Annotated in this window: 107 protein-coding genes and 3 tRNA genes (1 of these 110 running past the window's edge); 43 read left to right on the plus strand and 67 right to left on the minus strand. The window is 37.4% G+C overall.

What is annotated here, in order from left to right; translation table 11 throughout:
• Positions 1-868 precede the first annotated feature (868 nt).
• Entirely contained in the window at positions 869-1,021 is a 153-nt protein-coding gene (locus tag D7004_RS20535; protein ID WP_167459374.1) for a hypothetical protein, read from the plus strand.
• A 112-nt stretch (positions 1,022-1,133) separates the two neighbouring features.
• On the opposite strand, the gene D7004_RS01980 is transcribed toward D7004_RS20535, so the two are convergent.
• From D7004_RS01980 to D7004_RS02020, 9 genes are all read right to left on the minus strand, one after another.
• Positions 1,134-1,796, minus strand: coding sequence for a sensor histidine kinase (locus tag D7004_RS01980; protein WP_341867658.1), 663 nt, complete (start codon positions 1,794-1,796; stop codon positions 1,134-1,136).
• Between the two features lie 23 nt (positions 1,797-1,819).
• Positions 1,820-4,672 carry a chemotaxis protein CheB gene (locus D7004_RS01985; protein ID WP_123204203.1) on the minus strand — a complete coding sequence of 951 codons (2,853 nt, stop codon included), beginning with the start codon at positions 4,670-4,672 and terminating at the stop codon, positions 1,820-1,822.
• A 136-nt stretch (positions 4,673-4,808) separates the two neighbouring features.
• On the minus strand, positions 4,809-5,579 hold the full coding sequence (locus tag D7004_RS01990; RefSeq protein WP_123204204.1) for a YoaK family protein: 771 nt from the start codon (positions 5,577-5,579) through the stop codon (positions 4,809-4,811).
• 22 nt (positions 5,580-5,601) lie between these two features.
• The gene (locus D7004_RS01995; RefSeq protein ID WP_148042736.1) at positions 5,602-6,411 is read right to left on the minus strand and encodes a DUF6544 family protein; all 810 of its coding nucleotides are present in this window, start codon (positions 6,409-6,411) and stop codon (positions 5,602-5,604) included.
• 4 nt (positions 6,412-6,415) lie between these two features.
• Positions 6,416-7,162: a succinate dehydrogenase/fumarate reductase iron-sulfur subunit gene (locus tag D7004_RS02000; protein WP_123204206.1), complete on the minus strand. Its 747-nt coding sequence runs from the start codon at positions 7,160-7,162 to the stop codon at positions 6,416-6,418.
• A 24-nt stretch (positions 7,163-7,186) separates the two neighbouring features.
• Positions 7,187-9,097 carry a fumarate reductase/succinate dehydrogenase flavoprotein subunit gene (locus tag D7004_RS02005; RefSeq protein ID WP_208646773.1) on the minus strand — a complete coding sequence of 637 codons (1,911 nt, stop codon included), beginning with the start codon at positions 9,095-9,097 and terminating at the stop codon, positions 7,187-7,189.
• On the minus strand, positions 9,094-9,762 hold the full coding sequence (locus D7004_RS02010; protein ID WP_123204208.1) for a succinate dehydrogenase cytochrome b subunit: 669 nt from the start codon (positions 9,760-9,762) through the stop codon (positions 9,094-9,096). Before D7004_RS02010 ends, D7004_RS02005 begins: the two co-directional genes overlap by 4 nt.
• A 34-nt stretch (positions 9,763-9,796) precedes the next feature.
• Positions 9,797-11,227: an anion permease gene (locus tag D7004_RS02015; protein WP_123204209.1), complete on the minus strand. Its 1,431-nt coding sequence runs from the start codon at positions 11,225-11,227 to the stop codon at positions 9,797-9,799.
• 9 nt (positions 11,228-11,236) lie between these two features.
• Positions 11,237-12,352 (minus strand): porin, encoded by a 1,116-nt coding sequence (locus D7004_RS02020; protein ID WP_123204210.1) that lies wholly within the window; start codon positions 12,350-12,352, stop codon positions 11,237-11,239.
• 205 nt (positions 12,353-12,557) lie between these two features.
• Between D7004_RS02020 and D7004_RS02025 the strand changes: the two genes are divergently transcribed.
• A complete protein-coding gene (locus D7004_RS02025; protein ID WP_123204211.1) occupies positions 12,558-12,953 on the plus strand; it encodes a tautomerase family protein in 396 nt (131 codons plus the stop codon).
• 16 nt (positions 12,954-12,969) lie between these two features.
• Here D7004_RS02025 and D7004_RS02030 read toward each other — a convergent pair whose 3' ends face one another.
• The 8 genes from D7004_RS02030 to D7004_RS02070 all read right to left on the minus strand — a co-directional run bounded on the left by D7004_RS02030 (position 12,970) and on the right by D7004_RS02070 (position 21,185).
• Positions 12,970-14,472, minus strand: coding sequence for a L,D-transpeptidase scaffold domain-containing protein (locus D7004_RS02030; protein ID WP_123204212.1), 1,503 nt, complete (start codon positions 14,470-14,472; stop codon positions 12,970-12,972).
• A 108-nt stretch (positions 14,473-14,580) separates the two neighbouring features.
• On the minus strand, positions 14,581-14,997 hold the full coding sequence (locus D7004_RS02035) for a hypothetical protein (protein WP_123204213.1): 417 nt from the start codon (positions 14,995-14,997) through the stop codon (positions 14,581-14,583).
• A 24-nt stretch (positions 14,998-15,021) separates the two neighbouring features.
• Positions 15,022-15,846, minus strand: a complete 825-nt coding sequence (locus D7004_RS02040) for a hypothetical protein (RefSeq protein ID WP_123204214.1) — start codon at positions 15,844-15,846, stop codon at positions 15,022-15,024.
• Between the two features lie 279 nt (positions 15,847-16,125).
• On the minus strand, positions 16,126-17,769 hold the full coding sequence (locus D7004_RS02045) for a cation-translocating P-type ATPase (RefSeq protein ID WP_244214220.1): 1,644 nt from the start codon (positions 17,767-17,769) through the stop codon (positions 16,126-16,128).
• A gap of 33 nt (positions 17,770-17,802) precedes the next feature.
• Complete coding sequence (locus tag D7004_RS20930) at positions 17,803-18,627, minus strand: HAD-IC family P-type ATPase (protein WP_244214221.1); 825 nt, start codon at positions 18,625-18,627, stop codon at positions 17,803-17,805.
• A gap of 416 nt (positions 18,628-19,043) precedes the next feature.
• Positions 19,044-19,694 (minus strand): BON domain-containing protein, encoded by a 651-nt coding sequence (locus tag D7004_RS02055; protein ID WP_123204321.1) that lies wholly within the window; start codon positions 19,692-19,694, stop codon positions 19,044-19,046.
• 319 nt (positions 19,695-20,013) lie between these two features.
• A complete protein-coding gene (locus D7004_RS02065) occupies positions 20,014-20,262 on the minus strand; it encodes a hypothetical protein (RefSeq protein ID WP_123204217.1) in 249 nt (82 codons plus the stop codon).
• A 47-nt stretch (positions 20,263-20,309) separates the two neighbouring features.
• Complete coding sequence (locus D7004_RS02070) at positions 20,310-21,185, minus strand: universal stress protein (protein ID WP_123204218.1); 876 nt, start codon at positions 21,183-21,185, stop codon at positions 20,310-20,312.
• A gap of 97 nt (positions 21,186-21,282) precedes the next feature.
• Here D7004_RS02070 and D7004_RS21210 point away from each other — a divergent pair, with 97 nt between their 5' ends.
• Complete coding sequence (locus D7004_RS21210; RefSeq protein ID WP_123204322.1) at positions 21,283-21,327, plus strand: erythromycin resistance leader peptide; 45 nt, start codon at positions 21,283-21,285, stop codon at positions 21,325-21,327.
• Here D7004_RS21210 and D7004_RS02080 read toward each other — a convergent pair.
• Positions 21,324-24,017 (minus strand): cation-translocating P-type ATPase, encoded by a 2,694-nt coding sequence (locus tag D7004_RS02080; RefSeq protein ID WP_123204219.1) that lies wholly within the window; start codon positions 24,015-24,017, stop codon positions 21,324-21,326. The two genes, D7004_RS21210 and D7004_RS02080, sit on opposite strands and share 4 nt — an antisense overlap.
• A 4-nt stretch (positions 24,018-24,021) precedes the next feature.
• Positions 24,022-25,269, minus strand: a complete 1,248-nt coding sequence (locus tag D7004_RS02085; protein WP_244214222.1) for an acetate/propionate family kinase — start codon at positions 25,267-25,269, stop codon at positions 24,022-24,024.
• 265 nt (positions 25,270-25,534) lie between these two features.
• On the opposite strand from D7004_RS02085, the gene D7004_RS02090 reads away from it, so the two are divergent.
• Both D7004_RS02090 and D7004_RS02095 read left to right on the plus strand, forming a co-directional pair.
• Positions 25,535-26,752, plus strand: a complete 1,218-nt coding sequence (locus tag D7004_RS02090; protein ID WP_123204220.1) for a PAS domain-containing sensor histidine kinase — start codon at positions 25,535-25,537, stop codon at positions 26,750-26,752.
• The gene (locus D7004_RS02095) at positions 26,727-27,776 is read left to right on the plus strand and encodes a response regulator (protein WP_123204221.1); all 1,050 of its coding nucleotides are present in this window, start codon (positions 26,727-26,729) and stop codon (positions 27,774-27,776) included. Before D7004_RS02090 ends, D7004_RS02095 begins: the two co-directional genes overlap by 26 nt.
• Positions 27,777-27,799: 23 nt before the next feature.
• Here D7004_RS02095 and D7004_RS02100 read toward each other — a convergent pair whose 3' ends face one another.
• From D7004_RS02100 to D7004_RS02115, 4 genes are all read right to left on the minus strand, one after another.
• Positions 27,800-28,102, minus strand: coding sequence for a chaperone modulator CbpM (locus D7004_RS02100; RefSeq protein ID WP_123204222.1), 303 nt, complete (start codon positions 28,100-28,102; stop codon positions 27,800-27,802).
• The gene (locus D7004_RS02105; protein WP_123204223.1) at positions 28,092-28,979 is read right to left on the minus strand and encodes a DnaJ C-terminal domain-containing protein; all 888 of its coding nucleotides are present in this window, start codon (positions 28,977-28,979) and stop codon (positions 28,092-28,094) included. The genes D7004_RS02100 and D7004_RS02105 overlap by 11 nt, the downstream gene beginning before the upstream one ends.
• Before the next feature lie 31 nt (positions 28,980-29,010).
• Positions 29,011-29,751 carry an SDR family NAD(P)-dependent oxidoreductase gene (locus tag D7004_RS02110; RefSeq protein WP_123204224.1) on the minus strand — a complete coding sequence of 247 codons (741 nt, stop codon included), beginning with the start codon at positions 29,749-29,751 and terminating at the stop codon, positions 29,011-29,013.
• A 167-nt stretch (positions 29,752-29,918) separates the two neighbouring features.
• Entirely contained in the window at positions 29,919-30,791 is an 873-nt protein-coding gene (locus D7004_RS02115) for a universal stress protein (RefSeq protein WP_123204225.1), read from the minus strand.
• A gap of 358 nt (positions 30,792-31,149) precedes the next feature.
• Between D7004_RS02115 and D7004_RS02120 the strand changes: the two genes are divergently transcribed.
• The 4 genes from D7004_RS02120 (at position 31,150) to D7004_RS02135 (ending at position 35,527) form a co-directional block, all read left to right on the plus strand.
• A complete protein-coding gene (locus D7004_RS02120) occupies positions 31,150-32,778 on the plus strand; it encodes a L,D-transpeptidase family protein (protein ID WP_167459375.1) in 1,629 nt (542 codons plus the stop codon).
• 198 nt (positions 32,779-32,976) lie between these two features.
• The gene (locus tag D7004_RS02125; RefSeq protein ID WP_123204227.1) at positions 32,977-33,747 is read left to right on the plus strand and encodes an MlaE family ABC transporter permease; all 771 of its coding nucleotides are present in this window, start codon (positions 32,977-32,979) and stop codon (positions 33,745-33,747) included.
• A 5-nt stretch (positions 33,748-33,752) separates the two neighbouring features.
• A complete protein-coding gene (locus D7004_RS02130) occupies positions 33,753-34,532 on the plus strand; it encodes an ABC transporter ATP-binding protein (protein WP_208646774.1) in 780 nt (259 codons plus the stop codon).
• 5 nt (positions 34,533-34,537) lie between these two features.
• On the plus strand, positions 34,538-35,527 hold the full coding sequence (locus tag D7004_RS02135; protein ID WP_123204229.1) for an MlaD family protein: 990 nt from the start codon (positions 34,538-34,540) through the stop codon (positions 35,525-35,527).
• A gap of 316 nt (positions 35,528-35,843) precedes the next feature.
• Here the strand turns inward: D7004_RS02135 and D7004_RS02140 are convergent, their stop codons facing one another.
• A complete protein-coding gene (locus D7004_RS02140) occupies positions 35,844-37,226 on the minus strand; it encodes an NAD-dependent succinate-semialdehyde dehydrogenase (protein ID WP_123204230.1) in 1,383 nt (460 codons plus the stop codon).
• A gap of 42 nt (positions 37,227-37,268) precedes the next feature.
• Entirely contained in the window at positions 37,269-37,949 is a 681-nt protein-coding gene (locus D7004_RS02145) for a BON domain-containing protein (RefSeq protein WP_123204231.1), read from the minus strand.
• Between the two features lie 474 nt (positions 37,950-38,423).
• Here D7004_RS02145 and D7004_RS02150 point away from each other — a divergent pair, with 474 nt between their 5' ends.
• The 7 genes from D7004_RS02150 to D7004_RS02180 all read left to right on the plus strand — a co-directional run bounded on the left by D7004_RS02150 (position 38,424) and on the right by D7004_RS02180 (position 41,876).
• Positions 38,424-38,984 (plus strand): helix-turn-helix domain-containing protein, encoded by a 561-nt coding sequence (locus D7004_RS02150; RefSeq protein WP_123204232.1) that lies wholly within the window; start codon positions 38,424-38,426, stop codon positions 38,982-38,984.
• A gap of 67 nt (positions 38,985-39,051) precedes the next feature.
• Positions 39,052-39,705: a BON domain-containing protein gene (locus D7004_RS02155; RefSeq protein WP_123204324.1), complete on the plus strand. Its 654-nt coding sequence runs from the start codon at positions 39,052-39,054 to the stop codon at positions 39,703-39,705.
• A gap of 115 nt (positions 39,706-39,820) precedes the next feature.
• Complete coding sequence (locus D7004_RS02160) at positions 39,821-40,231, plus strand: hypothetical protein (protein ID WP_123204233.1); 411 nt, start codon at positions 39,821-39,823, stop codon at positions 40,229-40,231.
• Between the two features lie 126 nt (positions 40,232-40,357).
• Positions 40,358-40,543: an SHOCT domain-containing protein gene (locus D7004_RS02165; protein ID WP_244214223.1), complete on the plus strand. Its 186-nt coding sequence runs from the start codon at positions 40,358-40,360 to the stop codon at positions 40,541-40,543.
• Positions 40,544-40,602: 59 nt separating this feature from the next.
• Positions 40,603-41,001 carry a cupin domain-containing protein gene (locus D7004_RS02170; RefSeq protein ID WP_123204235.1) on the plus strand — a complete coding sequence of 133 codons (399 nt, stop codon included), beginning with the start codon at positions 40,603-40,605 and terminating at the stop codon, positions 40,999-41,001.
• Between the two features lie 113 nt (positions 41,002-41,114).
• Complete coding sequence (locus tag D7004_RS02175) at positions 41,115-41,411, plus strand: hypothetical protein (RefSeq protein WP_123204236.1); 297 nt, start codon at positions 41,115-41,117, stop codon at positions 41,409-41,411.
• Between the two features lie 102 nt (positions 41,412-41,513).
• Positions 41,514-41,876, plus strand: a complete 363-nt coding sequence (locus D7004_RS02180) for a hypothetical protein (RefSeq protein ID WP_244214224.1) — start codon at positions 41,514-41,516, stop codon at positions 41,874-41,876.
• Between the two features lie 123 nt (positions 41,877-41,999).
• Here D7004_RS02180 and D7004_RS02185 read toward each other — a convergent pair whose 3' ends face one another.
• Positions 42,000-42,671 (minus strand): BON domain-containing protein, encoded by a 672-nt coding sequence (locus D7004_RS02185; protein ID WP_123204237.1) that lies wholly within the window; start codon positions 42,669-42,671, stop codon positions 42,000-42,002.
• A gap of 231 nt (positions 42,672-42,902) precedes the next feature.
• Between D7004_RS02185 and D7004_RS02190 the strand changes: the two genes are divergently transcribed.
• Genes D7004_RS02190 through D7004_RS02205 form a run of 4 tightly spaced genes read left to right on the plus strand, consistent with a single transcriptional unit; the run spans position 42,903 to position 48,168 of the window.
• Positions 42,903-43,571 (plus strand): HAD family hydrolase, encoded by a 669-nt coding sequence (locus D7004_RS02190; protein WP_123204238.1) that lies wholly within the window; start codon positions 42,903-42,905, stop codon positions 43,569-43,571.
• A gap of 41 nt (positions 43,572-43,612) precedes the next feature.
• Positions 43,613-45,997, plus strand: coding sequence for a phosphoketolase family protein (locus tag D7004_RS02195; RefSeq protein ID WP_123204239.1), 2,385 nt, complete (start codon positions 43,613-43,615; stop codon positions 45,995-45,997).
• The gene (locus D7004_RS02200) at positions 45,973-47,049 is read left to right on the plus strand and encodes a class I fructose-bisphosphate aldolase (protein WP_244214225.1); all 1,077 of its coding nucleotides are present in this window, start codon (positions 45,973-45,975) and stop codon (positions 47,047-47,049) included. The genes D7004_RS02195 and D7004_RS02200 overlap by 25 nt, the downstream gene beginning before the upstream one ends.
• A 3-nt stretch (positions 47,050-47,052) precedes the next feature.
• The gene (locus tag D7004_RS02205; protein ID WP_123204240.1) at positions 47,053-48,168 is read left to right on the plus strand and encodes an Acg family FMN-binding oxidoreductase; all 1,116 of its coding nucleotides are present in this window, start codon (positions 47,053-47,055) and stop codon (positions 48,166-48,168) included.
• Between the two features lie 270 nt (positions 48,169-48,438).
• Here the strand turns inward: D7004_RS02205 and D7004_RS02210 are convergent, their stop codons facing one another.
• From D7004_RS02210 to D7004_RS02290, 17 genes are all read right to left on the minus strand, one after another.
• Positions 48,439-49,140: a sulfite exporter TauE/SafE family protein gene (locus D7004_RS02210; RefSeq protein ID WP_148042737.1), complete on the minus strand. Its 702-nt coding sequence runs from the start codon at positions 49,138-49,140 to the stop codon at positions 48,439-48,441.
• Complete coding sequence (locus D7004_RS02215; RefSeq protein ID WP_123204242.1) at positions 49,137-49,565, minus strand: FixH family protein; 429 nt, start codon at positions 49,563-49,565, stop codon at positions 49,137-49,139. Before D7004_RS02215 ends, D7004_RS02210 begins: the two co-directional genes overlap by 4 nt.
• An 11-nt stretch (positions 49,566-49,576) precedes the next feature.
• A complete protein-coding gene (gene ccoG / locus D7004_RS02220; RefSeq protein WP_123204243.1) occupies positions 49,577-50,947 on the minus strand; it encodes a cytochrome c oxidase accessory protein CcoG in 1,371 nt (456 codons plus the stop codon).
• Positions 50,931-51,896 carry a cbb3-type cytochrome c oxidase N-terminal domain-containing protein gene (locus D7004_RS02225; RefSeq protein ID WP_244214226.1) on the minus strand — a complete coding sequence of 322 codons (966 nt, stop codon included), beginning with the start codon at positions 51,894-51,896 and terminating at the stop codon, positions 50,931-50,933. Before D7004_RS02225 ends, ccoG begins: the two co-directional genes overlap by 17 nt.
• Complete coding sequence (locus D7004_RS02230) at positions 51,883-52,065, minus strand: hypothetical protein (RefSeq protein WP_123204244.1); 183 nt, start codon at positions 52,063-52,065, stop codon at positions 51,883-51,885. Before D7004_RS02230 ends, D7004_RS02225 begins: the two co-directional genes overlap by 14 nt.
• 1 nt (position 52,066) lies before the next feature.
• Positions 52,067-54,211 carry a cytochrome-c oxidase, cbb3-type subunit I gene (gene ccoN / locus D7004_RS02235; RefSeq protein ID WP_123204245.1) on the minus strand — a complete coding sequence of 715 codons (2,145 nt, stop codon included), beginning with the start codon at positions 54,209-54,211 and terminating at the stop codon, positions 52,067-52,069.
• A 69-nt stretch (positions 54,212-54,280) separates the two neighbouring features.
• The gene (gene ccoS / locus D7004_RS02240; RefSeq protein WP_123204246.1) at positions 54,281-54,460 is read right to left on the minus strand and encodes a cbb3-type cytochrome oxidase assembly protein CcoS; all 180 of its coding nucleotides are present in this window, start codon (positions 54,458-54,460) and stop codon (positions 54,281-54,283) included.
• Entirely contained in the window at positions 54,457-56,844 is a 2,388-nt protein-coding gene (locus D7004_RS02245; protein ID WP_123204247.1) for a heavy metal translocating P-type ATPase, read from the minus strand. Before D7004_RS02245 ends, ccoS begins: the two co-directional genes overlap by 4 nt.
• A 10-nt stretch (positions 56,845-56,854) precedes the next feature.
• Positions 56,855-58,201 (minus strand): oxygen-independent coproporphyrinogen III oxidase, encoded by a 1,347-nt coding sequence (gene hemN, locus D7004_RS02250; protein WP_123204248.1) that lies wholly within the window; start codon positions 58,199-58,201, stop codon positions 56,855-56,857.
• Positions 58,201-58,629 carry a Rossmann-fold NAD(P)-binding domain-containing protein gene (locus tag D7004_RS02255; RefSeq protein ID WP_123204249.1) on the minus strand — a complete coding sequence of 143 codons (429 nt, stop codon included), beginning with the start codon at positions 58,627-58,629 and terminating at the stop codon, positions 58,201-58,203. Before D7004_RS02255 ends, hemN begins: the two co-directional genes overlap by 1 nt.
• A 234-nt stretch (positions 58,630-58,863) precedes the next feature.
• The gene (locus tag D7004_RS02260; protein ID WP_123204250.1) at positions 58,864-59,895 is read right to left on the minus strand and encodes a response regulator; all 1,032 of its coding nucleotides are present in this window, start codon (positions 59,893-59,895) and stop codon (positions 58,864-58,866) included.
• Between the two features lie 23 nt (positions 59,896-59,918).
• On the minus strand, positions 59,919-61,109 hold the full coding sequence (locus tag D7004_RS02265; RefSeq protein ID WP_123204251.1) for a PAS domain-containing sensor histidine kinase: 1,191 nt from the start codon (positions 61,107-61,109) through the stop codon (positions 59,919-59,921).
• Positions 61,110-61,164: 55 nt separating this feature from the next.
• Entirely contained in the window at positions 61,165-62,934 is a 1,770-nt protein-coding gene (locus D7004_RS02270) for a hypothetical protein (RefSeq protein ID WP_123204252.1), read from the minus strand.
• 502 nt (positions 62,935-63,436) lie between these two features.
• Positions 63,437-63,510, minus strand: a tRNA-Pro gene (locus D7004_RS02275).
• Between the two features lie 52 nt (positions 63,511-63,562).
• Positions 63,563-63,636 (minus strand) — tRNA-Pro (locus tag D7004_RS02280).
• An 88-nt stretch (positions 63,637-63,724) separates the two neighbouring features.
• Positions 63,725-63,811: transfer RNA gene (locus tag D7004_RS02285), tRNA-Ser, on the minus strand.
• Between the two features lie 78 nt (positions 63,812-63,889).
• Positions 63,890-65,896: an HD family phosphohydrolase gene (locus D7004_RS02290; RefSeq protein ID WP_123204328.1), complete on the minus strand. Its 2,007-nt coding sequence runs from the start codon at positions 65,894-65,896 to the stop codon at positions 63,890-63,892.
• A gap of 189 nt (positions 65,897-66,085) precedes the next feature.
• On the opposite strand from D7004_RS02290, the gene D7004_RS02295 reads away from it, so the two are divergent.
• The 7 genes from D7004_RS02295 to D7004_RS02325 all read left to right on the plus strand — a co-directional run bounded on the left by D7004_RS02295 (position 66,086) and on the right by D7004_RS02325 (position 73,542).
• Positions 66,086-66,946, plus strand: a complete 861-nt coding sequence (locus tag D7004_RS02295; protein WP_123204253.1) for an SPFH domain-containing protein — start codon at positions 66,086-66,088, stop codon at positions 66,944-66,946.
• A 103-nt stretch (positions 66,947-67,049) separates the two neighbouring features.
• Positions 67,050-67,217 carry an Arc family DNA binding domain-containing protein gene (locus D7004_RS02300; protein WP_123204254.1) on the plus strand — a complete coding sequence of 56 codons (168 nt, stop codon included), beginning with the start codon at positions 67,050-67,052 and terminating at the stop codon, positions 67,215-67,217.
• 115 nt (positions 67,218-67,332) lie between these two features.
• Positions 67,333-68,508: an acetyl-CoA C-acyltransferase gene (locus D7004_RS02305; RefSeq protein WP_123204255.1), complete on the plus strand. Its 1,176-nt coding sequence runs from the start codon at positions 67,333-67,335 to the stop codon at positions 68,506-68,508.
• A gap of 10 nt (positions 68,509-68,518) precedes the next feature.
• The gene (locus D7004_RS02310; RefSeq protein WP_123204256.1) at positions 68,519-69,412 is read left to right on the plus strand and encodes a hypothetical protein; all 894 of its coding nucleotides are present in this window, start codon (positions 68,519-68,521) and stop codon (positions 69,410-69,412) included.
• Between the two features lie 160 nt (positions 69,413-69,572).
• Entirely contained in the window at positions 69,573-71,156 is a 1,584-nt protein-coding gene (locus tag D7004_RS02315; RefSeq protein ID WP_123204257.1) for a peptide MFS transporter, read from the plus strand.
• A 65-nt stretch (positions 71,157-71,221) separates the two neighbouring features.
• On the plus strand, positions 71,222-72,703 hold the full coding sequence (locus tag D7004_RS02320; protein ID WP_123204258.1) for a peptide MFS transporter: 1,482 nt from the start codon (positions 71,222-71,224) through the stop codon (positions 72,701-72,703).
• 110 nt (positions 72,704-72,813) lie between these two features.
• Positions 72,814-73,542, plus strand: a complete 729-nt coding sequence (locus D7004_RS02325; RefSeq protein ID WP_123204259.1) for a polyprenol monophosphomannose synthase — start codon at positions 72,814-72,816, stop codon at positions 73,540-73,542.
• A gap of 1 nt (position 73,543) precedes the next feature.
• On the opposite strand, the gene D7004_RS02330 is transcribed toward D7004_RS02325, so the two are convergent.
• From D7004_RS02330 to dinB, 3 genes are all read right to left on the minus strand, one after another.
• Positions 73,544-74,053 carry a YdeI/OmpD-associated family protein gene (locus D7004_RS02330; RefSeq protein ID WP_123204260.1) on the minus strand — a complete coding sequence of 170 codons (510 nt, stop codon included), beginning with the start codon at positions 74,051-74,053 and terminating at the stop codon, positions 73,544-73,546.
• Between the two features lie 146 nt (positions 74,054-74,199).
• On the minus strand, positions 74,200-77,211 hold the full coding sequence (gene dnaE, locus D7004_RS02335; protein WP_123204261.1) for a DNA polymerase III subunit alpha: 3,012 nt from the start codon (positions 77,209-77,211) through the stop codon (positions 74,200-74,202).
• Between the two features lie 4 nt (positions 77,212-77,215).
• Positions 77,216-78,499 carry a DNA polymerase IV gene (gene dinB / locus D7004_RS02340; RefSeq protein WP_123204262.1) on the minus strand — a complete coding sequence of 428 codons (1,284 nt, stop codon included), beginning with the start codon at positions 78,497-78,499 and terminating at the stop codon, positions 77,216-77,218.
• 283 nt (positions 78,500-78,782) lie between these two features.
• Here dinB and D7004_RS02345 point away from each other — a divergent pair, with 283 nt between their 5' ends.
• Positions 78,783-79,346 (plus strand): YciE/YciF ferroxidase family protein, encoded by a 564-nt coding sequence (locus tag D7004_RS02345; RefSeq protein WP_123204263.1) that lies wholly within the window; start codon positions 78,783-78,785, stop codon positions 79,344-79,346.
• A 49-nt stretch (positions 79,347-79,395) separates the two neighbouring features.
• Complete coding sequence (locus D7004_RS02350; protein ID WP_123204264.1) at positions 79,396-79,578, plus strand: hypothetical protein; 183 nt, start codon at positions 79,396-79,398, stop codon at positions 79,576-79,578.
• A 60-nt stretch (positions 79,579-79,638) separates the two neighbouring features.
• Here the strand turns inward: D7004_RS02350 and D7004_RS02355 are convergent, their stop codons facing one another.
• From D7004_RS02355 to proS, 5 genes are all read right to left on the minus strand, one after another.
• Positions 79,639-80,286, minus strand: a complete 648-nt coding sequence (locus tag D7004_RS02355; RefSeq protein WP_123204265.1) for a response regulator — start codon at positions 80,284-80,286, stop codon at positions 79,639-79,641.
• Between the two features lie 338 nt (positions 80,287-80,624).
• Entirely contained in the window at positions 80,625-81,239 is a 615-nt protein-coding gene (locus D7004_RS02360; protein ID WP_123204266.1) for a Crp/Fnr family transcriptional regulator, read from the minus strand.
• 112 nt (positions 81,240-81,351) lie between these two features.
• Positions 81,352-82,188: a TIGR02757 family protein gene (locus D7004_RS02365; protein WP_123204267.1), complete on the minus strand. Its 837-nt coding sequence runs from the start codon at positions 82,186-82,188 to the stop codon at positions 81,352-81,354.
• Positions 82,189-82,271: 83 nt separating this feature from the next.
• The gene (locus D7004_RS02370; RefSeq protein ID WP_123204268.1) at positions 82,272-83,411 is read right to left on the minus strand and encodes a cystathionine gamma-synthase; all 1,140 of its coding nucleotides are present in this window, start codon (positions 83,409-83,411) and stop codon (positions 82,272-82,274) included.
• Positions 83,412-83,505: 94 nt separating this feature from the next.
• Positions 83,506-84,978, minus strand: coding sequence for a proline--tRNA ligase (proS, locus tag D7004_RS02375; RefSeq protein ID WP_123204269.1), 1,473 nt, complete (start codon positions 84,976-84,978; stop codon positions 83,506-83,508).
• A gap of 180 nt (positions 84,979-85,158) precedes the next feature.
• Between proS and D7004_RS02380 the strand changes: the two genes are divergently transcribed.
• Together D7004_RS02380 and D7004_RS02385 are read left to right on the plus strand one after the other, a co-directional pair.
• On the plus strand, positions 85,159-86,145 hold the full coding sequence (locus D7004_RS02380) for a hypothetical protein (protein ID WP_123204270.1): 987 nt from the start codon (positions 85,159-85,161) through the stop codon (positions 86,143-86,145).
• 26 nt (positions 86,146-86,171) lie between these two features.
• Entirely contained in the window at positions 86,172-87,689 is a 1,518-nt protein-coding gene (locus tag D7004_RS02385) for an OmpP1/FadL family transporter (RefSeq protein ID WP_123204271.1), read from the plus strand.
• Between the two features lie 51 nt (positions 87,690-87,740).
• Here D7004_RS02385 and D7004_RS02390 read toward each other — a convergent pair whose 3' ends face one another.
• The 3 genes from D7004_RS02390 to D7004_RS02400 all read right to left on the minus strand — a co-directional run bounded on the left by D7004_RS02390 (position 87,741) and on the right by D7004_RS02400 (position 92,618).
• A complete protein-coding gene (locus tag D7004_RS02390) occupies positions 87,741-90,095 on the minus strand; it encodes a hypothetical protein (protein ID WP_123204272.1) in 2,355 nt (784 codons plus the stop codon).
• A 109-nt stretch (positions 90,096-90,204) separates the two neighbouring features.
• Positions 90,205-92,040, minus strand: a complete 1,836-nt coding sequence (locus D7004_RS02395) for a UbiD family decarboxylase (protein ID WP_123204273.1) — start codon at positions 92,038-92,040, stop codon at positions 90,205-90,207.
• Positions 92,041-92,138: 98 nt separating this feature from the next.
• On the minus strand, positions 92,139-92,618 hold the full coding sequence (locus D7004_RS02400) for a Dps family protein (protein WP_123204274.1): 480 nt from the start codon (positions 92,616-92,618) through the stop codon (positions 92,139-92,141).
• Between the two features lie 280 nt (positions 92,619-92,898).
• Between D7004_RS02400 and D7004_RS02405 the strand changes: the two genes are divergently transcribed.
• The 3 genes from D7004_RS02405 to D7004_RS02415 are packed head-to-tail and all read left to right on the plus strand — an operon-like array spanning position 92,899 to position 95,492.
• Positions 92,899-94,443 carry a LysM peptidoglycan-binding domain-containing protein gene (locus D7004_RS02405; RefSeq protein ID WP_123204275.1) on the plus strand — a complete coding sequence of 515 codons (1,545 nt, stop codon included), beginning with the start codon at positions 92,899-92,901 and terminating at the stop codon, positions 94,441-94,443.
• Positions 94,436-95,080 (plus strand): uridine kinase family protein, encoded by a 645-nt coding sequence (locus tag D7004_RS02410; RefSeq protein WP_123204329.1) that lies wholly within the window; start codon positions 94,436-94,438, stop codon positions 95,078-95,080. The genes D7004_RS02405 and D7004_RS02410 overlap by 8 nt, the downstream gene beginning before the upstream one ends.
• Positions 95,081-95,087: 7 nt before the next feature.
• Positions 95,088-95,492 (plus strand): hypothetical protein, encoded by a 405-nt coding sequence (locus tag D7004_RS02415; protein ID WP_148042738.1) that lies wholly within the window; start codon positions 95,088-95,090, stop codon positions 95,490-95,492.
• Here the strand turns inward: D7004_RS02415 and D7004_RS02420 are convergent.
• The 5 genes from D7004_RS02420 to D7004_RS02445 form a co-directional block, all read right to left on the minus strand.
• Positions 95,489-96,151, minus strand: coding sequence for a CoA transferase subunit B (locus D7004_RS02420; RefSeq protein ID WP_123204277.1), 663 nt, complete (start codon positions 96,149-96,151; stop codon positions 95,489-95,491). The two genes, D7004_RS02415 and D7004_RS02420, sit on opposite strands and share 4 nt — an antisense overlap.
• A gap of 167 nt (positions 96,152-96,318) precedes the next feature.
• Positions 96,319-97,017 carry a CoA transferase subunit A gene (locus D7004_RS02425; RefSeq protein WP_123204278.1) on the minus strand — a complete coding sequence of 233 codons (699 nt, stop codon included), beginning with the start codon at positions 97,015-97,017 and terminating at the stop codon, positions 96,319-96,321.
• 306 nt (positions 97,018-97,323) lie between these two features.
• The gene (locus tag D7004_RS02435; protein WP_123204280.1) at positions 97,324-98,412 is read right to left on the minus strand and encodes a PQQ-dependent sugar dehydrogenase; all 1,089 of its coding nucleotides are present in this window, start codon (positions 98,410-98,412) and stop codon (positions 97,324-97,326) included.
• Positions 98,413-98,473: 61 nt separating this feature from the next.
• Complete coding sequence (locus tag D7004_RS02440; RefSeq protein WP_123204281.1) at positions 98,474-100,852, minus strand: endonuclease MutS2; 2,379 nt, start codon at positions 100,850-100,852, stop codon at positions 98,474-98,476.
• Position 100,853: 1 nt separating this feature from the next.
• Entirely contained in the window at positions 100,854-101,234 is a 381-nt protein-coding gene (locus tag D7004_RS02445) for a DUF4296 domain-containing protein (RefSeq protein ID WP_123204282.1), read from the minus strand.
• Positions 101,235-101,304: 70 nt separating this feature from the next.
• Between D7004_RS02445 and D7004_RS02450 the strand changes: the two genes are divergently transcribed.
• From D7004_RS02450 to D7004_RS02465, 4 genes are all read left to right on the plus strand, one after another.
• The gene (locus D7004_RS02450) at positions 101,305-102,006 is read left to right on the plus strand and encodes a YggS family pyridoxal phosphate-dependent enzyme (RefSeq protein ID WP_123204283.1); all 702 of its coding nucleotides are present in this window, start codon (positions 101,305-101,307) and stop codon (positions 102,004-102,006) included.
• 5 nt (positions 102,007-102,011) lie between these two features.
• Positions 102,012-102,482 carry a GNAT family N-acetyltransferase gene (locus D7004_RS02455; protein WP_167459377.1) on the plus strand — a complete coding sequence of 157 codons (471 nt, stop codon included), beginning with the start codon at positions 102,012-102,014 and terminating at the stop codon, positions 102,480-102,482.
• Positions 102,483-102,485: 3 nt separating this feature from the next.
• A complete protein-coding gene (locus D7004_RS02460; RefSeq protein ID WP_123204284.1) occupies positions 102,486-103,751 on the plus strand; it encodes an aspartate kinase in 1,266 nt (421 codons plus the stop codon).
• 75 nt (positions 103,752-103,826) lie between these two features.
• Entirely contained in the window at positions 103,827-105,011 is a 1,185-nt protein-coding gene (locus tag D7004_RS02465) for a THUMP-like domain-containing protein (RefSeq protein ID WP_123204285.1), read from the plus strand.
• Between the two features lie 64 nt (positions 105,012-105,075).
• On the opposite strand, the gene D7004_RS02470 is transcribed toward D7004_RS02465, so the two are convergent.
• The 4 genes from D7004_RS02470 to D7004_RS02485 form a co-directional block, all read right to left on the minus strand.
• Positions 105,076-105,273, minus strand: a complete 198-nt coding sequence (locus D7004_RS02470) for a cold-shock protein (protein WP_123204286.1) — start codon at positions 105,271-105,273, stop codon at positions 105,076-105,078.
• A 256-nt stretch (positions 105,274-105,529) separates the two neighbouring features.
• Positions 105,530-106,165 (minus strand): peroxiredoxin, encoded by a 636-nt coding sequence (locus D7004_RS02475; protein WP_123204287.1) that lies wholly within the window; start codon positions 106,163-106,165, stop codon positions 105,530-105,532.
• Between the two features lie 143 nt (positions 106,166-106,308).
• Positions 106,309-107,403: a S1 family peptidase gene (locus tag D7004_RS02480; RefSeq protein ID WP_123204288.1), complete on the minus strand. Its 1,095-nt coding sequence runs from the start codon at positions 107,401-107,403 to the stop codon at positions 106,309-106,311.
• 8 nt (positions 107,404-107,411) lie between these two features.
• Entirely contained in the window at positions 107,412-107,978 is a 567-nt protein-coding gene (locus tag D7004_RS02485) for an RNA polymerase sigma factor (protein ID WP_123204289.1), read from the minus strand.
• Positions 107,979-108,184: 206 nt separating this feature from the next.
• On the opposite strand from D7004_RS02485, the gene D7004_RS02490 reads away from it, so the two are divergent.
• The 5 genes from D7004_RS02490 (at position 108,185) to D7004_RS02510 (ending at position 111,202) form a co-directional block, all read left to right on the plus strand.
• Positions 108,185-108,403 carry a hypothetical protein gene (locus tag D7004_RS02490; RefSeq protein ID WP_123204290.1) on the plus strand — a complete coding sequence of 73 codons (219 nt, stop codon included), beginning with the start codon at positions 108,185-108,187 and terminating at the stop codon, positions 108,401-108,403.
• Positions 108,404-108,540: 137 nt separating this feature from the next.
• Positions 108,541-108,759, plus strand: a complete 219-nt coding sequence (locus D7004_RS02495) for a hypothetical protein (protein ID WP_123204291.1) — start codon at positions 108,541-108,543, stop codon at positions 108,757-108,759.
• 136 nt (positions 108,760-108,895) lie between these two features.
• Positions 108,896-109,093 (plus strand): hypothetical protein, encoded by a 198-nt coding sequence (locus tag D7004_RS02500; RefSeq protein ID WP_123204292.1) that lies wholly within the window; start codon positions 108,896-108,898, stop codon positions 109,091-109,093.
• Positions 109,094-109,216: 123 nt separating this feature from the next.
• Complete coding sequence (gene purB, locus D7004_RS02505) at positions 109,217-110,563, plus strand: adenylosuccinate lyase (RefSeq protein ID WP_123204293.1); 1,347 nt, start codon at positions 109,217-109,219, stop codon at positions 110,561-110,563.
• Between the two features lie 87 nt (positions 110,564-110,650).
• Positions 110,651-111,202: a NifU family protein gene (locus D7004_RS02510; RefSeq protein WP_123204294.1), complete on the plus strand. Its 552-nt coding sequence runs from the start codon at positions 110,651-110,653 to the stop codon at positions 111,200-111,202.
• A gap of 74 nt (positions 111,203-111,276) precedes the next feature.
• On the opposite strand, the gene D7004_RS02515 is transcribed toward D7004_RS02510, so the two are convergent.
• The 4 genes from D7004_RS02515 to D7004_RS02530 all read right to left on the minus strand — a co-directional run.
• Entirely contained in the window at positions 111,277-112,065 is a 789-nt protein-coding gene (locus D7004_RS02515) for an inositol monophosphatase family protein (RefSeq protein ID WP_123204295.1), read from the minus strand.
• 50 nt (positions 112,066-112,115) lie between these two features.
• On the minus strand, positions 112,116-113,270 hold the full coding sequence (locus D7004_RS02520; protein WP_123204296.1) for a prolipoprotein diacylglyceryl transferase: 1,155 nt from the start codon (positions 113,268-113,270) through the stop codon (positions 112,116-112,118).
• Between the two features lie 368 nt (positions 113,271-113,638).
• The gene (gene mtaB / locus D7004_RS02525; protein WP_123204297.1) at positions 113,639-114,961 is read right to left on the minus strand and encodes a tRNA (N(6)-L-threonylcarbamoyladenosine(37)-C(2))-methylthiotransferase MtaB; all 1,323 of its coding nucleotides are present in this window, start codon (positions 114,959-114,961) and stop codon (positions 113,639-113,641) included.
• A gap of 110 nt (positions 114,962-115,071) precedes the next feature.
• A protein-coding gene (locus tag D7004_RS02530) for a UbiX family flavin prenyltransferase (protein ID WP_123204298.1) crosses the window boundary here: on the minus strand, positions 115,072-115,343 show its end. 295 nt of this gene lie beyond the right edge of the window; the window shows 272 of its 567 coding nt (coding positions 296-567); its start codon lies beyond the right edge, outside the window; its stop codon occupies positions 115,072-115,074.

Below are 115,343 nucleotides of genomic sequence, written 5' to 3' on the forward strand. Positions count from 1 at the left end.
AAATTTATTGGTATATGCACTATCGCCATCAGTTAAGGAACAAACCCGCCCCACGTCCCCGGGTTTTGTTATTTTTATCCTAAATCATTTGATACCCCAAAGAGATATTTTTAACCTTCGATTAGTAATTTTTCTTCACATGATTAATAAGCTATTTTTTTGTAGTTTACGTCACCCTGCACTTATCTTTGCAGGAAAGATGCTGAAATAAATTCAGCAAGACGTGGCGTGTATGCAATACGGTGATAAAACACCAAAATATTAAGTTTAAGAATTGAATTCAGGTTACAAAGATTTCTTGGCTACGCTCGAAATGACGCTGTGTATTCCCGTCTCGATTGGAGCGCAGCGGAACAGAGAGATCTTTGACCAATAGTTTTGCTAATTGTAAACTTGAGTTCGATTATTAATTTTTCTTCACATGATTAATAACCTGCTTTTTATTAGTTTACGTCACCCTGAATTTATTTCAGGGACTTCTTTGCAAGAAAGATGCTGAAATAAATTCAGCAAGACGTGGCGTTTAGGCAATACAGTGATAAAACAGCAAAATATTAAGTTTAAGAATGGAACTCATGTTTTGACAACCTGCTTTTTTTTTGTTAACGTCACCCTTAATTTATTTCAGGGTCTTCTTTGCAGGTAAGATGCTGAAATAAATTCAGCAAGACGTGGCATACAAGCAAATTTGATACCATCAAAGCAAAATCGACAGGCAACAAAAAGATACACTTATTAGTACCAATCGGACACTAATCTGACATTTACAATATTGATGCACGATTCAGCTTCACCACGCTACCCTTGAGTGTAAAAATAAGCAGGCTTGAATATTGTATAGCATATACCGGAAACTAAAATTTACGATATGGAAACTTCTTTAAATCAATCGAATATGCTCAGCACTGAAATAAAAGTTTATCGGGCATTTGCGGGAAAACCGCAGATAAAAAAAATAATGTTTTCCAACTTAATCACTTCTTTTTTGAACAGTTATCAAAAAGCCCGCAAAAAAATATAAGAATGTTCAATAGGCAATAAGATTTTAAACCAAAATCTTATTACTTCAAAGCATACGTCAGACATATTTACGTTTAAAGGCCGCGCTACATATTGTTTTTGAACAATATGTTTTAAACTTGTTTTAAAGGCAAACTAAAAGAAAACCTGGAGCCTTTCCCCAATTCACTTTCCATCCAGATCTTTACATTGTGCAATTTTACTAGCTCAGCTGAAAGGTTTAGTCCAAGGCCAAATCCCGACACTTTACGTGTCTGTATGTTATCAGCCCGGTAATATCTATCAAAAAGTTTTTTTTGGTCTTCTTCTTTAATGCCTGCGCCATGATCTTTCACACTAATGCTTACCGTTTTCTTATACGCTCTAAAAGAGATTTCGATAGTTGTTTCTGCTGGTGAATACTTTGCAGCATTGGAAGTAAGGTTATTGATTACCTGGCCAATTTTATCCCGGTCGGCCGTAATTATACAGTCGGCATGGAATATCAACTGAATATCATGATCGAGTACATTTACTTTTAAATCAGCTATTGTTTCCCGAAGCAAATCGTTTAATTCGGAAGCCTCAGTATTTAAAAAGACCTTACCTGCATCAAAACTTGAGGTATTCAAAAAACCGTTTATTAGGCCAGACATCTTTTTAACCTGCAGGTTTACTTTTCCAAGAGAAGTATTTAAGCATTCATCACCGCTATTTTTAGTTCTGGATTCCATCAACTGAATGTATCCCTTAATCGTAGTCAGCGGATTTCTTAGTTCATGACTTGCGATAGCAATAAATCATTTTTTCTAATCTAATCTTATTTATGAATCGTCACATCGTTTAACAATCCGGCAAAATACATAGGCTTATTCTTATCATTATAAACAAGGTTGCCGATAGATCGCACCCACATTGGCGTATCATCAGGAGAAAGGATTAACGGATACTCAATATCCATTTTTTCGCCCGTGCTGATGCTGTGCTCAACCCCGTCGGTAAATAGTTTCCTGTATTCTGGTCCGACTCTGGAAACAGCATCCTGATAAGACATATCCTGCTCAGGCTCGTATCCAAAAAACTTTTTCATGCGCAAGGAAGGCGTAAAAACCCTGGTATTGACATCGATAGAATACATACCCATTTCTGCAGCGTCCAGCGCCATAGCCAGCGTCCTGTTGCTTACATCAAGTTCATGCTGAGCTTTTTTTAGCTGTGTAACATCATTAAAGGTTACAATGGCACCGCTGTTTTTATGGTCAGATTGCTGCAAGTAGGGCATGGTCATCACCTGGTACCATTTCCCATTATTGGTTTCGATTTCCTTGGTAATAATATCCCCGTCTTTGAGTACTCGTTTAATGTCTTCGATAATGGTTTCAAATTTGATATTGGTGGTGATATTGCTCAAAGGTCTGCCAATATCGGTTTCCAGCAGATTGATCTGCTTTACCGTACCCGGAGAAAACTTCATCAGTAGCAAATCGTTATTGATAAAGAGTTGCCCGTTAATATTACTTCTGAAATAATTATTCAGGTCATCATTAATATCCAGAAGTTCTTTATTCTTGAGCTGGTATTCAGAATTTATGGTATCAAGTTCTTCATTAACCGATTGCATTTCCTCATTTGTACTCTGCATTTCCTCATTAGCAGATATCATCTCCTCATTAAAAGACTGCATGTTCTCGTTTGATGCATCGAGCTGCTCATAGGTAGATTTAAGCTTTTCCTTCAAATCCTTAAGTTCTTCTTCAAGATTTAAGGTATACTCATCATGATATAGTTTTTCATTAAAATCCATACCTTCCGCCTCCAATTCGGCAAAAGATTTATCTTCTGTAAAAGTGACCATGATCAGTTTTTGTTCATCTCCTTTCACTTCCATCGGGGTTAGGCTCAGGTTAACACGCATAAAAGAATCACCTTGTTTTATCTTTATCCGGTTCAGAGAAGCTTTTTTTCCCGTTTTGATTACATTGTTGCTCATGGTATGAAAAACCATAGCCAGTTTCTTGGGCAGCAGTTTTTCCAGGTTTGTAGTGAAATGTTTTGCAAGCAGGAATTTAGTTGTGCTTCCATAAGATTTGATCACATTTTTGTGTTCATCTATGCAAAGGGCAAGATAGTCCAGGTCTTCAGCAAGGTTTATCTGCATCATCTCTGATAGCGTGCTGCTGGTATCACTATTCATTCCTTCGCTGGAAGCAAAAGCTGGCCTGTGTTTGACTTCCAAAGTATCGGGCATCGAAAAGGCATCGAAGCTAAACATACGCTTGGATTTGATGTTACGATATATTTTATACTGCTTACTAACCACTTCAAGGTTCTGAATGATCGGCATAGGATTCTCGCTCGAGCCTAAGAAAAGATAGCCATCCATTTTAAGCCCAAAAAGGAGCATTGAAAAAACTTTTCGCTGTAAAACCGGAGCCATATAGATTAAAAGATTGCGACAACTGATGAAGTGCATATTGCAATAAGGAGGGTTTTTGACCAGGTCATGCTGAGCAAAAATAGCCATCTTACGGAGCGACGGCTTAATGCGATATTGCGCTCCTTCTTTTATAAAAAATTTTTTCAACCTATCTGCACTAACGTTTTTTACCGTATCAGCCTGATAAATTCCTTTACCTGCATGAATTAGCGCCGCACTGTCGATATCGGTTGCAAAAATCTTGACCACCGTGAAAGCAAGCTCTCCGGTAAGCTGTTCTGCAATAAGCATCGCCAGCGAGTAAACCTCTTCCCCGGTTGCGCATCCAGCCACCCAGAACTTAAGCTCTTCGCCCGATACCAGCTTTTTAAGTATTCGGGGTATTACATTCTTCTGTATATAGTCAAAAGCTTCTTTATCCCTGAAAAAGGCGGTAACACTAATTAGAAAATCCTTAGAAAGTGCTTCGATTTCTTCAGGGGAATTTTTTAAAAAATCATAATACTGAGAAAGGGTAGCAAAATCATGGTAGGCAGCCCTACGCTTAGTTCTTCTTAAAATAGTCGTCGGCTTGTAGTCCGAAAAATCAAGTGGGGAGCGCTGTTTAATCAGGTCGATTATCATCACGAGGTTTTTATCATCATCCTTAGTATTATTCTTGGATTCTCCCTGGTAATTCACATAGTCCTCTATTGCACCAGGCATAGAGGCTGGCTCCAGTATAAAATCGACCATTCCTGTGGCAATGGCCTTATAGGGCATGCTTGGAAAAGAAGAGGTTTCGGGATTTCTGGCCATCACCATACCACCAGCTTTCTTGACGGCAATCAGTCCCTCAGCGCCATCATTTCCCAATCCAGATAATACCACTACAATAGCTTTATTCCCGCAATCAAGAGCGAGTGAACTAAAAAATGTATTTATGGTTAGATGGGGGCTTTTTGTTTTCTGTTTATCACGCAAGTAAAGATGACCCTTATTGATGGTCATAAATTTATCGTGAGGAATAAGGTAAACCCGGTTGGTTTCAACAAGAATCCCTTCGGTTGCCTCCTCCACAGAAAGCTTGCTATGTTTGGCAAGCACTTCAGCCATCCTGCTTTTAAAGTCTGCCGAGAGGTGCTGCACCACAATATAGGATACACCATCCAGCGGAGTATGGTCGAAAAAGGTATTGATTTCTTCAAGACCTCCGGCGGATGCACCGATGGCTATTATATATTCAGGGTCTTTCATTGTATTTACGGTAATCCTTATTAGGTAAAATCAATCGTGTCGATTGGCAAAACAGCACTGGTTGTACTGGTTAAAAAGAAAGGTGAAAAGAAAAATATGTGATTAAAGGTAAGTATTAATACCCGGCAAAAGCTATTTATGCAATTTCCTTCCCTTTAGCTCCCCCTAACAGACTATTATCTTTTCTACGGTATCGAAAATTAGAGTAATATCTTTTGATATTTAAACGGAATACATCATATAGCAGCGTAAAACAGAGTACCATTGCCGGAAGTAGAAACGATCTATAACTAATAAAGGTAAAAAGATATGCGCCCGATAGCGCACCAAGCATAAAAAACAGAATAATGGAAATCCTGAGTTTAATCTTGGAAATCAGCACACTTTGCGCTGCATAATTATCCGTTCTGAGCTGGGCAAGCTCTATCCCCAAATCAGTAAAAGTGCGGGTTAGATGCGTGGTACGAACAACGGAACCTGAAATGACAGACACCAGTGCATTCTGCATACCCATCGCTAAGAGGAGGCTACCTGCAAAAAAGCTGCCTGACAAACCCCATTGTTTTATTGATGGCGAAAAAGAGCAAAAAAGCAGGATGAAGGTTTCTAAAACAATAGGAATGGCAAATGAGAATCTTCCGTTATGGCCTATTTTGGTTACAATCAAACTGCTAGAAAAAGCTCCGGCAAGAAAAAGTATCATCCAGATTGCGACACGCCTTGCCATTACCCAGTCTTGCCGGGCAATGCCCTCTGCAAAAAGCGCTGCATGGCCGGTAACATTTGTAGTTAGTGCAGAAAAGCCCAGAAAACCTGCTGCATTTACAAAACCGGCAGTAAGACTTAAGAGCACAGCCAGTTTCAGGTTGTGGGCATAAGTTCTTTTTACTCCGAAATGCCTCAGCATGGGTTAATTTTTTTTACATCCATCAATAACGCAATGCCATATCATATTCTATTTCCTGAACTTCAAACCTTGCGTAGGGAATCATTTTCCCATCTATTTTCCAGCTGGCCTCTGCCAAAAGTGGAATGCTAACTGAATTTATTTCGCTATATCCTGAAAGGCTAATCATCCAGGTTTCAAGTTTTTCTCCCATATATCTTTTGGTTGAAAGCGTTGTTATTTCTCCTTTATCATGGAAGGATACAAGATAGCTTAAGTCTAGTCCATCTACCTTTACCTTGAGCCTGGCAGTTTTTGAATCGACTGGAAACCAATGCTTATTTTCGTCTTGAAGAAAGTTCGTCGGAAACCAAACGCTCTCTGCAAGCCACCGCAACAGCTCGCCCTGATCAAACTTTTCTCCCCTACCGTTAACAATCTTTAGTGCATCAAGCAGAAAAACCTCCAGCATTCCCTTGGTTCCTATGTACATATCTCTTGCACTAAATAGTTTAGTACTGCCTTTCCAGATAAATCCGGGCGGTAAAGTGGTAAAATACTGCTCACCTTTAATCGTTATCCATGGCTTATCCAGACCAGTTTTGAATTGGCCTCCATGCTTCAGCCGAATTGTTCCGGGATAATGCTGACCTTCTTTAAGCACTAATCTGAAATATTTTTCTACCGGCGAGGGAAGCCCGGAAAGCTGATCAAAGCTAAAAATCTTTGGTGCAGATTTATCCCGTAGCGCAAACATCCTGTTAAGCTGCCTGTTAAAACGCCAATTGGATAGCAGCACCAAAAAGGCGTAAAGAACTAAAAGGGCAATCACTAGATAAGCTGAGAGAATCATTTCATTATTTTTTTAGTAAGAGTGCTTTATTGTATTCATAATTCATCCGCCCGATGTGCAGAACTGATATTTCCTGTGGGCATTCTACCTCACAAGCTTCTGTATTGGAGCAATGTCCAAAACCTTCAGCATCCATCTGGCCAACCATTTTAATCACGCGGTCGGCAGATTCGAGCTTTCCTTGTGGCAATAGCACCAAATGAGAAATCTTGGCCGAGGTAAAGAGCGCCGCACTCGAATTTTTGCAGGTAGCCACGCAGGCACCGCAGCCGATACAGGCTGCTGCATCAAATGCCGCCTCCGTCACTTCGTGAGCAATTGGGATGCTGTTTGATTCTGGCGCCTGGCCTGTAGATGCTGAAATATAACCACCTGACTGGATGATATGATCAAAAGCCGATCGGTCAATTTTTAAATCCCTCAATACCGGAAAAGCCGTAGCACGGAAAGGCTCGATATAAACAGTTTCTCCATCTTTAAAACCTCTCATATGCAACTGGCAGGTTGTTGTTCCAGTGAGCGGTCCATGTGCCCTTCCGTTGATCATCATGCCGCATGCGCCACAGATGCCTTCCCTGCAATCGTGGTCAAATTCGATAACCCTTTCCCCTTTGCCAATCAATCTTTCATTCAGTAAATCAAGCATCTCCAGAAAAGACATGTGGGCGGAAATGCCATCAACTTCGTAGTTCACCATATTCCCTTTTGATTCCTTGTGCTCCTGACGCCAGACTTTCAGATATAATTTCATAATAATAAATTTCTATGTGATTAACTATTTGTAACTTCTAACGGTAAGCTGCACGGTCTCAAAAACCAATGGTTCCTTGTGCAGTTCAGGCTCCGCTCCTTCGCCTTTCCATTCCCATGCAGACACATAGCAGAAATCCTTATCATTACGAACGGCTTCGCCATCGCTTGTCTGGTATTCTTCACGGAAATGTGCTCCACAGGATTCTTCACGTTGCAGCGCATCATGACACATCAGTTCGCCGAGTTCCAGAAAATCAGAAACCCGTCCTGCCTTTTCAAGTTCAGAATTTACCCCCTCATCTCCGGTTATTTTCAGTTCGTGATCAAAAGATTTTTTGAGTGCCCGGATTTCCACAATGGCCTCCTGTAAACTTTCTCTCGTTCGGGAAAGTCCGCATTTATTATAAAGCAACCTGCCGAGTGTTTTATGGAAATGATCGGCAGACAAATGGCCCTTGAGGTTTAAGAACCTACTAAGCTGTTCTCTTACAGAATCTTCTGCTTCGGCAAAAGACGGATGATCGGTAGTAACCTTTTCTGCTTTAAGTTCGCCCGAGAGATAATTAGGAATGGTGTATGGTGCAATAAAGTAACCATCTACGCAGGATTGAAGTAGCGAATTTGCCCCCAGCCTGTTGGCGCCGTGATCTGAAAAGTTGGCCTCGCCCAAGGCAAAAAGCCCCGGAATGGTTGTCATCAAGTCATAATCTACCCAAAGCCCGCCCATGGTAAAGTGCGCAGCAGGAGAAATCAGCATCGGTTCCTTGTAGGCATCAACTCCGTTAATCTTATCGTACATCCGGAACAGGTTGCCGTATTTCTCTTCGATCTTATCTCTTCCCTGTTCCTTTATTGCCTTTGAAAAATCAAGGCATACCGCATTCTTCATTGGCCCAACGCCACAACCGGCATCAATTCTTTCCTTTGCTGCACGTGAGGAGATATCCCTTGGAGAAAGGTTACCGAAAGTAGGATAACGTCTTTCCAGATAATAATCTCTTTCCTCTTCGGGTATTTCATTTGGCACCCGCTCATCCCCTGATTTTTTGGGCACCCAGATCCGTCCGTCGTTACGGAGGGATTCGGACATCAGCGTGAGTTTTGATTGGGTTTCGCCAATCTGCGGCAAACAGGTTGGGTGGAACTGGATCCAGCTGACTCCCGATAGGAAAGCACCTTTCTTGTGCGCCCTCCAAATTGCAGAACTGTTGCAGCCCATGGCAAGGGTAGAAAGATAATATACCTTTCCATAGCCGCCTGTGGCGAGTACAACAGCATTAGCCGCATGGCGTTCAATTTCTCCTGTTTCCAGGTTACGGGCAATAATGCCACGGGCCTTTCCATCGACTAAAACCAGTTCTAGCATTTCGTGGCGGGTATAAGTTTTCACCTTTCCTGCAGACACCTGTCTCATAAGCGCCTGATAGGCACCGATCATCAGCTGTTGACCGGTCTGTCCACGGGCATAAAAAGTACGCGACACCTGCACGCCACCAAAAGATCGATTATTTAAATATCCTCCGTATTCTCTTGCGAAGGGAACACCTTGTGCTACAGCTTGATCAATTAAAGCAAGTGAGCATTCTGCCAATCGATAAACATTGGCTTCCCGGGAGCGAAAATCGCCACCCTTAATCGTATCATAAAACATTCGGTAAACGCTATCCCCATCATTTTTATAATTCTTCGCTGCATTTACCCCTCCCTGTGCAGCAACCGAATGTGCCCTCCGGGCAGAATCCTGAAAACAAAAAGATTTTACGTTATAACCTTGCTCGGCCAGCGTTGCTGCACACGATGAGCCAGCTAGTCCCGTTCCCACCACAATGATATCAAGCTTTTTACGGTTGGCAGGGTTTATAAGTTTTGAGCTGTCCTTGTAATTGTTCCATTTATCGGCGAGATCGCCGACAGGAATTTTAGCGTCCATCATAATGCGTTTAGATTAAAATAAATATAAATGGGTATTAACATAAAGCCCAGTGTGATTGCTAAAGAATAGACCCACCCAAACACGCGAACTGCACCTGAATATTTGGGATGGTAAAGACCAAGTGTTCTTGATGCGCTGAAAAATCCATGTAAAAGATGAAAGCCAAGCGCAATGAACGAAAGCTCATAAATGATGATGTACCAGCCTTGCTGAAATGAAGTGATCACAATCGAATACAGATCTTTGTTACCTTTTGCATCCAAAGGCAAATGGCCAAACTTATACACATACCAGTAATCTTTAAAATGGATAATCAGAAAAATTAGGATAATGGTACCTAAGATTCCCATGTTTCGGCTGTTCCATGCACTAACCTGACTACGTTTATCGTAAACATATTTGCTACCATTCGCCGCAATATTTTTCCTTGTGATGATTAGCGCATAAACCGCATGCCCTATAAGTGAGAGATACAGGATGTAGGAAATAATTTTGATTAGGATATTTCCCGAAAGCAGATGGGAATACCAGTTAAACTGTTCCCGCGCTTCAGATTCAGGCAACAAGAGCTGCAGGTTTCCCAGCAGATGAATCACCAGAAAGAAGCAGAGGAAAAGCCCCGTTGCGGCCATCATTAGTTTATATGTTAACGTAGCTTGTTTCATATTATCAATTTAAATAGATGAACATTTAAGTTTCCTACCAAAGTCCGATGACTTTCCACCATAACCCGCCTACCAGAAACCAAACGAGCAAGAAAAGCACACTCATAAAAAAGCCTTGTTTCCACCAGTCCTTTAGATCGACATAGGTGCTTCCAAAAAATATCGGCGCCGGACCGTGTCCGTAATGTGTTAAAGACCCCATCAATGAAGCGCAGGCTCCAAGAAATATTGCAAGCATAGTTCCGGGAACACCAACAGCAATACCTACGGCTAAAAACACCGAGTACATGGCCGCAACCTGTGCGGTTGCGCTGGCAAACATATAGTGGCAATAAGAATAAACAAGGATGATGAGCGGAAAAGCAAGTTGCCAGCTCAAATGCGCCATCTGTCCGCCCACCAGATTGCCAAACCAACCGATAAAGCCCAATGAATTTAAAAAGGATCCCATCATTACCAGGGAAGAAAACCATACGATGGTATCCCATGCCCCTTTTTCTGATTTCACATCTTCCCAGGTCAGCACGCCACATAACAGCAGGATACAAAGGCCAATTAATGCGCCCGTAGTGGCATCAATAGAAAACAGGTTACCAAAAATCCAGAGTATAAGTAAAATGAAAAATGTTGCGACCATAAGCCATTCTTTGATCGTCATCGGTCCCATTTCTTTCAACTGCTTGGCTGCGATGGCAGGTGCTTCTTTGGTTTCTTTCAGCTCAGGTGGAAATACCTTATATAGAAATATTGGAACAAGCAAGAAGCAAACTAACCCTGGAGCGAGTGCCGCAATGGCCCAACTTCCCCAGGTAATGGTTACGCCAAGATCTTTTGCAAATTTTTGTGCCATCGGGTTACTGGCTGTTGCAGTAAGGAACATAACCGAGGTTATCATATTCGCGTTGTAACTGCTTAAAGTAAGAAATGCTCCAATTTTACGGTGGGTTTCTGCCTTCTCGGGAAGAGAACCCATATTCACCGCAATAGATTTCATGATGGGAAAGATTACACCTCCTGCCCTTGCTGTATTGCTGGGAATTGCCGGAGCTAAAATAAGATCGGCTGTATTTAATCCATACGCCAGGCCAAGCGGACTTTTACCGAAAATTTTAATAAAACTATAGGCAATCCTGGTTCCAAGACCGGTTTTAATAAATCCCCGTGCAATGAAAAAGGCTAGTCCGATAAGCCAAATGGTTGAATTACCAAAACCACTTAATGCATTTAGTATTGATTTTGTCGGATCGCCGGGTGCTAAAACCTGTGTGGCGGCACAAAGTGTGATACCGATAATAGCCATTGTACCCATTGTTGCGGCTTTGGAAATAATTCCTACGATAGTGGCTATAAAAATAGCGAGCAAATGCCATGCGTTGGGTTTCACCCCATCGGGCACAGGAATAAACCAGATGGCCACACCTACCACAAGGGTGATGATGAGCGATTTAAAATTGATCTCTTTCATATTATTGTTTTAAAAGCGTATTTGTAATTGAACATAGCCCAGGCTGTGATTGTAGGTCGTACTTAATGGCACCTGGTTTTTAAACCTGTCTATCGCAACGCCAACCTGAACCGCGGCATAAAAATCATCAGCAAAAATTAAGGAGACGTTGGGAATTAGGGTCTGACGGGGATTGCTATCGAGCTTATAGTTTTCATCAAAATATTCATATCTGCAAGAGAATTCTATTGCACGCAGCCTTCGGCTTTCGTGATTGTAGCGCAGTGTCGGGAAGAAATAAAATCCCTGCATCTGGTATTCAATTATATCCGGACGGGTGAGCTGCTTATCCGAGTTATAGGCTAAAAAATTTGCTCCTGTTTTGTATTCAGCCATTAAAAGCAGGTCAAATTTCTTGGTTAAAGATATTTTAGCCGTTGCATCCGCACCATAAGCTTTACCAATGCTGCTGGATGCCAAACTACCCGAACCTGCATTGATGCCAATGGTAAAGTCTTTTAAAAAATCAGCTTCCAGCCTGCCATAAAGATTTTTGGTGTTGTTATCATCCGAAGACTGGTTCTTGTTATTTCCATTGTAAGCACCTGCAAAATAGCGTACTTTGCCTCCAGGGATAACATTGCCCAAAACGGAAATCCCGGTTTGAAAACTCTGCCATCCGTTTTTCCCAAAGGCATAATACTGATTGGAAAAATCAAGAGTACGAATGATGTCGACCGCCATAGCATCCTCTATACCAAAAAATGGACGAAACTGCCCTGCCTGAATATGAAAATATTCATTGAGGGAGTATTTAATGTAGGCGTTTTCAAGTACTTTGTTGGTCGGGTCGCTATTAAACTCAGCAAGGTTGGCCAAAATGTTCGCTGAAAAATGATCATTGATATCACCTTTCACCATCACCCTGGCCCGTTTTACCAGAAAAGTATTTGATATGGCTTTTGAGCTTCCTGGATCGAAGTTCTTACCATTAATGTCAGCATTCTTATTCAGAGCAATTACATACCTGGTTTGCAGAACGCCAGCAAAAGAAAGTTTTCTTTTGTAGGCAGAATAGTTTTTAAGGGTATCACTCAGTCTTGTCCGATCCTTTTGTTGCGCCCCGCTCACAAATGGACTGATCATGAAGATTATTACAAGTAAGTTGAAGTATTTCACGATGTGTTTTTTTTGTTGTTAATGTGCTGTAAAGGTGCGCAAGGCTAGGTAGCTCAACCATGACCGCTATCAAGAGATGAGGTGATGTCGATCAGTAGCCATCAAACACATTTAAGGCTATCTTGTGAAAAGTGATAACCAATTCAGGTCTATCCGTATCAAATAACTATTTATGCCCTATCTTCAGTTGGAAGTAATCAGAAACTACCCTTATGCAACCAAAAAATTATTGGCGAAAAGAATCGGCGAGGTCTATTCGAAAGTAATGAAAGCAGATCAAAACTGCATAACCGTAAGTATCCGTGAACTAGGAGAAGGCGCTATTTGGCGCTGCGGAGATGGAGAGCCTATGCCAGCAGCAATTATGATGTGCGATATTAGAAAAGGAAGGGATGCACATGTAAGAACAGAACTTTTCAGGGCCCTTATTGATATGTGCAATGAGGTGCTAGGGCTGGAAACCGGGCAGCTTAATATCGAATTTACCCAGCACAACGGCGATGAAATGTATCACCAGCGGCTGGGAAGTTTTAGTGCAGAATGGAATGAGGACGAGGGATCGCTATGACCAATCCCTTAAAGGCTTATCGCCTGGAGCTGATTTTCTTATCTGATGCAAGCAGCTTTTCGTACCCATACATGGCCATTTCCAGCGATCTGTCTTGCGCATAGATATCCCTATAAATAACAAGCTGACTATCGACCATTTCACAGGTCAGGTAAGTTATTTTTATCGGAACGGATTTGTTTAGCTTAAAATCTGTGGTTTTATCATTTGCAATTGAAGCAAGAAGTGATGATTTTTTATTGGAAGCCCCATCCTGAATCAAAAGCAATCCGGCAAGTTTTTCTGCCTGATCAATCTGGATACAGCCCGTACTCAAGGCCCTTTGCGCTGAGCGTGCTAATTTAGGTAAGGGCATGCCGTGGAGATATATACCTGCGTCACCTGAAAAACGGAAAAGCACTTTACCCATTGTATTACCACAACCCTCGGATTGCCTTGAATAATAGCCTTTTGACTGCGATTTTATCTGCTGGAGTTTCTTCGCCGTGATTTCCACCAACTTACCCTTTGCATTATATATGGCATAATGGTTATTGTCCAGATAGTCAGTGTTTTTTATTGCTCCTGGCAGAACTTCACTTATAAATGCTTTAGCACTTACCCTTCGGTCTGGCACAGCGGTAATATCCGTCAGCATACTTTCAAATATTGGCGTAGGCGAAGATGGTTTTCCCACAATAATATTAAAAACATATACCGAGTCTTTTAGCTTCATTTTGGCGCTAAATGCAGGAATATTGATGATTAAACTTGGGGTTTGGCTGGCAGAAAGCCATCTTAAACGTTCCATATTTATCGTCATTTTCTTAACACTTTCCTCTGGGAATTCATAGCTGTCCTCCAGATACTGGCCGCGTACAAGATGAAGATATTTTTGCAGGTCATCATATTCTTTTGAAGAGGGCTGTACTGAGGCAATTTCATTATAGAAATCTTTGCTTTCCATTAAAGACAGTAATCTGAGCTCAGCACTAAAATCCCCATAACCGCCTTCGTCAATTCTGGAAGGGGGCAGCGTGGTGTTGAATTTTCCGTAGTGCAGATGGTTCATAAAGGTAATCATGGCATCGGTCATCAGCACATCGAATATTGCCCGCTGGCCGCCACCAAGCATATCGGGCGCCTCTGATAAGGCTGTAACCTGCTCGTAAATAAGCTCACTGGGATGAAAATCCTGGCGTTTAAGACCGAACTGGGAAACGCAATCCAGGATCATCATCGCCGGAGCAAGTTGCCTGTTGTGGTTTTGCTTTTCCACCCAGGCCAGTTTATAACCTTTTTCTTTGTAAAAGCGCTCTACAGACTTCGGATAATTTAGTGTACCCTGGCAGGCTAAAAGCTGCGCTTTGGTCTGCTCGGAAATAAAAGCATTTTGTTTTTCTCCCTCCTTAGTAAAAGTAATTGCAGGATTCTGCGCCAGTACGTTAAAGGAGATATGTGCAAGAAGGCAGATCATCCATATGATGAAAACGGTTCTATAGCTTTTTGAAAGCTGCTTGGTTCTAAAGATATTTTTCATCTGTTTATTTATTGTTTTTAATGGTGATGAAGCTTTCAGGATTTTTTGTAAACTTTAATGGGTTCAGTGTTCAACTACTTAGCAGAAGAAAAAAAGCCGTCGATGAATTTATGCTATTTCTTGCCGAGCTTTTATAACTTGCTGTATCAGTAAAAAAAGTTCTTTTTTCAAGGTTCTGTAAGCCGTTGTGAGATGAGTCATCTCATGTTCCATTTGCTCATGTTTAACTGACAGGAATTCGCCGCGGTCAAATACCAAATCTTCGGTCTGCCCTTCCAAATCTTTAAGATGCTCGATAAGGTGGATGTCTGCACTATACTTATCCTTTTCAAGCTGAAGTAGTTTAGCGCCTACGCTTTTTAGTGCTTCAAAATATTCAGGACCCGAAAGGCGGATAAAATGGTCATCTAAAAGGTGGTGCAGGAAAACGATTTCGATTTTAAAAAAATCTACGTCGGATGCCCAGTGCCGGGCTATAGCATGATATTGACGATACTCTGCAGAGGTGCTGTTTATGGTATTCATATTAGATTATTTTAGTAGAAAGGGTTAAAATGGAAAGATTAGCAATGGCACAGGCTTATAGCGTGCACATTTGTCTTTAAAATATTGTTTGGTTAGGGTATTAAAATGAAAATGCTGATTAACCATAACCAACAGGTCGGCCTGCATACCACTTACCATAATTTCCAGGGTGTTCAGTTCATCGTTTTTTTCCAGCATATTCAGGAACAGTTTTGAGTAACCTACATTCAGGCTCACTTCCTGGTTAAAAATATTCTCCGCCTCTTTCATTGCAATTTCGGGAAGTCCGCTTGCGGAGCTGTGTGCAATTACAAGATTGGCCTTCCAGCATCCTGCAAGTCTAACCAGAAACCTGACGGTTTCAATTCCGCAGAAACGTAGGTCGGTTAGATAGACCAGTCGGGTAAATTCATTTTCTGACCATGAAGATGGAACGAGCAGTAAGGGAACCTGAAGCTGATCCAGCAAAGTATTGATCGCTAAATTCACATTAAGCAGTGCCTGAGGAAGAAATTCATCCATTCCCTTTACAACCATATAAATATCATTTCTTATGGAAAGCAGAAAAAGTCCTTTTCTATCCACTTCAACCTCCTGAATCAGCGGACTGAAGCCGGGATGCAGTTTTTTTCTCCTGAGCAGCTTTTTCATCAAAGGCGTATGGATAGGTTCTGCGATGGTTTCGTCATGAGAACTTCCTGCCCATCCGTAATCCCGCGAATCAAGCTTTAACTCCATACTGGTTGCAATAATGATATTCATATGCAAGCGCTGGGCAAGTACAAGTGCAAATCCCGCAGCATGTTCTGCTTCCTGACTATGATCGTTGATGACAAGTATCGTTTTCATTTGAAATATTTTAAGCTATCTGCTGAGCATAAATATCTGCATATACTTTAGCAGCCTAAATGATGGCAATCATGTTATAGATTGTTTATCGTCACCAAAGCAGAACTGATATTATAGAGAGGCATTAGTTTCATTTATCACGAAACTTCAAATGTTTACAACAAGATGCAAACTGGATCGAAAACCCAATTCCTAATGTAAATTTTAGCGGATTGGTCAATGAAAATTTGACCTGACGATATTTCACCAAGGCCAAGTAAATTATATGTCAGTAGAAATCTATTTTTTTGAAACTTTCAATCTGTTAAAGAACTTTAAGCCTTCTAACCAGATAACAGCAATAAAACCTGCGATAAAACAAAGCGAGAACTGTTTTAAGTTCAAAGGAGAAAAGCCAAAGAAAAGGCTGACCGGAGTAATATAGATCATGATTAAAGTAAGGGAAAGCGTGATGGTGATAACAATGGGAACCAGATTATTTTTATATTGTATGGTTTCGACAATTGAGTAAAAGAAAGACCGATTGACCAAGGTGAGAAAGATATTTGATACCACAAGAACGCTGAAGGTCATGGTTCGGACGACACTTTCATTAAAATTGCATGCAATGGCATATCTATATATTAGTAATGCAGCAAGGGCTATACAAATGCCCTGTATAATACTAAGCAGTAACTCTTTAATATTAAAAAACGTATCTGCAGGCAACCTTGGTTTTCGAGACATTGCGTTTTTTTCCATGGGTTCATTTTCATAAATGATTGAACAGGTAGGCCCCATGATAAGCTCAAGAAATATAATGTGAATTGGAGAAAAAAGGTTTGGATAACGCCAGCCAAATGCCAGAGGAATAAAAACACAGAGGATAATGGGAATGTGTATTGAAATGATGTATTGGATTTCCTTTTTTAAATTGGCATAAATTCTTCTTCCCATAGCTACGGCATCAACCATTTTGGAAAGATCATCTTCCGGCAGAATCAAAGAGGCGGCTTGCTTGGCAATTTCAGTTCCCTTTTTTCCCATTGCGATCCCAATGTTTGCGGCCTTAAGTGCCGGTCCATCATTAACGCCATCACCGGTCATGGCTACAATTTCGCCGTTGGCTTTAAGCGCATTAATGATTCTAAGCTTAGCTTCGGGGAACATCCTGGTAAAAACCTGTATCTCTTTAACCTGTCTTTGAAGCTCTAAATCGCTCAGCTTCATCAGCTCATCACCATTCATGCCTTTTCCTGCTCCCTTTAATCCAATTTCCCGGGCTATAAAACCAGTGGTCTGGGCATTATCACCGGTTATGATTTTAACAACTATCCCTGCCTGATAAAAATCTTTCATCACCGAACGGATATTCTTCTTAGGTGGGTCGTTAAAGGCGATAAGCCCGCTAAAAACCATAGGTAATTCCTGCTGCGTTTTTGGAAAGTCTAAACCCCGAAAATCTACAGAAGCAACGCCCAGAACACGATACCCGTTTGAGGATAAAGTTTCGACTGCTTTCAAAACTTCCGTCTTTTCATCCTTTGTGAGATGGCATACCTCAATGATGGCTTCGGGGGCACCTTTAGCTGCAACCACCCTATTGCCGTTTTTATCTTCAAGAATATGGGTCATCATTGGAGGCTTTCCGCTTAATGGATACTCATGCCGCATTGAAAATCTGGTTCTTTTATCGTTGGTACAATACTTAATATATTTTTCAACAATGGAAATTTCCATGGGGTCGAATGGAATGGGTTCGCTTGCCCACATCGCTGTTTCAATCAGCAAAAGTAGTTCTGTATCCGGAGTACCATTAAGATCGGTAAACTTCCCTGACTGCGGCAAATAAGCACGATCGAGACTCATGCGGTTTTCTGTTAATGTGCCTGTTTTATCGGTACATATTACCGTTGCACTTCCCAGGGTCTCAACGGTTTTCATCTGTTTAACGATAATGCCCAACTTCATCAGCCGCTAGGCACCAAGTGCCATAAAGCTAGTGAAGGCCACGGGGATTTCTTCGGGAATAATACTCATGGCCAAGGTGAGGGATTTAAGCAAACTGTCGAGAAACAGAGGGCTATGTATAAAATTGATAATCCAAACCATCAGAAATACAATGCCGCCGACAATTACCATTTTTCTGACAAAACTATTGACCTGCAGTTCAAGTGGTGTCTTTTGTTCTTTTATCATCGAGAGGCTCGTACCTATCTTTCCAAGACGTGTTTCTAATCCGATGGCAGTTACAGTTGCAATTGCAAGCCCTGTTATAGCAGTAGTTCCTCTATAAACGCCCCTATCTGCAGATTCAGTATTCTTAAAAACGGGCAATGACTCTCCGGTTAGCAGGGATTCGTTTACAGAGAAATCGTTGGCATGGAAGATTATGCCATCAGCAGGAATGGACGAACCTTCCTCAATGAGCATGCTGTCTCCAACAACAAGAGATTCAGTCTGGATATCGCTCACTAAACCCTTTCGAATGACTTTGCAGCTTGGCTTATTATATGATTGGAGTTTGCTCAGAGCATTTCGGCTCCTGGAATCTTGAAACAAAGTAATCAGGCAAAGAAACAATATGGAGATTGATAAGAATATGCCGTTTGAAAAATCTCCGCTAAGGAAGTATATGGAGGAAGCTATTAAAAGAATAATGATCATAGGCTCTTTTAAGAGCTTTAGCAGTACAGAAAAAATACCGCCTTCTGAATCACAAGTTAAAATATTTAGGCCATATTTTTCCCGCGATTCTTTGATCTGTACATCTGATAGACCTTCCGCTCCAAAATTGTTCATAGCCATCTGTAATTAATAATTCAATCAGTTTATTTTTTAGAATGCTTGAATATGCACCCAATAAAATGGAACAGCGGTTGGTAAGGCCAAAGGGTTAATTGCTTTGAAAGTTCAATTAAGAGATAACGCGTGGCTATCCAGTTCAAAACAACAAACCTTGTGTGGAGGTAAATCCTGGCAAGGTCAAAAGAATGATTTTCTGGCTTATCTTTTTCAAATGGTTGCATGGTTTATAAACCTAAGAGTTCAATTATATCTTTCACATTATTAATAAGCTGTCTTTTTTTAGTTAACGTCACCCTGAATTTATTTCAGGGTCTTGCTTGCAGGAAAGATGCTGAAATAAATTCAGCATGACGTGTCGTACAAGCAATACGGCTGTAAAACAGCAAATTCATTAAGTTTAATAATCGAGCTCAAGTTATAAGCAATTCGTTATGAACATTCCACACGCCCGGTGCATTCCAGGCAATACGTTCGGCCACATCCTTTTGATAAATTGATTTTACTTTTCCGCTCAGGGTCACCCTGTTGCCGAACACATTGACCAGGATATGATGATCATCGATTGCCCAGTTCCGATGCAGTGCATTTTCAATGGCTACCTTTTCTACATCATCTGCAGTATCTGATCTTACCTGTATTATATTGGTTAAGTTTTTTACCCCTTTAAGCCCTTCAACTAATTTTTGTATATCCCCTTTAAGGGTGTACCATTTCACTTCTCCCTCAATAGTAACCAAACCATTCTCAACCTTTATTATGATTTTGTTTACGGGAATTTCGGGGTTTAGCTTTAGTGCTTTAAGGATTTCCCCGGCCAAATCGAGGTCTGTTTTCTTTTCCAAGCTGCCAAAATCAACTTCAATCTTCTCTATAATAGCCTTAACACCTACAACAGTTTTTGCTGCATGTTCCGCTCTGGCTTTCTTCGCATAGCTATCTACTGTACCAGTTAAGGTAACGATTCCCTCCTGAGCAATTACGCCAATCTCCGCAGCATGAAGTAAGGGTTCCCACTTAATTGCCTCAAGTACATCAAGCTGTAATTTTTCGTTGTGTCTCATTTTTATAATTTTTAAAATGTGTGGATTAAACCTGACAGACTTCATCATGATGGTACCATTTTATCACGTTCCAAGATTTTTTTATTCCGTTCATATTCTTTAAGATCTATAGCACCTTTGGCAAAGCGTTCCTGAAGAATATGTATTGCAGACCGCTTTCTATTGCGCTGTCCAGGAATATCATAAGGCACCAGAAATATCCAGACTAAAATAGCGAACCAGAAGATCCACCACAAGAAATCCATTCCGAGGAAATTATTTGTAAAGAACATATTTGATTTTATTAAAGGATTAATTCTTTTTCTAACTCGTACAATTGTTAACCTACCTCACTGTTTTCCAGCAGTATTCCCATTTCACTTACCACCCATTCAGAAAGGCTATCACCATTATTCCTGCTTAAGGCTGCTACTTTTTTAAACATTGTAGTCCTTTCTAATAAATTCTTATTTTTCCAGATTCTGAACTTCTCTTCTATTCTAGAAAGTTGTTCCAGATATTCCGATTCAGTCAAAGAGCCATCATCATTAATACAATGCTCTAAATTAAAGGCTGTGTGTAAGTCCATTTTATGATTATTTCACCTGGTGGTGGGGATAATTTGATTGATTAATTTTAGGCGATATGTTCAGCTTCCGGTATGGCCTTAAAGATCAGCATGGGAAAATCAAGGTCTTTTGCTAGTCTTTGCGTAAGGCTCCCATTTAAAAGTCTGCTGAGAAAACTTTTCTCACGATGAACCATCACCAGTAAATCCATTTTAGATTTATCCATAAGTTTATTTAGGCCTGCCAATTCACTTTCTTCATTCATCCGAACATAATGAATACCAGGATAACCCAAATCACTATTAAATTCGAACACCATAGCCTTGGTTTTTTCTGATATATCGCTGGCTATGGTTTGGGGCGTTGAAATGTGGGCTATAAAAATCTCAGCCTTGTATGCCCCTGCTATTGGAACGAGTGTTTTTAAAAAAGCACTATCGCCATGGGGATCGCTGAAATCAGAAGCAAAATAGATATTTTTAAACGGCGAAATCTTGGTTTTTGACGGAACGAGTAAAAGCGGAACACTTAACGAATCAATCATATTCCGGGTGTGGTTTAAAAGAAAAATACTTCCAAATTCATCTTCATGTGTTCCCATAACCACAAAATCAATCAGCTGATCAGCAACCAAACTCTCTACAACATCCTGAAGATAACCAGACTGGTGTACGACACCTATCTGCGGTTTTTTATCATGAGATTGGTCTGTTTTTTTGAGATGGTCCTTTAATTTTTCAAGTTCGCTTACACTTCCTTCTTCCAATATTGCGGCGTCATCCATTGGCCAAACAACAAGTCCGGCCTGTGGCATCTCTGCAGGTACTATTATTGCGTTGCAAAGAATAATGTTGGCATCTATTTTTTTGGCCATCGCATAAGCGTATTCTGCTGTATGTTTTGCATGGGTGGAGAAATCGGTTAGTACCAGTAAATTTTTCATTAATTTATATTTTAATAATATGAATGAATTATGTTTTTCTTAGGATAAAATTGGCCAAAATATAAATCCCCTACACTGATGGCAGTCACTTAAAAAGATGTTTATCATCAATAAAGATCGGTACCAGCCTAACTTATATTAATTGCCAGGAACAGCTCTTTTCTCCAATACCAACTTATAAAACTGTACGAAAAATAATGGAAGCATGCTGGCAAATCCTATAATAAACATAGCCTGAAGGGGAATTAAATATAGATTTAGTGCCTCACGGCTCTGCCTAAACGAGTATACTGCTGCCAGGAGAACAAAGCAAAGCAGAAGCGCAATCCAAACGAATTTATTTTTAGTAACCTCATTAACGAGTATTCTTGAATGAGCCGAAGACATATTAAAAACATGAAACAACTGCGAGGCGGCCAGGGTTAGGAAAGCGACATTATTGAGCACCTTTACATCAGTAGTAACATATATCTTGCATAGGAAGATGGCCAGCAATACAGATCCAGTCATCATTAAGGCATAAATCAAAATAACCAGCCAGTTGTAGTTAGAAATAATATCCAGTTTGGGATCACGTGGCGGCCTTTGCATAACCGTTGCATCCCCTTTACCCAGGCCGAGTGCAAGAGCAGGAAATACGTCGGTAACCATATTCAGGAACAAAATCTGTAAAGGAAAAAGCATTGCTACATTTGCCAGGAAGCCCAAGATCGTCACGATAAAAATCTCGCTTAAGTTGCAGGATACCAGATAAATCACGAAGCGCTGGATGTTCTGAAAGATTTCCCTTCCATGGGCAACAGCCTGTGAAATGGAAGTAAAAGAATCATCCTTGAGAACAATACTCGCCGTTTCTTTAGCCACCTGTGTTCCCCTAAGTCCCATTGCAATGCCTATATCTGCTTTTTTTAGTGCCGGTGCATCGTTCACCCCATCTCCGGTCATTGCTACAATAAACCCTGCTTTTTGATAGACTTCTACGATTTCAAGTTTCTGTTTCGGCGTTGTCCTTGCAAATACGGAGGTGGAAAGAACACGCTTTGTCCATTCATCTCCAAGAACTTCCATTTCCGGCAGTTCACTCCCAGCAATTACCTTATTATCATCCATCGCTGTTATACCTACTTTTTTAGCAATATTCAGGGCGGTCATGGGATGGTCTCCGGTAATCATTACAATTTTAATCCCGGCTGAATGGCAGGCGCTGATGGCACCCTTTATATCCATTCTGGGCGGATCTAAAAAGCCAACCATTCCTACGTAAACCAAATCTAGTAGATAATCCCCTGCCGGCATTTCAGTGAATATGCGGTACGCAAAAGCAAGCACCCTAAGGCCCGATGAGGAAAGCGCTTCTGCCCGGGATAGAATCTTTTCGCGTTCCTCTTTTGATAAGTCCCTGGCTGTGGTTCCAAATTTTAAGGTTTTGCATTTAAGCAGCAGGTCTTCGACTGACCCTTTCGCAGAAACAAAAAAACCCGTGCTAGCCTGATGGAGGGTACCCATAAGCTTGGTTTCGGAACTAAAGGGTATTTCAGCCAGGCGCTTAAATTCACCTGCAGTTTTTTTCGCAGGAAATCCAGTGGCATCAGCCAGCACCAATAATGCTATTTCAATGGGATCTCCGGAAGATTTCTTGTCTTTATCTGCTTGGTGCAATGGCGCATTGTTGCAAAGGCTCCCGATACGCACAAGCAACTCGAGATTCTCCTGACATTTTTCAATTCCGGTTTCTTTGTATTCAAGTGAACCATTCTTTATCGAAACATTCAGCTCAAGGGAAGGAAAAGAGAGTACTTCAACAAAAATTTTGTTTTCGGTAAGCGTTCCGGTTTTATCCGTCAGGATAACATTTACGCCGCCGAGCGTTTCTACAGAGGATAGTTTTTTAACAATGGCATTTTTTCTGGCCATCAGCAGCATTCCATACGCAAGCGCTACAGTAGCTACAATTGGAAGTCCTTCGGGGAAAGCCGCAACAGCCAATGCGATTGAAGTTTCCAGGATCTGCAGCCACGGTTTTCCTTCGATTATACCCGAAAAAGCAAAAATGCCGGTCATAATCAAGGTAATCCAAATGAGTTTTTTGGTCAGCTTACTTATTTTGATATCAAGGGGTGTCTTTGTCGAAGCTGAACGACCGACCAGTTCGCTTATCTTTCCAAGCTCTGTATTTTCGGCAATCCCGGTAATGATTACCCTTGCATTCCCATTCATTATAGCTGTTCCTTTATATACCATATTCTCGGCAGCTAAAGGCTCTATTTTTTCGGTAAGTGTTTTATTCGTTTTTAAAACAGGAAAGGATTCTCCCGTTAGAGCAGATTCATCAACCTGAAGACCATTGATTGAAACAATCCTTCCATCACCCGAAACTACATCTCCTGCTTCCAAAAGAAGTAGATCACCGGGTGTAAGACCATCTGAAGAGATTTCAATTGTCTTTCCACCCCTAATTACCCTAGAATAGCTGACGTCCATTTCCCTTAGGGCACGCATGGAACTTCTTGCCTGCAGCTCCATAAAAAAACCGATCATGGCATTAACGAGGATAACAATATATATCGCTATCGCCTCCACGATATTTTTAAAATAAAGAGAGGCAAATCCGGTCAGTAAGAGCAGGTAAACTATCGGACTATTGAACTGTTCAAAAGCCATACTCCACAGGCTTTTCTGCTTTTGGCTTTTATTAATATTAAGTCCAAACCGTTTGGATCGCTTGGAAGCCTCTGCTTTACTAAGTCCTTCGTGCCGTTCTGTCGATAGGTTTTTTACAACACTTTCAATTTTTAGAGAATAAGCTGCTTTAAGTGGATACTCAATGTTCATATTTTTAAGCTGTTTCTACACCTGAATGCATTGAAAATTTTGGATCTATTTCTTCACAAGCCAAGAGAATACTTTTTGTATGCATGGCTATCATGCGTTCTTCATTGGTTTCCATCACACGGATGCATACCTTGCTGCTTTGACAGGAAATAATTTTTTCGGAACGCAGGTTGAGGCAGTGATCGATTTTCAGACCCATGAAATCCATATCTGCACATATACGCTCCCTGATTTCAAATGAGTTTTCCCCTATCCCACCAGTAAAGATGAGCAGATCAAGACCGCCGAGCGAGGCAGCGAGGGCTGCAATAAATTTCTTTGCCTGTGTGCAGTATAAAGTAAATGCATCCTCCGCAAGCTTATCACTATTCCTGCGTTTTAAAATATCCCGCATGTCAGCAGTACCGGCAATGGCTTTTATGCCAGCATCCTCGCTAAGTTCTACATCAAGTTCTTCAGGGGTGATATCGTTCATTTTGAGCATAAAAAGGATGGCGCCGGGATCAAGGTCGCCACAGCGGGTAGCCATAACCAGCCCACCCATCGGGCTGATGCCCATGGTCGTATCAACACCTATACCTGCTGAAACGGCAGCCATGCTCGAGCCACTTCCAAGATGAGCAATGATGATCTTTTTCTGATCGATAAAAGCATGTTGCTGATTGAGTTTTTGCATAATGTACTCATAAGAAAGGCCATGAAAGCCATACCTCATCAATCCCTGCTCTTTATACTTTATCGGCAGTGGGTAATATTTATTCTGATCGGGCATATCCCGGTGAAAGTTCGTATCAAAACAGGCGACATGTTTAATCTTTGGAAACGCTATCAAAAAGGTATCGATAAGACTCAGCTCTTCAGGCAAATGATTGGGGGCTAAAAATATGAGTGCTTTTAAATCCACCAATACTTTTTCGGTGATAATTTCCGGAATCCTGTGCTCGGGTCCTCCCTGTACCAAACGGTAGCCAATGGCGGATATCAGGCAGTATTTTTTATTTTCCTTCATCCAGAGAATTATAGCCGTTGCAGCATCTGCAATGTTCCGGTAGTGTTGTGTACTTGTGCGTAGCTGATGATGGTGACTATCAGATATCTTCATAGTACCAGATGCTTTGCCAATCCCATTTATCACCCCAGACCATTGCCTGTGCATCGTGTGGTAATGGTAAATAGCAAATTTCAGACTTGAGGAGCCGGAATTGAGCACCAGCACGAAATGTTCCTTGATTGATTGCATACTCTTTTCCATATTTCTATCCGAATTAAATTTTACTGAATCGCTTTCTTACCTTCGTTATGGTAAAGGTAGCTTGTGGAGAAGCCACTGTAAATGACCTTGCCACAAGCTTATCGTGATGCCAATCACCTATATGCCGATTATTGTACCTACATTGTACCAAAACGTAGGAACTTAAATGGTCTTTCAATTGATCAGGAGTTGCAGGGATGAAACAAAAGCATCTGCCGATTGTCTGTTTTAAACAGCTAATTATTTACCTGTTAATCAATAATTTATGGAAAACACCGTATTGCTTAAAGCAATCATTGAAAATGCAATAGACGGCTTGATTACCATAGATGATCGTGGGATTATTGAATCCATCAACCCTTCGGCATGTAAACTTTTTCATTATTCGGCTGACGAGGTCGTTGGTCATAATATATCTATGCTAATGCCGCAACCCGACCGGACCAGGCATGACGGCTATCTTTTTCAGTATAAAAAAACAGGGCATGCCAGTATCATAGGTATTGGAAGGGAACTTGTTGGATTGAAAAAAAACGGTAGCCAGTTTCCTTTTCGGCTGGGGGTAAGTGAGGTGCAATATTCTGGAAGAATTATTTATGCCGGATTTATACACGATCTGACCCGGGAAAAGGAAGCTGAAGGGAAATTACAGGATTATGCGGCATTACTGGAGGAACAGGTTGAAGAACGTACGCATTCGCTAAAAAATGCGGTTAATGTATTACAGCAAACACAGGATGAGCTGAATTTATCCCTGAATAAGGAAAAAGAACTCGGACAGCTCAAGAGCCGCTTTGTATCTATTGCATCACATGAGTTCCGTACTCCGTTGAGTATGGTCCAGCTCTCCGCTTCACTCATCGACCGTTATGCAGAAAACCAGGACCGGGAAAGCATTGGAAAACATGTTGTCAAGATCAAAGATGCAGTGCTGAATATTACAGCTATACTCAATGATTTTCTTTCGCTGGAAAAACTCGATTCGGGCATGGTGAAACCAAAGCTCAGCCATTTTAACCTTTCGGAAATGGCCGAAGAGATTACCGGCGAAATGCAAATTACGCTTAAAGGAAAACAGAAAATTATTTTTAAGCACAGAGGACCTGGCCAGATAATTAACCTAGACCAGAATCTGCTGAAAAACTGCATTGTGATCCTCATCGATAATGCAATCAAATATTCGGGCGATGAGAGCGAAATCCAGTTCTATACAAAAATCAATGAAAACAATTTTTCAATAAGAATTTGCGACAATGGGATCGGCATTCCCGAAACGGATCACAAACACCTCTTTGAAGCATTTTTCAGGGCCCATAACACAGGAAACATTTCCGGGAATGGCCTTGGTCTGAGCATACTCTCCAGATATACCGGGCTAATGAACGGAAAAGTAAGTTTTAGGAGCAGAGTTAACCGAGGTACATTATTTACACTAACCTTTCCACTATCCAATAACCATGAGCAAAAAAATACTGATCATTGAAGATCATGATGCTATCCGTGCAAACGTGGTAGAAATTTTAGAAATGGCACTCTATACCGTATTTCAGGCAGAAAATGGAAAAATTGGTGTAGATATGGCCCTAAAAAATATCCCTGACATTATTTTGTGCGACATTATGATGCCCGAACTGGATGGCTATGGCGTACTGTATATGCTCAATAAACATGTAGAAACTTCAGGGATACCCTTTATTTTTCTAACGGCAAAGGCTGAGCATGCAGACCTTAGAAAGGGAATGGAACTCGGCGCAGACGATTATCTAATCAAGCCTTTTGATGATATGGAACTGCTGAACGCAATAGACATCCGCTTAAGAAAAAAAGCCATGGCTGAACATTCCCACAAAACCAATTCTGAGGAATTTAAAGTACTTGTATCAAAGACAGATGGGCTGGCAGAATTCAATAAAATTATTGAAGGCAGAAAGAGCAGGGAGTTTAAAAAGAACCAGGTTATCTATTATGAAGACGATCATGGTAAAGGGTTGTACCTCATCACCCAAGGCAGGGTCAAAACCATCAAGCTTGCTCAAGATGGCCGCGAACTAATGACAGGCATGTACAGCGAGGGAGATTACATTGGGATAAATGCCGTATTAAGCGGCAGCACTTATGCCGATACTGCAACAACAATAGAAGACAGCCTGCTCTGCCTGATACCTACAGAACAGATGGAAAGTGTTTTCAGTCTTTATCCTGAGGTTGCCAGAAAGTTTATCCATTTGCTTTCGAGAGATAACCGCGAAAAGGAAGATCAACTCTTACAACTGGCTTATCATTCGGTAAGAAAAAAAATGGCAGGAACATTGGTTAAGCTGCACAGCAAGGATATGAAAAATAACTTTTTCACCATTACCAGGGAAGATCTTGCTGCGATGGCCTGCATGGCTACCGAAACGGTTAGCCGTACACTTTCAGATTTTAAGGATGAAAAACTGATTGAAAGAACTGGTTCAAGGATTACCTTACTGGACCTCAATGGACTTTCAAAAATGAAAAATTAGAGAACCTAAATAAAGCTTTATAGTTAATTATGCAGAATTAAATCAGGAAAAATGGCTGTTATTGGCATTTTTAGTTCAATTTTCAATATTGCGATCTGTTCTAATAATCCTTTAATTGCATGTAAGCCCTCCAGATTGATTTCAAGCTCTTGGTGCAGGCGGATCATTTTCTCCAAATCCGCGAGTTCATCCTTTAAAAGGTAATCCTGCTGCGCTATTTTAAATACGTTTACAATACCGAATTCATGCAGCCGATAAATAAAGGAAATCTCTACTTCATTGTATAGACAGAATATTTCCAATGGTACTAAATGCTCAGTTTCCATTTCTGATGTTGCTTAATTCGGTGAATAATTCCTTTTCCCGATCGGAAAGATCTGTTGGGAGTTTAACCTTGAAGTTTATGTAAAGATCTCCATATTGGTTTTCCTTTTTATAAATGGGAAAACCTTTGCCTTTCAGTTTTACTTTGGTTTCACTCTGCGTACCGGGTGCCACTTTTAATTTAACTTTTCCTGTGAAAGTTTCAATTAGAATTTCACCGCCCAGCATTGCCTTATAAAGGTCAAGATCAACATCGAGATGCAGGTTATTTCCATTTCTTTTAAAAAGCGTATTGTTTTCAACCACAAATGTGATATAAAGATCTCCGTTAGGTCCACCATTGGCTCCGGGGCTGCCATGATCCTTTATCTTGATGACCTGGCCGTTTTCTATTCCGGCAGGAAAAGTCAATCTAATCTGCTTACCGTTTACCGTTAAGGTTTGTTTCCGGCTTTCATAAACATCCCTGAGTTTAAGATTTACTTCCGCATTAAGATCCTGTCCGCGGTATTTTGTCTGTCTGCCACGGTTCCCGGCTCCATACATGGATGCAAAGAATTCAGAAAAATCATCAGCTCCGAACGATTGTTTAGCGTTCTGCCCTCCGTAGCTGTGTTGTTGCTGTTGTTGTGCTGCTTTTTCAAACTGTTCGGCATTTTTCCAGTCTTTTCCATGTTTATCGTATTTCTTACGTTTTTCCGGATCGCTTAAAACCTCATTGGCCTCGTTGATGGCTTTGAATTTCTGCTCGGCCTCTTTATTATCAGGATTAAGATCCGGATGGTATTTGCGGGCAAATTTTCGGTAAGCGGTTTTAATCTCAGCGGCTGTCGCTGCCTTTGTAATACCGAGCAACTGATAGTAATCTATAAACTCCATTCTGTTTGGATGAACCTATGCGTAATAAAAATTATTTGGAAAGATATCCGCCATCAATTGGATAGTAGCTTCCAGTTACAAAGGAGGCTTTCTCGCTTCCAAGCCAAAATATCAACTCTGCCACTTCAGCGCTTTTACCCAAACGGCCAATAGGATGCATTGAAATAAGCTGATTTTTCATTTCAGCATCCAAGGCATTCAGTAAGGGTGTATCGATGAAACCTGGACCAACAGCATTAACACGGATATTCTGCGATGAATATTCTAATGCGGCTGTTTGGGTGAGTCCGATGATGCCATGCTTTGCCGCACTATATCCTGCGGAGCCGGCAAAACCTACCGCCCCAAGTATCGAAGAGATATTGACCACGCTGCCTCCGCCGTTTTTGAGCATTGCTGCGATCTGGTATTTCATTCCATAAAAAACACTGTTTAGGTTTACAGATATAATTTTCTGCCAGCCTTCCAGGCTCATATTTGTAACGTTATTCTGTTCGCCTCCAATCCCTGCATTATTTACTGCTATATCCAGTTTTCCATAAGTATTTATTGCGTACTCAACTAAGGCTTCCATTTGCTCAGGAATGGCAACATCTGTTTGGTAAAAAGAGGCAATACCTCCTTTAGAAATTATTTCTTTTACAAAGAGATCTCCCTGAAGCTTATCGATGTCTGAAATGATTACGTTTGCTCCTGCCTCTGCAAATAATACGGCTGTTGCTTTTCCGATTCCGGATGCGCCACCGGTAATAATAACTGTTTTACCTTCCATTATGTGATTTTATTATCTGGTAAATTTAGGTCGAGCAAAAAGCTTAGACCATGACAAAGATCACTTGTATAGATGACCAAAAACATGGAAAACTGGAACTGTTCCAGGCTAATGGAATTAAAGAAATACAGGTGAATTAAAGGGAATACATTAAAAAAACTGAATGATTAGCAGAGCGTTCCAGGATAACCTTCGGGCATAACTAATAAGGGAAGTTTAGTCTCCCGGGCCATTTTCTGGGCATGGCTTCCGTGTACGAAATCATTCATAACGCCATGTCTGCGGTGAATCATCACCAATAAATCTGTTTCTCCATGGTTCTTTAACCATCCTAGGCCATCTTCAACTTTCCCCTGGTAAACATTTTCATAATAAATCCGGTCGTAAATTATTTTATTTTTAAGCTCAGTCAAAAATGCGTTAATACGCCCGGTCATTCCCTTATTTATGTTGCGCCCGATCACGTGTACAATAGGCAGTTCCGCATGGAGCAAACCTGCAAAATCGGCCAGCGACTGGATCGAATCCATGTCTTCAACACAAAGGTCAGTTGCGAAGGCGATTTTTCGGATGGGTTTATAAGCAGTGCCTTTCGGAATCAGTAGTACTGGATAATCTGCGGAATCTATTATATCACGGCTGCTACTCCCCAGGATTAATCGTTTCATATTCCCCGCCCCTGAAAGTCCCATCACTACAAGACCTATTCCTTCTTGCTGAACGGTTTCCCTGAGCAGATCGGTAACGGAGCCCAAATCGGACTTTATAGCAATCTTCGGTAAGATCAGGGTATTTTCTGAGGTGGCATGCATCCGTTCCAGTAGGACTTCTGAAAGATCTTTTAGGCGGATATCCGTACGCTTAATGAGCGTTTGATAATCTTCCATTGGCCATAGAATCTCCACCGGGGAGTCTGTGGTAATTGCAGCAGCATTGAGCAATATGGTATCGGTCCTGACTGCTTGGGCCAGTTGAATGGCATATCGTGCGGCATCGTCAGCAGCTACTGAAAAATCGGTGGCAATAAGTATTTTTTTCATCCAAGTATTCTTAGGTTTTTAATGGTAATCAAGTGAGCAGAATCTATTGCATAGCGACGGTCTTAAAAATCATAATGGTTCATTATGTTATATTTTCAGATACAAAACTTGTAAATCCAAAGTTGCAGGGCAATGATGATGGTCAAGTAAGTATATGATGCCCGACACGGCAACGATTTGGGAAAGTGTGAATCATGCAACATATGCAGATAAAAAGATAACATGCTCAAATCCGAAAACCAGATATTGCATATCCATATTGTTATCCTACTGCAGATCTATCGGTCCGCAGCCGTTAGACTGCTTATTAATTCCATCGGAAAAGGAATTTCTATTCCATTATCCAAAATCCCTTAATATGAAATTCAGAAAAGATCGCTTACTTAAATACTTATACACGGCTTTGCGACCGATTACCCTGATTTCTGTAATGCTGAGCTGCAGAGCGCAAACAAAAACAGAGCTGGTCAGTACAGATTCGCTTTCAGTGACTGGAAAATTCAGCGATCAAAAAATAGCTGTTTTCGATAGTTTAAATGTAATAACCTTTTTTTCACGCTACCCAAAACTTGCAACTTACCAGCCTGCACTTGTGGATTTCTACCGAAAAAGAAAATTCTCTTATGCATGGTATGATAAAGGCAGACTAAATTTTCAGGCGCACAACCTTAGTAGCCGTGTGCTAAACATAAGTGCGGAAGGCATCTATCAAACCTTGCCTTACCTCAGTGTACTGGATTCCCTTGTAAACAGCCCCACAGAAGGCACTAAAAAACTCACGCCAAATCCCACCACCGAGCTGATGCTTACTGCACAATATTTTCTGTTTTCCAAAATAGCCTGGCAGGGACAGGACGACTCGTTGAGTACTACCTCGGGCTGGTTTATCCCACGAAAAAAAATCGCTTATGCGCAGCTCCTCGATAGTTTGCTTAGTGAACAGAATACCAAAAGACAGTTTGCTGTACCTGTTTACAGACAGTATGAATTGCTAAAATCATTTCTTAAAAAATACAGAGACCTGTCTTTTCAAGACTGGCCGGTACTTCTTGACAGCCTAAGACCTTTAAGACCTGGCGATAGTGCGCTTGTAATTGCTGAGGTAAGGTTGCGGCTTTTCAAGCTTGGCGATCTTATTGGCGATACCATTAGCACAACATATGATCAGGAACTTATCGACGGGCTGGAACATTTTCAGCAAAGGCACGGCTTAAAGGAAGATGGACTTTTAGGGCCGGATACATTTGCCCAGCTTAATGTTCCCATAGCGCAACGCATCAAACAAATTATTGTAAATATGGAACGCTGCAGGTGGCTTCCGGTGGGTTCGGATGCGGATTACCTGGCTGTAAATATTCCTGAATATAAACTGCATGTGTACCGAGGCGACAGTTTGCTTTGGAGCTGCAATGTGGTGGTTGGACAAAGCTGGAGCAGAACAACTGTTTTTTTTGGCGAGCTAAAACATATTGTGTTCAGTCCTTACTGGAATATTCCGGAAAGCATCGTAAAAAAGGAGGTTCTTCCGGGCATGCAAAGAGATCCTGCTTACTTATCCAAACACGATATGCAGATAACCACTTATCGAGGTAAGATTCCTGTTGTAAGGCAAAAACCTGGAAAAAGGAACTCCCTTGGACTTGTTAAATTTATTTTTCCAAACAGCTACAGCATTTACATGCATGATACACCCAGCAAATCCCTATTTGGGGAAACTGAGCGGGCTTTCAGTCATGGCTGCATCAGAGTAATGGAGCCTGTAAAGCTCGCAGAATTCTTACTGGCTAATCAAAAGAATTGGAACAAGGAAAAAATTTTAGGTGCAATGCATTTAGGCAGAGAACGGTACGTAACCTTAACACAGCAGGTACCTGTTTATATTGCTTACCTGACAGCCTTTTGTGACCGCAACAATGTCCTCAACTTCAGAAATGATATTTATAACCTGGATGAACCTATGGCGGCTTCTTTAATAGCAAACCAGTAATCTCGAAACACCACCTGCGTAATGAAATGATACATAAGTGTGAATCATACAATATATCAAAAGAATTGGATAACGTTTTAGCCTACCAAAAATGGAATTTTGCAGCAGGATCTTTTGTCAATAGGCAATAAAGCATCCATCTAATAATTCTTGGAAAAGAGGGCTTGATATCTTCGTTCCCATTTAACAAAGTCATATATGTCAATAATTTCTGAGTCAAAAGATTTTCTGGACCAAACCGGGCAGATTTCCAGGTTTGCGGGGCGTTTTTTCTCGCATGGGCTTAAGCCTAAGTTTGAAGTTAAAGAACTTCTGGTACAGTGCTATTTAATTGGCTACAAGTCATTTCCGCTGGTGGGACTTACCGGTTTTATTATGGGACTTGTGCTCACCATGCAGCTTCGTCCATCACTGGTAAGCTACGGGGTACAGTCTGAACTTCCGGTCATGGTGGGCATTGCTATTGTAAGGGAAATTGGTCCGGTTATCACCGCATTAATCTTTGCTGGAAAAATAGGTAGTAGTATTGGTGCCGAACTGGGATCGATGAAGGTAACCGAGCAAATCGATTCGATGGATGTAAGCGGGACAAATCCCTTTAAATACCTGGTAGCTACAAGGGTAATCGCGACCAGCTTAATGCTTCCGATATTGACTATTCTTGGAGATGCCATTTCGCTCTTCGGCGCATACATTGGCGTAAACATCAAATCCGTAACCAATATCAGGTTCTTTTTTGTTCAGGTGTTTGAAAGTTTAAGCTATAGCGATGTACTTCCGGCTGTGATAAAAACCATATTCTTTGGTTTTGCTGTAGGTCTGGTTGGATGCTATAAAGGCTTTAACTCTACAAAGGGTACTCAAGGCGTAGGACGTTCCGCCAATTCTGCGGTCGTGCTTTCTTCTGTACTAATATTCATTCTGGATCTCCTTACCGTCCAACTGACCAATCTGCTGGGTTTAAATTGATGGACATGGATAAAGAAATAACAGCAGTTCAACCAACACAACACCATCAGCCAATAAGCGAGCCGGTCATCGTCATCGAAAACCTCTACAAAAAATTTGGAGATAACGTCATTTTGGAAAATTTTTCCCTTAGCGTAAAAAGAGAAGAAAACGTAGTGGTACTCGGAAAATCCGGCGCAGGAAAATCAGTATTGATTAAATGCATTATCGGACTTTTAAAACCTGATAAAGGTAAGATCTTGGTTTTTGGAGAAGATATTACAATGATGGATGAGGACGAACTCGCAACGGCACGGACCAAAATTGGTTTTCTATTTCAAGCCAATGCACTTTATGATTCAATGACGGTTAGGGAGAATTTAGAATTTCCACTGCGCAGGCACTGGACCAGCCTTGGAGAAGCTGAAGTTGACAAAATGGTTAAGGAAGCACTTGAAAATGTTGGACTGACCCATACTTCGGATATGATGCCAACCGAACTTTCAGGAGGCATGCTCAAAAGAATTGCCTTGGCCAGGACATTGATTCTAAAACCGGAAATCATCCTGTATGACGAGCCTACAACCGGACTTGATCCAATTACAGCCAGAGAAATCGATCAACTAATCCTTACCCTTCAAAAGAAATATAAAACTTCATCCATCATCATCTCTCATGACATGAACTGTGTGAGAAATATTGCAGACCGTGTCGTACTCCTTTTGGAAGGCATGTGTTATGCGCAGGGAACATACGAAACGCTAGAGGCTTCTAGCGACCCTAAAATCAATCAATTTTTTAAATAAACATTATGGCAAAGACAGAAGGAAAAAATATCAAACTTGGCATTTTCGTCCTAGCGGGCTTAATGGTACTGGTATTCTCATTTTATATGATAGGCCGAAGCCGCAATATATTTGGAAGGGACTTTGAAATAAAGGCACGCTTTAATAACCTTAATGGATTGATGGAAGGTAACAACGTTTTGTTCTCAGGCATTCAAGCAGGAACGGTAAAAAGCATCGATATGGTTAACGATACCACAATTGAGGTGACCATGCAGATCAACAGCAAGGTTCGTCCTTATATTCACAAAAATGCACAAGCAGCGATAGGAACCGAAGGACTAATGGGCAACAAAGTGATCAATATTGAACCCGTAAAATTGCCTGGTGAAAAAGTTTCTGAAGGAGATATGCTGGATGCACAGAAGCTGGTGAGCACCGATGAGATGCTCAAAACCCTCTCTAAGACTAATAATGATGTAGCTGCGATAGCCAAGGCGCTAAAAGAAACCGTTCTTCGCTTAGATACCAGTGAAATTTTCAATCTGATGAATGATCCGGAAATTGGACTAAGCCTAAAATCTTCACTTAACGAAATCAACATGGCTACGAAAAATGCCAATCAGATGAGCAATGGGTTAAACGCTTTGGTTGGAAATATCCGAAATGGGAAAGGTGCTGCAGGACTTTTATTAACCGACACCTTGCTCGCCGCTGATTTGAAATATGCAGTCGCTGATTTCAAAGCTACAGCAGGAAATACCAAAAAGGTTACCGGCCAGCTTGGTGATATGGTGAAAGGAATTGATTATGAAATAAATTATGGTAAAGGGCCATTGCATGCCCTGCTCAGGGATTCATCTTTTACGATAAAACTTGGTAACAGCTTAGATAACCTTCAGAAAGGAACTGATGGATTCGCTGATTTGATGGATGCTACCAAGCATAGTTTTCTCTTCCGCGGATATTTCAGAAAACAGGAGCAGAAGCAGCAAAAAACCAAAACTAAAGAATAGCGAAAAATGGAACTAATAAGGCCATAATCGATACATAGACTACAAAAAAAATGTCTGCATCTGCAGAGCATGCGTCTGTTTTCTGTTTATCATAGCAATCTGCCAAATAATTGGCTCGCCTGGTTATCAATAGATGATTTAGTTAAGCCAAGCGTACAATCAAGATCGAATTCAAGCAGTTTTTCATATTAGTAGATTATTTCCTTTTAAATGTCGATTTCCTGACCAGCTTCTAAATTTTTAAATAAAAAATGCCTTTCCTAACCCTGTTTAAAATAGTACAGGACCGGGAAAGACATTGCTATTTATTTTGCTGTTAAAATGGATCGGTCAGTGCACTAACCCTAATCAGTTTTTTGTTTACAAATTCCTGTATACCAAGACTGGAAAGCTCCCTTCCGTATCCGGAACCCTTGGTACCTCCAAAAGGCAGATCTGCCTGGGTCCAGGTTGGATGGTTAATAAAAACCATACCCGTATCTATCTGTTCGGCCAGGCGTTTGCCTTTTTCAATATCGCTGGTAAAAATACTCCCACCTAATCCAAATAGCGAATCATTGGCCAGATCGATTGCCGCCTGTTCATCTTTTACCCTGTAAAAAGCTGCAACGGGTCCGAATAACTCTTCGTGGTAAGCGGCCATTCCTGGTTTTATATCACCTAAAATAGTGGCTTCAATAAATGCTCCCTGACGATCGATCAGTTTCCCACCCAACAGGACCTTCGCCCCTGCGCTTACGCTCCGTTGAACCTGTTCGATTAGATTGATTACTGCACCTTCAGAACTTAATGGTCCAAGTTGGGTATCACTATCCATCGGACCGCCTACTTTCAAACCGCTCATTTTAGCTTTGAACTTAGCCAGAAATTCATCCGCAACTTCCTCCACCACAATGATCCTTTTTGCTGCAACGCAGCATTGACCAGTATTGTTCATTCTTCCGATCACTGCCCAGTCTACCGACTGATCGATATCTGCATCAGCAAGAACGATGAAAGCATCGCTACCACCAAGCTCAAGAACAGATTTCTTTAGTGCTTTTCCGGCCGCGGCAGCAATGCTTGCACCTGCTGCTTCACTTCCAGTAAGGGAAACTCCTTTTATGCGCACATCCGCTACAACTTCATCAATACGGCTTCCGCTTAAGAAAAGATTGGTGTAAACGCCATTGGGTGCTCCGGCTTCCTCAAAAAGTCTGTGTATGGCCAATGCACATTGGGGAACATTGCTGGCGTGTTTCACTACAACAACATTTCCTGCCATGATGTTAGGCGCTGCAAAACGGGCTACCTGGTAAAAGGGAAAGTTCCAGGGCTCTACTCCCAGCAGCACGCCTATTGGCGTACTCTTAATGTATGCTTCCCCAAATTCAGGTTCAAGACGCTGATCTTCCAAAAAAGTTTCTGCATTCTCTGCATAGTAATCTATAATATCTGCACTCAGGTCTATTTCTCCGTAACTCTGCGCAAGCAGTTTTCCCATTTCAAGAGTAATAAGTTTAGCAAGGATATCTTTTTGCTTACGCATGAGATTTGCAACTTTGTGTAGCAGGTTTGCCCGCTCAGTAAAAGTCGTTTTCCTCCAATACTGAAAGGTTTCATCTGCAATGGAGATTGCGATTTCTACTGCATCGGGTGTCATTTCCTCGTAGCTTTTAATAACCTGATTATTAAAAGGGTTGATGGTTTGTATGGCCATGTTTAAAAATTAAGGTATTTATTTATATTTTTTCTTTAATGTTCAATAACTATGCTCTGATGAGCAATCAGCATATTCTATCTTCAGTTTATTGTAGACGTTACAAACTCCGGGTGCATTCCAGGCAATCCGTTCTGCGGTATTGCGCTGATAAATGGAATGCACTTTCCCCATCAAGGTAACCTGGTTGTCAAGAACGGAAACTTCAATTTCCTGATCATCTATAGCCCAGTTTCTCAGAAGTGCATTCTCGATAGTTGCCTTTTCAACATCATCTTCGCTCTCAGAACGGATGCTTATATTATTGGTAATCATCCTCACTCCTGGCAGATGATGTACTGCTCTTTCCGCCTCCTCTTTTTGAGCGATCCATTTGACTTTGCCCTCAAGGGTAACCCAGCCATCCTCAACAAGTACGCTTATACTGTCTTTGATTATATCGGGGCTGAACGCTAACGCTTTCAGAATATCCGATGCCAGTGCTTCATCTGTTTTAATTTCATCCGCCCCGAATTTCACCTTAATCTTTTCCTCTACTGCATGTACTCCGGGTATCATCCCTGCAACGTGCTCAGCTGCTCTTTTTTTGACGTAGCTATCAACCGTCCCTGATAAGGTAACGATGCCTTCATTTGCGCTAACCTCTATATGTGCTGTATCGAGTAATGGCTCGAGCATTATGGCCTCCGTTACTTCGTTTTTTAGTGTTTCATTGTGTTTCATTTGATATTGATATTAGTATCTGGTAAAAGTCTCCCTTCAAAACCTATTTAATTTGGTCATTTAGTGCCTCGATTTTAAGGAAGAATCAATAGAATTATTAATTAATAAAGGTCTTCCTATTCTATTTCTTCACAAATGATGCAAGTCATGATGATATAAGACGTTCATCAACGCTTAAAATGCTGATAACTGGTCAACGCTCGAAACAGCGATCAAAGGTTGCCTATTTGTTAACTGTATACGTTGCACCATTAAAGAAAAGCTTTGCAGGATTCACACTAAGCATATCCTTTCAACCATCGAATAAAATTGAAACGCATATTAGCTTATACCAAAATCTGTATGATGATGAACATCTACGAACCGCATGACGGGCGTCATTCCCAAAACAGTGCTCAATACTGAATTTTGTTGAATGGGCGGTGTGCCTATAAAATGCTTTTTAGTTTTTAATCCATCATAAGCGATTCAACTATGAAATTACATATCAGGAATATGGTCAGCAACCCTTGTAAAATGATCGTAAAAAACGAGCTCGATCGGATCGGCTTAGACTATGAAAGCATTTCACTTGGAGAGGTTGCAATGCGAAACATACCAACAAAAGATGAATACAGGTTGCTTAAAGCAGCACTAATTAGGTTTGGTCTTGAACTTATGGTAGATAAAAAAGCGATGCTGATTGAGCGAATCAAGAATACGATAATCGATATGGTACACTATACAGATGAGCTACCCAAAGTTAAAAACTCCAATTACATCAGTGAAAAGATTGAACATGATTACACCTATCTGGCCAATGTATTTTCGCAGGAAACAGGAATGACCATTGAACATTATATTATAAACCATAAAATAGAGCGGGCAAAAGAACTGATCCTTTACGATGAATTAAACCTCACTGAAATTTCCTACTTGTTGAACTATAGTAGCGTAGCCCATCTTTCAAGACAGTTTAAGCAGGTAACGGGGCTGACAGCCTCATTTTTCAGGAATGCGCCGTTTGATAGTCGTATTGCACTTGAAAATGTTTAGGAAAAGATTAAAAAATATTATCCGGATTAGGATATTAAACTGGTACTGGATACAAAACAGAGAAAAAATGAAAAAAAACGAGGAATTACAGAAAGATGTGCAGGATGCCATCAGATGGGAACCGCTTTTGCACGCCGCAGAGATCGGAGTAACGGTTAAGGACGGTATTGTTACCTTAACAGGATCAGTTGACAGCTATCGAAAAAAACTTGAAGCCGAAGAGGCTGCAAAAAACGTATCGGGAGTTAAGGGTGTAGCAGAAGAAATAACGGTTAATTTGGGTTCAGCTTCCAACAGTAATGATACGGATATAGCGGCCAACGTAATCAATACTTTCAAAGGAGATTCCGAAGTGCCAGATAATCATTTGAGCGTTGAAGTGGAACAAGGATGGGTTACCTTGAGCGGAAAGGTAAAGTGGAACTATCAGCGTGATGCAGCAGAAAAAGCAGCTACCAACCTCGCTGGTGTAAAAGGAATTTCTAACTACATCGAGATCAGATCTGTTCATGGAGATGATATCGAAAAGTCTGCTATTGAAAAAGCAATTAAGCGTAATTCTTCGCTAAAAGATTGTAAGATCAAAGTTAAGGTTTCGGGCAACCAAGTAAACCTGCACGGACATGTAAGTACTTTTTACCAGAAAGATGAGGCCGGAAGAATGGCCTGGAACGCCTGTGGTGTAACTATGGTTGGCAACGACTTGCTAGTTGAACACTAGGTTTTAAAGATGATACTCATCTGGTAAGGCATTGGAGACTTAATATTATCCAATGCTTTATATTTTAAAAAATCCGACAGAATTTAGTTTATACAAATCAATTATCCATCAACTGATGTCAATTCAACGAGAGATTACGTGGCTCTTCCTATTATCGATACCAATTGCTTGCGTGGCCTGGACGGTTACGCATGAGGAAGTTTTCCGCGAACCCAGGGAATATTGTACAAAAAGAAGCCTAAATAGTAAAAGCATTCTGGTTAGGAAATTCTTTTACCTGTTTACCTGCGAATACTGTTTTAGCCATTATATTTCAATTATTTTTATAATCCTCACTGACTTTCACCTTTTAATGGATGATTGGAGAGGATATCTGATTGCTGGCTTTTCCCTAGTCTGGATTGCCAACACCTACATGAGCCTATTCGGACTTATCCGCCAGGACATCTCAAAGGAGAAGGCTGAAATCCGCGAAATCGTTTCCAACTTAAAAGAAGCTCCACAAAAAAACAATGCAAAAGTGTGAATCATGTAAGGAATAAACAGAATTCCATAAACTGCAAGCGTACTAAAACAGGCAGATTTGTTGAGTCCGGATGTCTGGTCAAAAATCAATAAAATTATGATGTTTTATGAAAATAATTACTGGGGAATGGATTTCATCTGGTGGTGTATATGGGTAGTATTCCTGTTTTGGATATTCGCGCTACCCTATCAAATACCTGGACAAAGACACAGAAAAGATACGCCTCTTGATATTTTGAACCGAAGATTTGCATCGGGAGAAATCAGTAAGGAAGAATTTAAGGAAAGAAAAGATATTCTTCTGGCATCATAATCACAAACCATAAAAACGGCTTATCAAATGCCGTTTTTTCAAACTTAAAAAAAAATCGCATGAACGGATTTAAAAGTAGTATCGAAGCGGATACTTTGGAAAATACCAATTTCAGAAAAGTACTCTACACAGGTAAACACCTCCAGGTAGTATTGATGAACCTGCCTCCAGGAACGGACATCGGTGAAGAGGTTCACCATTCAAACGACCAGTTTTTCCGTTTTGAAGGCGGGCATGGCAAATGTTTTATAGACGGTAACGAATATTACGTAAAAGCCGGCGATGCCATTGTGGTTCCTGCTGGTGCAAATCACAATGTTATCAATACCGATACAGAAGTTGACCTAAGCATATACACCATTTACGGTCCACCTAACCATAAGGATGGAATTATGAGGGCAACAAAAGAAGCTGCAGAAGAGCATGGCGAGGGATTTGATGGCATGACCACAGAATAAACTTAGAAAAAACCCTGTTTTTTACACCTTAAAGAAATCTAAGTAAAAGATATTATCAATGTTAATATCCAAAGAAATGAAAGAGATGTAAACTCCATAAACACTAATAACTAATGACTACTGAAATAAAAAACATAAGATGGGTTACTTCAGAGGATCTATTTGGAACCCTGAAAACAGATTTTGCCGATTACCTGAACAAAAAACTGGATGCAGCAGTTGCAGTTGAATTCGAACGCATTTATGATATTATCAATGTATCTTTTCCGGAAATAATTACTGGCACAGCCTTTCATATTGTCGTTTCTGAAGAAGAAATTACGCTTTCCACAGATAATACTATTCCTGCAAACAACAGTGAGGCCCTGGAAAAACAGCTTATCGATTTTCTGAAATTGAACCTTAATTAAACACCTCTTCAATCCAAGGCAATATAGATTATAGGCTTTGCCTTAAAATTGCCCTACCTAGAAAATAGCACCATGATAAAAAAAACAAAAATCGGCATATGGATGAATCATTCTGTGGCCAACCTAATGGACTATCCAGCGAGCCCTATACTTACAAGGACAGTCGAGTGTGCCTTTACCACAAAAGCTAAAGAAGAATCACTAACACGTGGGGAAAGCACGATGCACACCAAAGAACAGGGAGAACAGGCAGATTACTATAAGAAATTGGGTGAGCTCATCAGGAAATATGATGAGGTGCTGCTTTTTGGACCTACTGAAGCTAAAACCGAATTGTATAATACTTTTAAGGATAATTATCTGTTTTCGAAAATTAAGGTGGAAATCCGCTCGGCTGATAAAATGACCGAAAACCAGCAACATGCTTTCGTCAAAACCTACTTTGAATCGAATTCAATAAATTAATATGGCAGGGCTAAAAGCATCTTTAAAAACATTTAATGAAGACTAGTTTTCTGGTTCTTGAATCAATAAAAAAATCGGGAGAATATTAAAATTAAAAGGGGAGCAAAAAGCTCCCCTTTTAATTTAGTCCATCATTAAATAATCGTATTGTACTGAGATTTCATTATCCACAAACCAAACACCCGGAGCGTTCCAGGCGATACGCTGTGCTTCGTCTTTTTGAAATAATGAACTTACCTCACCGCTCAGTGTAACACGATTTCCCAAAACGTTTACATGGATATCCTGATCATTAATTGACCAGTTGCGGGCTATGGCTCTTTCGATGTCGCTTTTTTCAACAGCATCTTTTACATCAGAGGCAATTTTGATGCTATTGATTACTCCTTTTACGCCAAGCAAATTTTTAATAGCCGTTTTTGCAGCATCTTTTTGATAATTCCAGCTTAGTTCGCCTTCAAGCGTTACCCAACCTTTTTCTACCTTAACCTTAATTTTATCATTGGGTACCTGCCAGCTCCAGTTTAATGCGTTGAGTACTTCTCTTGCAATATCACCATCTTCTTTTTCGCCCCAGTCGCCAAATCTAACTTCAATATTTTCAACTACTGCCGAAACGCCACTTACCTTTTTTGCTGCATCTTCTGCCTCTGTTTTTTTAACATAACTGTCAACATTCCCTGTCAAAGTTACTACGCCATCTTTAACTGTTACGCCTATTTCTGCTGCATTCAAAAGTGGTTCCCATTTAATGGCCTCCTGAACGTCTTTCTGTAAACTTTCGTTACTTTTCATCTTTGATGATTTTAGCGTGAATTATTTCACAATCAAAGGTTGGTCAATTGGTGAGTTTTGATGTTATATCTTTTAATGAAATCCTTATACAATTCACATACAGCTTCTAGAAATTTCTTATACATCAAAAGTGTGAATTCTATAAAATTATACCGCATTTGTGCAACTCGAAAAACGTCTATCCTTACCATCTTTACCTGATGAGTAGCAAAGGATTTAGAACGTTTAAACATGAGAACTAGAACACGCATAACAACACTTTTCGTGGATATCGGTGGCGTATTGCTGAGCGACGGCTGGGACAGAAATGCACGAAAAAGCGCTGCCCAACAGTTTAACATTAACCATCAGGAAATGGAAGAAAGGCATCATATTAATTTTGAAACCTATGAACTTGGTAAGATTTCACTAGACACCTATCTCAAAAGTGCTGTGTTCTATAAAAAAAGGAATTTCGCTTTAGAGGATTTCAGAAGCTTCATGTTTGCAGCTTCGAAACCTTATCCTGAAATGCTGTCTCTAATCACAACCTTAAAAGAAAAATACTGTTTAAAAATTGCAGTGGTGAGTAACGAAGGCCGAGAACTAAATGAATACCGTATCCATAAATTCAAATTGGAAGATTTTGTGGATTCGTTTATTTCTTCCTCTTTCGTGCATCTGCGCAAACCGGATATGGATATTTTCCAAATGGCGATAGACATAGTCCAATCTACGCCATCGGAAATTCTTTACATCGAAAATCAGCCTGTTTTTATTCAGAATGCTGAGCAGATCGGTATCAGGGGAATTTTGCATAAGAATTATAAGAATACATTAAATGAGCTCATTGGATTTGGGCTAGAACCCTTTTCTGCCGATTGCAACGTGCTTAATCAAGAAATTACACTTATCGCATAAATGACAGTTATAAATTACTACGCTTTAAACATATAAAAAGAATGGAAGAATTATTATTAGATACCGAATTAGAGCAAATCTCACCGGAACTTTTAAATAAGATGGATGCTTACTGGAGAGCGGCTAATTACCTCTCAGTAGGACAGATTTATCTTTATGATAATCCACTGCTCAGGAACAAACTATTATTGTCTCATGTAAAACCCATTGTTGTCGGTCATTGGGGAACTACTCCTGGCCAGAACTTTATCTATGTTCACCTTAACCGGGTAATCAAAAAATTTGATTTGAACATGTTTTACATTTCAGGGCCTGGGCATGGAGGGCCAGCATTGGTTGCCAACACTTATCTGGAGGGCAGCTACACCGAAGTCTATCCTAACATCAGCCAGGATGAAGATGGAATAAAAAAGCTATTTACCCAGTTTTCGTTTCCAGGTGGAATATCAAGCCATGTGGCCCCAAGTACTCCGGGTTCAATCCATGAAGGTGGAGAACTGGGTTATTCACTAAGCCATGCTTTTGGGGCTGTTTTCGATAACCCCAAACTTATCGTTGCCTGTATTGTAGGTGATGGCGAAGCGGAAACTGGTCCTCTAGCTACGGCATGGCATTCAAACAAATTTCTTAACCCAATTACTGATGGAGCGGTATTGCCTATCCTTCACCTTAATGGATATAAAATTAGTAATCCTACGCTCCTAGCCCGCATAGCACATGAAGAATTAGAACAGTTTTTTAAGGGTTGTGGGTGGAAGCCTTATTTTGTTGAAGGAAACGATCCGGAAAAAATGCACATGGAAATGGCGATTGTTACAGAAAAAGCCGTGACTGATATACGAAGGTTTCAGGAACATGCAAGAACAAAATCTGACAATACAAGACCACACTGGCCGATGATTGTGCTTCGTTCACCAAAGGGCTGGACAGGTCCAAAAGTTGTCGATGGTTTGCAGAATGAAGGTACTTTCCGCTCCCATCAGGTTCCAATTCTGGTAGATGAAAAACATCCGCAAAATGTTGTGTTACTGGAAAACTGGATGAAAAGTTATAGGGCCAAAGAGCTTTTTGACGAGGAAGGCAGGCTGATACCGGAACTGGCAGCGCTTGCTCCTAAAGGCAACAGCCGCATGGGTTCCAATCCACACACCAATGGTGGGCTATTGCTTGAAGACCTGATAATGCCGGATTTCCGAGCGTTCGCAATTGATGTACCATCACCCGGAGCAGTTGAGGGACAGGATACAATGATATTAGCAAAGTTCTTGAGCGAAGTCGTCAGGCTAAACCAAAACAATTTCAGGGTATTTGGTCCGGATGAAACCTTATCCAATCTTTTAGGTGCTGTTTTTCAGGTGAGTAACCGTCAGTGGGACGCCAATATACAGGATAATGATGAATTTCTTTCACCGTCAGGACGCATACTGGATGCTCAACTCAGTGAGCATCAATGCGAAGGCTGGCTGGAAGGCTATTTGCTTACCGGAAGGCATGGGATTTTTAATAGTTACGAAGCATTTATACGCATCGTGGATTCCATGTTCAGTCAGCATGCCAAATGGCTGAAGGTTACCAGGGAACTTCCATGGAGAAGAAATATAGCATCGCTGAATTATCTTCTAGCGTCGCACGTCTGGCAACAGGATCATAATGGATTTACCCATCAGGATCCAGGCTTTCTGGATCATGTGATCAGTAAAAAAGCAGATGTTGTTAGGGTTTACCTACCACCAGATGCGAACTGCCTGCTTTCTGTATTCGATCACTGTCTTCGCAGCAAACACTATGTAAATGTTGTTGTCGCCGGAAAACACGCCTTGCCACAATGGCTGAACATGCAGCAGGCTGAAACGCATTGCACAGAGGGCATCGGTATCTGGCAATGGGCAAGTAATGACCAGGGTTCAGAACCTGATGTTATTATGGCGAGTTGTGGCGATACCGTTACACTCGAGCTCCTCGCAGCAGTTTCGATATTAAGGGAACATCTCCCAGAGCTTAAAGTCAGGGTTGTTAATGTGGTTGATTTGATGAAAATGCAGTCCAGTTCGGAACATCCGCATGGCCTAAGTGAAGTGGATTATGATTCTATATTTACTCGGGATAAACACATTATATTCAACTTTCATGGTTATCCATGGCTGGTACACCGCATCAGCTACCGAAGGGCTAACCGCAATCTACATGTACGGGGATATAAAGAAGAAGGAACCATTACAACCCCTTTCGACTTGAGGGTACAGAACGAGATTGACCGTTTCCACCTAGTTATCGATGTCATCGATCGTGTACCTAATCTTGGCAGCAAGGGCGCTTATTTAAAACAGCAACTGAAGGATAAGCTTATTGAACATAAGCACTATGTAAACAGATATGGAAAAGATATGCCCGAAATACTGGAATGGAAATGGAATATCAAAGTATGAATGTAAAGAAACTCACCGAAACCACCCATGCATTGCTTGCCGATAACAAGGGGCTTTTTGCTATGGACGAGAGTATTTCCACCTGCAACAAACGTTTCGCAGATGCTGGCATTGCTCAAACAGAAGAAAACCGAAGACGCTATAGGGAGTTGATCATCAAGACCAGTGGCCTTAATGAAAGCATCAGTGGGGTGATTTTATACCATGAAACCATTCGACAAAGTGACGAATCGGGAATTCCTTTCATCAAAATCATTACCGATGCAGGAATAATACCGGGAATTAAGGTTGACATCGGCACGGAAGATCTCGCCGGATTTCCGGATGAAAAAATAACCGAAGGGCTGGATGGATTGAGGTATCGCCTGAAAGAATATGCCAGGATGGGTGCCAGATTTTCCAAATGGAGAGCAGTAATGTTCATTGGCCAGGGAATTCCATCAAGAAACTGTATCATATCCAACGCAAATGCACTCGCTAGGTATGCAGCACTTTGCCAGGAATGTGGCCTGGTTCCTATTGTGGAACCAGAGGTGATGATGCTTGGCGGTCATTCTTCCAAAATGTGTTATACAATTACCAAAGAAGTAATCAACACCGTATTTGATGAGCTCTACCTTCAAAATATCGCGTTGGAGGGAATAATCCTGAAACCCAATATGATCCTGCCTGGACTGGATTCCGGAGAAAAAAAATCTGCAGAAAAAATCGCAGAGGATACCATTAAATGTTTAATGGAATGCGTACCGGCGGCTGTTCCTGGTATTGCATTTCTTTCAGGCGGCCAGTCTCCACAAGAGGCCTCCATAAGACTGAATGCCATGAAGCAAAACCCGGCATCAAACCTGCCATGGAAACTTACGTTTTCGTTTGGACGGGCACTCCAGGAGACGGCACTTATGAGCTGGAAAGGAGATGATGCTAATATGGTTAATGCACAACAGGATATCTATCATCGTGCAAAATGCAACAGGGCGGCAAACATGGGCCTTTATAATGATGAGATTGAGAAAAGAAACCAAAAAGGATTGAAACTCCATATTTTAGGATAAATAATGAACAGAAGAAAATTTTTACTGGGCTCAGGTGCAGTTGTGGTAATTGCAGGATTTTCAGGCTACCTGGTGAGTGACAGGAATAACTTTGAAAGAGCAGATTCCCTTGCTGGAAATAATAAAGAAACCGGCCTGACATCTGATGAAATAAAGATTTTATCCCTTGCTTCCCTCGCTCCAAGTGGTCACAATACACAGCCATGGTTCATTAAATGCATCGCACCATACCATTGGATCATCTGCAACGATAAAAGCAGGTGGTTGCCAGCGGTTGATCCTACCCAACGGGAAACAATGCTATCAATAGGCGCTTTCCTGCAGAATCTCGAATATGCAGCCGATAATATGGGATATAGCCACCAGTTTAATCTCATGGCAATAAGCAATCAGGCTGAAGAGGTAATGGAGGTGAAGCTGAAAAAATCTGGCAACAGATTTAGTTTCGATTTGGAGCTTATAAGACAGCGTAGAACAATGCGGTCGAATTTGCTTATTGATCCTTTAAAAACAAAAGACATAAGACATTTAATTGGCGAGGATAAAGATCTAATCCATTTTATCCCGGGTTTATCAAAAGAATATGCATACATCAATGAACAGACTATTGAAGCGAACAAAATCCAGTCTTACAGGAATGCTGCCCAAAGGGAGCTTTCTAACTGGATTCGCTTTTCCTCAGCAGATGCAAAGAAAAAACTTGATGGACTGACTACTGGAAGTATGGAAATTGATGGCATTCCAGGTTGGATGGTAAGGAATTTTTATGATAGAGATAACGTGATGTCGAAAAGTTTCAGGGACCAAGGTATCGCACAGGTAGAAAAGCAGGTTGCCTACTCTGCAGGTTGGTTTTTAATCTCTAGCAAAGCAGATTCAGTTGAATGTCTAATTGAAACGGGAAAAATGATGCAGAGGCTCTTTTTAAAGGTAAGGGAGCGAAATATTGGCATACATCCTATGACGCAAATACTTGAAGAGCCATCCATAAAACAAAGCCTGAACACTTCGATAAGAATAAAGGACGAGATACAGTTTATTCTCCGGACGGGTTATGTAAAAAATTATCCTGACCCGGTTTCATTACGGCGATCATTGAACATGTTTATCAGGAGCTAATATTGTTTCATCTTGGGATTAGCTGTCGTGCTCAAAATCAATTTTAAATTATTAACCTTAGTACGATTATTAATTTTCCCTCATGTTATTAATAAGGGGCTTCCTTTTTTTTTACGTCACCCTGAATTTATTTCAGGGTCTTTTCGGCAGGAAAGATGCTGAAATAAATTCAGCAAGACGTGTCGTATAAGCAATGCGACGATAAAACAGCAAACCTATTAAGTTTAAGAATGGAACTCAGGTTATTAGGTTCATAACTAAACAAAAAAACTATTTACATTCTGCTGAATGTGAAAATGAGTTTGTGGTTTTTGGCGATAAAAATGGAATGCCTAAGTCTGCCGACCTTAAGATAAACAGCATACCCATAAAAAACATAAACCATGGCAAAAATTTATTTGTGTTGAAACGAATATATTTTTTCAAATATATTCCACCTAAAGAGATCATCATCATTAAAGGAGCTGTTCCCAAACCGAACAAAAACATAAATATTCCTCCAGCTTTTGCATTGCCGGTGTATAATGCTGTGGCTAATGCCAGATAAACCATACCACATGGAATTAGGCCATTAAGCATTCCGGCGAATAAACCCCAGAACGGCGAATTAAACACCCTCCCCATTAATTTACTTATCGGATTTAAGGCTTTTGCCTGTATCATTGCAAACCTGTTCTTATAACTTCGGTTAAATTGCAAAGCGGTAAAAAGAATTAACAACGAACCTATAATTATGCTGAGGATTTTCTGGTTGCTGAAGATGCGAATGCTATTGCCCAATGCGCCTACTACTAAACCTAATACCGTGTAAACCAAAATCCTACCGAATTGATACAATAAAAGTTGAGCACCAGATTTTAAAAAACTTTCCTTCTTAAACGGCATACCAAGCATTATCGGACCGCACATTACCGCACAGTGCAGGCTTCCAAAAATACCCATTAAAAATGCCAGTGGCAAAAGACTTATCACAAGTTGATATTTTTTTTATATAAATAATTTCGATTACCCGAGCGCCATTGTAAATTCAAAAACCACATCCCTTTGGCCATTTTAGATTTATCAACTAGAATGAAATTTGCTTCACCAGCTGTATTCCCTTTAAGCTTAACATCATCTAAACTGTTTGATGGTCGCATTAAATTCAGTTCATACTTTGCAGCTTTTTTTAACTCGATAACAATTTGGGTTTTGGTAACTGTTATTTTAGGTTGCGCATTATCGTTAAGTACGTTCCTTTTGGCATTGTATTCTACATTATAATTAATGCCTTTCTCATAATAATCTTCCTCGATTAAAGCATCTCTACCATGCACATGAAACATATACACCACCATACAAACAATAAATAACATGAACGTAATCATACCTAAAACAACCTTTGTTCCCCAATTCATATTCCTAATTTTTAATTATCATCTGGCTGAGCGAAAAAACTGGTTTTAGCAGTGCTTAAAACTTTACCATCGGCAACAATTTCAAAAACAACGTCAGTTTTATATTTCTCTATCAAGTTATTTTTCCTGATTAAAAAGAAGGTGACTTGCACTGAACCCTCTTTTGGCAAAACAGTTGCTTTTTGTATAAATTCTATTTTATCAGATTCGTTCTTCGATTTAAAAATGAAGTGTATCGGTTTGTTTGTCTTATTGATTAACTCTGCGTTATACAGGTTACTTGTTTTATCTTCACCCCGATTTTGGTAAAGCGTTCCGCTTGCACGTAAAACAGTAGTTTGAATATCTTCTCGTTTGTAAATCAAAGATGAAAAAACCATCATTATAATAAATAGCACCGCAGCATAACCATAAGATTTTAAACCAATTTTATAAAGTGTCCTATCTTTTAAAAAATCCTGATTAAAGAAGCCGATTAAGTTTTTAGGTTTGTTTATTTTAAGCATTACCTCGTTACACGAATCGATGCATGCTGTACAGTTAACACATTCTAGTTGGGTTCCGTTACGAATATCAATGCCAGTTGGGCAAACCTGCACACAAAGTCCGCAGTCGATACAATCTCCGGTTTTTGAAAGCAGTTCGTTTTTCTGCAAATGTCCCCGGGGTTCTCCCCTTGTAAAATCATAAGCAACTACCAAACTCTGATTATCGAGTAAAACGCCTTGTAACCTACCATATGGACAAATTACGGTGCAAACGATTTCACGTACATAAGCGAAAACGCCATAAAAAATTAGCGTAAACAGCCAAATGGATATAAAACCAGAAACATGCTGTGAAACAGGTTCGGTAATAATTTTGATAAGAATATTTGAGCCAATAATGTAAGCTAAAAAGGTATTTGCAATGGCAAACGATATGAGCAGAAAAAGAAAATGTTTACTGCCTTTTTTAATAAATTTCTCGGCATTCCAATTTTGTGCATCGAGTTTTTGTTGCTTAATAGCATCACCTTCAATCCAATATTCAATCCTTCGGAAAACCATTTCCATAAAAATTGTTTGCGGGCAAGCCCAGCCACACCACAATCGGCCTAAAACTACTGTAAAGCATACAATGAATAGGATAAAAATGAGCATTGCTAAAGCGAATAAATAGAAATCCTGCGGGGTGAAAATTAATCCGAAAAAGACAAACTTTCTTTCAATAAAATTTAACAGAATTAACTGCTCTCCATTAAACTGTATAAAAGGAAATGAAAATAAAAATGCGAGCAAAACATAGCTAAGCCATTTACGATAAGTATATAACTTGCCCGATGGTTTTTTAGGGTATAGGAAATTTCTGCCTTTACGTTCAGTTTTATTTTTTTGAGACATCTGTTTTGGTTACACTATCTGCTACCTCTTTCATTTCACTATCTTCAACATCTTTATCTTCGTATTTTTCTCCTTGCTTTGCTTTAGCGCCTGGAGGATTTGTGCCATTTAAAGAAAGAATATAGTTTGAAACCGCACTAATTTGTTTGGGGTTTAAATTCTTTTCCCAACTAATCATACCTTTTGCTGGCACACCATATTTTATTGTTTTAAAAACATTGCTCACTCCACCGCCATGTATCCAGTATTCATCAGTTAAATTTGGGCCAATAATTCCCTGACCTTTATCACCATGGCAAACCACACAGTTGGTGTTAAAAATGGTTTTTCCATCTTCTAGAACGATTGCTGTATTATCAAACTTTACAGAATTTTCATCAATCGTATTTGCTGATTTTTCTAAATACGCAGCCTTTTCAATTTCAGCTTTTGCAATTTCATTTGCATATTCTTTATCCTGTAAATCGCCGTATCCACCAATGTGATAATAGAACAGGTAACCGGCGGCAAAAACCATTGTACCAAAAAATAAGAAATTAAACCATGCCGGAACTGGGTTGTTCAGTTCTTTAATTCCATCATAAGAATGGTCGATAACCAAATTATGCTCTTCTTCTATTGGTTTAAGGCTTAATAATTTATTCCATATTGATGGTTTGGACGGCCTTTTTTTCAACCAGCTATCATAATCTAAAACAGGTTCTTTTACTATAATTACATAAGGTGTTGGGCTTAACTGTTCTTTATACATTACTTTAAATGCATTAAGTAACGTTACCGAAACAAAAAGCAGCACCATAGTAAAAATCAAAAGCAATACGATTAACAATTCTGAACTTGTTAAACCCAAACCAGGTTCGCCTGGCATAACAAGAGCAGCCTTTTCATCAGCAGCAAAAGCTGGGCTTGATAAAACAATAAAAGGCAACAACAATTTAATCTTCTTCATATCCTTCAGGCTGATTGTCTTGAATTGGGAGTTCGCTCATTATTTTAATGTGCTGTTTACTTAATTTTAGAAGGTAAATACCAACGATAATAAAAAATGCCATAAACATCAATAAGGATAGTATCAGGTACATTTCGCCTCCGGCTAAATTTTTAATTTGATTGAACATTTTATTGTTGATTTGAAGGAATAGTTTCTTTATTGGCTTTAATATCGGTGCCTAACCTTTGCAGATAAGCAATAATGGCCACAATCTCCCGGTCGCTTTTTATTTTAATGTTGTTCTGTTTCAATTCCAGAGCAATTTTTTTGGCTTGATTTTTCAAATCATCATTCGCCAACCTATCGTAACCATCGGGGTATGGAACGCCTAAGGTTTGCATAGCTCTTATTTTGCTTGGTGTTGTGGAAATATCCAACTCTTGTTCGACCAACCATGGATATGGGGGCATAATACTTCCCGGCGACATTGAAGTAGGATCGAGCAGGTGATTGTAGTGCCATGCATCAGAATACTTGCCACCGATACGATGCAAATCTGGCCCAGTACGCTTACTACCCCATAAAAACGGGTGGTCGTAAACAAATTCGCCTGCTTTACTATATTCACCATATCGTTCTGTTTCTGAACGAAACGGACGAACAGTTTGTGTATGGCAGTTTACGCAACCTTCACGTATGTACAAATCTCTACCCTGAAGTTCTAAAGCAGAATACGGTTTTACACTGTTAATGGTTGGTACGTTAGATTGTATGGTGAAAGTTGGCATCATCTCTACCATGCCGCCAATAAGAATTATGATTAATGAAAATACCATAAACTTCATTGGCTTGCGTTCCAAAACCCTATGCCAAGATTTGTCGGCCTGCGAAACATCTATAATAATTTCGGTCAAAGGCATGGCTTCTGCAGGTTCATTTGCAACAAGTTTTGCACCCAACATTGTTTTTGCAAGGTTATAAGCCATGGCAATTACACCAGCTAAATACATTGCACCACCTATCGACCTTAAAATATGCATCGGTATAATTTGAAGCGTTGTAGCTAAAAAGTTTGGGTATTTCAACAAACCATCAGGTGTAAACTCCTTCCACATTAAACCTTGGGTAAAGCCAGCCCAATACATTGGTACAGCATAAAAAAGGATGCCCAAAGTGCCTATCCAGAAATGGAAACCAGCTAGCTTTTTAGAATATAATTCGGTTTTATAAATACGCGGAATTAACCAATACAAAACGCCAAAAGTTAAAAATCCATTCCATCCTAAGGCTCCAACGTGTACGTGAGCAACTATCCAATCGGTAAAATGTGCAACACCATTAATTTGTTTAAGTGATAACAACGGACCTTCGAAAGTTGCCATACCATAAGCGGTAAGTGCCACAACCATAAACTTAAGTGTTACATCCTCCCTAACCTTGTCCCAAGCTCCGCGAAGCGTTAAAAGACCGTTAATCATACCGCCCCAACTTGGTGCAATTAGCATGATAGAGAAAGCTACCCCTAAAGACTGTACCCAACCAGGAAGCGAACTATATAGTAAATGGTGAGGACCTGCCCAGATGTAAATAAATATTAACGACCAAAAGTGAAGAATACTCAACTTGTATGAATAAACCGGTCTGTTAGCCATTTTAGGAAGGAAATAATACATCATGCCTAAATATGGTGTGGTTAGAAAAAATGCAACAGCATTGTGTCCGTACCACCATTGTACCAATGCATCCTGAACACCAGCATACACATAATAACTTTTCATAAAAGAGATGGGTAATTCGAAAGAGTTTACTATATGCAAAACAGCAATGGTTACAAACGTTGCGATGTAAAACCAAATGGCTACATATAGATGCCTTTCTCTTCTTTTAATGATGGTACCAAACATATTGATACCAAAAACTACCCATATTATCGTTATGGCAATATCTATTGGCCATTCCAGTTCAGCATATTCATGTGATGTAGTTAAACCCAATGGTAGAGTAATAACTGCCGAAACAATTATCAATTGCCAACCCCAAAAATGTATTTTACTTAAGATATCACTAAACATCCTGGCTTTTAAAAGCCTTTGCAAAGAATAATAAACACCCATAAAAATTGCATTGCCAACAAAAGCGAAAATTACCGCATTGGTATGTAATGGCCTTATCCGCCCGAAGGTGGTATATTGGCTGCCAAGATTCATTGATGGTTTAAAAAGTTGCATGGCTACGAGTAAGCCTACCGTCATTCCAATAATCCCCCAAACCAATGTGGCGAGTGCAAAGTTTCTAACTATTTTATTATCGTATGTAAATTTTTCTAACTGCATAATCGAAAATGAGTTGTTGGTTTATGCATCAAAGGTATCTTGGTGCAGTGATTTAAATGATGATGATGGTTAAGCAGAAAAGTGATCTTCTTCACTTTTTTCTTCAATTACCTCATCATCAAAAAGCATTCTTATTGCGGGAGTATGTACATCATCATTCTGACCGGTTTTGTAAGCCCAAATAAATGCCGCTAAAAAAATGAGTGCCATTACAATACTGCATCCCACTAAAAAGTAAAGGATGTTCATAGCAGTTTATTTTTATGTGCAAACCACCTGGTGGCCAGTGTTGTAAATGAAATTATGGTTATTGTACTAATGGGCATTAACACCGCAGCAACAAGCGGATATAACGTACCTTGCACTGCATAAAAAATACCTATGCAGTTGTAGACAATCGCTATGGCAAAACTGATTTTAATGATTTTCAAGCCATCTTTACTTTGCTGAATAAAATTTGGCAGCAGGTTTAGAGCATTTCCTTTTAAAATGGCATCGCAGCCCGGTGTAAAATTGTTGATGTTATCGGTTATTGCTATGCCGAAATCACTTTGTTTTAATGCACCGGCATCATTCAATCCATCGCCCAACATCATTACCACATTTCCCTGCTGTTGAAGTTCTAAAACCGCATTCAGTTTTTGATGCGGGTTTTGCTGAAATTTGATTTTTGCTTTTGGCGGGAAAATTTCTTTCAGTACCGATTCATCTTTATTGGTATCACCAGATAATACCTGAAGTTCGAAACTACTTTTTAAATTGTCCAGAAGAGTTTTTAAATCAGGTCGCCATTTTTGATTGATAACAAAACAGCCTTTGTAATTACCATCTATTAAAATATGCACACCATTCTCAGCAGAACTTGTTACATCAACAGGTAAAAGAGAGAGATTGCCTACATAAACAGTATAGCCATTGATATTACCGCTTAAACCCTTTCCAGGGATTTCCAGAAAACTTCGAACCGTATAAAATTTATCGACACTTAATGCTTTTAAAATTTGCCTACTTAAAGGGTGTGCAGAATTTCGAATAAGCGAACAAACTGCTATTTTTTCTTCTTCATCTAGTAATCCACTAAATGTAATTGCAGCAGTTTCGCTGCTGGTTAACGTACCGGTTTTATCAAAAACAATTGTATTGCATTTTGCAAGCGCTTCTACGGCATCTGTATTTTTAACGTAAAAACCCTTTTTATCAAAAACAGATAAAATTGCCGATAATGTGAAAGGTGTACTTAAGGCCAATACGCATGGGCATGCTACTATGATAACTGCTGTAAATGCCGACCAAGCTTTATGGCTATCGCTTTGTAATAACCAAAATCCGGTTGCAAAAAAAGCTATAGCAAATACAGCCAGACTAAAATATTTGGCTACACTATCGTTAAAATTCTGCTTAGCGTTATTGATTTTATAATGCTCATTGTTCCATAAGCCTGTTAAATAGCTTTGAGAAACCGGTTTAATCACTTCAAGTTCTATCGCCTCTCCTATTTGCCTGCCGCCGGCATAAATAATTTCGCCTAAAACTTTGTTTATCGGCTCAGATTCGCCGGTTACAAAACTCATGTCCATGTTCCCATCGCCTTTCATTAAAATAGCATCAGCCGGTACTAATTCTCCATTTCTAATCCAAAGGCGATCGCCGATATTAATTTCGTTTATTGATACCGGTTTTTCTTTACCGTTTTGTAATGTTGTTACCGCTATCGGGAAATAAGAACGATAATCTCTATCGAATGAAATGTGGTGATAAGTGCGTTGTTTTAACCATTTACCCATTAGCAGCAAAAACACAAGGCCACTCAGCGTATCTGCAAATCCTGGCCCATGGTTAAAAATTATTTCAAATGCTGTTCGGAAAAACAATACGGCAATTATTAAAGCCAAAGGCGTATCGAGGTTAATGTGTTTGTGTTTTAAACTTGTAATTGCCGATGTAAAATAATCGCGGCCACAATAAAAAGCCACAGGAATTGAAAAAGCGAGATTTAACCAACCAAAAAGCCACTGAAATTCCTCTTCAAAACCTGAAAGTCCAAAATATTCTGGAAAGCTAAACAGCATAACATTGCCCATGCAAAAACCTGCAATCGCAATTTTTAATATCAAAGTTTTATCAGCCGAATCTTTGTGTTCTTTTACAACGTCCTGCAAACTTATTAACGGTTCGTAGCCTATTTGATTTAAGGTTTGCACCAACTGTTTCAATGATATTTCTTCGTGATTAAAACTTATGGTAACCTGTTTTTTAAGAAAATCAATTCTCGAGCTAAATATTGCCGGGTTAATTTTATAAAGATGTTCTAACAACCAAATACAAGAACTACAATGGATTGCCGGAATGTAAAAAGTAATGATGCTTGAGCTTTCATGCCGATAATCAAGCAATTGTGTAATGATTTTTGGTTCATCGAGATATTCTAAATGCCCGTCATTTTTAAGTTGCTGACCAGGATTGTTATTGTACACATAATAATTACAAAGGTTATTTTCCGAAAGGATTTTGAAAACGCCCAAGCAACCTGCACAACAAAAATCTTTATCATCTATTTGATATTTTAACTTGGGCAGATCCTCTCCACAGTGATAGCAAACCGCTTCAGTTGTTGTTTTATTCTGATCTTCCATAGTAAAACAGTTAAATTGATGAACTGAAAAGTTGAGTTTTTGGTTGCTTCTCCCACAATTTTTCGTCGAAAGCCATGCAAACGTTTCTCAAAAAAGATTTACCTATTGATGTGATTTTGATTTCCTTTTCATTAATGGTGATTAATTTATCGGACAATAGAGGTTTTAATCGGGCTTGTATTTCATCAGGTATTCCTTTATGATAGGAAGTGTGTTCCCTACACATAATATTTAGAATATGCCTTCTAATCCCTAGATCTTCCTCGCTCAGTAAATGTCCTTTTTCGACCGGGAGAATTCCGCGTTGTATTTTATCTAGATAACTCTCAACTGTTTTTGGATTCTGGGCAAATGCAGTCCAACTATCGCTGATTGCCGACACACCCAAACCAATAAGCAAATGCGTATGCTGGCTGGTATACCCCATAAAATTCCGGTGAAGTTTTTGTTCCACCATCGCTTGGAACAGGGAATCGCTGTTTAGTGCAAAATGATCCATACCAACATCTTCATAGCCTGCTTCAGCAAGTAAATGCCTGCCCAATTGATAAAGTGCAAATTTATTTTCGCCTATTGGAATATCTTTCTCAGTATAATGTCTCTGCCCGGGTTTTAACCAAGGCACATGCGCATAACTGTAAAAAGCAATCCGATCAGGTTTCATTAAAATCGCTGTTTTGATGGTATCGCTTAAACCAAAAAGCGTTTGTCCTGGGAGACCATAAATTAAATCAAAATTAATGGAGGTATAACCAATTCCTCTGGCTTCTTCGGTTACTTTAGCCACTTGTTCAGGCGTTTGGAAACGGTTAATCAGGAACTGAACCTTTGGATCAAAATCCTGGATACCAAGACTTAATCTGTTAAAACCAAGTGTGTTTAAAATCTTTAAGTGTTTTAATGTTGTATTGGCTGGATGTGCTTCAAAAGAAAGTTCAGCATCTTTAGTCAACTCAGCGTTTTGCAAAATCACACTAATCAATACTTCAAGATTTTCAGCACTAAAAAAAGTGGGTGTTCCGCCTCCAAGATGGATTTCCTTAATTTTTGGCATTTCGCCCAAAACTGAAACATACATTTCCCATTCCTTAATCAAAGCCTCAATGTAAGGCTGCTCTACGTTATGGTTTTTGGTTATTCGGGTATTGCATCCACAATAGGTACAAAGACTTTCGCAAAAGGGAAGATGGATGTATAAGCTTATGCCCTCTTTTTTGTAATCTGAATAGGTTTTCCCAACAGTTTTTTCCCAATCGTATACATTGAATTTTTCATTATCCCAGTAAGGAACTGTTGGATAACTGGTGTACCGTGGCACAGCAACATTGTATTTTTTAAGCAATAAGGCAGTTTCCATTATTTTAATACTTTTTGGGTTGCACAATCATTTTGACAGCAACATGCTTTACCCACACATTTACCAGCAGCCCATTGGTCAAGGTTTTTTATAACTTGTTCCATCCGAAGTTTAGGATCCGTATCTCCAATATCAAAAGGAACGTTTGCAACTTTTATTCCTGCAAAACCCGCTGCTTTTAAATCCAGGTGGTCAGTTTGAAAAGATGAGGTTGCGATGTATTTGATGCCGAAAGATTTTAACCCTTCAATCATAGCTTCACTCAAATAATCATTATTAAACACCAAAAGCGCTTCTTTGCCTGCTGCAAAAGAAAGCGTGTCGGCCGTTAAGCTATTGGCGATTATGGTGATGTCGTGCTTTTTATAATTTGCAAGAACCAACCATTCCTTTTCATCGGGCTTAATATTGTAGGCAATAGCTTTCATATATAGAATTTATCTATACAAAACTATGGGATTGGATGTGCGCAATAGATGAGGATGCTTAGAGAAAAAAATGATCCTGATTACATTTTGGATAGAAGTGCCTAATTCTATCATCATAAAAGAAATGTTAACTAATGTCCGTCATTTCTATATAGATGCAAATCGTAATAATCTTAACGATTGAAAACTGCACCAGTATATGGAACTAGTTTGATGAAGATTGATTTTACAGGGTTACTGCCTAATGTTTCGAAGTTTTTCGATAGACAGAATATTGATGGCATTTCCTGTTTTATCAATTAGTTTTTCATCTTTAAAATCAGCAAGCGTTCTGCTGACTGTTTCGCATGCTGTGCCCACTAGTGCCGCAAGATCATCTCGTGAAATCCGAATGGTGCAACTGTCTGCAGGGTCATCGTTAAATTTGCTAGCAACCTGTAACAAAGCTTCAGCAACACGCTTTCTCACCGATGAATAAGCCAGTTGAAGCATTTTGCTACCCTTGTCTCGAATATTTCCAGATAGCAATGCAATAAATGTCTTAGAAACGGTCTGATGATTCAGCAAATACTCCATAAAGTCAGCTTTTGGAATTTGTATAATATCCGATTCAATCAAAGTGGCTGCATTATCTGCGTAAAGTTCACCATTACACAAACTTTCATACCCAAAAAAATCACCATCGTGGTGTAAATTAGAGGAAAGTTCACGCCCGTCTTTAAAACGCTTGTAGGTTTTTACCTGTCCTTTTATGAGATAGTATAAATGAGTAGGATCATCACCTTCTACATAAATAATCTGTTTATTAGCAATCGACCTCGATTTACCTTTTTTTCGAAGCGCTTCAATAACCGCCTCGCAATTATCAGAATCGGTACTAAAACTACCAGATTGCTGCTTTTTCTTAAATCTACTTTCTATTGCCTTAAATAATTCAAGATCATCAAATGGTTTGGTCAGATAATCATCGGCACCCATTTCCATTCCCTTCCTCATATCAGCACGTTCGGTTTTCGCAGTAATAAAAATGAAGGGAATGTTGGCCGTTTTTGGGTTTTTATTTAAGAGATAAAGTACTCCGTATCCATCCAATTCAGGCATCATAATATCACACAAAATAATATCTGGCAAATGTTTTAATGCCATCTCTACACCAACCTTGCCATGTTTAGCCAAAAAAGTTTCGTAACCAGCCAAATCGAGTACCTCGGCAGTACTTTCCCGGATATCGTCATTATCTTCAATAATTAAAACTTTCTTATTCATGGCCTGGAGGATGATTTATAAACCTATTTACTAAAGTGAAAACTTAGCGTAAAAACCGTTCCGTGATGCTGTTCGCTCTTGCAGGCCACCGTTCCTTTCATTAAACCAACATATCGCTTTACGATATTCAATCCTAGTCCCGTTCCCGGAATATCGCCTGTATTGTGCGCCCTAAAGAAAGGTTCGAAGAGATTATTTTGATCAGCTTTGGGAATGCCGATTCCATTATCCTTTACTTCGAGCACGAGTTCATCATTTTTCAAAATCGTATTGAATTGAATCAGCGTATCTTCTCCAGAATATTTTATAGAATTGGAAATAAGGTTTATAATGCAGTTTTTTAGCAGATTGGAATCCAAAACAACATCAGCTGTCGTCCCTGTATGTTCATAAATAATATGTTGGTTTTGCTTGGTCATCATCTGCATTTCCTCTGTAATTTCTTCAGCGAAACTGATAATATTGAACGATTGTGGTGAAGCTTCTACTTTACCAGCTTCTAATTTTTCTAACGAAAGAAAATCGTTTAAGATGGTGGTAAGGTTGTTAATAGAATTTTTAATTTTCGAAGTGTGTTTTTCTACGCTAGCTACATCCTGTTTCGTGGTATATTTATCAATCAGCGAAGCTGACAATTGAATTGAACTCAGTGGCGTTCTGAATTCATGTGAAGCCATGGAAACGAACCTCGTTTTTAACTGATTAAGTTCTTTTTCTTTTTGAAAAAGCGCCCTCATATTTTCTTTTGCCATTTCCAGTTCTGATACGAGCTTTACCAAATCCTGTGTGCGTTCCTTTATTTTAACCTCAAGTTTTTCGGTATAGCTTTTTATCTGCTCTTCGTTTGCTTTTTCTTTACTCAAATCATGAATAAAACCGGTGTAAATTTTACGGTCGCTAAACTTAATCTCGCTCACGCCCAATCTAAAAGGAAAAACAGTTCCGTCTTTGCGCTTACCTGAAACTTCTCTCCCAACTCCAATAATATTCTTCTTACCAGTATGCTCATACTTTGAAAGATAGGCATCATGGCGGGAGCGATCAGGTTCTGGCATCAATACCGAAATATTATGTCCAACCAACTCAGCTCTGGAATAGCCGAAAAGTTCCAGCGCAGCCGGATTTAAATGTTCTATAATTCCTTTATCGTCAATGGTTATAATTCCATCAATGGCATTCTCTATAATTGCATCTAAAAACTTCGACCTATCCATTTAAATATTTGTGTAGATTGGTAAATATAGAAATTTATCATTAGCGCCTTTTTTCCTATTGAATAATGATATTATCTAATTTAACTTTCGCAAGTGCCAATTCATTCAATTGAACGGAAGCCTGATCTGTAAGCTCGTTGAATAGGTTTTTATAATAAATTATACCTTCGGATAATTGTAATTTAAATCCGTTTAACTGCTTCCGCTTTTTATCGCTGAAATTCTGAAGCTGTTTTTTGATGTCCTGCTGAAGATAATCAATGTACAGATTGAGTTCATTGATGAATATATGTGGTCTTGGCACAAGTTCTAAAAGATTGATTTTCCCATAAATATGCCCAACCATTTCATCAAAGGAATATATGTCAGAAAAGTAGGCTAAATTTGGTCCGGGGCAGATGGCTACCGCTTTATTCTCTTTAGGCTTAGCAATATTATATTTTAAATAAGCCGACGAACATAATCCCTCGCAAAGACAAACTTTTTCAGTAATCGATTTAACCTGCTTTTGATAATCATCTTGGGAAAGATGTGAGGCTTTCAAACTTTTGATTTTTAAATGTTGATACTCCCTGGATGCGGTACAAATAGCCTGCTGGGTAAATTCTGTGTTGTTGCACAAGTATTTTTTCGTGCAGGGACTTCCAGGTCTACCTTTTTCAATTCGTTCGGTACGTTGATTTTCAATGCTACTATTTTTGAAATTATTGAACTGTATGCCGAGTGGAGAAGCGCCACTTAAATAAAAATCGCTATGCTTAGCCTTGGCCAAATGCGATAGCGTTTCAGCATCAACATTTGTTACTTCCGGCACCAGAAGAAAAGGACTTCCCCAACCTGTTGCATCGAGATCATAATATTTGAGCAGGAAACTGTGTTCTTCTGCAGTACCAATACCCCCTTGTACACTAATGCGTTGTTTCGGTTTGCTTTCAATCAGCATGTCTTTTTGTGCTAAAGCGTTTTGGTACATTTCAAAAAGCTCACTAAACATTTCTTTTTTTCTGTTTTTAAATTCTTCTAAAATGGGACCTAGTAAATAGCCCTCAGTTGCAAATGCATGACCGCCACAATTTAAACCAGACTCTATTCTAAATTCTGAAACCCACAATCCTTTCTTCGCCAAAAACTTTGCCTGAATTAAAGCCGATCTAAAATCGCTGACCTTTAAAACGATTCTCTTTTTCAGCATGCCTCTTTCATTAGGAAAAAAGTCTTTAAAATCCTCCATGTAACTGTATAATTTTGGATTCATTCCTGCAGATAAAATCACCGAAGCGCTTAAATCACTTTCTGCAAAACCACGCAAAGCAGATAATGCATCGGTATTTAAATCGCCCGTATATTCACCATTTTCATAGTTCATTTTATCCACCTTCGCCATGATATTCACATCGATAGATCCTAGCCTCATGGCATTACGCAATACATTTTGAAAGGCATTTTTTGGCTCGCCCTCCGAATATTCGAGCATTAACTCGTAGCCTTGCTTTAACTTTGAGGTGTCTGGTAATAATTCGAAGTAACGAGAAAGATCATTTCCTTTAATAAAATTCTGTTTTTTTAACTCTTTGAACTGATCATTAATGACTTCATTCAGAAAATTTAAATATGCCTTAATTCTCTTAGAACGATAATCATCATCTGATTTTGGGGTGGGCAGGAACTGATAAAAATTCTTTCCGGAATGATATTCCCGCATACGTTCAATCAATTCATCATCAACTATGGATAAAACAGAAGATATTCCATAACGGGAAACTTTCAGAGGTGTATCAATAGAATAGCCTAAACCTAAAACCGGGATGTGAAAAGTGTGCATCATGTGTTTAAAGTATTATTACGCAAACCTATTAAAGCATCAGCAATTTCTTAAAGATGTATATTACTTAAAAATATGATTGAAATCATTTTTTTAAAGGTTATTGATAGTATGCTGGATGAACCATCGTGTACTGAGCTCATCTCGCGAAAAATAATTTCAGCATAAAATCTTAATCATACAAATAACAAAAGTCACAAAAGGGATAGAACGGGGTCAAATAATTATCTCTTTCAATTAGATTTCATTAAATCTTCTCCTTAGTTTGTCACCAAATCGACTACCAAAAAAAGCAAAAAAAATGCGGTAATTCTGATTGGTTTTATTTAACAATTAATTACAAGAAATTTTCGGTTTTGTAGAGACTTTAAAAATACAACGAAAATTTGGTAGCCGAATTGGTGACAACTTGCTTGATATTGACCCACACTATGCCATACTAAAAAACAAAACCCCCTAAATTTATAATTTAGAGGGTTCTTAATACAAACTGTATCTGTGTTTGTCGGGGTGGCAGGATTCGAACCTACGACCTCCTGCTCCCAAAGCAGGCGCGATACCGGGCTACGCTACACCCCGAAAATGGCATCGATCTTTTATTTAATTCTTGCAGTTGCAGCTGCAAATTTTGTCGGGGTGGCAGGATTCGAACCTACGACCTCCTGCTCCCAAAGCAGGCGCGATACCGGGCTACGCTACACCCCGAACTTGGTATCTATTTCCCTTTTTGCAAGGGCTGGCAAAGTAACGGTTTTAAAATGATAATTCCATTTTAATTTGCCAATTTATTTTGCGGAGAGGGCGGGATTCGAACCCGCGGTACCGTTACCAGTACGACAGTTTAGCAAACTGTTCCTTTCGGCCACTCAGGCACCTCTCCGTTATCTCAAAATTTGTTCTACCAACCTTGTTTTGAGGTCTGCAAATATAGTAAAACAACCTATTCCACAAAAAAAAATTATAAAACTTGTTGATAATCTATTCGTACATGATAGATACTCATCAGCATTGTCTTGAATATCAATTTGATAGTCTCAATATCTTTTAATGTTAAATCGCAATTATCGAGTTGATTTTGTTCCAATTTATAGTTAATTATCCTTTCAACGAGGTCATTTATGTTCTGAGCATCGGGATTTTTTAAACTTCTTGATGCAGCTTCTACAGAATCGGCTAACATTAATACCCCGGTTTCTTTGCTAAAAGGTATTGGTCCGGGGTAGCGAAAAATGTTTTCATCAACAAATTTTTCGGGCGAATTTTTTAAAAACGACTGGTAGAAATAATCAACCCGGGTATTTCCATGGTGTGTTCTTATAAAATCAATAATTGCTTCGGGCATTTGATTTTTTCTTAGAATTTCGATTCCCTTATGCACGTGCTGTATTATGATTTGAGCGCTTTGCTCATAAGGCAATTTATCATGGGGACTAACAGCGGTATTTTGATTCTCAATGAAATATTGAGGATTATCAACCTTACCAATGTCATGGTAAAGCGCACCAGCTCTAACCAAAACAGAGTTCCCTCCTATTTTAAATATTGCAGCTTCTGCAAGATTGGCTACCTGAAGCGAGTGTTGAAACGTTCCTGGTGCTTTGAATGCAAGTTCACGAAGTAATTTATTGTTGGTATTGGTGAGTTCTATTAAAGCAACATCAGAAGTGATGCCGAATACTCGTTCAAAAATGTAAATTAACGGATAAGCCAACAATGAAAGTAAAACGCTAAAAATAAATGGAACAAAATTTATCCATTGGATTTCTCTGAAAGTACCTTCGCGAAGCATGGCAATGCCAACGAATGAAACAAAATATGCCGATAAAATAAATAGCGCTGAAACTAAAAATCGCTCTCTTTTTACAAAATTCTTAATGCTAAATATGGCAACCATACCTGCAGTTACCTGGTAGAACACAAATTCGAAACTGTTTGCAACGAAAAAACCTGCAATTAAAATAACCAACATGTGCAGGTAAAGTGCTAGGCGAGTATCAAAGAGGATTCGGATAATGATTGGAACAACGCAAAAAGGAATGTAATACAAACTGCCAATGTTCATTTTTAATGCCCATGTTAGGGCAAGCAACATACCAGTTGTAACGATTAAAATTAAAGAAAGCTGTCGGTTATCAGAGAAAATATCTCTTCTGAATAGAAAAAGGAACGACATTAATATACTAATCACAAAAGCAACAAGTACAACCTGACCAAGATATACTAAAGTTCTGCTACCAATAGTTTTGGTTTGTGCCTCGTATGTGGCCTTGTAAGATTCTAATTTTTGAAATATTTCATCATCAATCACATCATTTTTGGCAACAATTAATTCGCCTTTTTGCACCATACCTTTTGTAGTAGAAACATTGCTTACCGTACTATTTCGAATAACTTCGGTTAGCCGCTCATTAAAAACAATGTTTGGTGTAAGGTGGTCTTCAACAAGATTATTTACCAAATCTTGCATAACCTGATTTGGTGCTTTAAAATTCAGTTTAAAATATTGAAGTGCAGTTTCTGCTGTAAAAATGTCTTGTGTATTTTTTTGTTTGGAAATGTTATTATCAACCAAAGCAAAATCATAATTCTTACCCCCGGTTTGATGTTTGACATTTAAGCCAATGATGCCTTTCTGATAAATCCCTTGTAAAAGCTTATAGGAAAGGTTTCTGTATGTGGTTTTATCTTTCTCATCCAGCTGACCAGTGCGCCATTTAATATCAAATTCATTTAAAAACCCCTCTAATGCATCATTTGTTATTTCCTTATCATACTGATAAACAGGCAATATATCTCGGAGCGCATCTTTTTTATCGGTACTTACCTGAGGGTTAGTTTTTAAAATTGCAAAAGGAAATGGTGAAATTAAATCTTTATTCATCCATACCTTATTCTTTTCAAATTCATACCTGAAGCGAGGCTGTTTGGGTAAAAATAGTGTAATGATGAAAACTGTAAAAATCATCATCACATATTTTATGTTTGATGAATATTTACGGTAGAGAATTTTATGTGAATTTTTCTTGATTTTGGCCAAAACGATAAAAATATAATGCTGTCAAAATTAACATTTTTATGCAATATACATTTTACTGATTTTCTTTGCGAATTCAACTTTTTATATTTTACTTTATGATATCAAATTAATATCATCATGTATCAAGAAAAAATCATTAGCCCTCCATCAGGGTATTTAACATTTGCATTATTTTTAGTGCTTTTGGGTATTTCAGTATTTTGTTTTGTAACCCAAAGTTTTATTTGGGGAGGCATTATCTTGGCCTTTGATTTTTTTCTGGTTCTACCCGGATTAATCATCAATAACCCCAACGAATCTAAAGTATTAACGCTATTTGGTAAATATGTAGGTACGGTAAAAACAGATGGATTTTTCTGGGTAAATCCGTTAACAACTAAAAAGAAAGTATCATTAAGAGCAAATAACCTTAACGGACAACAATTAAAAGTAAACGATAAGCTCGGTAACCCGATAGAAATTGCGGCTGTTGTAGTTTGGAAAGTTAATGAAACCGCTAAAGCAATGTTTTCGGTAGAAAATTATCTTCAATATGTGAATATTCAGAGTGAGGCTGCTGTAAGGCATTTGGCAAATATTTTCCCTTATGATCATGCAGAAGGAGAAGAAACGAGCATTACCTTAAAAGATGGTGCCGAGCATGTAAGCGAATTGTTAGAAAAAGAGTTAAACGATCGCTTATCAAGAGCAGGAATTGAAGTGCTGGAAGCCAGAATTTCGCATTTGGCTTATGCGCCAGAAATTGCAAGTGCAATGTTGCAACGCCAGCAAGCTACAGCCGTTATTGCCGCTCGTAAACTCATAGTTGAAGGTGCTGTTGGGATGGTAGAAATGGCTTTAGAAAAGTTATCTCAAAAAGGAATTGTTGAACTTGATGAAGAACGCAAGGCTGCCATGGTTAGCAATCTGTTAGTTGTATTATGCGGCGATAGGCATGTACAACCAGTGGTAAATACAGGTACTTTATATAATGGCTAACGGAGTTTGATGAGAATCAATACATAAAAATTTATGGTGACTCTTTTTAATCACTGTTTAATCAATTTAAAATCGGCAATAATATTAAGGCAATATAATAAGGATGAGTGAAAAAGATAAAAAAGCTTTTGTGTTGAGAATGAGTCCGGCTCTTTTAAAAGAAATTGAAATTTGGGCTGCTGATGATTTTAGAAGTATCAATGGCCAGATTGAATTTTTATTAAATCAAGCGGTTAAATCGCGAAAAAAAAATAAGCCTAAGCAAGATTAACTTTAATATCTCGTTAAAATGATTTGTTTCCTGCTATTCTTTGCTCCTACTTTTTTACGATATTAAAAAATGCATAACTTAGCAGCCTAACCAAAAATTCATAAATTTATTTTACATGAGAGAAGTTGTAATTGTTTCGGCTGTAAGAACGGCTATTGGTAGTTTTGGCGGTTCTTTGGCGCAGTTTTCTGCTACCCAATTAGGTGGATTCGCCATTAAAGCTGCAGTAGAAAAAGCAGGTTTAAATGCCAACCAAATTCAAGAAGTTTATATGGGCAATGTGTTATCCGCTAATTTAGGACAAGCACCTGCAACACAAGCTGCGAAATTTGCCGGTTTACCTGATTTGCCTGCAACTACCATTAATAAAGTTTGCGCTTCTGGCACTAAGGCAATTATGCTTGCTGCACAAAGCATAGCAAATGGCGATAGTGAAATAATTGTTGCTGGTGGAATGGAAAGCATGAGTAATGTACCATATTACTTAGATAAGGCAAGAAATGGTTATAGATTAGGTCACGGTCAGATTACTGATGGGCTGGTAAAAGATGGACTTTGGGATGTTTATAATGATTACCACATGGGTTCTGCAGCAGAACTTTGCGCAACAGATTGCAACATCGGTCGCGAAGCACAAGATAATTTCGCCATAGAATCTTATAAAAGAGCTCAATCTGCTCAAACATCTGGTAAATTCGCATCAGAAATAATCGCTATAGAGGTTAAAGACCGTAAAGGAGATGTAAGTTTTGTTGATACGGACGATGAACCTACCGCTGTAAAATTCGAAAAAATTCCTGGTTTAAAGCCAGTATTTAAAAAAGATGGTACAATTACCGCTGCAAATGCATCAACATTAAATGATGGTGCTGCTGCATTGGTTTTAATGAGTGCTGAAAAAGCAGCTGAAATGGGCATCAAGCCTTTAGCTAAAATCCTAGGTTTTGCCGATGCTCAGCAAGCACCAGAATGGTTCACCACAGCACCTTCAAAAGCAATTCCATTAGCTTTACAAAAGGCAAATGTGAATATTAATGATGTAGATTTTTTCGAAATTAACGAGGCTTTTTCAGTGGTATCAATTGCTAACAATCAACTCTTAAATTTAAGCGATAATAAAGTAAATGTAAATGGTGGAGCGGTTTCATTAGGTCATCCGCTTGGCGCATCAGGAGCTAGAATTGTAGTTACCCTATTATCTGTTTTAGAACAAAATGGTGGTAAAATTGGTGTTGCAGGTATTTGCAATGGTGGCGGTGGCGCAAGTGCGTTGGTTATAGAAAAACTTTAAAATCTATTCGATGAAAAACATCAGATTTTATTTATTAATGTTTATCGTTTGTTGGAATTTTACATCATACGCCCAGCAAAACATAAATAAACTTGATGTTTTTCAGGATAGCTTAAACAAAATAGCGCAAAAAGTTTATTCAGCACAAAGTGATTCAATAAAGCTTGCCGAAAATGGAAAGTTTGTAAAAACACTTGTTGAAGCTTTAAAGCAACCAAACTCTTTTGCTTATAATTTTGATTCTTTAAAAACCGTTTCAGTAATTAAACCATCAGACCAAGTTTTTAGAGTTTTATCCTGGTATGTTCAATTAGAAAATGGTAACTATCGTTACTATGGCACCATTCAAATGAATACTAAAGGTGCGCTAAAATTATATCCTTTGATAGATCAAACTGAAAATATTGCAGATCCAAATCAAATCACGAACAATCAAAAATGGTTTGGTGCAAGGTATTATGAAATTATTCCTGTAACAACTTCGGGCCGTTTGCCCTATTATGTTTTGCTTGGCTGGAAGGGGAATACAACAGAAACCACAAAAAAGGTAGTCGAGATTTTATCGTTTGATAAGGACCAAGTTAATTTCGGTATGCCTGTTTTTGATGGCAAAGATTTAAAAGGAAAGAATAGGGTGATTTTTGAATATCAAAAACAGAATGCAATGGTTTTAAATACAGACAAAAATGCTGGACTAATTGTATTCGATCACCTCGCACCTTTTGAGCCTGAAATGGTTGGTAAATTTCAATTCTATGGTTCTGATGGAAGTACGGATGCTTTTAAAATAATTGGCGGCAGATTAAAACTTCAAGAAAATGTGGTGCTAAAAAATGATGCAAAGGAAAGTGATGCTTTATATTCCGATCCGGCAAAAAATGTTAAACCAATCCGGAAATTTTAAAACTGAAATCTACTAAAGTCCTGATTCATTTCCATCTAATTTAAAAATTTGTAAGAATGCACACTGCTGACTATATTGCGCCCAACTTTATTGGTTAGCAACTAAAAATTTCAATTGTAAATTTTGATAACTTAATCTAATTATTCACTAAATTTTAAATATGGCATTAGAAACTGTTGCCCTAAACGAAGATCAAGCCCTTGATGCACACCTGGAAAGTAATGGTGTAGAAACGCAAAAACTTATAAACCACCCAGTAGGTTTATTTGTCTTGTTTTTTACCGAGATGTGGGAGAGATTTAGTTACTATGGAATGAGATCGCTTTTGGTTTTGTTTCTAGTGAGCGAGGCAAGTAAAGATGGATGGAACTGGACCAGACCTGAAGCTTTGCAACTCTATGCCTGGTACACTGGTTTGGCCTACTTTACCCCAATAATTGGCGGTTTAATCGCCGATAGAATAACAGGGTACCGAAAAGCAGTTATTTTAGGTGCTTTAATTATGACACTTGGCCACGCCACTATGGCCTTAGAAGGTGTAAGCACTAATTTGTTCTACTTAGGACTATTCTTTTTAATTGCTGGTAACGGATTGTTTAAACCGAATATTTCATCAATTGTTGGTAAACTTTATCCACCTACAAGTGATAAAAAAGATGCCGCTTATACCATTTTTTACATGGGAATAAATAGCGGTGCATTTTTAGGAATGTTGATGTGTGGATATGTTGGCGAGAAAGTTGGATGGCATTACGGATTCGGTTTAGCCGGAATTTTTATGTTCTTTGGTATGCTTCAGTTTTATTTTGGACAAAAAATATTTGGTGTTTTAGGTGCTGCAGTAAATAAAACAGAAAAAGTAATTGACCCTACTGAAGAGGTTTTACCTAAGAAAGTGGTAAGCCAAAGACTATGGGTTGTAGCAATTTTATCAATCTTTACCATTTTCTTTTGGATGGTTTTTGAACAAGCGGGTGGTTCTATGACGATTTTCGCTAAGGATTACACGCTAAGAAACTTAACAGGAACCGCAGGTGCAACTTTTAAATGGGTTGATGCGGCACTCACAATTTTTCCGCTTGTTGCTGTAACTTTGGTTTTGTTAAGCCTTGCTTTTAAGATTGCAAAAAAATATCCGGCAACAATTTTCTTCACTGCATTAAGTTTTATAATTATTTGGGGATTAGCAATTTGGAAGGTTGAAAAAGAATTTTCTTCACTAAACACAGAAGTTCCGGCATCTTGGTTTGGAATACTAAACTCATTCTTTATTGTAACGCTCGCTCCTTTCTTCTCCAAATTATGGGAAACTAAATTTAATCCAAGCGGCCCGGTAAAGTTTGGGATGGGTTTAGTTTTTGTTGGAATTGGTTTTGCTGGTTTAGCTTACGGAGGTATGGATATTGCAAGGGGTGCATCGACTGCTCAGGTAAGCATGTTTTGGCTAATATTTGCTTACTTTTTCCACACCGTTGGCGAGCTTTGCGTTTCTCCTGTAGGTTTGTCTTATGTAAGTAAGCTGGCTCCGGCTAAATTAGTTGGTTTAATGTTTGGTTTTTGGTTTACATGTACAGCAATAGGAAACTGGCTTGCTGGTAAATCTGGTAGCCTTATCGATAAAATCAGTTCAGAATATTCAATTTCTACATTCTTTTTAATTTTCACATTTATACCAATTGTAGCTGGTTTAATTATGTTTGCCATAAACCCGATTTTACGGAAATGGATGAACGGTGTACATTAAAATTCATTAACGATAATAACCCAAAAGCCCGATTTATTTTGGGCTTTTGCTTTTAACAAATTTTCATGAGTGAAATACAATCAATAGCAGAAATTCAAAATTTTGATGGTAAATATCCCAAACAACTTTGGCATTTATCACTAGTAGAAATGTGGGAACGTTTTTGCTTTTATGGCATGCGTGGCGTATTGGCATTTTTTATGGTAGATCAATTACATCTATCCGACCAGAAATCTAACTTACAATATGGTGCAATCCAAGCTTTTGTATATGCTTTTACATTTATAGGTGGAATTTTTGCAGATAAAATTTTAGGTTTTAGAAAATCATTATTTTGGGGTGGTTCGTTAATGATTATCGGAAATCTAATTCTTGCTTTTAACCCACAAGGATTATTTTATGCAGGTATTACCTTATCAATTATTGGCACTGGTTTCTTTAAACCAAACATTTCATCAATGGTTGGAGAATTGTATCACGAGAAGGATAATCGCAGAGATGCTGGCTACGGACTATTTTATGCTGGAATTAATGTAGGCGGACTTTTAGGTGGTGCAATGTGCATTTACTTAGGCAAGTATTATTCTTGGCATCTATGCTTTTTATCGGCTGCTTTTGTAATGGCTTTCGGCTTGAGCACATTTATTTTTACAAAAAAATATTTGGGTCCGATTGGAAATTCGCCTTTGCTTCATTTGGAGAAATCTAAAAGGACAATATATGAAATTGTGGTTTACACTGGTTCGCTACTATGCATTCCTCTAATCTTCATAATGGTTAAAAACACAGCCTTTACCGATTACTTTATGTACACAATTGGCGTTGTTGCTTTAATTTATTTCTTATACGAAATTGTTATGATCAAAGATAGAAAAGCCCAATACAAGCTTTTAGCTGCCTTTGTATTCATATTTTGCTACTTTATTTTCATGGCAATTTCCGAGCAAAGTGGTGGTTCACTTTCTTTGTTCGCAAAAGATAATTTAGATCATCAAATAATATTTATGTCGATTGACCCAAATGTGGTAAACAATAGTGTAAACTCATTATTTGTAATCGTATTTAGCCCAATTGTTGGAATACTTTGGTTATTAATGTACAAACGCAAAATCGAACCAAATACTGTTGTAAAATTCGGAATAGGTTTCCTACTACTTGCGCTAAGTTTTTACGTTTTTTATGCAACCAGATTCTTTGCTAATGAACAAGGCATTAGCTCGTTAAATGTTTTCACTCTAGCATATCTTTTGTTAACGCTTGGCGAACTATGTTTAGGACCAATTGGCATGTCTATCATCACTAAACTTTCGCCAAAGAAAATGTTTGGAATGATGATGGGACTTTGGTTTCTCTCGAGCGCATTCGGACAATTGGCAGCTGGCAAACTTGGCGCAGAAATGTCGAGTATTGAAAATGCTTCCTTAATGACTAAGCTAATGTCTTATACAGAAGGTTACAAGCAGTTGGCAATTTATTCATTAGTGGCAGGGTTGGCATTAATTCTTATTTCACCAATGATTAAAAAGTTAATGGCAGAGGTAAGATAATTATCATTTTAACAGAATTTAACCCCGGTTAAAAACTATTGATTCGGGATTTTAACAATTAATATTTACTTTCGTGCCTTCTTAAGGCAAATAAATTTAAACCAAACAACGTGTCCGATAGTTTAGTCATTATACCAACATACAATGAAAAGGAAAATATTGAAAAAATAATTCGAAAGGTTTTTTCTTTAACCCAGCCTTTTCATATTTTAATTGTTGATGATGGCTCTCCCGATGGTACTGCAGATATTGTAAAATCTTTACAAGAAGAATATTCAGGTCACTTATTTATTCAGGAACGTTCTGGGAAACAAGGATTGGGTACAGCCTACATTTTTGGCTTTAAGTGGGCATTACAACGTGCTTACGAATATATTTTTGAAATGGATGCTGATTTTTCGCACAACCCTAAAGACTTAATTCATTTAAGAGAAGCATGTGTAAATGGCGCAGACGTAGCCGTAGGTTCTAGATACGTAAAAGGCGTGAATGTTGTTAATTGGCCAATGGGAAGGGTTTTAATGTCGTATTTTGCTTCTATGTATGTACGCTTTATTACCCGAATAAGCATTCAGGATGCAACAGCCGGTTTCAAATGTTATCGCAAAATAGTATTACAAACCATTCCTTTAAATAAAATTAAATTTGTGGGTTATGCCTTTCAAATTGAAATGAAATTTACCGCCATTAAATATGGCTTCAATGTGGTTGAAGTGCCAATCATTTTTACAGATAGAACCGAAGGAACATCAAAAATGAGCACCAAAATATTTAGAGAAGCTTTTCTTGGGGTAATACAAATGAAAGTAAATAGCTGGTTTAGAAACTATAAAAAGTAAACTATTTATTGTTTTTACTTTCCCTAATCATTGCACCAAAATCTTGTTCCTTATCCATTGCCGTAACCGTCATTACCAAGCGTTTGGTTCTTGTTGCTTCCGTTTTAGCCTGATTAATCCAGTTGATATAATAATTTTGATGTGATTTTGGCTGCTTTAAAAAATTATGCATCAGATGCTCCTCTTCAGATAAACACATTTCTAGATCTTCTGGCATTTCAACTTTAAAATCTTTATCCTCTTCTAAAAAAAGTTCTACTGATGAACCTTCCTCTTTTTTTAGCTTTTTACGCAGTTCACTTTTTAATGCAATTATAAAATCACCTTCACCCATTGGTACAGTTGCCATGCCGCAAACTTCTAATGCATCGATTTTGCCCTTAACACGAAAACTCTTTTTGCACCCGGCTTTTATTTTATTCGCCAAAGCATTTGGAAGAAAAACGTAACTCCACCCTGTTTTTTCTCCCATGGTTTCGAAACGTTCTATTTCGGCTTTAAAATGGATCATGGTTTCACCAAATATTTTTTAAACTAAACGTAAAATTAGGCTAATCTGGCTACTCCCAATTATATAGCATGAGCCGAATATACGATTTATTCACCTCATAAAACAGCTAAATCATGAGGCGATTAGCAATGCTATTCGGCTCACTCCTAGTCAATCGCAACCGGATTCATGTGTATATCGAGCTTAGCAAATTTTAGAACTTCGATACTTGGGAAATCAAAATCTTCTACAACTTTACCTAAAATTAGGTAACACCCTTTGCCTTTAAACGGATACATTGGTGTTGTATTTGGAAAGTGTGTTGTATCGAAAAAATCGCCGTTAATATCTAAAAAAGTTCCAAACCACATTTTTGTGTTTTTAACCGTTCGGACGGTTTTTTCGCAAACATAATTGCCAACCATTTTTACGGTTTTACCGATATGTTTATGCAAATCGGTGGCCATAACATTACCTCGATAATTAGTTTTTAAAAAATTGAACATGCTGAAGTTTAATGGAAAATCTAACAATTCCAATTCAGCGTACGCATCTTCAATTTCAGAATTTTCTAAATTCGGCAAATTGAAAGTTTTATGCACTGTTTTAAATAATTCTGCATGATTAAATTTATTATTTTTATGTCCTAAATAAGTATAAATATCCCAAAGTAAAGTCTTTTTATCTTTTCCTGTAAAACGTAAAGCGCCCAATCTAATTAGCAAAATTGCCTGTTCTAAAGTGATTTGTGTTCGCTTCACAAATTGCTCCAAATCAGTATATAAGCCATTTAGCCGCCGTTCTTTGGGTATTAACTCTACAAATTTATTTTCCAAACCCTGTACCCCAATAAAGCCTAAGTACGCATCGTTACCATGAATATTCACAGCTTCATCACTATTGTTTACACAAGGCAGGTGAACATTTGCACCTGTTTTTTTCAACTCGTGTACATACACCCAGCGGCTGTAGAAGCCACCGTAATTATTTAACACAGCAACCATAAACTCTTTCGGGTAATATGTTTTAAGGTATAAACTTTGGTAACTTTCTACAGCGAATGATGCAGAATGTGCCTTAGAAAAACTATAGCCTGCAAAGGATGAAATTTGCCGCCAAACTTCAGCAATTAATTCTTCGGCATGACCCTGCTTGCGTGCTGAGAAAAAAAATTTGTTTACCAATTCTTCAAAAGCAAGTTTAGAACGGTACTTTCCGCTCATGGCCTTTCGCAGTACATCAACATCTGATAAATCTAAGCCAGCAAAATAATGGCAAACCTTAATCACATCTTCCTGATAAACCATTACGCCATAAGTATCTTTCAGTCGCTCTTCCATTTCTTTGCAGAGGTAAACAACTTTATCTGGTGCGTGGTATCGTTCAATGTAAGATTTCATCATACCCGAACTAGCAACACCTGGCCTAATAATGGAACTGGCAGCAACCAAAGTTAGATAATCTTCACATTTCAACTTTTTTAACAATTGCCGCATCGCTGGCGATTCTATATAAAAGCAACCGATAGGCTGACCTTCGCGTAAAATTCCATTCAGTTTAGGATCGTTTTTAAAGGTTTTAAAGTCATGAATATCAATATCAACATTTCGGTTTCGTTTAACTAGGTGTACCGCTTCGCGGATATGACCAATTCCCCGTTGACTTAATATATCGAATTTCTCGTAGCCAATAGCTTCAGCTTCATACATATCCCATTGTACGGTTACAAACCCAACTGGAGGCAAATCCAAAGCCGAATAATAGGTAATCGGTTCTTCAGAAATAAGTATCCCACCTGCATGAATAGACCGTTGGTTAGGCATATTATTCATGTGGTGGTGTACGGCAACTAGTTTTCTATACGTAGCATTTTGTTGATTTTCACGCTCTCTGGTTGGGTCAGTAAAACCATCTATCTCTTCTTTTGGCAAGCCAAGTACCTTCCCAATTTCACGAATAATTGCCCGATCTTTAAAGGTGCTCATTGTACCCAAAAAGGCAACGTGCCATTTAGGATATTTTTTAAATATGTATTCTTGAATGGTTTTTCGTTCATCCCAGGCAAAATCGATATCAAAATCCGGCGGACTGGTACGCTTCTCATGCAAGAATCGTTCGAAGTATAAATCAAGCTCAATCGGATCCACATCGGTAATTCGAAGGCAATAAGCTACTATACTATTTGCTCCAGAACCTCTTCCAACATGATAAAACTTGCATTTTCCCATCGCAAAGCGAATAATATCGAAGGTGATAAGAAAATAACCACAATAATTTTTTAATTCAATAATTCGTAACTCTTTTTCAATTCGTTCAATAGCAACCAAGTTGTTTTTACCATAACGATACTCTAATCCTTTGTAAGCAATCCTTCTAAGCAATGCCTTATCTTGTTCTACACCTTCTTTGCAATAACAAACTTTATTTTTTGATTGTGTTTTCGGTTCAAAGTAAGCACTTAAGTCACATGGATCAATTAATTGCTGTGTATTTTCAATGATAAAAGGAAAAGCTTCAAACCTTTTCTTCAATTCATCTTCAGCTATTAAAAATTCATCTGCTGCACACTTTGCATCTTCTGGTACCATTGTTAAAAGCGTATTTAATTCAATAGCCCTTAAATATTCGTGCAAGCGATGGCTAATTTTATCGCTAACCGTTACCGGATGCCAAACCACCAGTTTTTCTTTTTGATGAAGTATTGGGTGTTTGTACAGGTAATTTAACTGACTGCTTCGAATGCCAACAAATTCATTTGATTTTAATGGTCTATTAAAAATTTTAGTAAAAGGATAAATGATAAATACATCTTCAAAATCTGGTGCATCATTGGGTAAAGGTATATTTTGAATGTTATGGTGACTTAAAAATTCATTTAATGTCCGCATACCCTCTCTACTTTTTGCAATGCCGAAATACAAAAGCCTGTTATCTTTTCTAAACTCAATACCTGCAACCGGCTTGATGTGATATGGCGTATTTCCTTTTTGTACTTCGTCGGGCTCTACTGCAATTTCTTGTTTAAAGCATTCTCTGATAAATTCTACCGCACCAGTAGAATTATTGATATCAGTTAAAACCATCTGGTGGATTTCCAATGCTCTAGCCTTGGCAATAAGCGCAGGAATATCCATTGTACCGTATTTTAAGCTATATGAAGAATGTACATTAAGAAACATATTGCTAACTATCAGTAGGTTTATTTACAGAGGATGCACCTGAATTAATAAAAGTTCTTATACGAGATTTTTTTCTTTCCTCTTCGGATTTTTTACGCGGATTGTATTTTATCGTTTTGTTTTTCTCATCCTTAGCTGGTGGTGCAACAATACAAGCTTTAACTACCGATTCTACACCATAATGCTGCCGTACTTTATCCATTGCCTGGTATAAATCATATTCCTCTTCTGATGTATGGTATAACCCAATCTGCTCAAAACCACTAACCAAATGAGATAATTTTACGCCTATTAACCGCAAAAGCATGCGTTTGCTGTACAACTTTTTAAACAAATCATGGGCCTTACCAATTAAGAAGGAATCCAAAGCGGTATAAGGAATTCGTGCTTGTTGGGTTACGGTTTCAAAATTAGAATAGCGTATAGTTACGGTTATACAAGCCGTTAATTTTTGCTGGCTACGCAAATCGAAAGTTAAATTGGTGACCATACCGGTAAGTATGGCTTTCATTTTATTGATATCCATACTATCACTTTCAAATGTAGTTTGGGTACCAATAGATTTCCTTTCGCGATAAGGAATAACAGGAGAAATATCTATTCCATTTGCTTTTTGCCAAAGATTTAAACCATGGTCGCCCAAAATTTTAAACATTAGCTCCTGTGGAATTTCTGCCAAGGTTTCAATTTTTCTAACCCCCATTTCACTTAATTTTCGATATGTAGCATTGCCTATTCCCGGAATTTTATTTACAGGCAATGGATTTAAAAAAGAACGAACTTCTGGAAAAGGAATTTCCAATTCGCCATTGGGTTTACACTCATTAGTACAAACTTTTGCTACAGTTTTATTTGCAGATAACCCGAAAGAAATTGGCAAACCCATTTCTTTTATAACGGTTTGGCGTAATTCGGAAGCAAACTTCATACATCCAAAAAAACGGTCCATACCCGTCATGTCGATATAATGTTCATCGATACTAGCTTTCTCAAATAGCGGAACTCGTTGCGATATAATTTCGGTAATTTCTTGTGATGCCTTTGAATATTCATCCATGTTCCCCTTTAAAAAAATAGCATCAGGACAAAGCATTTTTGCAGTACGGGCAGGCATTGCAGAATGAATACCAAATTTCCGGGCTTCATAACTACAAGATGCAACAACGCCCCTATCAGAACTTCCACCTATTATTACAGGCTTGCCAATAAGCTTTGAATTTTTCTTTACCTCAACTGATACAAAAAATGCATCTTGATCCATGTGAATGATATGCCTGTCTTTATCCATGTCAAACTAATTATGATAAGCAAAAATAAACTAATATTATTAGTATTTTAGTTATAATAGTATCAATATTATTAACATTTTACTAACATATTTAGCTTTTTATTGCTACTTAATTTATTGAAAGGAATATTTGTGATTGTATGTTGCTATTTATATGTAGGTATTTTTTGTTAATCATTGAGTACTAAAAACTAAAATCCCGTACTTAACCCAAACGATATAAAAAACTTTAATGAATAGCCGATGTTGTAAAACCATATCTATTGAACTAAATATTAACATCATGAAAACAGTAAAAACAACAACAGCAAAATCAAAATCTGCAAAACCCACAGGAAAAACCGGTAAAATGGAAAACTCAGAATTTCATAAATTTTTTGTTGATGAACTTAAAGATATCTATTGGGCAGAAAAGCATTTAGTGAAAGCGTTGCCTAAAATGCAAAAAGCAGCAACAAGTGAGGGACTTGCAGCAGCATTTGAGAAACATACAGGAGAAACACAGCAACATATCGAAAGATTAGAGCAGGTTTTTGAATTACTTGGTGAGAAAGCCGCAGCAAAAAAATGTGATGCAATGGCCGGTTTATTAGAAGAAGCGACCGGAATTATTGAAGATACAGATAAAGATACAATGACTAGAGATGCAGGATTAATTTTAGCTGCACAAAAAGTTGAGCACTATGAAATTGCAACTTATGGCACATTGAGAACCTTTGCAGAAAATATGGGGCATACAGATGTACAAGAGCTTTTGCAATTAACATTAGATAATGAAAAAGAAACCGATGTTGCTTTAACACAAGCAGCAGAAAGTTTTGTTAATGAAGAAGCAGTTGCAGAATAAATTGTTTCAATTATTTTTTGAGATGCTCCAATTATAAAATTTAAACATTATGAAAAAAGATAATCAAAAAGAGGAACCCAAAGCAGGCAAAACTGCTGGAAGTTCTAAAGAAAAAGCATCGTTCGACCAAAATGGCAAAGGTGCTTCTGAGAAATTTGGTGAAAGTGGTTCTACGCCTAACGAATCTGGTGATGCAAATGGTACTGGAACTGCCAAGAAAACAAAAAAATAGTACCATAAAAAAAGAGTTTGCTGTGTAAGCAAACTCTTTTTTTATGCCAGATAGAATGAACTACTTCTCGTAGATACTCATTTTTTCGGCGAGTTCAATAATGCTTTTAATCTTTAGTTTTTGAAAAAGCCTAAGTTTGTAAGTACTTACGGTACCCATTTGAAGGTTTAGCTGATTAGAAATATCTAATACTCCCACGCCTTTAGTTAATAACTCAGCAACTTCCAACTCACGACCAGATAGCTTTGTAAAAGGATTATCACCATCGTTTCCTAAAATGCTGTTAAACATATTTTCTTTCACATTCCTGCTAGAATATCTACTGCCCGCTAAGATGGTTGTAATCGCAGTAACGATTTCAGCTTCATCAGCATTTTTTGTTAAATACCCTGATGCACCAGCTTTTAAATAAGGTACAGCATAAATATTTTCGTTAAGTGAGGAGAACACCAAGATTTTAGCGTTCGGTTGTATAGCTTTGATTTGATCAATTACCTTTAAATTATTACCTCCAGGTAAGTTTACATCTATAATAACAAGTCCCGGCGATTTTGCAACTTCCACTAAAGTTTGCTCCATTGTAGCAGATTGCCAAATCTGCACCCCTGTCCAGTAATCAGAAATAAGATTACTTAAGCCACGGCGGATAATCTCATGATCATCAGCAATAAGTACTGAAAAAGTACTTACAGTATTTTTAGTTTTCATTGTTCAAAGTATTGTTAGTTGATAATTATCAATTTATTAATCCGTAGGTAGACTTAAATTTGCTAATTAGACTTTTTACTTTATTTATTTTGTATTTGTAAAAGTACATATTTTATTAATCTTGATTTAACAGAAATCGGTATTTACATTTAATTCATGGGCAAATACTTGTAATTGTTTTGACATTTGTCATCAAAAGCATTTTATTAAAATTTCGCCGACCTATTTTAATAACAAAAACCTTGGTAACGAGAAAAGATAAGATTGTATAAGCAACAAGCCAAAAAATTTGAGCAGAATAATTTCTAATATTGACGACTAAAACGAAGGATAAAATATTAAATTTTAGCTCTGATGCGGCTAAGTGTTTCTAATCTGATGGCCAAAAAAGAAGCAATATGCTTTAATGAAACCCGAGTAATTAATTCTGGAAAAGAAACCAGAAACCTTTTATATCTTTTTTCTGCTGATGAGATACGGCAAAGATAGGCCCTTTCTTCAGCTGAACGGTAGTAAAGTTCCATCATTTTCCTACCTACGATATTTGCTTCAGCATAATTTTCATACAAATAATCTGATAAAACGTGCGGAATGGCTATCAATTCTACATCTTCTAAAGCCTGTAAATACTCTTCCGAATCGCCTTCAAGCCATAAATTACGAATCGTTCCCACAATCTCATTTTCTTTAGCAATCCAAGTCGTAATTTCGGTTTTACCATCTTTTATGTATCCCCTAACAACCCCTTTAACAATTAAATAGAGAAATTTATTCCTATCAACTGGTGAAACTATAAATTTATTTTTTTTGAAGCTTACTGGAAAAGTATGTTGGTTTATGCGAGTTTCAATCTCATCAGTAAGTGGATGAAAGTGCTTAAAAACAGAGATTAATGGCGAAAAATTATTATATTTTTTCCATCTATCTTCATCAGATAAATCAACTGCAAGCATATATTTAGAGTAGGGATTGTATAATATTGCTTATTATCAGAAATATTACGATGTAAGTTAGTAATAATGAATATAAAATCTGCAGATTGGAGCATTTTTTTTGGAAAAAATCTTAAAATACTTTTTCGACTCCCAAACCAAAAAGGGCAAAATCATATTTTACCGGGTCGGCTGCGTCAAATGCTTTAAGGTTTTTTGTTAATTCAACAGCGGTTTGCCAATCCGTTTGCTTGCGGGTTATTAAACCCAGTAATCTACCAACCCTATCAACATGTACATCACAAGGGCAAACTAAATCAGCTGGTTTAATAATATTCCATATCCCGAAATCTACACCCTTATTATCATCACGAACCATCCAACGCAAAAACATGTTCAATCGCTTACAGGTGGATTTTTGTTTTGGAGATGAGATATGCTTTTTAGTTCTATGTGGAAAATCTTCTAATGAAAAAAAGTACGACCTAAAATGGTTTAAAGCTTGTTCTACATCAAAATTTTTAGTTCCTAAAGAAAAATCTAAGTTTCTCAAACCTTTTTTCGATGGATTTACATCTGAGAGCGCTGCCTCAGAATTTGGGATAAAGGCCATCTCCAAACTTTCGTAGTTCGTGTAATGAGCCTTAAAAAAAGAAATAAAGTATAGTAAATCGGTATCGTTAAAAGTTCTGTGTTTGAAATTTAAGAGTCTTTTTAAATCAGCATCTTGATGATTCAGAACGAAATCAAAAGGAGCATTGTCCATTCTTTGAAAAAGTTCTATACACTTATTGATAATCGTTTTTCGCTGTCCCCAAGCTAAAACTGCTGCAAAAAAACCTGCAATTTCTATGTCTTGTCTTTTCTCAAACAGATGAGGAATACAAATGGGATCATTTTCTATAAATTTCGGTTGATTGTATATTTCAACCTTTGCATCAAGAAAATTTTTAAGATCTAAGAAATCCATTTGAGGTGTAAAAAATGAGGCTGTATTACAATAACCAAAATATCTTGATTAGTGAAACAGCCTCATTTAAGAAGAATATTATACTATTTTAATGCGTTTTCCAAATCTTCAAGCAAATCATCAATATCCTCTACACCTACACTTAAACGTAATAAATTATCAGTTACGCCAACTTTTTCACGTTCTTCTTTTGGTATTGAACCATGAGTCATAGTTGCAGGATGATTGATTAAGGATTCTACACCTCCTAAAGATTCGGCCAAAGTAAATACTTTAAAATTAGATGAAATTCTGAAAGTTTCCTGTAAATCAGCACCTTTAAGTGTTATCGAAATCATACCGCCAAAACCACGCATTTGCCTTTTGGCCACATCATGATTTGGGTGATCTTCAAAACCTGGCCAGTAAATTTTATCTACTTTCGGATGTGTTTTTAAATAATGAGCAATTTTTTCGCCGTTTTCGCAATGCGCTTTCATGCGTAAATGCAAAGTCTTAATGCCTCTCAAAACTAAAAAAGCATCTTGCGGACCAGGAGTTGCTCCACATGCGTTATAAATAAACCATAAATCTTTATACAACTGCTCATCATTGGTTACCAAAGCGCCCATAACAACATCAGAGTGACCACCAATATATTTAGTAACCGAATGCATAACGATATCAGCACCTAGATCAATTGGATTTTGTAAATATGGTGAAGCAAAGGTATTATCAACGGTAAGGATTAAATTTTTCTCTTCAGTTATTTTTGCCACACCTTCGATATCAATAATTTGCATTGTGGGGTTCGTTGGCGTTTCAATCCATACCAATTTGGTTTTATCATTGATGTATGGCAACATATTTTCTGGCTTAGATAAATCCAAAAAATGAAATTTAATTCCATATTTCGAATAAATCTTAGTGAAAATTCTATAAGAACCACCGTATAAATCGTTGCCTGTGATCACCTCATCGCCAGGTTGCAGTAACTTTAAAACGGCATCTGTGGCGCCCATACCGCTAGAAAAAGCTAAACCGTATTTAGCGTTTTCTAAAGCAGCTAAACAATCTTCTAATGCTTTACGCGTAGGGTTTGTACCTCGCGAATATTCATAACCTTTATTATCGCCCGGCGATTTTTGCCAGTAGGTTGATGTTTGATAAATTGGTGTCATCACGGCACCAGTTGTTGGGTCAGGTTCTTGACCTGCATGTATAGCTTTTGTTGCGAACTTCATCTTAGTAGTATCAGGATGTGAGTACAGTATTAAGAATTAGCTTCAAGATTTGTATGTCAAACCTAAAATCCTAAATCTTAAACCTTAAATTTATTTAATATGCTCTGGCAAATAATACGCGTTGCGTTGATGGCTTGCCAGAATAAATACAAACACCATCTTCCAATTTGTTATCTAAAGGAATACAGCGAATTGTTGCTTTTGTTTCTTCTTTAATTTTTTGTTCAGTTTCTGGATTTCCATCCCAGTGGGCAGAAATGAAACCAGCTTTATCATCTAACAATGTTTTAAATTCATCGTAGCTATTTGCCTCTGTAATGTGATCATCACGATAAGCTAAAGCCTTATTAAACATAGCGGTTTGGATATCTTCCAGCAACTTAACAATGTAAATATCCAATCCTTCTTGCGGCACAGTTTGCTTAACTTTAGTATCCCTGCGGGCTACTTCAACTGTTTTGTTTTCTAAATCTCTACCTCCTATTGCAATTCGAATTGGAACTCCTTTTAGCTCGTAATCGGCAAATTTAAAACCAGGACGCTGGGTATCTCTATCATCATATTTAACAGATACGCCTAAACCTTTTAATCGCATGGTTAATTCATTTACATAGGCCGTAATTTTCGCTAAATCTTCATCCCCTTTATAAATTGGCACAATTACAACTTGTATCGGTGCTAACTTTGGTGGAATAATCAAACCAGAATCATCACTATGTGCCATAATTAAAGCACCCATTAATCGTGTAGATACACCCCATGATGATGCCCAAACATGGTCTAATTTTCCATCTCTACCTGTAAATTTTACATCAAAGGCTTTTGCAAAATTCTGACCTAAAAAGTGTGAAGTTCCTGCTTGCAATGCTTTACCATCTTGCATTAAAGCTTCTATACAATAAGTATCAAGCGCACCTGCGAAACGTTCATTTGGGGATTTTCTTCCCCGTATTACAGGTACAGCAAGCCAATTTTCGGCAAAATCTGCGTAAATGTGTAACATACGTTCGGTTTCTTCAATAGCTTCCTGAGCTGTTGCATGTGCGGTATGCCCTTCTTGCCATAAAAATTCCGCAGTACGTAAAAACAACCTGGTACGCATTTCCCAACGCACAACATTTGCCCATTGATTGATAAGAATTGGCAGGTCGCGGTAAGATTGAATCCAGCCTTTATAAGTATTCCAAATTATAGTTTCGGATGTCGGGCGAACAATTAATTCTTCGTCTAATTTAGCGGTTTCATCAACTACAATATTTCCATTACCGTCATTTTTTAATCGATAATGTGTTACAACCGCACATTCTGTCGCAAAGCCTTCAACGTGAGATGCTTCCTTTGAAAAAAATGACTTAGGAATGAACAATGGGAAATATGCATTTTGATGGCCAGTATCTTTAAACATTTTATCTAAAACAGCCTGCATTTTTTCCCAAATAGCATAGCCATTTGGCTTAATAACCATACATCCGCGTACTGCCGAATGTTCTGCCAAATCGGCTTTTATTACGATATCGTTATACCACTGTGAATAATCTGCTTCCCGGCTTGTAATTTCTTTGCTCATGTTATGTATTTGGAACGTAAATTGTATGTTAAATAATGTGAAATTCAGCCACAAATTTATAAATTTATGCCTACAAAACGATTACGAAACCAAAGCATTAAATTTTAAATGATAAATGCCTGAATTTTTCGGCTAGAATTGCTTTTATACAATCTACACACACAACTAAATATAAACACAATGAAACCAATTAAATTTTTACCCATTGTTATGATAGCGGCCGCTGGGTTGGTTGCATCATGCTCTACATCAAAAATGGCTTCTACCAACACCACTGATGATGTTTATAATACCGTGGCAAAAGCCAGAGAGGTAGAATATGTAGCTCCTGCTCCACAACAGCAGCAGCAACAATACAGTCAAAATGACCAGGAATATGATGAGTATTATGGCACAAGTAACCCATATTACGACATGGATTATTCATCAAGAATAAATCGTTTCTATAATGGTTCTACATTTAGGGGCTACTACGACCCATATTATGATAATTATTATTACGGAAACAGTTATGGCAATTCAAACTTTTTAGGTTATGGTTTGGGTTGGAATAGTGGTTATGGTTTAGGCGGCTGGGGAGGCGGATTTGGCTGGGGCGGAGGTTTCGGTTACGGAAACATCTGGAACAATCCTTTTAATTATGGCTATTTCGGTTACAGTCCTTACGGCTTTGGCGGTTGGGGACCTTACTCCTACTACGATAGATTTGGTTGGGGCGGTGGCTTTTACGGTGGTGGATACGGCATAGGCGGTGGATATTATGGTGGAGGCTTTGGAGGTGGTTACGCAAATCGTAACAGCAGACCAAGACCAAACAGAGATGGTGATAATCGTGGGTCTTATGGAAATGGTGGGTCAGGAATTAACCCTGTTAGTGGAAATTATGGCAGACCATCAGTTACTTCAAATAATTCAGGTAGACCAGAACGATATTCAAATGGAAGTAATGGTTCATCAATCAATAACGGCCAAGGACGAGTTAGTTCAAGACCATCACGTGATGATAGTTACAGACCACAACCACAAATCCAACAATCTCAACCAGCTTCAAGACCTGATAGAGGAAGTTATAGTCCACCTGCACAATCCTCAGGAAGTAGCGGTGGCGGAAGTTCTAGTGGCGGCGGCGGTGGTGGCGGCAGACCAACAAGAGGCGGCGGTAGATAATTTTAGCACATACACACATTTATAACATGAAACTAAGATCAATATTCATTGTGGCAGGAATAGTTTTTGCCAGCAATTCTTTATATGCACAATACACCAGTGATGTGTTACGATTTTCACAATCAGAGCCGGGCTCTACAGCACGTTTTAAAGGTTTGGGCGGTGCACAAACTGCATTAGGTGGAGATATAAGTTCACTTTCAGCAAATCCAGCGGGATTAGGTTTTTTTACGAAATCTGACTTTAGCTTTACCCCTGAATTCAACAACTTTAAAGTTGGTTCAGAATATCTTGGGAACAACACATCAGATAAACGCAGTAAAGCTGGAATTAATCAAATTGGGGTTGTATTTTATTCACCAGTTAATAAGGCTAAAGGTTCTGATTTAAATAATGGTTGGGTAAGTTTAAATTTTGGTGTTGGCTACAATAAGACAAATAACTTTAACTCAAATATTACATACTCAGGAAAGAATGCAAAAAGCTCAATGGCTGATTATTTTGCAGACTTAGCTGGTAATACACCAACAGGAAGCTTAGCATCTGGTTCTTTAGAACAAATGGCTTACAACAATTTTTTAATTGAATATGATCCTGCGGGATATTTTCCAACTACTGCTTTAAATAGCAACCAACAAAATATCATTCGTCGTTCGGGTTCGCAATCTGAATTGAATATCGGTATGGCTGGTAACTATGGTAATAAGTTATATTTAGGTTTATCATTGGGTTTAACCAACATCGATTATACTTCTGATTTAGCATTTTCTGAAAGTGGAAACAATCTAACTTTTGCTGGTCAAGATCCTGTATTCTTAAACGGAACATACAGTTTTGGGTTTAATTCTATTCAGCAAACCCGAGGAAATGGCATTAATGCCAAATTAGGTTTGATATACAAGCCTGTTAATGAGTTGAGATTGGGTTTGAGTTTTGTTACACCAACGTGGTATAGCTTAACTGATGATTATTCTGAAAACTTAAATACAAAGTTTAAAAGAGCGGATGGAACTAGCATTCCAGAATATACTAATCCGTTATCTAATTATAATTCAGAGTATAACTTAAGAACGCCTTATAAAGTTAGCGGTGGTGTTGCATACATTTTCGGTAATAGTGGATTAATTACTGCTGATGCTGAATATGTTGACTACAGCAGCATTCGCTTTAGCTCTAATTTTTCTACTGAAGAAACAAATACTAATCGCGATATTGCATCATTGTATAAAGGTAATGTTAACTATAGAGCAGGTTTGGAATTTAAATTGGTTGATCAATTTATGATTAGAGGTGGTTATTCGTATTCTGGTTCGCCATATAAAAATTTAGATTTTACTACTCAAGCTTACAGCGGTGGTTTAGGTTACAGGTTTGATAATTATTATCTTGATGTAACGTATAGACATACAAAATGGGAATCTACAAACTCACCTTATACCATATCATCAGACTATCCTGATTTTAATTTTACAGGTTCTGGCCCGACAGCCAATTTGAAAAATACAGCCGATAATGTTTACTTAACATTTGGTGTTAAATTTTAAAAAATAGTTTGTACTGCTTAAAAAAACTCCTGACATCCTCAGGAGTTTTTTTTATGGTTTTTTAACCTCAATTGTTTCCTCTCCAAAAACGACACCATTTTCACTAACGCCTTGAATAATTATTTTAAACGGTCCTGTTAAATCACCTGTGGTAAATTTTAATACTGTATCGCTTTTACCATCCATAAACAGTTGGTAATTCCAATATACCGTTGGAAAGTTTATTGGCTCATTCATATTAGTAATATCCGACACGTAAAATTCTTTAGGCAAAGAAATGCCTCTTAATACTAAAAAATTTGGATTAACTGGCTGTTCTAAACAGCCTTGATAAACAATACTTCTTCCGTTAGATGGATATGTTTTTCCTTTTACGGGAAGTTTTCCAAAACTGTGATTTTGACAATTAAGTATTCCGTAGTCGCAAACATAATCACCACAAGCGTTTCTTCCATACACATTTGAAGCAAAGCTTATATCATCTACTTTCTTTTTTATTGTTACTTCATTTAATTTTATCCCCGATAAAGATGTTATATTTTCATAGTCAGGGGTTAAAGAGCTCATTGTGGTTTTATTTTCAGTATAATTCAATTTGCTCTGGTACAATTGAATGGCTTCAGATGGATCAACCAATTTAACTTCATATAGTGCGCTGTTTTTTTCTCCGATATTTAGCCAGATTTTAGATTTTCCATCAGTTAAAAGTGTATTGTATGGCAACAAAAATCGTCCATTACTATCTGTGTTAAATGAATTGACATTATTTGCACCGATAGTATTTATTAAAACTGGTTTTGTTAAAGCTTTTTTATTTTTGGTAATAAAACCTGTGTATTCATATTCAGAAAACTGTTTACTTTGGTTTTGATTAGCAATTTCATGTTCTGGCCATTTGTATTTCCGCCAACCCTTTATCAACAGAATGTTTTCAAGATAATCTATGTTAGTGTATTTAATACCTGATAAATTTTTAGGAAGCAATTCCATTTCACTTTCCAAGAAAGCGTAATCAACAATATTTGTTTTATTTGAAAGCGCCATTCTATTGCTCTGTACTACAGCAACAGAGACCATTCCTTTTGCCAATTTATTATCATTGTTTAAAATTTTTAAATCCAATTTAACACTGTCTCTTGTGTTATAAACTGTTTTATTACTTTTAATCTGTAAGCGATTAATCTTATCAAAATGGGCAAAAAATATTCGTTCAGCGATGGGTTTATATGCACTATCTAACAGTGTGATTGTGTTTAACCCTATCGGTACAGAATCTAATTTCAATCGTACTTTTAAGGCTTCTTTAGCATTTAATTTCAAATCGCTTGATAAAAAAATTTCTTCATAATTGTGCACTACAATATGACCAACCCCACTAAAATTACTATAAATTAATGTTCGAAGTTCACTGTTGCTCAAAGCAGAGTTTAATCTGATTGTAGCACCCCTTTTGATGGGCTTTGGTAATTCAAAATCACCTAATATCTTACTATTATTTAGTAATTTAACAGAATACCTTAAATCTGATTTAGGTTTAAGCAAGAAACTTCCCATTCCTGAATAACTCGTACTGAGTGTATCCAAGACTTTTTCATTAGCGTATAAAACAGCTTTTGTATTTATTACTTTACCATGTAAGTCTTTAATTTCAAATCCAATTTTGTTCTCAACATCCAAGACAAGATTGCCGCTTTCAGGGTAAAAGTTTACAACATATTGATTTCTGCTTACCGGTAAATCCAATTTTGCATAGCTGATGTGATTGTTCTTTTTCACAACAACTGATATCTGATTATTATCTGAATTAATTTTATCTGTAGAATAATCAATCATCAATTCACCAATAATGCTTGTTTTGGCCTTACCTGATTTGATTATTTTACCTGCTTTACCAATGGTATAGGTTACATCCGCATTAGCAACGAAACGATTATCGCTCGATATGGCCTTTATTAATACGATACCACTTCCATTATCATTAGTTTTAAACGGAGAAATGCTCGCCAGTAAGGGGTTAATTGTAGTAGATTTAATTGTGATGGGCTGAACAAATTCAACATCCGGCAGTCCATTGAATTTAACGTTTGTGTTTGCGATAAACCTGTAATTTCCGCTTTGAATAGAATCCGGCAAAGTTAAGCTTCCAAAAACATACCCATTTTCTATCAAGAATTTTTCATGAACAACTACAGAACTATCTTGATTGTTAACTAAAGAAAGGTATAAACTATTATATTTTGATAAATCTGTAGCCGTTTTTAACAAGTAACCAGTAAACCATACCTTATCATTATTGGTATAAATATTTTTATCGAAATGGATAAATAACGTAGATGACTTATTTGAATTTGAATAGTTATAGAGATTTTTAGCCAAGCTATCCAACTTAACTATTTGGGCCTTCAAATTTAGATAAGAAAGGAAGCAACAAAAGAAACTGAAAACTAATATTTTTTTTTGAGGCATATCCGGAGTGATGTACCTAAAAATCTACATAATTTCTCACATATTCAAACTAAATAATTCCCGACAACACACCTCCTGCTTTAGCCATTTCATTTATTTTAGCTTCTACTTCAACGCTTTTTATCAGCTCAGGCGCATGATGAGGTTTTTTCCTCGCATCTACAATTAATGAACCCTTGCAGCCCCAATGTTTGTTGATGGTAAAATCATTTATACCATAAATATCTGCAGCAGGATTGCTTCTAGTAAAAGTTACCCAAACTAGATTGTTAATGCTTTTTGCAGCAAATTTTGCATCATCGCACAAAACAATTAAAGGTAGTCCTGATAAATCTATATCCCTTAATGCAATGTTTAATAATGCGATTTCTGCAGCTGTTTTTTCCGCATTTTGATATGGTTGAGCTTTTAAAGTAAATACACCCGGAATTGCAATATGCGCATCTGTAAACGAATCTGGAAATTGGATATCATTTGGTACTGTATCCCAAAGAGTTCTCTTTTCATTCCCTGCTGCTGCAAAAACCACTTTAGAACCACTATTTAATCCATCGCCGCTGTAATCTAACGTATCAATAGTTGTGTTTGTGTAGAAGTGCAAATCTGTTTTAAAGTCTATCCGCTTTAATATGTGTTGCAAGAATTCAGAAACATGATGTGTACTTAAATTTTCATCATCTTCACGTGCTGCAATAAATAAACATTTAGCTAAACTGAGTTGATTTTTACCAAGAATATGATTTGCAATGGTTAAAATTTCTTGAGGTTTCCGCTCCTTTAAATAGGGTGTGTAACGTTCGCTGCCTATAGCAAATAATAATGGATGCACACCAGCAGCATCAACTGCGTGAACTTCTTTTAAACCATGGATTTCTTGTGGAATGGCTGAACCGGTAATCTCATGAATCAGAGCACCAAAACTTGTATCTTCCTGCGGTGGGCGACCAACAACGGTGAAAGACCAGATTGCATCTTTTTTATGATAAACATTGTGCACTTTCATTAATGGGAATGGATGCGCTAAACTATAATAGCCTAAATGATCGCCAAAAGGTCCTTCAGATTTATTTTCATTAGGATAAACCATACCTGTAATGATGAAATCAGCATCTGCAGAAATACAAAAACCTTCATCATCATAGAAATACCTGAATCTTCTATCGCCAAGTGCACCTGCGAAAGTCATTTCTGATAAACCTTCGGGCAAAGGCATAACAGCTGCCAAAGGATGTGACGGCGGACCACCAACAAAAATACTAACTTTTAAAGGCTTGCCTAAAGCATTAGCCTTTGATTGATGAACCCCAATACCGCGATGAATTTGATAATGTAAGCCGATTTCTTTATCCTGAATGTAATCACTTCCGCCAAGCTGAATTCTATACATACCTAAATTGGCATTTAAAATACCTGGCTTTTCTACATCTTCGGTGTAAACCTGTGGCATGGTTACAAACGGACCACCATCCATTGGCCAATTTACTATTTGCGGCAATTTACTTATCGTCGTTTTTAGGAATTTACTTTTAGCTGAAGGGGTTTTTAAAGGCAAAGCCGATAGAGCAGACATAGCAGAACCTACATACTTGAAAGGATTTTTGAGTGCCTTCATTGGATCGTTTCTTAACGAAACCAATTGCTGCACTTTCGGCAAAGTATCTCTAAAAATGAATTTAGACCGCTCCAATGTGCCAAATAAATTTGATAACGCCGGAAACGAACTTCCTTTTATCTTCTCAAAAAGAATTGCCGGGCCGTTGCTCTCATAGATACGTAGATGTATGGCAGCCATTTCCAAATAAGGATCTACCTCTTCCTTTATTCTGATTAAATGACCGTGTTTTTCTAAATCTTTAACGCACTCTGCTAAACTGATATATGCCATATTCAAAGATAGATATTTAGTAATTCTGTAAAACAAAAAAGCCGTAGATAAACAGCATTTACGCTGTATATCTACGGCTTTTTACAATAAAAAGATTATTATTTCTTTCCAGCGAATGAACGAAGCATCCAGGTATTTTTTTCTTTAAACTGCATGAAACGATTCACCATATCATTAGAACCATCATCTCCTGCTTTATCAGTAGCTTCTAGCAGTTCTCTTTCAATTTCTATTAGGCTTGCCATATCATCTAAAATCGCATCAACCATATCAAGATCTTTCATACCAATGGTATCAATTTCTTTGATTTTAGATTCTTTGATGTAATCTGCAAAACGACTGTGAGGTGGTTTACCTAAAGTTAAAACACGTTCAGCAATTTCATCAATGGTTAATTGAGCATTGGTGTAAAGCTCTTCGAACTTTACGTGTAAGGTAAAGAAATTTTGTCCTTTAATATTCCAATGACAACCTCTTAATTTTTGATAATGTATATGGTAATTAGCCAGGTAGTCGTTTAAAAGATCTACAACAGGTTTAACCTCTTTCTCGTTTAAGCTGATTTCTTTAGCGTCCATTTTAATTTATTTTTGAATTGATTATATGCCAACGTAACAACTAAATAAAAGAAAAGTTTCGCATAAATCTGTATTTAAACAATACCTTTTTTATCCTATCGTTTAATAAACATAATTATAGTAGCATTAAAAATATAAGTATTTGTAAATTAATAATATATGAATTTTAGCATAATACAATCAGTATAAAATTGGCCTGTAATCAACGGCTAAAAACTATTGGTTTTATAATTTTATTCGTATAATTGCTTCCCCTGATTAAAAAATTTAAAGAAAATAAATGTATAAGATAGGCTTATCTGCCATAGTATTATTAGCGCTAAATGTAGCTACCGCTAAGGCAAACGCATTAATCGACTCCATAGGAGTAGAAAATAATAACGGCAAGAAATTAATTATTCATCAAACGGCTGCGAAAGACACCTATTATGCTATTGGTAGAAGATACAATGTTGCTCCAAAAGACATAATGGCTTTTAATGAGAATAAATACCTGCAAATAGGTGTTATCATAAAAGTTCCAACAAACATACCTTTTGTAACAACGTCGGGTAATACCCAACAACCAGCAAATACTCCGGCAAATGTTACCGAGCATGTTGTAAAACCGAAAGATAATTTAAACATGCTTGCTGAAAAGTATGGCACCACAGTTAATGAGTTAAAAGCACTCAACAATCTTAAAAATATTAATTTAAGTATTGGGCAGGTTTTAAAAATCCCTGTAAAAAATGGTGAAGCTGTACAGGCTCAACCAACAGTGATTCCTGTTTCGAAAACCGAACCGACAAAACCTGTTGAACAAGTTGTTACAACACAGCAGACTAAGGAAATGGCAACTCAAACATTAGTAGAGCATATTGTACAGCCAAAAGAGTTTCTAGGGAAAATTGCAGAAAAGTATCGAACAACAGTTGATGAAATAAGAAAACTAAATAATCTATCTGGAAATAATTTACGTATTGGCCAGAAATTAAAAATTCCTGCTACTAAAAATGTTGAAGGCGATAAGGTTGTAACAACAGTAGAGACTGTTCAAATTGGAACAGAAGTTAAAGATGCTACAGGTACTCACACGGTAAAAAAAGGCGAAAGTATATTTAAAGTCGCTCAGCAATATGGCATTACTGCATATCAAATCAGGCGTTTAAACAACTTAAGTGATAATACCCTAAATACTGGTCAGGTTTTGAAAATACCTACAGGGATTACAACCGAAATTCCTGTTGTTAAAGAAAAAACGGTAGAGGTTATTGTTAAGGATAAAGATACTATTCCAGGCGAAAGCTTTCTTTACACAGTAGGAACAGGAGAAACTATTTTTAATATTGCTAAGAAGTTTAATTTGACAGCTTACCAAATTAGAACAGCAAATAAATTAAATGATAATGCGATAACGGTTGGTCAGAAATTGATTATACCAAGACCACCTGAACCTAAATCAGTTAATGATTTATCTAAGCAAGAACAAGAAGTAAATCCAGATAGTACAGCTTTCAAAGACCCTAAACTTCGTGGCGCACCAAGTAAATATGGCTTGAATCAAATTGAAGAAAAAGGAACAGCAGTTTCTATTACTGATGCAGATTTAGATGCATCGAAAATGTTGGTTTTACACCGCACCGCCCCTATTGGTACCATAATTAAATTAACCAACCCAATGACTAATCGTACAGCATTAGCAAAGGTTGTTGGTAAATTTACTGAGAACGAATCCACAAAAGATGTTATAATTGTAATGACTAAAGCCGTAGCAGATTCGCTTGGCGCCTTAGACAAAAGATTTTTCTGCAATTTAACGTACGGTGTGCATGAACTTGAATAAAAAACCATTTATAATTGGGATTGCCGGAGGAAGCGGCTCTGGCAAAACTTTTTTCTTAAACTGTTTCCTTCATCATTTTAAACAGGATGAAGTTACGCTTGTTTCACAGGATGACTACTACATCCCTGCTGGTGATATGACCCAGGAAGAAAACAAACTGTTTAATTTCGATTTACCCTCGACAATTGATAGTCAGCAGTTTTTGAAAGACATTAAACAATTGCTTGATGGCGAAGTAGTTTATAAAAAGGAATATAATTTCAATAATCCACTTGCGGTTGTTAAAATTTTAGAAATAAAATCAGCACCAATCATTATTGTTGAAGGCTTGTTTATCCTCCATTTTAAAGAAATTGCAGCATTATTAGATCATATGATTTTTGTTGATGCAGATGAACAAGTAGCGCTTGATCGCAGGGTAAAAAGAGATGGTTTGGAACGTGGATATCCGGAGGAAGATGTACTTTACAAATGGCATAATCACGTTTTGCCGGCTTACAAGGAGTATTTATTGCCATATAAAGATATCTGCCATAAGATTGTGATGAACAATACCAATGAGCCAGACGAAATTATAGCCATTACCGAGGATATTTCTAATAACTTAAGAAACAGCATTCTAGTTGATATAAACTAATATGCAAATGGATTCATTTTCATTAGCGTTGAGCTTTATAGCCATTATTTATTGGCTTTATCTCCTTGATCCATTGAGAATGAAACCGCCATTTAGGTTATACAAAGCATTGCTAAACGATAAAAAAACGCTTGTAATTCACATCGTCATTTCATTAGTATTAGCTGCTATTGCAATAATAAGCATCATGAATGCGGGACAAGATTTATTCTCCTTTGTTCCCATATTATTTATTTCTTTGATATTTGTAGTAAATAATATTTCTAAAAAAATTAATCTTCGAGATTTTCATCTCATTCTACGTGGGGAAAAGACTCACAATAACTGGTTCGATATACTTGCCAGTATAATTGTTATAGCACTTCCTTTTATGATAAACTCTGGAATCTTTGTTGCTTTAAAACCTAACTAGTTTAGTTGCATTTCAGGGATTTCACCTTCAACTACTAACCTTCCTAAAGTAGATTGCTTAATAAAATCGACACTAACACCAGGAGCACGTTCTAAAAGTTTAAAACCACCTTCTGTTAAAATATCCAATACAGCAAGTTCGGTGACTACTTTCCTTATACATTTTACGCCAGTTAACGGCAAGGTACAATTTGGCAACAATTTACTTTCTCCGGCTTTATTTATATGTTGCATAGCAACGATGATATTCTTAGCCGATGCTACCAAATCCATCGCTCCGCCCATACCTTTGACCATTTTCCCTGGAATTTTCCAATTGGCAATATCTCCGTTTTCAGAAACTTCCATAGCCCCTAAAATTGTTAAATCAACTTTCTGTGCTCTAATCATACCAAAGCTCATTGCCGAATCAAATATGGATGAACCTGGTAAAGTAGTAATGGTTTGTTTTCCGGCATTAATTAAATCAGCATCTTCTTCGCCCTCAAACGGGAAAGGCCCCATACCTAATAATCCATTTTCAGATTGTAATACGATATTTATTCCTTTTGGAATGTAATTGGCAACCAATGTCGGTATTCCAATACCCAGATTAACATAGTAACCATCTTTTATTTCTTTAGCAATACGTTGTGCGATTTCTTCTTTTGAAAATGCCATGTTTTTAAAATGAGTGAATTAGTGAATTTTGAATGAGAGAATATTGAATGAGTGAATTTTGAATGAATAATGAACTAATGACCAATTAACCAATCACCAATGAACCAATGACTAATTAACTAATGACCAATAAACTAATGAACCAATAAACTAATGAACCAATTAACCTATTTCTTCCGAACCGTTCGTTGTTCAATTCTTTTTTCATAATCCTTGCCCTGAAAAATGCGATGAACATAAATTCCGGGAGTGTGTATGTGGTCGGGATCCAATTCACCAGCTTCTACCAATTCCTCAACTTCAGCGATGGTAGTTTTGCCTGCCATTGCCATAACCGGATTAAAGTTTCTGCTTGTAGAACGGAAAATTAAATTACCTGCGGTGTCCCCTTTCCAGGCTTTTACCAATGCAAAATCAGCATCAAAAGCATATTCCATTAAGTAATCCTTTCCATCAAAGTTTCTGATTTCTTTTCCTTCGGCAACTTCGGTACCCACACCAGCAGGTGTAAATATCGCTGGCATACCGTAACCAGCAGCTAAACATCTGGTTGCAAGTGTTCCTTGAGGTATTAAATCAACCTCTAGTTCGCCGCTTAAAAGTTGCCTCTCAAATTCAGCATTTTCACCAACATAAGAAGATATCATCTTTTTAACCTGACGTTGCTTTAACATCAATCCTATTCCAAAATCATCTACGCCAGCATTGTTAGAAATACATGTAAGGTTTTTAGTTTTTTTTGCAACTAATGCGTTTATGCAGTTTTCAGGAATGCCACATAATCCGAATCCGCCAAGCATAATGGTAACGCCATCAGATATATCATGGATGGCTTCTTCAGCGCCTGATACAACTTTATTTATCATTTTATGAATATTATGGTTAGACCGCTAAAGTACAGAAAGCAGATAGCTTTTTAAAATATTTGATGCAGGATTTGAACACAACTTCAACACCCCTTTAAAGAATAATGAATTGGAATTAATCTAAATAACAATTACCTTTGCAACGTGATATTTAATGATAACGACGATTTAAGAATTCCAACAGACCCAGAATTTCAAAAAGGGATGGGTTTTATATTCAGCTGTACTGCCGAACATAAAAAATGCTGCGAAAAATATAAAAAAGGAAAACGATGTAAGAAATGTCCTGGTAAGGATAAAAAATAATTATTTATAAATTTCGATTATTTTATCATCGGTTCCGTTACTCGTACACACATAGATTTTTCCTTCTGGCGATACACAAACATCTCTCATTCTGCCATAAGTATTCACAAAGAAATCCTTCGTTCCATCAATTTTAGTTTGAGCATCATCTAATTTCAGCTGCATAAGCTTGGTATTTTTCAACACGGCTAATAATAATGAATTTTTAAACTGAGGAATATAATCAGAATTGTAATAAGCCACTCCACTAGGCGCAATGGTTGGTGTCCAGGTAATTAATGGAACCGCAACATTATTAGCTGAGCAAAAACCCTGCTCTCCACTTTCGTTACATAAACCCTTAATATTAGGCCAGCCATAATTTCTGTTTTTTTCAATGACATTGATTTCGTCATCCGAATCAGGTCCGTGCTCTGAAGAGAAAATTTTATTACCCACCTGTACCAAACCTTGAGGGTTGCGATGCCCGTAAGACCAAAGCGGGTTGTTGGGATATGGATTATCTGATGGCACTGAACCATCTAAATTTAATCTTAGAATTTTACCCGAGGTAGAATTTATATTTTGTGGTGTATTGGTATCTGCGGCGTCACCAGTTGAAATAAAGAGTTTCCCACCACTAATCAATAAACGCGAACCGTTGTGTGTAGAAGACGCACCAATATTATCAATTATAGTTATCGGGTTAATTAACGCTCCACCTGAATAAGTATATCGAACAATTTTTTCTTTATAGCTACTTCCGTAATTATAAGCGACAAAAACCCATGGATTAGTAGAAAAATCTGAATTCAAAGCAATCCCAAGTAAACCACCTTCACCGTTTTCTCTAACTTCAGCAATTGTAAGTAATGGAACTATTTGTCCGGTGGCAGGATTTAAACGACTAATTTTACCACCTCTTTCTGTAAACCAAATGAAATTATCAGAGCCATAAACCATACCCCATGGAAATCTCAAACCTGAAACAGCAACTCTGTTTTTTAACTCAACGTCTGGTAAATTTCCTGTATCACCATCATCGCTTTTATTTTTTTTGCAACTTGTGCACATCAATAGCACAACCAAACAGGTGATAATTGCTTTCATAATTTCCGGATTTCAATGACAACAAATATAACACCTTATAGTTTTAGCAATCAGTGATTTATCAATTCAAATATACGTAAGTTATACCATCACCACCTCTATCGGCATGTTCATCTTCCATCCTATTTACCTGGCTATATTTTTTAAGGTATTCCCGAATCATTTTTCTTAAAATACCATCTCCTTTGCCATGAATTAATTTTATGGATGGAAAGCCAAGCATTATTGCCTTATCTAAATACTTTTCAACTTCAAAAAGCGCATCTTCAGTACGTTTGCCACGTAAATCAAGTTCTGCTCTAAAGCCAGAAACTGCTTCATTCATCCTACCGGCAAAAGAACCAGCACTACTTTGAATAACTTTTTTTGCCTCCTTGTTGCTGATTTTTTGAACACGATTCTTCTTCACGTTTGACCGCAAATCACCCATAGCCAAAACCAGTTCATTTCTATTAATTTCCAATACCTGAGCAGTAGTTTCGCTATCCGTAAACTTAACCCAATCTCCAACAGCAATTTCACCATCAACAACTACGAGTTGAGGTTTTGGTTTTTCTTTAGGATTGGTATTTTTAACCAACTCTTTTTGCAAATTCTGCCTCAACTCCTTTGTTATAACCTTATCGGCTTGCTTTTCTTTAATTTCGGCAATTGTATTTTCAACAAGTTTGTTGGCATTTTTAATAATATTTTGTGCTTCCTGCTTTGCTTCTTTAATTAAAACTCTTCTATTTTCATCCAAAAAAGCCCTTAATTTTTCATTTTCAGCAACCAGGTTTTTGGCTTTGTTTTGTTGATTTGCTAAACTAACTTTGGTATCATAAATGGTTTTCTTTTCCCGTTCTAAATCTACCAGCATGGTATCAACCCGGTTTTGATTGGAACCGGTTTTCTGTCGGGCGAGTTGAATAACTTCTTTCGGCAAACCTATATTTTGCGCAATTTCAAAGGCATACGAACTACCTGGTTTACCCATTTCCAAAATGTATAGCGGCTTCATTTTGGCATTATCAAAAAGCATTGATGCGTTTTCCAAACCTTCGGTATTACCCGCAAACAGTTTTAAATTAGAATAGTGCGTCGTAATCACACCACGTACTTTTTTATTGTTTAATACTTCTAAAACAGCTTCAGCCATTGGTCCGCCAAATTGAGGGTCGGTACCTGTACCAAATTCATCAATTAGCACCATTGTTTTAGGCGAAGCGTGTTCTACAAAATAGCGCATCTTTTTTAAGTGAGCACTATAAGTACTTAAATCGCTTTCTATGGATTGATCATCACCAATATCAGCATAAATATTTTCAAAAATCCCTACTTCGCTATTGGCATCAACAGGAATTAATAAACCAGTTTGAAGCATAATTTGCAATAAACCAACAGTTTTCATACAAACCGATTTACCACCTGCGTTTGGTCCTGAAACTAAAACAACCCTGGTTAATTCATCTATATGAATGTTTAATGGTGTTACCGTTTTCTTTTCGGCTGCAAATGATAAGGTTAATAAAGGGTGCCTTGCATTAATCAGTTTTGTTTTAGGTTCCTTCAATAAACCGGGCATCTCCCCTTCTATTTCGATGGCAAATAATGCCTTTGCTCTAACAAAATCAAGTTTGGTTAAAAATCCATGATAAGATAGTAGAAGTGGCGAATAAGGTCGAAGCTCATCCGTAAGGGCAATTAAAATTTTTATAATTTCTCTACGTTTATCAAATTCTAAATCGCGGAGTTTGTTGTTTAGTGTAAAAACTTCTTCAGGTTCTATGTAAACCGTTTGCCCGGATGCAGATTCATCATGAACGAAACCCTTAAGTTTACGCTTATTTTCTGCCAAAACCGGAATACACATTCTTCCATCACGAATGGTTAAACTACCATCTGCCACCCAATTGTTTGCAACTGCTTGCTTATAAATAGAATCCATTCTTTTTCTAACATCTTGCTCGGCTTTAGCAATTGATGAGGAAATTTCCTGTAATTCTTTAGATGCATTTGGTTTGATTTTACCTTTAATATCAATCACATTTTCTACCTTACGCAGAATATTTTTTTCAATAGGCAGATGTTCAAACAGGGCTTCTAGTGTTGGATAAACTTCTGCTCTTTCTTCAAAAAACCGAAGTACAGAAAAAACAGTTTGTAACGAAGTATAAATCTTAAACCATTCATCTTCTTGCAAATAAGTACCTTCAACACGTATCTTTTCGATTAATGACTTAATATCAAAAAACGAATTAATTTGTAAAGGCTCTTGGTTTTGGATGATGCTTTTAAACTCGTTGGTTTGTCGCAAAAACTTATCAATTTGGTCAAAACGGTTCATAACCTGCATCTTTTGAACCATTGTTTGCCCCATCGGACTTAAACAATGCTTACTGATAAGCTGCCTGATTTCTACAAAACCTAAACGCTCTAAACAATTTTCGGGATATAACATATTATTTAACTGCAGGAAGAACTTTTACTTTTGATTTTGATATCGAATCTGCCTTTTCCATGGCTCGCTTCCTTTTCTCCAAGGTTCTCGAAATATTTTTATAAATTTTATCCAAATCTGCCGGATGGGTGTAGTAATATTTCATACTATTTGCAAATTTTGAAGAATCTATTCCAAACTTTTTATATATACCCCTGTAATAACCTGCTGCAACTTTTTTAGTTGTATCTGGTGTGGGTAAGGTAGAAATATAACCATCTACAACATGTATATCATACAAAATCTTTTGCATTTTATCTGGCTCAATAATATCGTTTGGCCTTTTAGCTTTACAAGCAAACAATATAATTGTTGCCGCTAAAACGCATATCAAATTTCTCATTTAGAATTAAAGTATTATTTATTGCCCAAATTGCAACAAGGTTATTAATTTTACGCAAAAATAGTTATAAATGAGCATAGCTGATAATCTTAAACAATATAAAAGTGAAGTAGAAAAGGATGGCGTTAAACTTATCGCTGTTTCTAAAACACAATCAAACGAAGTTCTTTTGGAGGCCTACAACGCAGGACAGCGAATCTTTGGCGAAAATCAAGTTCAGGAGATGGTTGATAAGCAATTGCATTTGCCACAAGATATCGAATGGCACATGATTGGGCATTTACAGTCAAATAAAGTTAAATACATTGCTCCATTTGTTAAGTTAATTCACGGTGTTGACAGCTTAAAACTACTGCAAGAAATTAACAAGCAAGCCCTTAAAAATAAACGAGTTATCGATTGCCTTTTGCAAATCTACATTGCTGATGAAGAAACCAAATTTGGTTTAGGTTACGATGAAACCATTGAACTTTTACGTTCTGATGAATATCAAACACTTAAAAACATTCGTATTGTTGGCTTGATGGCCATTGCTACAAATACAAAGAATGAAAAGCAAATCAAAGTAGAATTTAACGAATTGAAAGTTTTCTTTGATGGTTTGAAAATTAGCTTTTTTAGTAGTGATGACAGCTTTAAAGAATTATCAACGGGCATGAGTGCCGATTACAAAATTGCTATAGAAGAAGGTAGTACCATGGTAAGAATTGGTAGTGGAATTTTTGGTAAAAGAATAATTAAACATTTTAAAGCTGACATTTCGGCAAATTAATTAAAATGATAGATACGAAAATAAGGGAAGCAGTTGCAGCGGATTGTACAAGAATTTTAGAATTAATTAATGAACTGGCTATTTACGAACGAGCTCCAGAAGAAGTAACCGTTACCTTGGAACATTTTATTGATGCAGGTTTTGGTGAAAGTCCAGTTTGGAAAGCATATGTTGCAGAAGTTGATAATATTATAGTTGGTTTTGCGCTATATTACACCCGTTATTCTACCTGGAAAGGTTGTAGATTATATTTGGAAGATTTTATCATAACCGAAGAATATCGAGGTAAAGGCATTGGTAAAATTCTTTTTGAAAAGGTAATCGAAACTACTAAAAACGGTAATTATAGCGGTATGGTTTGGCAAGTTTTAGATTGGAATGAACCGGCAATCAATTTTTACAATAAATATAAAGCTCATCTGGAAGAGGGCTGGCTAAATGCTTCTTTTTCAAAAGAACAGATTAAGGGATTTTAATTTATGGATATTTTTAAATTCGGGGGTGCTTCTGTTAAAGATGTTGAAGGTGTAAAAAACCTGGCTAATATTGTTAGCGAATACAAAAAAGGTGAATTGCTAATCGTAGTATCTGCAATGGGCAAAATGACCAACAAACTCGAAGAACTTACACAAGCTTACTTACTACAAAGCGATACTGCACATTCTATTTTTGATGAGGTAAAACATTTTCACTTTAATCTGATTGAAGAACTTTTTAAAGGAACCAATAATCCGGTTTACGATGATGTAGCCAATACATTTGTAGAAATAGACTGGCTATTAGAGGATGAGCCTGATAATGATCCCGATTATATTTACGACCAAATTGTATCAATCGGAGAAGTGGTTTCTACTAAAATTGTAGCTGCATGGTTAAATGAAACTAATATTAAAACACTTTGGGTTGATGCAAGAAATTATATACAAACAGACAATACTTATCGTGAAGGTAAAGTAGATTGGGACAAAACCAATCAGCTAATCCAAAGAGATTTGATTAGTCTTTTGCATCAAAATATTATCGTTACACAAGGCTTTATTGGTGGCACAAGCGAAAACTACACAACTACTTTGGGAAGAGAAGGCTCCGATTATTCGGCCGCGATTTTTGCATCATGCCTGAATGCTAATGCCTTAACCATTTGGAAAGATGTTCCGGGTGTGTTAAATGCCGATCCAAAATGGTTTGATGAAACAGAAAAGATTCCACAACTATCTTATCACGATGCGATTGAGCTGACGTATTATGGCGCAACCGTTATTCATCCAAAAACCATAAAACCATTACAAAATAAAGGCATACCACTATTTGTACGTTCATTTTTGCAGCCTGAAGCAAGTGGAACCGCAATTACAAAGGAGAGCAATCCACTACCTGTTCCTTCTTTTATATTCAAAATAAACCAGGCTTTGATTTCTATTTTCCCGAAGGATTATTCTTTTATTATCGAGGAAAATCTAAGTAACATATTTGAACTTTTCCACCAGCACAAAATTAAGATTAATACAATGCTTAATTCTGCCATTAGCTTTTCTGTTAGTGTAGATGATAATGAAGAAAAGATTACAAAACTGATTGCTGCACTTTCCACTCAGTTTACTGTTAAATACAATAAAGGACTCGAATTGGTGACGATAAGGTATTACAACCAACAAACAATAGATCGGGTAGCTGTAAATAAAGATATTTTGCTAGAAGTTAAAAGCAGACACACTTGTCAAATGGTGATGAAAAACAAAGTTTAATAAAAATGTTATTTGGTTAAAAACAATATGTCTATGTTTAACTAGACCTGTTTTGAACCGAAAAACAAATTAGAAATGAATAACAATATTTTAGATAAAGGCGTTCAGAATTACATTAATGCAAATTTAAATGCAGATGTAAATCAAATTGCTTTAGCTAAAAGCCCGTTTGATAACGTTACCGCTGCTGAATTAGCAAACCAAATTAATGCAAAAAAGAAAGCTGAGAAGAAATTACCTTCTTGGTATGTCGCAGAAAATATTTATTACCCGCAAGCACTTTCGGTAGAACAAACTTCATCAGAAGTTACAGCCAAATATAAATCTAAGTTAATAAAAGGAAAATCGCTGATTGACGTAACTGGAGGTTTTGGAGTAGATTCGTTTTATTTTGCGAAAAATATACACCATGTTGTTCATTGCGAAATTAATGCAGAACTATCAAAAATTGCTGAACATAATGCTAAAATTTTAGGCGCTAATAATATTGATTTCATTGCAGGCGATGGTTTAGAATTTATCAAAACTTCAAACCAAACATTTGATACCATATACATAGATCCTGCCCGTAGAGCTGAAAAAGGCAAAGTATTCATGCTAAAAGATTGTACACCCGATGTCGTTTCCAATCTTAATCTACTACTTGCAAAAGCGGAAAGAGTAATTATTAAAACAGCCCCATTGCTTGATATTACGGCAGGACTATCAGAGCTAACAAACGTAAGCGAAATTCATATCATCAGTGTAAAAAATGAATGCAAAGAATTGATTTGGGTTATCGATAAACGCTACGATAAGGATATTAAAATTGCTGCCGTTACTATAAATGAGAAGGTAAAGGAATTCAGTTTTTCAAAATCTCAATTTGCAACAACGGCTAATTTTGCTGAAGATGTAAATTTAGAAAAATACTTATATGAGCCCGATGCAGCGTTATTAAAATCGGGTGCATTTAATTTAATCGCTACGCAGTATAATTTAAGAAAGTTACAGCAACAAACTCAGTTGTATATATCCCAAACAATAAATAATAACTTCCCTGGAAGGATATTTGAAATAGAAGAAATTATTTCAAGCGGTGAATTAAAATCTAAAAAACTATTGAAGGGAAATGTTATCGTAAGAAATTACCCAGCCAAAGCAGAAGATTTAATCAGGAAATATAAAATTAGCAGTAGCAATGATAAGTTTCTAATATTCACTAAAAACTACCAAAATCAGAATATTATAATCAAGGCTTCAATAATTCAATATTATTAAAAAGGCTTCCCAAATTATGGAAAGCCTTTTCGCTTTTAGGGATGTACAATTGTATAATTTATACTTAAACTTTCTTAACGTTTACAGCCTGTAAACCTTTTCTACCTTCAGCAACGTCAAATTCTACCTGATCGTTTTCTTTTAAACTCTCAATTCCGCCTAAAACATCTTTAAAATGTACAAATAAATCCTTATTGTCTTCCTGAACAATAAATCCAAAGCCTTTCTGAGTATTAAACCATTTAACTTTTCCGTTAGCCATAAAAAAAATAAAAAATTGTATAAAAAATAAAACCCTTATCGCCTTGTTTCTTATTTTATACAATTAATAGGAATTTAAATCGCTTAAATAACCGGAATATGCACTAAATAGGGAAACAAAACTATCAAATATAATAATTACGGTTTTAAATTTATCGATTTTCAATTACGTAATAATAATTTTATGTTTCAATAACTTAACGAGCTTATCAGTTAATTCTCATAACATAATCACAGTTATGCTAACATCAAATTAATTATTTATTTGGCTGTGGTGTAGTACGTAAGTAAGGTTTAATAACAGTATGGCCTTTAGGAAACTTCTCAGCAATATCTTCCGTTTTAATGCTATTCATCACAATAACATCTTCTCCATCTTGCCAGTCAGCCGGGGTAGCAACACTATATTTAGCAGTTAATTGCAGCGAATCAATTACACGTAACACCTCATTAAAATTTCTACCTGTTGATGCAGGATAAGTTATGATAAGTTTGATTTTTTTATCAGGACTGATCACAAATAATGAACGTACTGTCAAGGTTTCTGATGCATTGGGATGGATCATATCGTATAAATTTGCAACAACCTTATCTGGGTCTGCAATAATCGGAAACTCAACAGAAGTGTGTTGCGTTTCATTTATATCATTTATCCAACCTTTGTGAGAATCAGCTGTATCTACACTAATGGCTAAAACTTTAACATTGCGTTTTTCAAATTCATCTTTTAACGCAGCTGTTCTGCCCAATTCTGTGGTGCAAACAGGCGTATAATCTGCCGGGTGAGAAAACAAAACTCCCCAACTATCGCCTAAATATTCGTAAAAATCGATTTCACCAATTGATGTGTTACTTTTAAAGTTTGGTGCCGTATCGCCTAATCTTATGCTCATAGTATTATTTTTTAAGTTGATTTAATCAAATTTACCAAATACTATACTAAATACATAGATTTTATATTTTTAAAATAAATATTATAAAAAAACCTTCTAAGCTTACGCCAGAAGGTTTTAAAAATATTAATTTGTTTGGGTTATTAGTTATACACCTTTATCATAAATACATAATCCTGCAACTTCTCAATCTGCTTGTCGCGTCTCATTCCAGATAAAATGCTTTTCTTATTAACAGTAAGTTTTTTACCTAAAGAATCTTGAGGAATTGCTCGCATAGCTTCTAATATATATTTTGATTTTACTGCGAATGATGCACCTTCTGCAGCTGTTTCTTTTCCACTGATAATACCTACCAGATTACCATTATTATCTAACAACGGACCACCGCTATTACCAGGATTTAAAGGAATTGCAACTTGGTATTGTGTTGTATCGCCTATGAATCCACTTTTAGAACTTACATAACCTTCACCCAACACGGCGTCATCTTTAGGATAGCCCCAAGTGTAAACGTTCTCACCTACACCGGTACTATTTTTCTTGATGGTATATGGTAATGCCGATAAATTTCTGAAATTCTTATCATCTATCTTTAAAATAGCAATATCATATTCAGAATCTCTGTGCACAACTTTTACTTTGAAAGATTCACCATCGCTGTTTTGAATATAAACTGAATCTGCGTCTTTAATAACGTGTAAGTTAGTAGCGATGTACCCATTGGTAGATACTGCAAAACCTGTACCTCCAAAATTACCTGGGTTGGTTAATTTGTTTACAGGAGTATTATCGCTACTTATCTTTCTAATTAGATTGTTTTGAGTTTTTAATGAATTATTAACCTGCTTGCTCAATTGAACATACTTATCAGTCTGTTGGCTATTGTGCTGTATAGAATAAATAGAAACAAATGATAAAACAATAAATGAAGCAGCAACTGCAATGGCAGATTTATGTTTGCGCCACAACTGAACAACCTTGGAAGGATGAGGACCTACTTGAGCAGAAATTGCATCTACATCAATTTCACTATGAATAGCGTCTAATTGTTCCTTTAAACGTAATTGCTCTGCATATTCTTCCATATTATGCAAAAACACCTTATGTGAAACAACCTTATGATCAATTGTTGCATCATTACGACGCAATTGTTCAAAGGCCTCAGTTTCCTGAGGATTAAGCTTACCTAACAGATAATCTTCAATAATTGCATCTAACTCTAAATCGTTTCTCATCTCAATTATTAATGTTGAAAAAATATTTTCTTTAATCGCTGCAGGCACTTATATTTTTGTGTTTTTGCGTTATCCGTATTGGTATAGCCAAACTTCTCGCAAATATCCTGCATGGATAAATTATTTATGTAAAAATCCTGAATAATGGTTTTACACGGTTCGCCTAAATGTTCCAATGCCGATTGCATTTTAACAAAGGCGGCATCTTTTTCTTCATGATGTTCTACATCCTCTTCAACAACAAACACATCCTCATAATCGGTAATGTTACCAGTCTTTTTACTGTTTTGAGTTAATTTTTTTAACCAAATACGACGGCAAACCGAATAAATATATGTTTTAAGCTTACTACTTAGTTCAAAATTACCTTCTTTAACTTTGTTATATAAAATGATAATTGCTTCCTGATAAACATCTTTTGCGTCATCTTCATTGCCATTATTATTCAGGATAAATTGCAATATCATTGCAAAGTGCGCCTTATATAACTTATTAAGTGTATCGCCGGAGTTATTTAGAATACCTAAAATAACCTCTCTATCTGTTGGAACTGAACTCTTTAAACCGTTATTCACCAATTAATACTTTTTTCTGTAAATAGTAACCCAATATTAGATAAAAAAAATATTTATAGCTACTAACTATACCTTAATACTATCCACATTACAACAGTAACCCAAATGGCAAGAAATATATTTTTATTTTTTTTAAAATAATCGGGTTACCTTTTTACCTTTGCGGCATTAACAGTAAATTAATTAATACTTAAAAAAAATCAAACATGAAAAATGCATTCAAATTAGGCTTTTTAGCTTTAGCTTTATCTTTATCAGTTGCAGCTTGTAATTCAGAAAAAAAAGCTGACGGTGCTGATACTACTTTAACTGATTCTTCTGCTATCGTTACTGATACAACTGCTACAGATACTATGGTTAAAGATTCTACTGTAAAAGATACTTCAGTAAAAGTTACTACTGAAAAAACTGAAGTTAAACACTAGTTTAATTTTACTCATAAAAAAATAGGCTTTGGAATAATTCAAAGCCTATTTTTTTTATTTTTATTTTTTTGGGTTACCTTTTTATAATTACGGTATTAAGGTATAATTAATAACTTAAAACAAAAAAAAATTCGAATATGAAAAATGCATTCAAATTAGGCTTTTTAGCTTTAGCTTTATCTTTATCAGTAGCTGCTTGTAACTCAGAAAAAAAAGCTGATGGCGCTGACACAACTTTAACTGATTCTTCTACTATCGTTACTGATACAACTTCTGTTGATACAGTTGTTAAAGATTCTACAGTTAAAGACACTACAGTTAAAGCTACAACTGAAAAAACTGAAGTAAAAAACTAATTTTTGCTTTAAATTATAAGAAAAGACCTTGGAATTTATTTCCAAGGTCTTTTTTTTATGATTATTAGATTCATTTTTACTATAATTGTATTAATAATCAACAATTTAACCACAAACAAATAAAAAATCATCCAAAATGAAAAATTCATTTAAATTAGGCTTTTTAGCTTTAGCTTTATCACTATCAGTAGCTGCTTGTTCAGAAAAAAAGGCTGCAGGTGCTGATTCTACAACGACTGATTCATCGGCAATGGACACATCAATGACTGATACCATGATGAAAGACACAATGATGAAAGACACAATGGCGAAAGATACTACTGTAAAAATGTAGTTTCAGTTTTCGTTTAAAAAAGGCTTCGGAATTTTCCGGAGCCTTTTTTATTTAAAAGAAACTTTCATTTCAACAATAATCCACCAATTGTAGTAAATTTGCGGCAAAAATATAATCCGCATAATGAATTTAACCTCACTACAAGCCATTTCACCAGTTGATGGACGCTACAGAAAAACAACCGAGAATTTAGCTGCTTATTTCTCTGAAGAGGCTTTAATCAAATATCGTGTTTTCGTAGAAATTGAATATTTTATTGCCTTATGCGAAATTAACCTGCCCGGTTTAGAAAACTTTGATAAAAATCATTACGCAGAATTAAGAAATATTCATAAAAATTTTTCGGAAGCTGATGCGCTTGAAATAAAAGAAACAGAAAAGGTAACCAACCATGATGTTAAAGCAGTAGAATATTTTATCAAAAGTAAATTCGACTCCTTATCACTATCAGCGTTTAAAGAATTTATTCACTTCGGTTTAACATCTCAGGATATTAATAATACCGCCATTCCATACTCTATAAAACTAGCACTTAATGAAAGTTATTACCCAGCTTTAGAAGTGCTTATTGATAAAATTAAAGCTCTTGCAAACGAATGGGCAGATATACCGATGTTGGCATTTACACATGGCCAACCCGCATCGCCAACTAAATTAGGTAAAGAATTTTTAGTTTTTGCAGAGCGTTTGAGCATTCAATTAAACAGTTTGAATCAAATACCAAATAGTGCAAAATTTGGTGGCGCAACCGGAAATTTTAATGCCCATCACATCGCCTATCCTCAGGTAAATTGGGTTCAATTTTCCAATCAGTTTGTAAATGAAACTTTGGGATTATCTAGAGCACAACACACAACGCAAATAGAACATTACGACCAATTTGCTGCCCAATGTGATGCATTAAAAAGAATTAACAACATCATTATCGATTTGGATAGAGATATTTGGACATACATCTCTAAAAATTATTTTAAGCAAAAAATTAAGGCTGGCGAAATCGGTTCATCGGCTATGCCACACAAAGTAAATCCGATTGATTTCGAAAATGCTGAAGGCAATGCCGGAATAGCAAATGCTTTGTTCGAATTCTTTGCGGCCAAATTGCCTATTTCCCGTTTGCAAAGAGACTTAACAGATTCTACCGTTTTAAGAAATGTAGGTGTTCCTTTAGCTCACACGCTAATTGCCATAAATTCTACTCTGCGTGGTTTAAATAAAATTATTTTAAATGAGCAAGCCTTACATGCCGATTTGGATGATAATTGGGCAGTAGTTGCTGAAGCCATTCAAACAGTTTTACGAAGAGAAAATTATCCAAATCCTTACGAAGCTTTAAAAGAATTAACACGAACAAACTCTAAAATAAATGCCAACAGTATCGCTGAGTTTATTGAAGGTTTAGATGTGTCTGAAGTTGTTAAAACTCAATTAAGAAGCATCACCCCTTTTAATTACACAGGCGTTTTTTAGTAAAATTAAATTGACGCTAAACAGACAGCACTTGAAAGCATTATTAAGCAGTATTTGTTAATTTTACACATTCTAATTGATTAAGACATGACGATTAACGTATATACAGAACAAACGCCTAACCCGGCCACCATGAAATTTATGGTGAACAAGTTATTGATTAATGGAAGTGAGGATTTTGCAACGAAAGAAAGTGCAGAAGTTTCACCATTTGCTAAGGAGTTATTTAAATTTAATTTTGTTTCAGGTGTATTTTTTGCCAGTAATTTTGTAACCGTAACCAAAACAGACGATGCAGAATGGGCAGATATTGAAGCAATTTTGAAAGAATTTGTTAAAGGTGCTGTAGAATGTGAGCTAAAAATTAAAGAAGCAACTGCCGAAGAAGCTCCAGCTTTCGAAGGTTCGGAAACGGAGATTAAAATTCAGCAAATTTTGCACGATTATGTTCGCCCAGCAGTAGAACAAGATGGTGGTGCAATAACATATAAATCTTTTGATGAAGGCGTTGTAACGGTAGAATTACGTGGCTCATGCAGTGGTTGCCCTTCTTCTACAATTACGCTGAAGTCAGGCATTCAAAATTTATTACAAAGAATGGTTCCAGAAGTTACTGATGTTGTTTCAGAAGCTTTGTAAACATATCATAATTACAAAAATAAAGCTCCCAAATTTAAAAATTTGGGAGCTTTATTTTTTAGAGAGCATAACTATTAAAAATATCTTTTGATGGCTTCCAACAATTCGGCTGTTATCTTCCCGTTTGTAGCCAGTATTTCTCTTTTAGTAAAGTAATCGCCTCCGCCAGAAAAATCAAAAACTTCTCCCCCTGCTTGCTGTACAATATAACAACCTGCAGCAAAATCCCATTGTTGTAAATTATATTCGAAAAAAGCATCAAAACGACCACAGGCTGTATAAACTAAGTCGATTGCTGCTGCCCCAATTCTACGTACACCGTGGCTTTTTTGCATCATCTCTTCTAACAACTTCAAGTATTGCGCTTGCTTGTCAAACTGATAATAAGGAAAACCCGTAGCCAATAAGCTTGATTTCAAATCTGGATTTTTAGAAACCTGAATTTCTTTCTTGTTTAAAAAAGCCTTACCTCCTTTATATGAATAAAAAACTTCTCCTCTGTTGAGTTCATAAACAACACCTAAAGTAGGCAATCCATCCTCATAAAGAGCAACACTAATGCCGTAAGCGGGTATGCCATGGATGAAATTAGTGGTTCCATCCAATGGGTCAATTATCCAGGTGTAGGTTTTTCCAACTCTGTTAATTGTCTTTTCCTCTGTAATAAATCCTGCATTAGGTATTAAATTTTCTAAGTTTTGAACGAGCATTTGTTCTGCAGTTTTATCTACATAAGAAACCATATCATTCAATCCTTTGTATTCTATCTTGTTTGCATCAAATTCTAAAGCTTCTTTACGGATAAAATTACCGGTGAGCTTAACAATGGATATGACTTTATTGCAAAGTAATTCGTAATTCATAGATTTTCAACTATTAACTTATAAAGTTCTGGCTGTTTTTGAGGCGAGATTTATGCCAATTTATTCTTATTTCGTAAGGAATAAAAACTTAGTGCAATACCACCTACAACCAGAAAGGTAGAAATCATTTCGGCTTGAGTGAATGGCGGCAAGCCAAAAACATGGTATTTAGAATTTACACGAATCAACTCGATACAGAAACGCTCTACACCATTTAAAATCATATAAATACCGAACATTAATCCCGGAGCCTTTATTTTATCTCTTATGCTCCATAAAAAAGCAAAAAGAATTAAGCAAACAATTACTTCGTAAATTGGCGTTGGATAAACACCTTGCGCCAGTTCGTTACAGAATTTCCCAGATGTACAACCAGGAATTGGAATCCCTTCTCCTACTACGTTATTAGGATATTTATAAGACCATAACCAATCTGGTAACCAGGAAAATGGTTTAGGATTTGGATTTACAATACCCCAATCGCCATCGCCAGATAAATGACAACCAATGCGACCAACTGCATAAGCCAGCATCATACCTGGACCGCCAACATCAAGCATGTGAAGTGGTTTAATTCCGTTTCTTTTAGCGATGATAAGTACCGCTGCACCTCCACAAATTAATCCGCCGTAAAAGGTTAAGCCACTAAACGATAGTAGTCGTTCTATCGGATGTCGAACAAAATCATCCCAATACTCTAAATTATCAAAAAACTTAGCGCCTAAAAAACCCCAAATCGCAGCCCAAACAATTAAATTACTCATTAATTGATATGGATGAACGGTTACAATAGTTTCTTTAGGTTTATCTAACTTGTATTTATCCTTTTCTTTATAATCCCAGTAAGCAAACAAAGCAGCCAATACTATACCGCCAATAATATTTCCCTTTGAAGACATTAATACACTTTGTGCATCATTTACAAACATCTTATAATTTAACAACGCATAAATTAATTTATAGCCGATGATGAATCCAAAAAGTCCGTTTAATACTAATTCGGAAGTTGTTGCAGGTTTACCAATTGTAACCGTTTTTTTAAATGGATGAAGAATACCTAAAGCTTCTTTGCGTTTTAATTCTTCAGAAAAAGCCCAATAGCCTGCCACAAAAGCAATCGCTACGAAAACGCCGAAAGTATTAAAGGGAAGCGGTAAGTTGATACCAAAAAGATATTCTAAAAAGTGCGAAACGGTAGGAAACATACAAATATTTTAAGGCGAAGATAGTAAAGAAAGCTGAAAGACTAAAAGGTTGTTTATGGAGCGATATTTTGAGGTAAAAGGTAAAATGGAAGATGGTTGAGGTTATTGGGCAGATGGATGAGGAATAAAAAAGAAATTGTAGAGTAGAATAAAACTTATGCTATGAATCCAAGCTTAATACTTGATACTAAATACTTGATACTAAAAATCATCCGTCAGACTATCAATCCAATCTGATACTTGAAATCCAAACTTGATACTTGCTACTAGATACTTGATACTTGATACTAAAAATCATCAGTCATCCTATAAATCCAATCTTGATACTTGCTACTAAATACTTGATACTAACAACTAATAACCAATCACTAATGAGCGTATGCGGATGTCTCCAATTCTGCTACCTCAACTTCTCCTTCAGCAGTCATTTCTATTAGCTTTACATTCTTGAGTTCGTTAACCATAATTGGATCATATTTGGCACGAACCTTCACGTAATTTTTTGTGAAACCATGCATATAACCCATTTTTTGGTCAGCCTCAAAAAGCACTTCTCCATTGGTACCAATTTGGGATTGATAAAAAGCTCTTCGTTTCTTATCTGATAAAATATGAAGCATTTTGCTGCGCTCATTTCTTACACTACCAGCTACTACCCCATTCATCTCTGCTGCTGCAGTTAATTCGCGTTCTGAGTATGTAAATACATGCAGGTAAGAAATATCAAGTTGATTTAAAAATTGATAGGTATCTAAGAAATCCTCTTTTGTTTCGCCGGGAAAGCCAACAATAACATCTACACCAATGCAACAATTTGGCATAACTTCCTTTATCTTCGCAACCCTTTCAACGTATAAATCTCTACGATAGCGACGACGCATTAAACCTAATATTTTATCAGAACCAGATTGTAAAGGGATATGAAAATGCGGAACGAAACGTTTGGAAGTAGCTACAAAAGATATAATTTCGTTGCTCAGCAGATTTGGTTCTATAGAAGATATTCGGATTCTTTCAATACCTTCAACTTCATCCAAGGCTTTAACCAAATCAAAAAATTTATCTTCACGTTCGCCATTTCGTATGCCAAAATCACCGAGATTAACTCCCGTTAAAACGATTTCTTTAACACCACTTTCTGCAATCATTTTCGCTCTGTAAACCACGTTTTCGATGGTATCACTACGGCTTGCTCCACGAGCCAGGGGAATTGTACAATACGTACAAGGGTAATCGCAACCATCCTGAACTTTTAAAAAAGTACGCGTTCTATCGCCAATAGAATATGATGCAATAAAATTATGATTTACTTTCTCGATACTTTGCTGATGTACAATTGCTTTAGGATTTTTTGTTAAATCAGATATAAACTCAACTATCCTGAATTTTTCTGCAGCGCCTAAAACCATATCAACACCTTCTATTTCAGCAATTTCCTGGGGTTTAAGTTGAGCATAGCATCCAACAATGGTGATGTATGCATTTGGCGAATGCTTTAAAGCTTCTTTAACAACTTTTCGGCATTTTTTATCGGCATGGTCTGTTACCGAACATGTATTAATCACATAAACATCAGCTGCATCCTGAAATTCTACTACAGCATAACCTGCATCAGTGAATAAACGACCAATAGTTGATGTTTCGGAAAAATTTAGTTTACAACCTAATGTATAAAATGCGACCTTTTTCATTTAGCCTGCAAAGATAGCAAAATAAGCTTTCAGTTGATAAATTTCCCCTAACCGTACGTTTGGAATTTGTCAATTTTAAACCATTAGATACTTTCCACTATCTGTTTCTATTAATCTTCCTGCCAGCGATAGCTTTGTTGTTCGAAATCAGCCAGATCTAAAACTCTGCTAATGACGGTTCCGGCAACTTCTTCGATTGATTTAGGCAAACTGTAGAACGATGGATTAGCCGGACAAATGATTCCTCCAGCTTCGGTAACAGTTTTCATGTTATTAATGTGTATTAGGCTAAATGGTGTATCTCTTACAACAGCGATTAACTTCCTACGCTCTTTTAAAACCACATCTGCTGCTCTGGAAATTAAATCGTTCGAAATACCGT

It is taken from the genome of Pedobacter jejuensis, from assembly GCF_003725795.1.
GTDB lineage: Bacteria > Bacteroidota > Bacteroidia > Sphingobacteriales > Sphingobacteriaceae > Pedobacter > Pedobacter jejuensis.

Excerpts from the sequence above, each read along its gene's own strand:
- D7004_RS20535 (WP_167459374.1), top strand. The coding sequence starts at position 869 with ATGGAAACTTCTTTAAATCAATCGAATATGCTCAGCACTGAAATAAAA.
- D7004_RS01985 (WP_123204203.1), bottom strand. The coding sequence starts at position 4,672 with ATGAAAGACCCTGAATATATAATAGCCATCGGTGCATCCGCCGGAGGT.
- D7004_RS01990 (WP_123204204.1), bottom strand. The coding sequence starts at position 5,579 with ATGCTGAGGCATTTCGGAGTAAAAAGAACTTATGCCCACAACCTGAAA.
- D7004_RS01995 (WP_148042736.1), bottom strand. The coding sequence starts at position 6,411 with ATGATTCTCTCAGCTTATCTAGTGATTGCCCTTTTAGTTCTTTACGCC.
- D7004_RS02000 (WP_123204206.1), bottom strand. The coding sequence starts at position 7,162 with ATGAAATTATATCTGAAAGTCTGGCGTCAGGAGCACAAGGAATCAAAA.
- D7004_RS02005 (WP_208646773.1), bottom strand. The coding sequence starts at position 9,097 with ATGATGGACGCTAAAATTCCTGTCGGCGATCTCGCCGATAAATGGAAC.
- D7004_RS02010 (WP_123204208.1), bottom strand. The coding sequence starts at position 9,762 with ATGAAACAAGCTACGTTAACATATAAACTAATGATGGCCGCAACGGGG.
- D7004_RS02015 (WP_123204209.1), bottom strand. The coding sequence starts at position 11,227 with ATGAAAGAGATCAATTTTAAATCGCTCATCATCACCCTTGTGGTAGGT.
- D7004_RS02020 (WP_123204210.1), bottom strand. The coding sequence starts at position 12,352 with ATGATCAGTCCATTTGTGAGCGGGGCGCAACAAAAGGATCGGACAAGA.
- D7004_RS02025 (WP_123204211.1), top strand. The coding sequence starts at position 12,558 with ATGCCCTATCTTCAGTTGGAAGTAATCAGAAACTACCCTTATGCAACC.
- D7004_RS02030 (WP_123204212.1), bottom strand. The coding sequence starts at position 14,472 with ATGAAAAATATCTTTAGAACCAAGCAGCTTTCAAAAAGCTATAGAACC.
- D7004_RS02035 (WP_123204213.1), bottom strand. The coding sequence starts at position 14,997 with ATGAATACCATAAACAGCACCTCTGCAGAGTATCGTCAATATCATGCT.
- D7004_RS02040 (WP_123204214.1), bottom strand. The coding sequence starts at position 15,846 with ATGAAAACGATACTTGTCATCAACGATCATAGTCAGGAAGCAGAACAT.
- D7004_RS02045 (WP_244214220.1), bottom strand. The coding sequence starts at position 17,769 with ATGAAAACCGTTGAGACCCTGGGAAGTGCAACGGTAATATGTACCGAT.
- D7004_RS20930 (WP_244214221.1), bottom strand. The coding sequence starts at position 18,627 with ATGAACAATTTTGGAGCGGAAGGTCTATCAGATGTACAGATCAAAGAA.
- D7004_RS02055 (WP_123204321.1), bottom strand. The coding sequence starts at position 19,694 with ATGAGACACAACGAAAAATTACAGCTTGATGTACTTGAGGCAATTAAG.
- D7004_RS02065 (WP_123204217.1), bottom strand. The coding sequence starts at position 20,262 with ATGGACTTACACACAGCCTTTAATTTAGAGCATTGTATTAATGATGAT.
- D7004_RS02070 (WP_123204218.1), bottom strand. The coding sequence starts at position 21,185 with ATGAAAAATTTACTGGTACTAACCGATTTCTCCACCCATGCAAAACAT.
- D7004_RS02080 (WP_123204219.1), bottom strand. The coding sequence starts at position 24,017 with ATGAACATTGAGTATCCACTTAAAGCAGCTTATTCTCTAAAAATTGAA.
- D7004_RS02085 (WP_244214222.1), bottom strand. The coding sequence starts at position 25,269 with ATGGAAAAGAGTATGCAATCAATCAAGGAACATTTCGTGCTGGTGCTC.
- D7004_RS02090 (WP_123204220.1), top strand. The coding sequence starts at position 25,535 with ATGGAAAACACCGTATTGCTTAAAGCAATCATTGAAAATGCAATAGAC.
- D7004_RS02095 (WP_123204221.1), top strand. The coding sequence starts at position 26,727 with ATGAGCAAAAAAATACTGATCATTGAAGATCATGATGCTATCCGTGCA.
- D7004_RS02100 (WP_123204222.1), bottom strand. The coding sequence starts at position 28,102 with ATGGAAACTGAGCATTTAGTACCATTGGAAATATTCTGTCTATACAAT.
- D7004_RS02105 (WP_123204223.1), bottom strand. The coding sequence starts at position 28,979 with ATGGAGTTTATAGATTACTATCAGTTGCTCGGTATTACAAAGGCAGCG.
- D7004_RS02110 (WP_123204224.1), bottom strand. The coding sequence starts at position 29,751 with ATGGAAGGTAAAACAGTTATTATTACCGGTGGCGCATCCGGAATCGGA.
- D7004_RS02115 (WP_123204225.1), bottom strand. The coding sequence starts at position 30,791 with ATGAAAAAAATACTTATTGCCACCGATTTTTCAGTAGCTGCTGACGAT.
- D7004_RS02120 (WP_167459375.1), top strand. The coding sequence starts at position 31,150 with ATGAAATTCAGAAAAGATCGCTTACTTAAATACTTATACACGGCTTTG.
- D7004_RS02125 (WP_123204227.1), top strand. The coding sequence starts at position 32,977 with ATGTCAATAATTTCTGAGTCAAAAGATTTTCTGGACCAAACCGGGCAG.
- D7004_RS02130 (WP_208646774.1), top strand. The coding sequence starts at position 33,753 with ATGGATAAAGAAATAACAGCAGTTCAACCAACACAACACCATCAGCCA.
- D7004_RS02135 (WP_123204229.1), top strand. The coding sequence starts at position 34,538 with ATGGCAAAGACAGAAGGAAAAAATATCAAACTTGGCATTTTCGTCCTA.
- D7004_RS02140 (WP_123204230.1), bottom strand. The coding sequence starts at position 37,226 with ATGGCCATACAAACCATCAACCCTTTTAATAATCAGGTTATTAAAAGC.
- D7004_RS02145 (WP_123204231.1), bottom strand. The coding sequence starts at position 37,949 with ATGAAACACAATGAAACACTAAAAAACGAAGTAACGGAGGCCATAATG.
- D7004_RS02150 (WP_123204232.1), top strand. The coding sequence starts at position 38,424 with ATGAAATTACATATCAGGAATATGGTCAGCAACCCTTGTAAAATGATC.
- D7004_RS02155 (WP_123204324.1), top strand. The coding sequence starts at position 39,052 with ATGAAAAAAAACGAGGAATTACAGAAAGATGTGCAGGATGCCATCAGA.
- D7004_RS02160 (WP_123204233.1), top strand. The coding sequence starts at position 39,821 with ATGTCAATTCAACGAGAGATTACGTGGCTCTTCCTATTATCGATACCA.
- D7004_RS02165 (WP_244214223.1), top strand. The coding sequence starts at position 40,358 with ATGGATTTCATCTGGTGGTGTATATGGGTAGTATTCCTGTTTTGGATA.
- D7004_RS02170 (WP_123204235.1), top strand. The coding sequence starts at position 40,603 with ATGAACGGATTTAAAAGTAGTATCGAAGCGGATACTTTGGAAAATACC.
- D7004_RS02175 (WP_123204236.1), top strand. The coding sequence starts at position 41,115 with ATGACTACTGAAATAAAAAACATAAGATGGGTTACTTCAGAGGATCTA.
- D7004_RS02180 (WP_244214224.1), top strand. The coding sequence starts at position 41,514 with ATGAATCATTCTGTGGCCAACCTAATGGACTATCCAGCGAGCCCTATA.
- D7004_RS02185 (WP_123204237.1), bottom strand. The coding sequence starts at position 42,671 with ATGAAAAGTAACGAAAGTTTACAGAAAGACGTTCAGGAGGCCATTAAA.
- D7004_RS02190 (WP_123204238.1), top strand. The coding sequence starts at position 42,903 with ATGAGAACTAGAACACGCATAACAACACTTTTCGTGGATATCGGTGGC.
- D7004_RS02195 (WP_123204239.1), top strand. The coding sequence starts at position 43,613 with ATGGAAGAATTATTATTAGATACCGAATTAGAGCAAATCTCACCGGAA.
- D7004_RS02200 (WP_244214225.1), top strand. The coding sequence starts at position 45,973 with ATGGAAATGGAATATCAAAGTATGAATGTAAAGAAACTCACCGAAACC.
- D7004_RS02205 (WP_123204240.1), top strand. The coding sequence starts at position 47,053 with ATGAACAGAAGAAAATTTTTACTGGGCTCAGGTGCAGTTGTGGTAATT.
- D7004_RS02215 (WP_123204242.1), bottom strand. The coding sequence starts at position 49,565 with ATGAATTGGGGAACAAAGGTTGTTTTAGGTATGATTACGTTCATGTTA.
- ccoG (WP_123204243.1), bottom strand. The coding sequence starts at position 50,947 with ATGTCTCAAAAAAATAAAACTGAACGTAAAGGCAGAAATTTCCTATAC.
- D7004_RS02225 (WP_244214226.1), bottom strand. The coding sequence starts at position 51,896 with ATGAAGAAGATTAAATTGTTGTTGCCTTTTATTGTTTTATCAAGCCCA.
- D7004_RS02230 (WP_123204244.1), bottom strand. The coding sequence starts at position 52,065 with ATGTTCAATCAAATTAAAAATTTAGCCGGAGGCGAAATGTACCTGATA.
- ccoN (WP_123204245.1), bottom strand. The coding sequence starts at position 54,211 with ATGCAGTTAGAAAAATTTACATACGATAATAAAATAGTTAGAAACTTT.
- ccoS (WP_123204246.1), bottom strand. The coding sequence starts at position 54,460 with ATGAACATCCTTTACTTTTTAGTGGGATGCAGTATTGTAATGGCACTC.
- D7004_RS02245 (WP_123204247.1), bottom strand. The coding sequence starts at position 56,844 with ATGGAAGATCAGAATAAAACAACAACTGAAGCGGTTTGCTATCACTGT.
- hemN (WP_123204248.1), bottom strand. The coding sequence starts at position 58,201 with ATGGAAACTGCCTTATTGCTTAAAAAATACAATGTTGCTGTGCCACGG.
- D7004_RS02255 (WP_123204249.1), bottom strand. The coding sequence starts at position 58,629 with ATGAAAGCTATTGCCTACAATATTAAGCCCGATGAAAAGGAATGGTTG.
- D7004_RS02260 (WP_123204250.1), bottom strand. The coding sequence starts at position 59,895 with ATGAATAAGAAAGTTTTAATTATTGAAGATAATGACGATATCCGGGAA.
- D7004_RS02265 (WP_123204251.1), bottom strand. The coding sequence starts at position 61,109 with ATGGATAGGTCGAAGTTTTTAGATGCAATTATAGAGAATGCCATTGAT.
- D7004_RS02270 (WP_123204252.1), bottom strand. The coding sequence starts at position 62,934 with ATGATGCACACTTTTCACATCCCGGTTTTAGGTTTAGGCTATTCTATT.
- D7004_RS02290 (WP_123204328.1), bottom strand. The coding sequence starts at position 65,896 with ATGATTTTTACAGTTTTCATCATTACACTATTTTTACCCAAACAGCCT.
- D7004_RS02295 (WP_123204253.1), top strand. The coding sequence starts at position 66,086 with ATGTATCAAGAAAAAATCATTAGCCCTCCATCAGGGTATTTAACATTT.
- D7004_RS02300 (WP_123204254.1), top strand. The coding sequence starts at position 67,050 with ATGAGTGAAAAAGATAAAAAAGCTTTTGTGTTGAGAATGAGTCCGGCT.
- D7004_RS02305 (WP_123204255.1), top strand. The coding sequence starts at position 67,333 with ATGAGAGAAGTTGTAATTGTTTCGGCTGTAAGAACGGCTATTGGTAGT.
- D7004_RS02310 (WP_123204256.1), top strand. The coding sequence starts at position 68,519 with ATGAAAAACATCAGATTTTATTTATTAATGTTTATCGTTTGTTGGAAT.
- D7004_RS02315 (WP_123204257.1), top strand. The coding sequence starts at position 69,573 with ATGGCATTAGAAACTGTTGCCCTAAACGAAGATCAAGCCCTTGATGCA.
- D7004_RS02320 (WP_123204258.1), top strand. The coding sequence starts at position 71,222 with ATGAGTGAAATACAATCAATAGCAGAAATTCAAAATTTTGATGGTAAA.
- D7004_RS02330 (WP_123204260.1), bottom strand. The coding sequence starts at position 74,053 with ATGATCCATTTTAAAGCCGAAATAGAACGTTTCGAAACCATGGGAGAA.
- dnaE (WP_123204261.1), bottom strand. The coding sequence starts at position 77,211 with ATGTTTCTTAATGTACATTCTTCATATAGCTTAAAATACGGTACAATG.
- dinB (WP_123204262.1), bottom strand. The coding sequence starts at position 78,499 with ATGGATAAAGACAGGCATATCATTCACATGGATCAAGATGCATTTTTT.
- D7004_RS02345 (WP_123204263.1), top strand. The coding sequence starts at position 78,783 with ATGAAAACAGTAAAAACAACAACAGCAAAATCAAAATCTGCAAAACCC.
- D7004_RS02350 (WP_123204264.1), top strand. The coding sequence starts at position 79,396 with ATGAAAAAAGATAATCAAAAAGAGGAACCCAAAGCAGGCAAAACTGCT.
- D7004_RS02355 (WP_123204265.1), bottom strand. The coding sequence starts at position 80,286 with ATGAAAACTAAAAATACTGTAAGTACTTTTTCAGTACTTATTGCTGAT.
- D7004_RS02360 (WP_123204266.1), bottom strand. The coding sequence starts at position 81,239 with ATGCTTGCAGTTGATTTATCTGATGAAGATAGATGGAAAAAATATAAT.
- D7004_RS02365 (WP_123204267.1), bottom strand. The coding sequence starts at position 82,188 with ATGGATTTCTTAGATCTTAAAAATTTTCTTGATGCAAAGGTTGAAATA.
- D7004_RS02370 (WP_123204268.1), bottom strand. The coding sequence starts at position 83,411 with ATGAAGTTCGCAACAAAAGCTATACATGCAGGTCAAGAACCTGACCCA.
- proS (WP_123204269.1), bottom strand. The coding sequence starts at position 84,978 with ATGAGCAAAGAAATTACAAGCCGGGAAGCAGATTATTCACAGTGGTAT.
- D7004_RS02380 (WP_123204270.1), top strand. The coding sequence starts at position 85,159 with ATGAAACCAATTAAATTTTTACCCATTGTTATGATAGCGGCCGCTGGG.
- D7004_RS02385 (WP_123204271.1), top strand. The coding sequence starts at position 86,172 with ATGAAACTAAGATCAATATTCATTGTGGCAGGAATAGTTTTTGCCAGC.
- D7004_RS02395 (WP_123204273.1), bottom strand. The coding sequence starts at position 92,040 with ATGGCATATATCAGTTTAGCAGAGTGCGTTAAAGATTTAGAAAAACAC.
- D7004_RS02400 (WP_123204274.1), bottom strand. The coding sequence starts at position 92,618 with ATGGACGCTAAAGAAATCAGCTTAAACGAGAAAGAGGTTAAACCTGTT.
- D7004_RS02405 (WP_123204275.1), top strand. The coding sequence starts at position 92,899 with ATGTATAAGATAGGCTTATCTGCCATAGTATTATTAGCGCTAAATGTA.
- D7004_RS02415 (WP_148042738.1), top strand. The coding sequence starts at position 95,088 with ATGGATTCATTTTCATTAGCGTTGAGCTTTATAGCCATTATTTATTGG.
- D7004_RS02420 (WP_123204277.1), bottom strand. The coding sequence starts at position 96,151 with ATGGCATTTTCAAAAGAAGAAATCGCACAACGTATTGCTAAAGAAATA.
- D7004_RS02425 (WP_123204278.1), bottom strand. The coding sequence starts at position 97,017 with ATGATAAATAAAGTTGTATCAGGCGCTGAAGAAGCCATCCATGATATA.
- D7004_RS02435 (WP_123204280.1), bottom strand. The coding sequence starts at position 98,412 with ATGAAAGCAATTATCACCTGTTTGGTTGTGCTATTGATGTGCACAAGT.
- D7004_RS02440 (WP_123204281.1), bottom strand. The coding sequence starts at position 100,852 with ATGTTATATCCCGAAAATTGTTTAGAGCGTTTAGGTTTTGTAGAAATC.
- D7004_RS02445 (WP_123204282.1), bottom strand. The coding sequence starts at position 101,234 with ATGAGAAATTTGATATGCGTTTTAGCGGCAACAATTATATTGTTTGCT.
- D7004_RS02450 (WP_123204283.1), top strand. The coding sequence starts at position 101,305 with ATGAGCATAGCTGATAATCTTAAACAATATAAAAGTGAAGTAGAAAAG.
- D7004_RS02455 (WP_167459377.1), top strand. The coding sequence starts at position 102,012 with ATGATAGATACGAAAATAAGGGAAGCAGTTGCAGCGGATTGTACAAGA.
- D7004_RS02460 (WP_123204284.1), top strand. The coding sequence starts at position 102,486 with ATGGATATTTTTAAATTCGGGGGTGCTTCTGTTAAAGATGTTGAAGGT.
- D7004_RS02465 (WP_123204285.1), top strand. The coding sequence starts at position 103,827 with ATGAATAACAATATTTTAGATAAAGGCGTTCAGAATTACATTAATGCA.
- D7004_RS02470 (WP_123204286.1), bottom strand. The coding sequence starts at position 105,273 with ATGGCTAACGGAAAAGTTAAATGGTTTAATACTCAGAAAGGCTTTGGA.
- D7004_RS02475 (WP_123204287.1), bottom strand. The coding sequence starts at position 106,165 with ATGAGCATAAGATTAGGCGATACGGCACCAAACTTTAAAAGTAACACA.
- D7004_RS02480 (WP_123204288.1), bottom strand. The coding sequence starts at position 107,403 with ATGAGAAACGATTTAGAGTTAGATGCAATTATTGAAGATTATCTGTTA.
- D7004_RS02490 (WP_123204290.1), top strand. The coding sequence starts at position 108,185 with ATGAAAAATGCATTCAAATTAGGCTTTTTAGCTTTAGCTTTATCTTTA.
- D7004_RS02495 (WP_123204291.1), top strand. The coding sequence starts at position 108,541 with ATGAAAAATGCATTCAAATTAGGCTTTTTAGCTTTAGCTTTATCTTTA.
- D7004_RS02500 (WP_123204292.1), top strand. The coding sequence starts at position 108,896 with ATGAAAAATTCATTTAAATTAGGCTTTTTAGCTTTAGCTTTATCACTA.
- purB (WP_123204293.1), top strand. The coding sequence starts at position 109,217 with ATGAATTTAACCTCACTACAAGCCATTTCACCAGTTGATGGACGCTAC.
- D7004_RS02510 (WP_123204294.1), top strand. The coding sequence starts at position 110,651 with ATGACGATTAACGTATATACAGAACAAACGCCTAACCCGGCCACCATG.
- D7004_RS02515 (WP_123204295.1), bottom strand. The coding sequence starts at position 112,065 with ATGAATTACGAATTACTTTGCAATAAAGTCATATCCATTGTTAAGCTC.
- D7004_RS02520 (WP_123204296.1), bottom strand. The coding sequence starts at position 113,270 with ATGTTTCCTACCGTTTCGCACTTTTTAGAATATCTTTTTGGTATCAAC.
- mtaB (WP_123204297.1), bottom strand. The coding sequence starts at position 114,961 with ATGAAAAAGGTCGCATTTTATACATTAGGTTGTAAACTAAATTTTTCC.